Origin of the sequence: Hymenobacter saemangeumensis, from assembly GCF_039541835.1 — a bacterium.
Taxonomy (GTDB): Bacteria; Bacteroidota; Bacteroidia; order Cytophagales; family Hymenobacteraceae; genus Hymenobacter; species Hymenobacter saemangeumensis.
Window position 1 is genome coordinate 57,672 of the sequence record NZ_BAABGZ010000082.1, and the last position, 115,343, is coordinate 173,014.

Sequence of the window (115,343 nt, forward strand, 5' to 3'; positions counted from 1 at the left end):
CCAGGGGCTGCCTAGCAGCTGCTCTCCCTCTGCCAAGGGCAGCTCCCGAAACTGCCGGGCCAGCAGCCGCTGCTGGGGCAGGTCGAGGCCCAGAAACTGGTCGCCCTCGCCGTACTGGCCGGGCCCGGTTTTGAAAAAGCGCTTCAATTGCGCGGCCCGGGCAGGGTTGGCTAAGGCATGCAGGGCATCAGCAAGGGCGGCAGCACTGGGCATAGAGCTGATGAAAGGAACTGTGAGCATATACCATTAAGCTATTTATTATTAGCTAATCGGGTATTTGAGGTCTTTCTGGTCGTGGGTGTAGAAGTATGCGTAATTGGAGCGCAGCTCTTCCCAGCCTGCTTTGGTAGCGTACTTGCGCTGCATTACATCTTCCCAGGCAATGCGCATCTGGCGGGCGCACACCAGCGGCCGCACCTGGCCCACGCCGGTGCCCAGGCCCGGTATAGCCACGCTGCGGACGTGGTCGGCAACTGGTTCCCCGCTGGGCATTTTACCATCAAGCAGCAGCACCAGCAATGCCTTCATGGCCAGGTACACGTTAGGCCCTCGTGTGATAGTCATGGGCGTGCGCATGGTCGGGGCCGCTACCAGATAAGGAAAGGAGCTCTGCCCCGTGGGCACAATCTCGGCCTGGCCGACCAGCAGCTCGCCGTAGTGCCGGTCCCGAATCAGGCGCTGCAGGTCTTTCTCTATGTGCCAGCCGAGATTTTTGGAAATGGCGAAGTCGATGCCGCCATTCATGAAGCCGAAGCTATTGGCCGGGCTCACGATGGCGTCGCAAGGTGTGTCGAAAATCGAGCCGTGCCGAACGGTTACTTGCGGCACATCGGCGAAAACCTGCTCCCAGGCAGCGGTAACTTCCGCATTGATGTCAATAAGGTAAAGGTGCATGAATGATTGATTAGCAGTGGCAAGCTACGCAAGCCCAGCAGATATCAAACAAAAAAACGGGCCGCCCTGCAGTAGCAGAGCGGCCCGTTGCCTCTTTAAAGAATCCTAACGAAAACGTTAAGCCGGCTGGGCCTGGCCCATTTTGTCCAGGGCGTCCATTACCTCTTTCACGTGGCCGCGCGAGGTTTCGAGCAGGGCCTTCTCGTCGTCGTTGAGCTGCAGCTCAATCACGCGCTCGATGCCGTTCTTGCCCAGGATAACCGGGGCGCCGAGGTATACGCCGTTGATGCCGTACTCGCCCTGCAGCTCCACGCACACGGGGAACACGCGGCGCTGGTCGCGCACAATGGCTTCCACCATCTGGGCGGCAGCAGCACCGGGAGCGTACCAGGCCGAAGTACCCATGAGCTTCACCAGCTCGCCGCCGCCGACGGCGGTGCGCTGCACGATGGCGTCAAGCTCGGCTTTGCCAATCAGCTCGGTAACGGGGATGCCGCCCACGGTGGTGTAGCGGGGCAGGGGCACCATGGTGTCGCCGTGGCCGCCCATCAGCACGGCCTGAATGTCTTTGGGGCTCACGTTGAGGGCCTCGGCCAGGAAGGCGCGGTAGCGGGCCGTGTCCAGGATGCCGGCCATGCCGAACACCTTCTCGCGGGGCAGGCCCGAGGTGAGGTGCGCCTGGTAGGTCATCACGTCCAGCGGGTTGCTCACCACGATGATGATGGCGTTGGGCGAGTACTTCACCACCTGCTCGGTTACCGACTTCACGATGCCGGCGTTAACCGAAATCAGGTCGTCGCGGCTCATGCCGGGCTTGCGGGGCAGGCCTGAGGTGATTACCACCACTTCGGAGTCGGCCGTGCGGGCGTAGTCGTTGGTTACGCCCACGGTGCGCGTATCGTACCCAATAACCGGAGCCTTCTGCCAGATATCGAGAGCTTTGCCTTCGGCAATGCCTTCCTTGATGTCAACCAGCACAACTTCGTTGGCAATTTCACGGGTGGCGAGCACATCGGCGCAGGTTGCGCCTACGTTGCCGGCTCCGATTACGGTAACTTTCATGAGATGGGAGTTGGGTGAGGAGTTTTCGTTATCAGGGCAAAAGTACCTCCGGGCAAAGGAAGGAGCAAACCGAAATCGTTTGTTGTGCCTAGAGTCGCTGCACGGTGAGCACTCGTGCCGTCTCGTCGCTCACCTTAAACCGGTCGTCGACGCGCCAGCCCACCACCCAGCAGATTTTGCCGTCGGCCGAGGCCAGCACCCGCACGTCATCCTTCAGGTTGAGAGGGACTTTCTGGTCAATGAGGAAGTCGCTGAGCTTTTTCTTGCCCTTCAGGCCCAGGGGCATAAACCAGTCGCCTTCCTGCCAGCGCCGCAGCGTAAGCGGAAACTTCAGCTTGTCGGCATCCAGGGCGGCCGTGCTTTTGGAGCGGGGAATATCAAAGCCGCCCGCTACTTCCCGCAGCTCGGCCCGCAGGCGCATGCCGTCCGCCAGCAGGTCGGTTTGGCCCGCTGCCAGCTGAAAGGTGCCGTACTGCGAAAGCCGGCGCGGGGTGATGACCAGGTTTTCGCGGTCCTTAATCAGCAGGTGGGTAGGGGAGAAGAACTTCAGCCCCGACGGCGCCCGAAAGCCGGCCACAATGTCCTTCACCACCAGCCAGGAAAAGTTGAAGGGGCGCAGCAGCTCGTGCAGCACCAGCGCGGTGGCGGTAGTGCTTTGCAGGGTGGCAATGTTGAGGTAAGTAGCCTCGGCCTCGTCGCGCCGGGCCTGGGCCTGGGTGTCAGCCACGTAGCGACGCACAATCTCCTCGGCCCCGCCCACCCGCTCGGCGGTGGTTTGCAGGGTATGGTCGAGGTTGGGGTTGATTTCGCGTAGCACGGGCAGCACCTCGTGGCGCAGCAGGTTGCGCTGGTACACGGGGCTGTCGTTGCTGGCATCTTCCCGCCAGATAAGGCGGTGGTCGACGATGTAGTCGTTGAGAAAGTCCTTGCCCATGTGCAGCAGGGGGCGCACCACGTGGCCGTTTTTAGCCTGAATGCCGTGCAGGCCGGCCAGCCCCGTGCCGTGGGTAAGGTTCAGCAGCATGGTTTCGGCGGCGTCGCGCTGGTGGTGGGCCGTGGCGATGTAAGCCAGGTTCTGTTCCTGCCGCAGCTGCTCAAACCAGCGGTAGCGCAGCAGGCGGGCAGCCATCTGGGTCGAAATACCTTCTTTCTCGGCAAACTCCTTGGTCTGGAAAAACTCGGCGAAGTAGGGCGCCTTGTACTGCTTGGCCAGCTTGCGCACAAACTGCTCGTCGGCATCGGCCTCGTCGCCGCGCAGGCCAAAGTGGCAGTGGGCCACGGCCAGCGACACGCCCAGGCGGTGCAGCACGTCGAGCAGCACCACCGAGTCGAGCCCCCCGCTCACGGCCACCAGAATGGGGTCGTCGGGGATGGAAAACAGGTTTTGTTCTTCAATAAACTGCCGGACCTGGTCGAGCATAGGATTTTGGTATTGAGTATTAAGTATTAAGTAGTCAGACCTTATCTTGGCCTTTAGTCATTTTAAATGAAGCGTAGCGAGATGCAGGACCTTATCACGCCAGAACGTTTTTTCAGTAATAACTAACGCATCTCATCAAAGCGAGATAAGGTCCTTCGCAAGCTTAGGATGACAAATGCGCATCTACTACAATAGTCGTCAGGCTCCCCCTCTCCTTTTCGGAGAGGGGGCGGGGGGTGAGGCCCCGGGCACTATCGTGCAAAGATGGACGTTAGCGCCGGGCCGTCCCTACCTTTGGCCTCTGAATGCCGCTTTCCCGTTTCCTTTTTCTTCTCCTTCTTCTGCTGCCGCGGCTGAGCCAGGCCCAGCAGCCTGCCCGCCCCGGCACTGCCCGCCCGGCGACGGCCCCGGCCAACCCGGCGCAGCCGCCCATCGTGAAAGGCTCGCGCATTGAGCTGCTGCCCGGCACCCAGGAGCTGGTGGGCGGCGTGTTCAACGGCGTGCAGATTCGCAAGCTTATCGGCAACGTGAGCTTCCGCCAGGACGACGCCTTCCTGTACTGCGACTCGGCCTACCAGTACCTGGGCCGCAACGAGGTGGAAGCCTTCAGCAACGTGCGGGTGGTGCAGAACGACACGGTGACCATCACCGGCGACCGGGGCTTCTACGACGGCGACCGCCGCCTGGCCCGCATGACCGGCAACGTGACCATGCGCGACCCGCGCATGACCCTGACCACGCCCTCGCTCGACTACGACCTGAACCGCAAAACGGCGGCCTACACCCAGGGCGGCCACCTCGTCGACCCCCAGAATACTCTTGACAGCCAGCAGGGCTACTACGATACCAGCTCCAAGGTCTTCGTCTTTATCCGCAACGTGCACCTGGTTACCAAGGACTCGGAGCTGAACAACGACACGCTGCGCTACAACACCATCAGCAAGATTGCCTATTTCAACGGGCCCACCCGCATCAAGGGCAAGCAGGGCAACCTCTACGCCGAGCGCGGCACCTACAACACCGTGACGCGGGTGGCCAACTTCGAGCGCAACGCCAAGATTGACACGCCCGAGTACCTGCTCGGCGGCGACAAGCTGGTGTACGACGAGCTGAAGCTGTACGGCATTGCCACCGGCCACGTGAACATGATTTCCAAAAAGGACAACGTAACCCTGCGCGGCGACGTGGGCCGCTACTGGCGGGCCCTGGGCCGCACCAAGGTGTACGGGGGCCGCCCCGTGGTGCGCAACATCTCCGACCGCGACACCCTGTACATGGCCGCCGATACGCTGCTGAGCGTGGAAGCCCGCCCCAACCAGGCTAGTAGCCGCTCCATCCTTTATGCCTGGCCCAAGGTGCAGATTTTCCGCAAGGACCTGCAAGGGCGTTGCGACTCCCTGACCTACGACCGGCAGGACAGCATCATCTACCTCAACCGCGACCCGGTGCTGTGGCAGGGCAAAAACCAGCTCACGGCCGACTCCATGCAGATTCGGCAGAAGCGCGGCAAGGTCGACCAGATGCGGCTCTACGCCAACTCCTTTATTGTAGGGCAGGATACTTTGCTGAACTTCAACCAGGTGAAGGGCCGCAACATGGTGGCCTACTTCCGAGATAATAAAATCAACCGGGTGGATGTGCTGGGCAACGCCGAAAGCCTGTACTATGCCCTGGAGAATGACACCGCTACCACGGGCATGAACAAGGCCGTGTCGGCCAACATGGTGCTGCGCTTTGCCGACAGCAAGCTCAAAACCATCTCCTTTCTCACCAACCCCGACGCCAGCTTTATCCCACCCCACGAGCTGAAAGGGCCCGACCAGCGGCTGAAGGGCTACAGCTGGCGGGTGGCCGAGCGCCCCAAGCGCCGGCAGGTACTGGGCAAGCAGTTCGACGACCGGCCGCCGCGAAAGGCTAAGCCTAAGGCCAAAGCCAAGCCTGCGAAAAAGCCGGCTAAGAAAAAGGCAGCCGCTGCTCCCGGACGCAAGACCAAAGCGGCACCCCTTCCTGCCAAAGCTGCCCGCCCGGCCAAATCCCCCTGAGCATGCAACCTTGATGAACAATGGCCCCTCTTAGCCTTAGCCTACCTGGATAGGAGCTCAGGGCTTAGGCAGTAGAAATTAGACCCTTCTTGCCGCTACACCAGAGCAATTCTCATGTCTAAGGGCTAACGTCTCACATCTAAGCTCTTAAAGGAGCTTGCCTTCGCCGGCTCAAATCGTTACCTTTGCACCCCTTATGCCCATTCCCCGCCTTACGGTTCTCTTTCTGCTTGTTGGTTCGCTTGTGCTCGGCGGCTGTAGCAATGGCTATCAGCGCCTGTTGAAAAGCACCGACGTCAACAAGAAGTACGAAGCTGCCATCAAGTATTACGACAAAGGCGACTACTTCCGCTCCGGCACCCTGCTCGAAGAGCTGATTCCCCTGCTGAAAGGGCGGCCCGAAGCCGAGAAGGCCCAGTTTTACTTTGCCACCACCAACTTCAAGCAGCGCAACTACGTGCTGAGTGCGTACTACTTCAAGCAGTTCGCCGATACGTACCCCAACTCGACATACGCTGAGGAGGCTACGTTCATGCACGCCAAGTCGCTGTTTCGCGACTCGCCGGAATTTGAGCTGGACCAGACCAACACGCTGTCGGCCCTGGAGGCCTTGCAGGAGTTCCTGAACCGCTACCCCAGCAGCCAGTACCGCACAGAGTCGGACAACATGTCGCAGGAGCTGCAGAAAAAGCTGGAGAACAAAGCCTTCGATAGTGCCAAGCTCTACTACAAGCTGCGCTACAACCAGGCCGCAGTGGTGGCCCTCACCAACTTTCAGCAGCAGTACCCGGCGTCGGCTTATGCCGAGGAAGCCGACTTTCTGCGTCTGATGGCCCAGCACGCCTGGGCCAAGGAAAGCGTGGAGGAAAAGCAGCAGGAACGCTATCTGGAAGCCGTCGCCTTCTACCAGCGGTTTATTGATACCTTCCCCAAAAGCAAAAACCTGAAGGCGGCCGAAGCTATTTATGACGACAGCCGGGCCCAAGTGGCCAAGCTGAAGCCGGCTTCGGCCTCTAAATAAGTTTTTTGTTCTGGTTGCTAGTTTCTGGTTTGTCGTCTGATAACACCCGACTACGAACAAGCGAAAAGCAGCCGGAACCCAGCAACAAGTAACATAAATTCATTCCATGAAAGCTAATCCCAACACCCCGTCGAGCTCCATCGTGACGCGCAACCTGGCCGATATTACCGGCGATGACGGCAACGTGTACGAAGCCATTGCCGTGATTTCCAAGCGCGCCAATCAGCTCTCGCTCAAGCTCAAGGAAGAGCTGAATGAGCGTCTGTCGGAGTTCGCCTCTACCGTCGACAACCTGGAGGAAGTGTTCGAAAACCGCGAGCAGATTGAGGTTTCCAAGCACTACGAGCGCATGCCCAAGCCCACCAGCCTGGCCATCGAGGAGTTTCTGCAGGGCAAAATCTTCTACTCCACCCCCGAGCCGGAGGTTGTTCCCATTCCCCGCGAGCTGTTCTAAGGTTCCTGGTTGCTTGTTTCTTGTTACTTCGTTGCATGATAACTGAACCTGAAGCTAGCAACGAGAAACAAGCAACCCTGCGCGGCCGGCGCATCCTGCTGGGTGTGACGGGCAGCATCGCCGCCTACAAATCGGCTCACCTCGTGCGCCTTTTGGTAAAAGCCGGCGCCGAAGTTCAGGTCGTCCTCACCGAGGCCGCCGCTGCGTTTGTTACGCCGCTCACCCTCGGCACCCTCTCCAAAAAGCCCGTCCTGACGGGCTTTTTGCGTGATGCCGCGGCCGGGGAGTGGCACAACCACGTGGAGCTCGGCCTCTGGGCCGATGCGCTGCTCATTGCTCCGGCCAGCGCCAATACCATTGGCCAGCTAGCGAATGGCTTGTGTCCCAATCTGCTGTGTGCGGTATATCTGTCGGCGCGCTGTCCGGTGTTTCTGGCTCCGGCCATGGACCTTGACATGTTTGCGCACCCTGCCGTCACGCAAAACCTGGCCCGCCTGCGCTCTTTTGGCAACTACATATTCGACTCGCCGCCCGGCGAGCTGGCCAGCGGCCTGCAAGGCCCCGGCCGCATGCTGGAGCCCGAAGACATTGTAGTACAGCTGGCGGTGCAGTTAAAAATTAAAAATTAAAAAATCAGTGGAAAGCTCTACCAGTCACGGATTTGCTGTCCCACAATTTTTAATTTTTAATTAATAATTTTTAATTCAAATAATGCGCGTCCTGCTTACTGCCGGCCCTACCTACGAACCATTAGACCCGGTTCGATTCCTGGGCAACCGCTCGACCGGGAAAATGGGCTACGCCATTGCCGAGGAGTTTGCGCGACAGGGAGCCGACGTGCTGCTCATCAGCGGGCCCAGCCAGCTGCCGGTGCCGGACAATGCGCGTATCCGTACCGTGCGGGTGGAAACGGCGGCCGAGATGTTTGCGGCGGCGGAGGCCGGGGCCAGCGCCGCCGACGTGTGGGTGTTTGCCGCCGCCGTCGCCGACTACCGCCCGGCCCACGTGGAAGCCGAAAAAATCAAGAAAAGCGGCGACACGCTCACGCTTGAGCTGGTGAAAAACGTGGACATTGCCGCGACGCTCGGACGGCGCAAGCGGGCTGAACAATTTGCCGTCGGTTTTGCGTTGGAGACTACAAACGAGCTGGTGCATGCCCAGGGCAAGCTGCAGCGTAAAGGATTCGACCTGATTGTGCTGAATTCGCTGCGCGATGCCGGGGCCGGCTTTGGCCACGACACCAATAAGGTGACCGTGCTGGATGCCGCCGGCCAAATCGTTAATTTTGAGTTGAAGTCCAAGGCCGACGTGGCCCGCGACCTTGTTAGCCTGATTCTGGCCCGCCTGAACCGCTCCGCATGAAGTACCAATTCCTGACCGCCCTGTCGCTGCTGACGCTGCTCGCCTTCCGGCCCGCCGCTGCCCAGGAGCTGCTGGCCGAAGTAAGCGTCACGACTGAGAACGTTACCATCTCCGACCCCACGCTGGTGCGGCAGATGCAGAACGACATGCAGTCGTTGCTCAACACCCGCGCCTGGACCGAGGAAACCTACCGGCCGGAGGAGCGCATCAAGCTCAAGATGTTTGTGGGCATCACCGAGATTCCCACCAACGGCACCTACAAGGCCACCATGCGCCTGATTTCTACCCGCCCCATTTACGGCACCGGCTACGAAACCAACGTGGTGAGCTTCACCGACCGCGACTTTCAGTTCAACTACTCGCCGCAGAACCCGCTGGACTTCTCCCGCAACAGCTTTGTGTCTAACCTCTCGTCGCTGCTGGGTTTCTACGCTTACCTGGTGATTGGCATCGACCGCGACACCTTTGCCCCGCTGGGCGGCAGCCCGTACTACGACCTGGCGCGCAACATCGTAAACTACTCGGCTAACCAGACCACTACCAACGAAGTGGACGGGGGCTGGCGCGAAGCCGGCTCACGCAACCGCTACTGGATTCTGAACAACCTGACCGACCCCCAGCTGCAAGCCTTCCGCACGGCGCTGTATGGCTACTACCGCCTGGGAATGGACATTTTTATTGAAAAGCCCGACCAGGCCCGTACCGCTGTGATGACGGCCCTGACCGGGTTGCAGCAAACCGCCGTTAACCGCCCCGGCACGCTCTTCGCCCGCGCCTTCTTCGATGCCAAGGCCGAAGAAATTGCCAACATTTTCCGCACCAGCAACAACCAGCAGCAAAAGCAGCAGCTGGTGACAATGCTAATTGAGGTCGACCCCACGAACTCGGCCAAGTACCAAACTGTTTTAAGGTAAATTATGAGTTATAAATTATGGATTATAAATGCGCGCAGCTAATTACTGCGCCTTTTATTAATTCATAATTTATAATTTATAATTCATAATTTACAATTTATGTTAGTCGATTTACGTATCCAGAATTACGCCCTTATTGAACAGCTGGAGCTGCGGCCCTCGGCCCTGCTAAATATCATCACCGGGGAAACCGGGGCGGGCAAATCCATTATGCTGGGCGCCATCGGCCTGCTGCTGGGCAACCGCGCCGACTCGCGCATGCTGTTCGATACCGAGCGCAAGTGCGTGATTGAGGGACAGTTTGATATTGCCAACTACCAGCTGCAGGACATTTTCGAGGCCGAAGACCTGGACTACGACGCGCAGTGCATTCTGCGCCGCGAAATCAGCCCCACGGGCAAGTCGCGCGCTTTCGTGAACGACACGCCGGTAACGCTGGAGGCCCTGCGCAAAATCGGCGCTAACCTGATGGACATTCACTCCCAGCACGACACGCTGCTGCTGGGCGACGCCGTGTTTCAACTCAACCTGCTCGACCTGTATGCCGGGCTGGTGCCGCAGCGCACGCACTACAGCAACGCCTTCCGCCAGTACCGCAAGCTGGAAGCCGACCTGAAGTCGCTGGAAGACCAGGCCGCCCGTGCCAGCAAGGAGCTGGACTACAATGCCTTCCTGCTGAATGAGCTCGACGAGGCCCAGCTCGACAACGAAGACCAGGAAGCCCTGGAGCAGGAAATCAAGCAGCTTGAAAACGCCGAGGAAATCAAGTACAAGCTCAGCCAGGCCCTGCACGGGCTGCGCGACAGCGAGTACTGCGCCACCGGCAGCATGAAGGACGCGGCCATTCTGCTGGGGCAGGTGGCCGGCTACGCCGACAGCTTCAAGGAGCTGCGGGCCCGCCTCGACAGCGTGCTGATTGAGCTGCACGACATTGCCGACGAGGTGGAAACCGCCGAGCGCAACACCGAAGGCGACCCGGCCCGGGCCGAGGAGCTGCAGGGGCGCCTCAACACCATTTACACCCTGCAGCGCAAGCACCAGGTGCGCGACCTGCCCGGCCTCATCGGCCTGCGCGAGGAGCTGCGCCAGAAAGTGGGCTCGGTGCTGAACTTGGACAAGGAAATTGCCCGCGTGCGGCGCGATGCCGAAACGGCCCTGGCGGCCGTGAACAAGCAGGCGGGCAAGCTCTCGGAAAGCCGGCGCAAGTCTTTCCCCCGCTTCGAGAAGGAGCTGAGCGCGCTGCTGGCCGACCTGGGCATGCCTCACGCCCGCATCGTGGTGCAGCACAGCATTGGGGCGCCCACCGTGAGCGGTACCGACGTGGTGAGCATACTGTTTACGGCCAACAAAGGCGCGCAGCCCCAGACCCTGAGCAAGGCGGCCTCCGGCGGGGAATTTTCGCGCCTGATGCTCTGCATCAAGTACATGCTGGCTGACAAGACGGCTCTGCCAACCATTGTGTTCGACGAGATTGACACGGGCATCTCCGGGGAAATTGCCGTGAAGGTGGGCCGCATGATGCAGCAGATGGCCCACAAGCACCAGCTGGTGGCCATCTCCCACCTGCCGCAGATGGCCGCGGCCGGCGACACCCACTACTTCGTGTACAAGGAAGACCGGGCCGACCGCACTGTGAGCCGCATCCGCGAGCTCAGCCCGGAGGAGCGCATCAAGGAAATTGCCCACATGATTGCCGGGGCCAAGCCCAGCGAAAGCGCCTACGCCAGCGCCCGCGAGCTGCTGGCCCTGCGCGGTGGCGAGGTGGCGGCTCTCTAAGGCAGGGTATCGGGTATAGGGGTGAAGGCCTGAATGGCTAACTTGCGCTGAAAATGGAGCAGCTGCGGAAGTGGCTGCGCCATTAGCCATTCACTCAACTTGCCAATTCACCCATGTCTAACAACCTTCTGGCCGGCAAAGTCGGCATCATCTCCGGCGCGCTCGATGAGAAATCCATTGCCTGGAAAGTAGCCCAGCGCGCCCACGCCCAGGGCGCCCGCTTCGTGCTGACCAACGCCCCCATTGCCATGCGCATGGGCGAAATCAAGAAGCTCAGCGCCGAGTGCGACGCGCCCATCATCCCGGCCGACGCCACCTCGGTGGAGGAGCTGGAAGCCCTGTTCTCGGGCGCGCAGGAGCACCTGGGCGGCAAGCTCGACTTCGTGCTGCACAGCATCGGCATGAGCCCCAACGTGCGCAAGAAGAAGGACTACGGCAACCTGGACTACAAATTCTTCCAGCAAACGATTGACGTGTCGGCCATGTCGTTTCACAAGATGATGCACGTGGCCGAAAAGCAGGACGCCCTGAACGAGTGGGCCAGCATCGTGGCCCTGTCGTACATCGCCGCCCAGCGCGTGTTCCCCGACTACACCGACATGTCGCAGGCCAAGGCCATGCTCGAAAGCATTGCCCGCAACTACGGCCACCGCCTGGGCGTGCAGAAGAAAGTGCGCGTGAACACCATCTCGCAGTCGCCCACCAAAACCACCGCCGGCACCGGCGTGGGCGGCTTCGACGCCTTCTTCGACTACGCCGACAAGATGTCGCCGCTGGGCAACGCCCCGGCCGAAGCCTGCGCCGACTACTGCATCAGCCTGTTCTCGGACCTGACCCGCTACGTAACCATGCAGAACCTGCTGCACGACGGCGGCTTCAGCAGCATGGGCATCTCGGAGCATGTGGTGGAGGCCCTGACCAAGATGGCGGAGACGCAGCAGGCGTAGGCTTACGCTGCAGCTATAAAACAAAGCAGCCCGGCAGAAATGCCGGGCTGCTTTGTTTTATACCAGGACTTACACTACTCCCTCAACCGCAAAGCGGACGTCGCTTTGCGGCTCTTTTCTGTTTATGGTTTACTACCAACGTGGCGTCGCTTTGCGGCTGGCTCGACAAACCTTTTGCGTAAGCCCCATTATGGTTTAGCTGGTTGGATGGATTAATAGCCCCGGCTCAGCTCCACCAGGTTTTCCAGCGGCTCGCCGCGGTGCAGGTGCCAGAGGTTGCGGAGCAGGATTTCCACTTTGCCTTCGTCTTCGCCGGGCTGGCCGCCGCCGCTGTGCTGGGTGAGCAGCACGTTGGGCAGGGTCCAGAGCGGGCTGTCGGCGGGCAGGGGCTCCTGGGCGGTTACGTCGAGCACGGCCCCACCCAGCTGACCGGTCTGCAGCGCGGCGATGAGGGCGGGCTCGTCGGTGGTGTTGCCGCGGCCCACGCTGGCGTAGAGGCAGCCCGGGCACATGGCCTGGATGAGCTCAGCCGAGAAAAAGCCTTTGGCACTGCCAGGCAGGCAGTTAATGACAATGTCGGTAGCAGGTAGGGCGGCCAGCAGCTCGGCTTTGGAGTGCAGCTGCGCCTGAGGGCTGGAGCGAGCCAGCAGCTTCACTTCGCAGTCGAAGCCGCTGAGCTGATGCCGTACGGCCAGGCCAATGGCGCCGGCCCCGAGAATAACGACGCGCTTGTGGCGCAGCAGGCCGGTGCGGGTACGAATGGGGGCCCCCACCCAGTGCCGGTGCTCCTGCAGCACGGCCAGCTCCGGAATGCGCCGGTACAAAGCCAGCAGGCCCGCCACCATGGTTTCGGCGCAGGGCCAGGCGTAGAAGTCGCCCACATTGGCCACGGGGCAGGGCAGCTGCAGCCTAGCGTAACGCTCGAACCCAGCCGAGTCGATTTGCCAGAAGCGCAGGCCCGCGGGCATGCCGGCAGCACACCAGGTAAGCGGCAGGTTGCCCATTAGCAGCTCGGCCTGCTGAAAAGCCGGCTGCTGGGCAGCAAGGGGGAGGTTGGTGCGGAACGTGGCTTCTACCGCTGGCGGCAGGCCGCTGAGCAGCTGAGCGCGGGCGGCAGGGTTGAGGGTAGAATAAACAAAAAGACGCATGTAGCTGGGAGGGAGGAAAGGCTGTGCATTATACGGCCCTGCCGCTGCTAACTGCCGAGATAGGCGCGGGGTTAGCTTCCAAGGCCCGAATCCTGAGCGGTTTGCCTTTGTAGGGGAGAGCAGCTATTTAAAAAGCTCCCTCGCTTATACTCAGGCTACCCCGCGCCCCGCTTCCATAGCACTCCGAACGTGCTGCGCGCAGGCTTGCGCCTCCTGCCGAACTGCTGCAATGGCTCTGATGCCGACATCTTCTCAGGACTTTTGCACTTTGTTGCCGCACTTGTTTCCCGCAGTGGTCGTTCAAATGAATAGAACAACACGGCGGCCACTGCGCAAACTGCGGGAAATAATAGAAGAAGCGATTTTGCGTAAGTCCTGTTTCTAATCCTGCTGCTGACCCGGCAAGCCATTTACCTGCCCGAGGGCGAAGTACGGACATACGCCTGCAACTTTTCCTTAGGAATAAGGAGCTTATGAGGTGGCTACAATACCCAGCTGCTTGCGCAGCTTGAGGGAAAGCTTGGACGCCACCCGTAGGTAAGACTCCCGGATGTAGTGCTGCCACTGGGCGAGCGTAAGCAGGTTGATGTCGTCGACCTGCACCCATCCGTAGCGACCGAGGTGCTTCTGGGCGTTGATTCCCGCCCGGGCTGTCAGCTCCTCAAAGCCTTCCGGTGTGGTAGTGAAGGAGGCTGAAGGCGGGGCTTCATCGGGCGAGGTGATGAGGTACATCTTACCGCCCACATTAAAGCAGAGGTGGTAGTCCCACTTAATGTCTTCGGTAGTGCCCGGCAGCTGCTGGCAGATGGTCTGCAGCTCTTCGATGTTCATAAAAAGCGTCTTATTCGGTAATAAAGGTAGGCTTCCCGCTAACGGAGAGATGCACAAGGTCGCCGCTGGCAAGGGTGCGCGCATCGGTTCGTGCCCGGATAATCGTGGCCCCCAGCGCAATTTCCACCTCGTAGTAGCTACCCAGAAAGCGCAGGGCCCGGACGACTCCCGGGGCCCCACTGCCGGGTGGGCCCAGGCGCAGCTGTTCGGGCCGAAGCAGCAAGGCGCCCGCCGGAATGCGCTGGCCCGGCAACAGAGCGCGGCGGTCGGCACCCTGCACCAGGTTGTAGTCGCCAAACAAGGCCGCCGTGTACTCGTTCACGGGCTGCTGGTAGATGTGGGCCGGCGGGCCCTGCTGCACCAGGCGGCCCTGCTGCAGCACCAGAATTTCATCGGCCCAGGGCAGGGTATCGGCGGCATCGTGCGACACGAGCAGGCAGGTAATTCCCAGGCGGCTGCCCAGGTCTTCGACAATGGCCTGCATGGTGCGCTTGTGGGCGCGGTCGAGGTTGGAAAAAGGCTCGTCGAGCAGCAGCAGGCGCGGGGCGCCCAGCAGCAGCCGGGCCAGGGCCACGCGCTGCTGCTCGCCCCCGGAAAGCTGGTTGGTGCGGCGCCCGAGCAGGTGGCCGATGTGGCACAGCTCGAACAGGGCCTGGGCTTCGGCGGCGGGGCGCTTGCTGGCGTAGCGCAGCACCTGCTCCACGCGCAGCGACTTGGGCAGCTCCGACTTCTGATTGAGGTATGCCACACCCGCATGACCGGGAACCAGCACTTCCTGAGGGCCGCGTACGCGGCTGCCATCCACGCGCACCTCGCCGGCAGTGGGCTGAATCAGGCCGGCAATAATTTGCAGCAGGGTGCTTTTGCCGGTGCCCGACTCGCCGGCCAGGGCCAGCTTCTGGCCTTGCTGCTGCTGGAAGCTGATGGGGTGAAGGACCGTGCTGCCGTGCTCGTGCAGGGTAATGTCGGTGACGGAGAGAAGAGGCATGGGCCTGTTTGGAGAGGAGCACTGCCGCTGATAAGCAGGCGCAGCTTCCTTATGTTGTCAGGGCAATGGCTAGGTGGAGACTGAAGCAAAAAGGATATTACGCCCCGTGCCGGTATGCCCTACGCTGCCAGCAATGACGTGCCGGGTTGTTTGGTTCGGGGCCCGTTGCTGTCAACTATTCTGTGGTTGCTATTGCTTGTGTAGGCTGATTTCCCGCCTCTGCACGACGATGGTGTCGCCGGTAGTTAGCTGGCTGAGTATGGCGGGGTCGAAAAAATTCCAGCTTCCGAATGCAGCAGTCATGCAGGTGCCTGTTTGGGTGCCCGTATGCTTGACGGCCCAGCTTAAAAACGGAATGTACAGCTGCCGGTTTCGAATGCCAATAACCTTAATAGGGAGATACCTGGTAGAGCGTCCGTAGCCCGTGGAGCTGCTAAAGTCGCGGGTTCGCTTGGCAGGAACCACCAGCTGTACTTTCTCTTCCAAGAAGTCGCAGCGGTTCAGGGGCAACGACACAATGCGGCTAGTAGAATCGGGGCCAGCTAGTACGAGGCGGTCGGGTTGCTGGCTGATTACTTGCGCACGGAGGGTATCGGCACCGGGCTGCCCGGGAGCTATTAGCTTCGCCTGTCCACTTGCATTGATGCTTAGCCTCGACGGGGTAGTGCCGCCCAGCGGGACATCGGTGCGGGAAAAGAAATAGGGCGTTCTAATACTGTTGCGCTGAATAAAGGCGTCTACCACCTGCGCATTATTAACCAGCCCCGCTCTGGTATACAGCTCAATGGGAGCGGCGTGAAGGGTAGTTCCGGTCTGGTATTCCCCGCTAACTTCTAACGGAGCCTCTTCCTGGTCCTTTTTGCAGGCGCTCAGCAGAACGATGCCTGTAATTAATAAGTATTTATGCCTCATTCCGACAATTAAAGCAGCTCGCAAAAGGTGAGCTGTGCCTGCAATTCTGGGTTAAAGGTAGAGCTGGCATGTTTTTCAGGTGGGTGGGTACCCGGGGCTGCGGCCCGGTGCACGCATTATTTTCAGCTCTACTTTGCTCTGAAGCTACAGGCACTGCGCGTTCTTATCGAAAAAGGATGCTACGCGCAGCCATTGGTGGTCCTGTTCCATGCGGTATTCCCACTCCCTGATTTGATGGGTTTTGGTCATGGGCACCAGCGCTTCATTGGCTTTGTCGGGGTCGGCCACGAAGTAGTACAGCACCCGGGAGCCATTCACGGTGGTGCGGCCCACGAAGTGCGTTACGCCCACTTTCTCCAGCTCAGCCGTGATAAGGTCTTCGGCCTGGTTGAGAACCAAGGCTTCCGGGGCGGTGGGGTGGCCGTTGAAGTTCTTATCAATGATGGTCATGTTCACCGACAGGCACCAGGGAAATTCGGCCTTAAATCCGTAGTCCCGGTAGCCCAGATTGGCCGTGATGAAAACCATGTTATTGTCTTCATCGGTGGACTTCTGAATACACCAGTTGTCTTTAGGCATCCGGCTGGTTTGGGCCTGAGCAGCCAGGGACCAGCACAGAAGAATAAACGCCGCGCACAGGGATAAGGTCTTCATGATAAGGTGCTGAAAATGATGCCATGCCTGTAGTATCGTAAATGTAGGCACGGTGGTTTTTCGAATCACTACCTCCGGCGCATTTAGTTAAGAAATTAAAGCTTTTTCCGGTGGTCAGAATCCTGCTCAGAGCCTGCGGCTTAACCTGCAGTATGGCTGCCGGCCTGCCCGGCCACCGCTCGCCCGTAGCGCGGGAAGGCAGTTCAGCTAAACCGCCTGGAAGGAATGCGCCGCTTACCCTTGAGGGGCGGCCCCCGGGGTGTATACCGTGCAGGTTCGCCTGGCGCAAGGAGCAACAGCCAAGCGTCTGGTAGTGGAATAAGGGTAGCCGCTTGCTCATAATGAAGTAGCGGAAGCCAGGTGCCCGATAAGGGACTGGCTTCCGCTACTTGCTTTTATCTGGGCAGAGCTGGAGAGTGCCGCGCTACTTCAGCTCCTCCTTAAACAGCCGCAGGGTACGCTTCCAGGCCAGCTCAGCGGCCTCTCCATTGTAACGCGCAGGGGAGGAGTCGTTGTTGAAGGCGTGGTTGACGCCTTCGTACAGGTATTGCTCGTATTTCACGCCAGCCGTAGTCAGCGCCAGGGCGTAGGCATTCATCCCGGCATTCACCCGCTCATCGAGCCCGGCGTAGTGTAGCATCAGCCGGGCTTTGATTTTTGACAGGTCGCCGTCCTTAGGCTGAGTGCCATAGTAGGCAACAGCGGCGTTCAGCTTAGGGTCGGCAATAGCCAGCTTATTGGCCATGGCGCCACCCCAGCAGAAGCCCACGCAGCCCGTGCGGCCGTTGCTGTCGGGCCGCGCCCGCAGGTAAGCCAGGGCCAGCAGGTAGTTGTTCAGGTTCTGCTGCGGGTCGAGCTTGCCAATCAGTTCCCGGCCTTTGTCTTCATCGGCCGGCGTGCCCCCGAATACCGACAAGGCATCCACGCCCAGTGCCACATAGCCGGCCTGATTTGCAATACGTCTCGTTACATCTTTGATATGGGGTGTCAGGCCCCGGTTTTCGTGAATTACAACCACAGCCCCGCGCTTTTTCCTGCGCTGTGGACGCACCAGCAAGCCGCGCATCGTGGCGCCGTCTCCTTCCCAGCTTACTTCCTCCTCCTCGGTTGCATAGCCCCGGTCTGCCGGAGTCAGCGGCGCCGCCTGGGCATAGCCGGGCTCCAGCAGCGCCAGCGCCGAGGTAGCCAGGGCCGTGCTGCCCGCCAGCTGCACCAGACGCCTCAGAAATTCCTGGCGGCTCAGGGGCCGGTGCGTGTACTCGTCGAAGAGGTTGATGATGCGCTGGTCCATCGGAGTTGATGTAATAGTGTTGTGGAGATGGGTGCAGCTATTCTTCGCGGTGCACGGTAGCCGGGTTAAAGGCCGGCACGCATATGGACCAGTACTCGCACTCTTCCTCGAAGGGGTTGGAGTAGCGCACCCGCGCCCCGCCCTTGATGAGCAACGCCTGCCCGGCCTGCAGCTCAACTACGTCGCCGTCAATCTCGAAGCGCTTGCGGCCCCGCACCACAATGGTAAACTCGTCGAATTCCGGAGTCTGATGGGGCTCGCTCCACTGCGGCGGCGCCACCATGTGCGCCAGGCTATAGCTGCCGGTGCTGGTGCTGGCCAGGCCCACGTGCTCTTCAATGAGCTTGCCGTCGGTAGTGGGTACCACGAAAGGGGAGGGGTTCAGGAAGTAGCTTTTCATTGTTATCAAGGTGATGAGATGATAGGAGTTAAAGAAAACGGGCTTGCCACCGCTGCCGCATGCGGCCACTCGTAGCAAAGAGGCTAACTGCTCTGCTTAGCCTTTCAGCTTCTCCAACAGCCCAAACAGCCGGGAGTTGGTTTTCCAGACAAAGAAATAAGGCGTCTGCACCGCCCCAAACTGCACCCGGATGCGCTCCACTGCCGGCAGCATGCTGCCTTCAAAGTCGAAGCAGTCCAGCCCCAGCACCTCGCTGGTGTAGCGAATGGCTTCCCAAATCAGTAGAATTCCCGCCCCGCTCTCGCGCAGGGCCGGGTCGTCGCCCGACAAATGGTAGTACGCTGTCTGCCGGTCCCAGATGAGGTAGGCAGCCGAGTGAATGCGGCCTTGAGCATCTACCGCGAAGAAAAACTGCCGTGCCTCCGCCTGGGCCAGGGCCTGGTCGTGCCGGCGAAACTGCTCCCAGGAATAAGGCATGGGCAGCCCCTGCCGGTCAAAGCTCATCTTGTTGAGCTGATAGAACTGCTCGGCCGAAAAGTCGTGCACCACGCGTACCTGTTCCCGCGCCTTCTGCAGGTTACGCCGAATGTTGCGATTAATACCCGCTTCAATGTGCTTTAGCTGCTGCACCTGATGCAGCCGGTAGGTGTAGTAAGTGGTTTGCTGAAATTTTTCCCAGTAAAAAGGCAGCCAATTGGTGCAGGTAGGATAAAAATTCTGCTTAAATGCAGCAAACGCGGGTAGCTGCGCAATTAATTCGGAATAAATAGGGTGCTCTTTTTTTAAAATGCCCCGAAACTCCGGCAATAAGTACGGCCCCAGCATTTTTACAAAGGGCGGCATGGTTGCGTAGCGGAATGGCCCGCGCTGCTTATAAAAAAAGGGCAGCGCCGCTACAATGCGTCCGCTGTCGCGGGCCAGCACCACATCCCAGTCGCCTCCGGCCGCACAGGCATCCAGGTACCAGTCCTGCGCAAACACCGGCACGTCGGGCGCCGTGCGGCAAAAGTCGCGGTAGCTGGCTTTTTCTGTCATGGGCACCGGGCTTATTTGGCGGTTTTTTCCGGGCAGGGTCCCTCCGTGAAGGTGCGCACCCCGGCGTTGGATGCCATGCAGGCATTGCTGTAGGTTTTGCCGTTGCAGCCACACACCGGCTTGTAGTCCATGGTACACATGGCATCCGGATTCACCTTGCGGGGGTCGATGCAGTCGTCGGCACTGGCCGTAGCCCCAGTTTGCGTGTTGCCGCTCTGGCAGGCTCCAACCAGGATGGCAAGCAGAAAAATAGAACAGTACCTTTTCATAGTCGGACAATTCGTAGTAAAAAACGAAGCTACACCTAACAATTAATTTCAGCCACTACCTGTACTGAAAACAATAAACGGGCTTTTTTTAATGTAAGCTCAACCCCTGACCTTGCTTGACGTATAGCATCCAAACCAAACATCTGTTGAATACAGATTTTTTAGTCTGTATTTCGTAACATCGCTACATCTTTCACTCCCTTTTTCTCTCCTAATACCATGTCGTACTACGAAGAAGACAACAACGCTGGCAAAATTCTTCTGGCCGCTCTGGCCGGTGCCGGTGCCGGCATCATTGCCGGGATGCTGCTGGCTCCCGATAAGGGCTCGGCTACCCGCGAAAACTGGAAGGGCATTGCCACCAAATACAGCGGGCAGCTGGGCGAACAAGCCAGCCGCCTGGGCGCCGACCTGGAGACTCGTTTCAAAGGCTACGTTGAAAAGCTCGAAGATATGGGCATCACCGGCGCCGGCAGCAGCCTGAGCATGAAAGGCGACTGGAACGACATCAAAGGCCGCCTGAAAGAGCAATATGGCCAGCTTACCGATGAAGACCTGACGTATACTGAGGGCCAGGGCGACCAGCTTGTAGGCCGCCTGCAGGAAAAGCTCGGCAAAGGCAAAGCCGAAATTACCCGCATGCTGAACGATATGTAATCGGCCTTTGCAATAAAAAAGCCCTGCATTCTAAAGTGCAGGGCTTTTTTATTGTCCAACAACAAGCCGTATTTACTCGTTATGCATTACTACCGTTTCACCTTATTTTCCAGCACCATGAAAGACGACAAGGGTAAAGTAATTTTTTCACTGCTGGCCGGAGCCACAGCCGGCATTGTGGCGGGCTTGCTGCTCGCGCCCGAAACCGGCGAAGAAACCCGGGCAGGCCTGCGCCGCTCCGCCTCTAAATGGGGCGGCGACCTCAGCAAGCTGGTAAAGGATAACCTGGGCAAGCTGCAGGGTCTGGCCTCCAGCACCGGCCATACGAATGAGTATTCCGAAGTAATGGAGCACAAGAATGCCGCCGACCGCCTCTTGCTTGGCCTCAACAATACCAGCGTGTACGACCCCATGAATGAGGGGCAGAAACCAGAATCCAGCGACTCAGTCCATTGAGTTGCGCTGTAGTAATAGAAAAAAAAGGCGTGCCAGTGTAACCCCGGTTAAGCCTCTGCGTTAAACACCTCACAACCGGCTTGAAAGAAGACCGAAACGTAGTAACAGTAAAATTGCCGACAGTAGGAGCTTCTATTAAAATTGGGGTAGACAATTTTAGTAGTAAAATCAGACATGTCCATCGCAAGCTTCTGTTAATAACAGCGGTTTGAAGGGTAAGAAGGTTGTAAAAGAAAGGCCCCGCACGACATTTCGTGTGGGGCCTTTCGATTATCTGAACCACAGATTGACTACTCCGGCCGCATCTGCGGGAAGAACAGCACGTCCTGAATGGAGTGGGAGTTGGTCATAATCATGCTCAGGCGGTCGATGCCGATGCCCAGGCCGGCCGTGGGCGGCATGCCGTACTCCAGGGCACGCAGGAAGTCTTCGTCGAGCACCATGGCTTCGGTATCGCCGCGCTTGCCCAGCTCCAGCTGCTCCTCGAAGCGCTGCCGCTGGTCGATGGGGTCGTTCAGCTCGGAGAAGGCGTTGCAGATTTCCTTGCCGTTGCAGATGGCCTCGAAGCGCTCCACCATGCCGGGCCGGTCGCGGTGCTTTTTGGCCAGCGGCGACATCTCCACGGGGTAGTCGGTGATAAAGGTGGGCTGAATGAGCTTGCCCTCCACGTGCTCACCAAAAATCTCGTCGATTATTTTGGCTTTGCCCATGCTGGGGTCAAGGTGCACGTTCAGCTTCCTGGCGGTTTCGCGCAATGCGGCTTCGTCCATGTCGCCGATGGCCTCGCCGGTGTACTTCTCGATGGCCTCAAACATGGTGTAGCGCTGCCAGGGCCGCTGGAAGTTGATGAGGTTGTCGCCCACCCGCACCTCGGTCTGGCCGTGCAGGGCCAAAGCAACCCGCTCCACCATTTCCTCTACCAGGTCCATCATCCAGGCGTAGTCCTTGTAGGCTACGTAGAGCTCCATTTGCGTAAACTCCGGGTTGTGGAAGCGCGACATGCCTTCGTTGCGGAAGTCCTTGCTGAACTCATATACCCCATCAAAGCCACCCACAATGAGTCGCTTCAGGTACAGCTCGTTGGCAATGCGCAGGTACAGCGTCATGTCCAGCGTATTGTGGTGGGTTTTGAAGGGGCGCGCGGCGGCCCCACCGTACAGGGGCTGCAGGATGGGTGTTTCCACCTCCAGGTAGCCTTTGTCGTTCAGGTAGTTGCGCATGGCCTGCACCAGCTGGCTGCGCTTGATGAATGTCTCGCGCACCTGCGGGTTCACCACCAGGTCCACGTAGCGCTGCCGGTAGCGCTGCTCGGGGTCAGTGAAGGCGTCATAGGTTGTGATTTCGCCGGTTTCCTCATTTTTCTGGGTTTTCACCACCGGCAGGGGGCGCAGGGCTTTGGCCAGCAGCTTCAGCTCGGTTACGTGCACCGAGGTTTCGCCTACCTGCGTCTTAAACACCCGTCCCTTCACCCCAATGAAGTCGCCCAGGTCAAGCAGCTTCTTAAATACGGTGTTGTAGAGCTCTTTGTCGTCGCCGGGGCAAATTTCGTCGCGGTTCACGTACAGCTGAATGCGGCCGGTGGTATCCATCAGCTCGGCAAAGGAGGCCTTACCCATCACGCGCGACGACATCAGGCGGCCCGCCATGCTTACTTCCTGGAAGTTGTTGAGCTCGGGATGGTAGTTGTCGTGAATCTCCTGGGCGTAGAACGTTACGTCGAACAATTCCGACGGATAGGGCTCAATGCCGAGCTTGTGCAGCTCTTCGAGCTTTTGGCGGCGCAGTATTTCCTGTTCGCTGAGGTGGTGCATAGTATTGTCTGAACCACGGATTGACACGGATTTTTCGGATTCCACGGATTTCGTGGACGATTCAGCCGGAAAACCGCTGGTCTGCCAGTGCAGGCCGGGGCGTGGTTTGATTTGAAATGAACCGCAAAAGTACGGCACGAAAAAAGCCGCTCCGAACGGGAGCGGCTTTATTATCTGCCGGCTTAAGCGGTGGCCGTCTGTAATCGACTACAAAATCCGTGCAATCCAACAAATCCGTGTCGAACGAAGTTCGGCGTAGCCAATCCGTGGTTCAGGCTTAAGCCGCCATGCGCAAGGTCTGCGAATCGGCCTGAGGAGCCTGGGGGGCCAGCACGGGCTCTACGCGGCTGCGCAGGCGCTCCTGCACGAAGCCGGCCTGCAGGTGGGTGGGAAGCTCCTCCACCAGCTGGCGGTAGCGCTCCAGGCCCATGGCCTTGGCCACGTAGGTTTCGTGCACCCCGTTAAGGTAGCTCACGATGTTGAGCAGCGAGCTGTGAAAAAGGCGGAAGTCGATATCGGCTTCCACGTAGCGCTCAATCTCACGGCTGGTCTGGGAGATGCGCAGGCGGCCCAGCAGGTCGAAGATGGTGGTGTAACCCAGGCGCCAGGTAATCTGCTGCCAGTGCGCAGCCGTCCACTTATCCAGGGGCTTGCCGGTTTTCTGGCTGCGGATGGCCGTGTTGGGGTTGGCCTGCACCTGTTGGCGCGTCCACTGGGCTTTCATCTTGCGCGTAGTGCGCAGCATCTGCCCAATCTGAGCCTGGGCGTCAATCTCCTTGCTGGCAATGTGCAGCCCGGCCTTGTAGCCGGCCAGGGGCAGGCGGTGTATGCTAAAGTCGCCGTACGAGCCGGCCGCGTAGAACGACACCGGACGCGGGTAGGCATTCTTCACCACCAGGCGGCCCACCTCGCGGCGAATCAGCTGGCTGTTGTTGGAGCGCACGCCGGTGGTGTACAGGAAGGCCTGCAGGCCCGACAGCACGGCATGGTAGGCCTGCGGGAAAGTCCAGTGCAAGGCATTGCGCAGGAAGTTTTCGTCGCCCAGCTCAGCTGTGGCCCGCAGCGCGTACTCGGTGCTCCAGCAGGTGTGCAGCAGCTTGGTAATGGCGGCAATGTCGGCCTCACCTAGGTCAGCCTGATGGCTGCGTAGGAAAGGCACATGCTGCAGCCCACCAAGCAGGTCGTCATTTTCCTGAATGTGATAGTTAATAGCAAAGAAGTAGTTGAGGAAAACCTGTGCCGGGATAGACTTGCGCCAGGTTTCGTCGGCTAGCTTCTGCTGTTGCTCATCGTTCACAGACTCCGTCTGCGGGATGAGCGGAATGATGCGGGTTTCCTCTGTAGTCTTCATGATTGTTAAACAGCATGGCCAAGGTTTTGGTTGCCTATTTGCTAAAAATATTGGCTGATTTTACTAAAAATTAACCGCTGTAAAACAGTGTATTATACTCAGTAATTTGATAGGCATTGCTTTGGAAAATTACGGCTGATTGCCAGCCAGAATAGTGAGCATGGCAGGCACAAAAAAAGCCTCCACATCTTTTCGATGCAGAGGCTTTCTTAAAAGTAAGTCGCTCTTACTTAGTCTGGTCCTGTATCACCGCAATGGCTTCACCCAGAATAATGTCCTTACGCAGGTTCTTGGTAAAGCGCGAAGCGCGGTTAATTTTCACCGTGTCGCCACCCAGGGCCTTCACATCAGCTGAGAGGGGAGAGAAGGCCAGAGCCGTAGCCGCCTTTTGGGTCGCATCGTACTTATCGGCCTCAGCTTTGGCCACCTGCTGCTCGGCCCGGTAAGCCGCAAGCTTCAGCGAAACCACCGTTTCATCTTTGCGCTTGCGCATGCGCTGGGCAATTTCGTCCAGCACCTTAAAGCTGGGGCTGGTCGCTACCCGGGTTTTGCTGTTGGCGCGCAGCTTGTCAATGGCAGGAGCATTGTCCCAGGGACGGTAGCGGGCGGGCTGAATCTCGTCCCACTTCAGCGGATAGTCGGTTTCCTTTTCGCCCTGGTCGAGGTAAGCGTAAGCATCGGGCAGCACAATGTCCGGAACCACGCCCTTAAACTGCGTAGAGCCACCATTCACGCGGTAAAATTTCTGCGTGGTAAGCTTGAGCGAGCCAATGGGCTTGATGTTATTCAGCTCGGCCGGCAGGGCTTCGTCGAGGTCGAAGATGCGCTGTACCGTGCCTTTGCCGTAGGTGCTGGCGGCCCCCATCACCACACCGCGCTTGTAGTCCTGGATGGCGGCGGCCAGAATCTCGGAGGCCGAGGCGCTGTACTTGTTCACCAGCACCACCAGCGGGCCGCTGTACTGCACCCGCGGGTCTTTGTCGTTCAGCACCTGCGTGCGGCCCTGGCCGTCGCGCACCTGCACCATGGGGCCACTTTCCATAAAGAGGCCGGCCATCTCCACGGCGTCCGTCAGCGAGCCGCCACCATTGAAGCGCAGGTCAAAAATTACCCCCTTCACACCTTCCTGGTTCAGCTTGGCCAGCTCCTTCTTCACGTCTTCGGCCGAGCTGCGGCCGCCGTTGTCGTTGAAGTCGGCATAGAAGGTAGGCAGGCGCAGGTAGCCAATTTTCTGGCCTTTGTCATTAATGGTGGCCGACTGCGCGTAAGTTTCCTCAATCACCACCACGTCGCGGATAATGGGAATAATGTGCGTGCTGCCATCGGGCTTCTTCACCGTCAGGCGCACCTCAGAGCCCTTCTTTCCCCGAATCAGGGTTACAGCTTTGGCCGTGCGCCAGCCCTCAATGCTTACCGGCTCGGCGGCACCCTGCGCCACGCGCAGTATGGCATCGCCCTTTTTGAGCTGTCCCTGGCGCGAAGAGGCCGAGCCGGGTACGATGTCGTCGACATAAATCAGCCCGTCTTTCTCGCGCAGCGTAGCTCCAATGCCTTCGAAGCGGCCGGTCATGGCAATGTCGAAGTCCTGCTTCTCGCGCGGAGCGAAGTACTCGGTGTGCGGGTCGTAGGTATTGGCGATGGTGTTGGCGTAGGTACTCAGCCGCTCGTTGGCGTCCGATTCCAGGATGTCGGCAAACTGGTCGTCGTAGTACTTCAGCACGCGCTTGCGGGCCTCGGCCTCCATCTGGGCAGGGGTGCGGGGCGGCTCGGGCTCCGTGGGAGCGTCAGCGTTAGCGGCGCCGGGCTCGGCCGTCGCTACGGGTTTCTTTTCCTTGGTTTTTTCCTGGGCATCCATCATTTCCGAGATGCGGGTCAGCGTCTCGTACTTGAGCAGCTTGCGCCACTGCTCGCGCTGAGCAGCTTTATCGGCCGGGAATGCGGCCTTCTCGAAGTCGGTTTGGAAGGTTTCTTCTACCGTAAAGTCGAAAGGCTTGGCCAGCAACTCCCGGTACAGACCCTGCATCTCCTTGGTACGCTCGGCCATGAGCTTGGTGCTCAGGTCCAGAAACTCGTGGGTGCCACGCTTTACCTGGTCGTCAATCTGCAGCTGGTATTTGCGCAGCTGCTCTACATCGCTGGCCAGGAGAAACTTCTTGCGGTAGTCGAGCCGCTTTAGGTAGAGGTCGAACACGCGCCGGGAGAAGGCGTCGTCTACTTTTTCGGGTTGGTAGTGAGCGGCCGATAACCCTTGCAGCATCGTAGCAATCAGTACTTCATCTTTACTCGGCGCCGCCGAGTCGGCTCGCCGAAACAGCCGGTAAGAAGCCAGGACAAACACGGCCGTCACCAAAAAGGCATACAAACCGATTTTCAAGCGAGGGAAAGACATCAGCAGAACAGAAAAATAAAGATGGGTATCAAATATACGGGAAAGCCTGAGCCGGCTGCAATCTCCCTTATTACGGCGAAAACGCCAGAGGGGGTGAAATAAGTGCCCAATTAAGAGCAGCAGTGCTACCCGTCGCACACAGACCAGTTAAGTGCCTGGGTGGTTGCAAAAAAAAGCCTTCCCCAGGTGGGGAAGGCTTTTTGCAAATTCCAGGCCGAAGCCTGCAGTACAGGGTTAGTACTTGTAAATCTTGTCGCCGTTGTGACGACGGAACTCTTCTTCGAAGTAGCGGGCATCTTCTTCGTTGCGGGGCTTCACGCCCATCACAATGCCGCCGTTCTTGATGCCGCTTTCATACTCAGCAGCATGCTCTTCGGGAATGCCCGAGCCAACCAGGGCACCTACCAGGCCACCCGTGAGGCCACCGGCGCCGGCGCCGGCCAGTGCAGCTGCCAGCGGGCCGGCAACAATCAGGCCTAGGCCGGGCAGGGCTACCGAAGTACCGATGGCGGCGATGGCACCGATAATAGCACCAGCGGTGCCACCGATGGCCGAACCTACGCCGGCACCTTCCATAGCCTTGTCGCCCAGCTCCGTGCGGCGCGTGTCGTCGCCGAAGTGCGTTTTGCGGGTTTCATCCGACATCAGCACGTTAACATCGTCTTTGCCGTAGCCACGCGAAGAAAGCGACTGATAAGCGCGCTCGGCGCTGTCACGGTCGCGGAACATACCGGTCATGCCCATGCCGGGGCGGGAGTCATAAGGCTGGCCGGTAGCAGCATGAGCTGCATGGTCGGCCGTGTTTTGAATGCCATCTACTGCGCGACCAACCATAGCACCGGGCGTACCGGCCATGTTGGCACCTTTTTGCGTGGCGCTGAAATCGTCGCCATCAACGCGGTTAGTCGTGTTGGCGCCGCCGCTCATCGACGAGCCGGAGCCCGTAGTGCCATAGTCGGCACCAGTGCCGGCATTATAGGAAGTGCTTTCGTTGCTCGAACCTGTGCTGTTGCCCATACCGGTACCGGTAGTGCGGGTTCCGTAGTTGGAGCCGGCACCAGTGCCGGTATTTTGCGGGTTGTTCGAATCGTTGGTGTTCATGGTAAGTAAGGAAATGTGGAAAGGAGAAAAATGAATTTCTACTCCAGCAGATTCGCTGGATGAGCCATTTAACGGCACTACTCCGGTCGGGGTTACAAAGCCCCAATTATTCCTTTACTTCCGCTTCCGATTCTGAACTGCAAAAGATATGGGCAGCTTGGGAGGCAATACTTCTAAATAGCAGGCGAGCCTAAGCGTACTGCTGATAATGCTCGTCGTCGCGCCAGAAAGTGCGGCACTCGCTGATTAGATTCTTTAAAAAATTCTCATCCTGCTTCAGGCTGCGCCATTCCCCCATGCCCATCTTCTCGCAGAGCTTGTAGAAGTTGTCGCCCTGGCCTTTTGAGCCCTGCACTTTCACCAGGCAGCTCAACGGGGGGCGCCCTTCTTCCTGCTCGGTCATGGAGATTTCGGCCAGCATCTCATTGAGGCGGGACTTCTCGTGGGAGATGTCCAGGTTAAGACCCAGCTCGGCCTCTTGCACCAGCGTAAGGTAGCTCACAGTGCCTGTCTGATTCCGGGCATAGCGGATGAGATACGTGCGAATGCGACCAATCATAGTAAGGTAAATACGTTTAGTAGCCGAAAAAGTAACAAAAACAGCGAGGCCAACAGCCAAACTGGGTGGGAGCTCCCCAGCTGTCAGTGCCGGGGAAAAGAGCGGCGTTAGCGGCCTTTGCGGCGCTGTATTTCCTTTTGAATAAGCAGAAACTCCCGGCTGCTCTGCCCCGCAATGGCCGTATTTTCATCGGCCCGGCGCAGCAGATAAGGCATTACGGCCTCCACGGGCCCATAAGGTAGGTACTTGGCAGTGTTATAGCCGGCGTTGGCCAGGTTATAGGTGAGGTTGTCGCTCATGCCATAGAGCTGGGCAAACCAGATGCGCGGGTCACTAGGAGCTAGGCCAGCCTTCTGCATAAGCTGGGTGAGCAGCAGGGAGCTGGCTTCATTATGGGTGCCGGCGCAGATGCTGATGCGGTCAACGTGCTTGACGCAGTAGCGCAGGGCTTCATCGTACAGGTCGTCGGTAGCCTGCTTGCTGGGGTTGATGGGGTTGGTATAGCCGCGCTGCCTGGCTACGCGGGCTTCCTTTTCCATGTAAGCCCCGCGCACCAGCTTGGCACCGATGTAGTAGCCCGCCCGCTCGGCCGTGTCGTGCGCAGCCTTCAGGGCGTCGAGACGGTCGTGGCGGTACAGCTGGTAAGTGTTCCACACAATGGCCGTTTCACGGTTGTACCGGGCCATCATCTCATAGGTAAGGTCGTCGATGGTTTGCTGAAACCAGCTTTCTTCCGCATCGATAAACAAACGCACGCCGTGCTGGTGGGCGCGGGCACACAGGGCATCTACGCGGGCCAGGGCGCGGGTGTGAGCGGTTTGCTCGGCGGTGCTGAGAGACTGACCAGCCTGAATCTTTTCCAGAATGGCGACGTCAGCAATGCCGGTCACCTTGAATACGGAAAAGGGAATATGCTTGGAGCGATGAGCCTCGTCGATGGTGGCGAGCAGCTCCTGCAAGGTGCGGTCGTAGCTCTGGTCGCTGCCCTCGCCCTCTACGGAGTAGTCGAGGATAGTGCCAATGTTGTACTTGCCCAACTCCTGGGTTACCGGTCGGCATTCGGCAATGGTTTCGCCGCCGCAGAACTGCTCAAAAATGGAGTGCTTGATGAGAAATTTTGTGCCGGGCAGGCCCCATTTTAAGGCGGCTTTCATCAACCCGCTGCCGGTTTTTACCAGGCTGCCGTTATTCATGGCAGCAAACAGCGCATACATCTTGCGCAGCTGGGTATCTGACTTAGAGGCAAATGCGACGCGGGTGTCGTCGAAAGAAACAGCGGGGGCCTGGGTGAGGGGCGGAACGGGCATGGGTGGGAAGTTAGGGTGCAAGCCGGGCTAGAGCTGAGGGGGCGAAGTTAGCCCGTAAACATCGTTTCAAGCGGGAGAGTTACCTTTTGCCGACCTTTCGGCACCCGTAAATCGGGACGCCCTCCTGACTTCAGCCCTTATGGAAATTCCCCTCGTTTTAGATACGTATTTCACCCATCTTCTGGCCCAGAAAGGACAGCCTTTGCTAATTGCCGGCCCCTGTAGCGCCGAAACGGAAGAACAGGTGCTGGCTACTGCCCACGGCCTGAAAGCCCTGGGCAAAGTTGATTTGTTTCGAGCCGGTATCTGGAAGCCCCGTACCCGGCCCGGCTCGTTTGAGGGCATGGGCAGCGTGGCCCTGCCCTGGCTGCAGCGGGTGAAGGCCGAAACCGGCCTGCCTACAACCGTGGAAGTGGCCACGCCCCGCCACGTGGAAGAAGCCCTGCGCCACGAAGTGGACGTGCTCTGGATTGGGGCCCGCACCACGGTAAACCCCTTTGCCGTGCAGGAGCTGGCCGATGCCCTGGCCGGCACCAAGGTGCCCGTGATGGTGAAGAACCCGGTAAACCCCGACGTGGCGCTGTGGGCCGGCGCCCTGGAGCGCATGGAGCGGGCCGGTATTACCGACCTGGCGGCCATACACCGGGGCTTTAGCACCTTCGCGCCTAGCAAGTACCGCAATGCCCCCACCTGGATGCTGCCCATCGAGCTGAAGACGCGCTTCCCCCAGCTGCCGCTTATCTGCGACCCCAGCCATATCGGCGGTCGCCGCGACCTGCTGCTGCCCATTGCTCAGAAGGCCCTGGACCTGGACTACGATGGCCTGATGATAGAAACCCACCCCGACCCGGACCGGGCGCTAAGCGACGCCGAGCAGCAGGTGACGCCCCAGCGCCTGGGCGAAATCCTGGGCGAGCTGAATTACCGCTACCGCTCCTCCAACAACGCCGACTACCTGAACAAGGCCGAAGAGCTGCGTCAGAAGATGGATGTGGCCGACCGCGAGATTGTGGAAGCCCTGGCCCGCCGCATGGCCCTGGTAGAGGAGCTGGCCGAATACAAAAAAGAAAACAACGTGAAAATCCTGCAGCTCGACCGCTGGCAGGAGATTTTTTCAACCCGTCCGGAATGGGCCGGCCGGCTGCGCGTCAACGACAAATTCGTGGCCGAGCTCTACAAGCTCATTCACATCGAAAGCATCCGCAAGCAGACGGAAATAATGAACCGGGCCGTAGGCGAGGTGCCCGGCTCCTAACCGGGCAGCTGCGGGTTGAGCACGCTTAGCGCACCCGTTCGTAGGTGTCGACGGGGGCGTCGCAGGGGCCCCCGTAGTCCAGCACCAGGCGGTTGCCGCTTAGCTTGTAGGCGGCGTCCTGTGTACTCCGATTGCTGCCGGAGATATACGTGAGCTGCAGCCCTGGCCCAGCACTTCTGCCTCCGCAGGCGCTGGAAGATGCAATCAAGGAATAAGTCCCGCTGGATACCAGTTGACCGTCTCGAAAAAAGGAAAATCCGCTGGCGGTAAACGTCACCGTTTCGTTTGGTACCGGGCCGGGCGCGCAGTAGCATTGACGGTGAGTCAGCTTCCAGGAGTCCGTCAGCCCTTCGGGGGTGCAGTTATTCTTTTTGCAGCCAGCCATGGCAGTGACGGCGCATACCAGGAATAGGGAACAGGCAAGGCGGTGCATAAGCTATAGAAATAAAGTGACGTACGTAGCAGGGCCCTCTGGACTGCTAGAGACCAGACCGGCTGCAGGCCTGGACCGTTGCGTATAGGCATGGTAGCTAACTGAATTTTTTATCCTGACTTTCGCGCAATGAATTCAACTATCACCATCGGGCCGGAAGCCCTGCCTGCGTTGGCTGAGCTCCTGTACCGACCGGCTGTCAGCCGGGTGTTTGTACTGGCCGACAACCACACGGCCCGTCATTGCCTGCCCTTGCTGGAGCCGCAGCTGCCAGCTGACTACTGTCTGATTGAAATACCAGACGGCGAAGAGTATAAAACCTTGGCAACCTGCGACAAGGTATGGTGCCAGCTGACCGAGCAGCGGGCCGACCGGCACGCCGTGCTGGTGAACCTGGGCGGTGGTGTTATCACCGACCTGGGTGGGTTCAGTGCGGCGCTTTATAAGCGCGGCATTCGGTTTGTGCATGTACCGACTACCTTGCTGGCCCAGGTAGATGCCAGTGTGGGCGGTAAAACGGGCATCGACTTTCAAGGCTACAAAAACCAGCTGGGCGTATTTCAGGAAGCAGCCGCGGTATTTATTGAGCCACGCTTTCTGGATACGCTCGACCCCCGCCAGCTAAAGGCAGGCTACGCCGAGGTGCTGAAACACTGGCTTATTGCCGACGCCGACGCATTTAATACCCAGCGCCGTCTGGGCTGGCTTAACCAGGATTGGGCGCCCATCATTCAGGAGTCAATAGCCCTCAAGCAGCGCATCGTGGAGCAGGACCCGCTGGAGGCCGGCCCGCGCAAGCTCCTCAACTTCGGCCATACCGTGGGCCACGCCCTGGAAAGCTACCTGCTGAACCAGCCCGGCCGGGAAATCCTGCACGGCGAAGCCGTGGCAGCCGGCATCGTGTGCGAAAGCTGGCTCTCAGTACAGCGCGGCCTGCTGGAAGCCGAAGAGCTGGAAAAGATTGAAACGTTTGTGATGTCCATCTACGAGCGGGTTCCTTTTATCCTGATTGAAACCCAAACCATTGCCGAGCTGGCCCTGCAGGACAAGAAGAACAGGGGTAAAACCATTAACTGCACGCTGCTCAACGGCATCGGCAACGGCGTGTTCAACCAGGTGGTGACAGTAGCAGAAATTGCTGAATCGCTGCACTATTACCATCGGCTGTAATAAACTGCATGGATGCAATAACCCAACTTTCCTGGGCGGGCGGCCCGCTACGGGGCAACGTGGCCCTGCCAGCTTCCAAAAGCGAGAGCAACCGGGCCCTGATTCTGCAGGCCCTGGCTGGCAGCGGACAGCTTGGCAACCTCTCCGATGCCAACGACACGCAGCTGATGCAGCGCTTGTTAAGTCAAGCTGCCGGCCGCCAGGAGCTCAGCGCCGAGGACGCCGGCACCGTGATGCGCTTTCTGACGGCTTACCTGGCCGTAACTGGCTGGCGGGGCCGGCTCACGGGTACGGCCCGCATGCTGGAACGGCCCATTGCCGTGCTCGTCGACGCGCTGCGTCAGCTCGGCGCAGCTATTGAGTATGAAGGGCAGGAGGGCTACCCACCCCTGCGCTTCGACGGCTTTACCAGCCGCACAGCTGCTGAAATGCCGGCTCTAACGGTGCGCGGCGACATCAGCAGCCAGTACATTTCGGCCCTGCTGATGGTGGGGGCTGCGCTGCCGGCGGGCCTGCGCCTGCAGCTAACCGGCCACATCGGCTCCCGTCCCTACATCAACATGACCCTGGCGCTGATGCACCACTTTGGGGCGGTCATTCAGGAAGAAGGCCCCACCGGAATTGTTGTTCAGCCCGGCGGCTACCAGCCGGCCAGCTACCGGGTAGAGGCCGACTGGTCGGCCGCCAGCTACTGGTATGCCATGCTGGCCCTGGCGCCAGCCGGCTCTGAGCTTACCCTACCGGGGCTGCGTGAGCATTCCTGGCAGGGCGACCAGGCCATTGCGGGCATGATGCAGGACTTTGGGGTGAAAACCGAGTTCCTGCCCGAGGGCGTGAGACTTCTGAAAACCCTGCCCTTGAGCAACAGGGACCTCAGCTATGACTTTACCGACTGCCCCGACCTGGCGCAGACGGTGGCTGTGGTAGCGGCGGCACTGGGCCTGCCAATTACGATGAAAGGGCTGCAAAGTCTGCGCATCAAGGAAACAGACAGAATAGCTGCGCTACAGGTAGAGCTGGCCAAGTTCGGTGCTGCCCTTACCGAGGGCGCCCCGGGCGCTTTTCAGGTTAGCGCCTCGGGCTTCCGCGTGAGCGGCCAAACGGTGGCTACCTACCACGACCACCGCATGGCCATGGCCTTCGCGCCGCTGGCCCTGCTGGGCCCCCTGCAGATTGAGTCTCCGGCGGTAGTACGCAAGTCTTACCCGCGTTTCTGGGATGAGCTGAGCGCGGCAGGCTTTCAAGTCAGCTAAAGCAGCTGCTGGAAATAGCGGGCCGAATGCTGCAGCCGGCTGCCGTACCAGCTGAATAATTCGCCATCTACAATCTTCACTCTAGCCGCCGGGCAAATCTGCTGGAACTCGGCCAGGTGCTTTTCTGCGAAGGGGTAGGGCTCCGAAGAAAGTAAAATGCGTTCCGGCGCGGCGGCTGCCAGCTGCCCGGCAGAAATTTCCGGGTAGCGGCTTAAGTCCGCAAATACATTGCGCAGGCCGGCCCGCTGCAGCATATCGTCGATGAAAGTGCCGGGCGCGGCTACCATGTAGGGCTTGCGCCAGATGAAATACGCCGCCGTGCCGGGATTGGCAGGCACAGAGGAGGCAAGCTCAGAAAACGACAGCTCAATCTTCTCCGCCATAGCGTCTGCTGCTGCTTTCGCGCCCACAATAAATCCCAGGCGCTTAATCATCTGCAGGGCTTCGTCCAGGTTGCTGATGTCGCTCATCCAAACCGGGTATTTCGCTGCCAGCTCTTCAATGCCGGCCTGATAATTCTCTTCCTTGTTGCCGATAACCAGGTCGGGCTGCAGCTCGGCAATCTTATCGAAATTAAAGTTCTTGGTGCCGCCAATTACCTCCGCCTTTGTGCGTGCTTCCTGGGGATGAATGCAGAATTTAGTGACGCCCACCACTCTATTCCCTAAGCCCAGGTCGAATAACAACTCCGTTTGGGAGGGAACCAACGACACAATGCGCCGGGGCGGAAACGGCACCGTGACCCGGCGTCCCATCTGGTCGGTTACGGAAAGTGGCGTCTGAACCACGGATTTATCGGATTTGTCGGATTCCACGGATTTTATGAATGGCGCAGGCGTAAGCAAGGCGTAAGTACATACTAAAGAAAACGCAAAAAGGCCGCCCCACCGGGCAGCCTTTTTGTTTTTGATGGCAAAAGGGAGTCGTCTACAACGAAGGTTAGCGAAGCTAAAACCCGCGAAATCCATGCTTGGCTATGCCTTCCTGCGGGTTAGGCGAAGTACCGGAAATCGTGGCCATCCTCGATGCGCAGCAGCGTCTCGTAAATCAGGCGGGTTACGTTCTCCACATCCTCTTTGTGCACGGTTTCGACGGTGGTGTGCATGTATTTCAGGGGCAGCGAAATCAGGGCAGATGCTACCCCGGCGCCGGAATAGGCGAAGGCGTCGGTATCGGTGCCGGTGGCGCGGGTGGCGGCCGCGCGCTGGAACGGTATCTCGGCCTTTTGGGCCGTTTCAATAATCAGGTCGCGCAGGTTGTTCTGCACTGCCGGGCCATAGGTAATTACCGGGCCTTTGCCGCAGGAAATGTCGCCCGCCGTTTTCTTGTCGTACATCGGCGACTGGCTGTCGTGGGTGACGTCGGTCACGATGGCCACGTCGGGGTTGATGCGGTGGGCCACCATCTCGGCACCGCGCAGGCCAACTTCTTCCTGCACGGCATTAACGATATACAGGCCAAAGGGCAGGGTCTTGTTGTTCTCTTTGAGCAGGCGGGCCACCTCGGCAATCATGAAGCCGCCCACGCGGTTGTCGAGGGCACGGCCCACGTAGAACTTGTCGTTCATCACCATGAACTCGTCTTCAAAGGTGACGACCGAGCCCACGTGAATGCCCATTTCCTCAACCTCTTCCTTGGAAGCCGCGCCACAGTCCAGGTACACCGTTTCGATAGTGGGGGCCTTATCCTGCTCCACTTTGCGCACATGAATGGCCGGCCAGCCAAATACAGCCTTCACAATGCCCTTAGCCGTGTGAATATTAACACGCTTGCTTGGGGCCACCAGCGGGTCGGAGCCGCCGTTGCGGCGCAGGTAGAGGTAGCCTTCCTTGGTGATGTAGTTGACGAAGTAGCTGATTTCGTCGGCGTGGGCCTCAATCACCACCTTGTACTTGGCCTCGGGGTTAATTACCCCCACCACGGTGCCATAAGTATCAACGAAGTGCGTGTCGATGTAGGGCTTGAGGTATTCCAGCCACAGCTTCTGGCCTTCCTTCTCGAAGCCAGTGGGAGAGGGGTTGTTGAGGTAGTTCTGGAGAAATTCGAAAGATTCGGGGCGCATAGTAGGTGTCCTGAGCGTAGGGCGCTGCCGGCAAGGACGGGATAATCGCCTTGTCGACGCCGGTTGATTTTTCGGATTGACTAACGCAAGCAGCGCGGATAAGATGCTTCTTCCGGCAGCCTGACAGTATTTTCTTACAGCGGAATGTTGCCGTGCTTCTTGCGGGGCAGCTGGTCTACTTTGTTTTCCAGCATCTTAAAGGCCCGAATAAGCTTCTGCCGGGTCTGCGAGGGTAGAATTACCTCGTCGACGAAGCCGCGGTGGGCGGCGCGGTAGGGCGTGGCAAACTTTTCTTGGTACTCGTCTACCTTTTCCTGCAGCTTGGCTTCGGGGTCGGCGGCAGCGGCAATTTCCCGCTTGAAAATGATTTCAGCCGCGCCCTTGGCACCCATCACGGCAATTTCGGCCGTGGGCCAGGCGTAGTTCATGTCGGCACCAATGTGCTTGGAGTTCATCACGTCGTATGCACCGCCGTAGGCCTTGCGGGTGATAACCGTGATGCGCGGCACCGTGGCTTCGCAGAACGCATAAAGCAGCTTGGCGCCGTTGGTGATGATGCCGCGCCACTCCTGGTCGGTGCCGGGCAGGAAGCCGGGCACGTCTTCCAGCACCAGCAGCGGAATGTTGAACGAGTCGCAGAAGCGCACGAAGCGGGCCGCCTTGGTGCTGGCGTTGATGTCGAGCACGCCGGCCAGCACCGCAGGCTGGTTGCCCACAATGCCGATGCTGCGGCCGGCCAGGCGGGCAAAGCCTACCACAATGTTCTCGGCAAAGTTCTGGTGTACTTCCAGGAAGGAGCCCGCGTCGATGATGCCGTCAATCACCTCCCGAATGTCGTAGGGCTGGTTGGCATTGTCCGGCACGATGCTGTCGAGCACGGCGCGGCTTTCGTCGTCGCTGGCCTCATAGGGCTGGGCCGGAGCGGTTTCCTCGCAGTTCTGGGGCATGTAGCTCAGCAGCTGCTTGAGGTGGTTGATGCACACCACTTCGTTGGCACAGCTGAAGTGCGTCACGCCGCTCTTGGCCGAGTGGGTGCTGGCGCCGCCCAGCTCTTCGCTGGTCACGCTCTCGTGCGTCACGGTTTTCACAACGTTGGGGCCGGTTACGAACATGTAGCTCGTATTCTCCACCATCAGGATGAAGTCGGTAATGGCCGGCGAGTACACCGCGCCGCCCGCGCAGGGCCCCATGATGGCCGAGAGCTGCGGCACCACCCCCGAGGCCAGGGTGTTCTTGTAGAAGATGTCGGCGTAGCCGCCCAGGCTTACCACGCCTTCCTGAATGCGGGCCCCCCCTGAGTCGTTGAGGCCGATTACCGGGGCGCCATTTTTCATGGCCAGGTCCATGATTTTGACGATTTTCTCAGCGTGCGTCTCGCTCAGCGAGCCGCCGAATACGGTGAAGTCCTGGGAGAAAACGTACACCAGGCGGCCGTTCACGGTACCGTAGCCCGTCACCACGCCATCGCCGAGGTAGTATTCCTTATCAAGGCCGAAGTCCTTGCTGCGGTGCATCACAAACTTGCCGATTTCCTCAAACGAGCCTTCATCCATCAGCAGGTCAATGCGCTCGCGGGCGGTGAGCTTGCCTTTTTTGTGCTGGGCGTCGATGCGGTCCTGGCCGCCGCCCAGTAGCGCTTCAGCGTTTTTAAGAGCGAGCAGTTCGGTTTTGGAATGGGCGGCTTTGGCGTGCGGGTCAGACATTGAGGGTGGGTTAGCGGAGGAGCGTGGCTTGGGTTTCGAACGAAGCCCAAAGGTAGGCGTGAGGGCGAAAAGATGTTAGTGATTTATTAAGCTCAAAGGAATAGCAGTCCGGTACCAGGCTGGCCATGCCCATGCTAGGGAATTCTGTTCTCTGGCTCTTTTGATGGTTTTTTGTTTAGTCGCAACCCTGCCATTCCTCCTTGCCATTTGCTCTGTTGAACCCGGACGTACATGGTGCTGCAGAAATGAAAATTAATTCACCACGTAGCTGTAAGTGATGTACGCCAGTTTGTCTGAAACTGATTTTTGTGCTTTGCTCCCATATTAACCGGCCGCCTTGATACATACGCAGATTATGATTCTTGTTATCAAGCCAGTAAACTCTGCCAATAGCATCTTGAATAATGAGCTGGTCGGCGTATGGGTTAGTCTTATCCTTAGTCCATAGGTTATACGCTTTGCCAACGTTGCGCTGGTAAATCTCCACCTGTGATTTTGTTTTTACTGTCAGAGAAGCATGTTCCTTGTTTAAATGTCTCGTTTCCGTTGGCTCAATAACCGAACAGATTGAGTCGCGCTCAAAATCAATTGGAATAAGGTTATATTTGATAGGAAGTGCCGTTTGGGACTTTGCATCTACCCAAATCATCGAAAGGAGTAATAACCCAAGATTTAATCGTATCATAATTTTATATGGATTAAATGTAGATAAAGAAGAAATGAAAAGACGAGGCTCGCTCGAAGAGGTAGCCTTTCAATTTGTACGGGTACCGACATTAGCGTCTTCTGGTTTGAAGATGAGTATTTCAGCTGGCAAACCGGCTTTGTTCATCTAAGCCAGAGTCATTGCTCGCATATTCATTCTGAGCGTGATGAATACATACAGCTTAAGCAACCGCGGCAGTAGCCCCGCCGTTAGCCACCTGTCTTTTCTTTCACAATAAACCAGCACACCATGTCGGATACCACCGTTATTAAAGTTGATTCACGCCATTCCCCCACCGGCCCCGATGGGGAGAAGTACCTGGCTTCGGGTAAAAACCTGGCCATGCGCATGTGGGAAAATGAAGAGCCGGGCGAAGCCAAGGAACCCACCCGGCGCGAGTATGAAACCGTGGGCTACGTGCTCAAGGGCAAAGCCGAACTGCTGATGGAAGGCCAGACCGTGCTGCTCGAGCGCGGTAATTCCTGGGTGGTACCCAAAGGTGCTTCCCACACCTACAAGATTCTGGAAGCCTTTACGGCCGTAGAGGCCACCACGCCCCCCGCGCACATGCACGGCCGCGAGGATTAAGCCACAAGCCTGAGAGCTAAAAAAAGGCCGGCCCCGCATCGCGAGGCCGGCCTTTTCAATTCAAGCCGCAGCTTATTTTTTCTCTTTGTCAGCATCGGGCGCTTCGGGCTTTTCAGCCGGGCGCTCATCGCTGGCGAGGTTGGTTTTCTCGCCGCTCTTGCTCACGGAGAAGGTCAGCTCTTCCTTGCCGTCTTCGAAGTCCACCGAGATGATGTCGCCGTTGGCTACCTGGGCTTTCAGGATTTCTTCGGCAATCGGGTCTTCGATGTATTTCTGAATGGCGCGGTTCAGCGGACGGGCACCGTACTTGGGGTCGTAGCCTTTCTCGGCCACGAAGTCCTTGGCTTTCTCGGTGAGCTCCACCTTGTAGCCCAGGGCCTGCACCCGGCTCAGCAGCTTGCTGAGGCTGATGTCGATGATGCGGTGGATGTCGGCTTTCTCCAGGGAGTTGAAGACGATAACGTCATCCAGGCGGTTCAGGAATTCCGGCGAGAAGGTTTTCCGCAGGGCATTGGTGATGGTGCCCTTGGTCAGCTCGTCCATGTTTTCCTGGCGGGCCTTGGTGCCAAAGCCGATGCCGGCGCCGAAGTCGGCCAAGTCACGCGCCCCGATGTTGGAGGTCATGATGATGATAGTGTTGCGGAAGTCCACCTTGCGGCCCAGGCCGTCGGTCAGGATGCCGTCGTCGAGCACCTGCAGCAGCAGGTTGTATACGTCGGGGTGAGCCTTCTCAATCTCGTCGAGCAGAATCACCGAGTAGGGCTTGCGGCGGATTTTCTCCGTCAGCTGGCCGCCTTCTTCGTAGCCCACGTAGCCGGGAGGCGCGCCCACCAGGCGCGATACGCTGAATTTCTCCATGTACTCCGACATATCCACGCGCACCAGCGCATCTTCCTTGTCGAAGAGGTAGGTAGCCAGCACCTTGGCCAGCTCCGTCTTACCTACACCCGTCGGGCCCAGGAATACGAAGGAGCCAATGGGCTTCTTGGGGTCTTTCAAGCCCACGCGAGTGCGCTGAATGGCTTTCACCAGTTGCTTGATGGCTTTGTCCTGGCCAATTACCTTGCCTTGCAGCTCTTCGCCCATGTTGAGCAGCTTCTGGCTTTCGTTCTGGGCCACGCGGCTCACGGGAATGCCGGTCATCATGGCGATTACCTCGGCCACGTTTTCCTCTTTCACCGTGTAGCGCTTCTTCTTGGTTTCCTCTTCCCAGCTCTTTTTGGCCGTTTCGAGTTGCTCAAGCAGCTTTTTCTCGGTGTCGCGGAGCTTGGCGGCTTCCTCGTACTTCTGCGACTTCACCACGCGGTTCTTCTCGCCCTTGATGTTCTCGATGCTTTCTTCCAGCGTGAGAATGTCCTCGGGCACCACGATGTTGTTGATGTGCACGCGGGCACCGGCTTCGTCCAGGATATCGATGGCTTTGTCCGGCAGGAAACGGTCGCTCATGTAGCGGTCCGACAGCAGCACGCACTGCTCAATGGCCTTGTCGGTGTACACCACGTGGTGGTGGTCCTGGTACTTGTCCTTGATGTTGTGCAGGATTTCGATGGTCTCCTCCGGCGAGGTGGGGTCCACCATCACCATCTGGAAGCGACGGGCCAGGGCGCCGTCTTTCTCAATGTACTGGCGGTACTCGTCCAGGGTAGTGGCGCCGATGCATTGAATCTCGCCGCGGGCCAGGGCCGGCTTGAACATGTTGGAGGCGTCGAGCGAGCCCGAAGCACCGCCGGCGCCCACGATGGTGTGCAGCTCGTCGATGAACAGAATCACGTCGGGCGACTTCTCCAGCTCGTTCATCACGGCTTTCATGCGCTCCTCAAACTGGCCACGGTACTTGGTGCCGGCCACCAGCGAAGCCAGGTCCAGGGTTACTACGCGCTTGTTGAACAGCACGCGGCTTACCTTTTTCTGGATGATGCGCAGGGCCAGGCCTTCGGCAATAGCCGTTTTACCTACGCCGGGCTCACCGATGAGAATGGGGTTGTTTTTCTTGCGGCGGCTCAGAATCTGAGCCACGCGCTCAATCTCTTTCTCGCGGCCCACGATGGGGTCGAGCTTGTCTTCCTCGGCCAGCTTGGTCAGGTCGCGGCCGAAGTTGTCGAGCACCGGGGTGCGCGACTTCTCGCCGGGTTTCTTGCTGCCGCTGGCACCGCTTTGACCCTGGCCACGGCCGCTCGACGAGCCAAAGAGCTTGTCGTTGTCGTCGTCGTCGGTGTCGGGGCCGGCTTTGGGGCTGGGCGAGGCATTGCCATGGTAATCCAGCGAGTCGCGCACGGTTTCGTAGTTCACGTTGAATTTGCTCAAAATTTGTGAAGAAATGTTATCCTCGTCCCGAAGGATGGAGAGGAGAAGGTGTTCGGTGCCGATGATTTCGGATTTGAAGATTTTAGCCTCCAAATAGGTGATTTTCAAGACCTTCTCCGTTTGCTTGGTCAGCGGAATGGAGCCGGTGATGTTGGTGCCCTGGGTGGCGGTGTTGCGGGTGGCCTGCTCAAGCGAAAACTTAAGCTCGTCGATGGCTACACCTAGCTTACGCAATAAGCCGAGTGCGGTTCCCTCGCCTTCGCGAATCATGCCCAGCAAGAGGTGTTCGGTACCGATATAGTCGTGGCCAAGCCGGATGGCCTCCTCCCGGCTCAGGGAAATGACCTCCTTGACGCGGTTTGAGAATTTAGCTTCCATGCGGATAAACGTAGTTAGAAAAATTGATAGCCCCGCGTCGGTGGTGTTGCCGAATGCAGGTTGGGCCGGGGTAGCTTGAAAACAAGCTGGTTCGGGCGAAGGTTCGGGGCGAGCCGCGAATGCATGAAGAGCACCTTGCTGAGTGCGTCCGCCTCCAGAGCAGCTACTCAAGCCTGGTTTTCACCAATTCACTTACTGTAGAAACTGGCTGGCAGCGGGGCCCTGAGAAAATAGCAAGTCCAGCACACTTAAGCCGGGCTCAAAAGCTGGGCCAAACACCTGCGGATAAGGCCGTACCCGGGAAAGGGCTGCCGGACTGTCAGGTTTGGGCTCCTGGCTGCTGGCTTTGGGTGTCAACCAGTCGCGCCGGTCGCAGAGCTGGCCAGCAGTGGCAAGACTTGGGAAAGTAAAGGAAGGTTGCTTTAAGGGTGAGTTGGTGGAGTAGTCGGTGTGGTATTCCGTGCTCAGCTCAATGGGCAGATTAAGCCGAAAGCACCGTAGCAGCAAACGTAAAAATTGCAGGTTAAGGTCGAAAAGTAAGGCCGGTTTTTTTACGTAAATGTCGTGCAGGTAGTCAGCGTAATACTCGAAGTACGGGCTGCTGCCGTAAGCAGTTTGCAGCGTACGCCAGTGCCGGTGTATCCAGTTCTGGCGGTAGTCAATCTCAATGGCCGAGCTTTTTACTTTTTCCGAGCGGTTGCCGTCTACTACGGGCACGGTGAGGGCCTGCACGCCCTGGGCCGTTCGAATCAGGCAGCGGTTGCGGTAGGTTTGCTTGCGGTAGTGCTCCTGGGCTTCCAGCAGCAGCCCGTCGGCCTGGAGCAGCTCGGCAAAAAAGGCGGCGGGCGGGTGGTAGTGCAGCTCCGACAGTAGTATCACAGGGAAAATGGAAGGTTAATGCTGGTGCGAATGTTGCGAAGAACGCCGGACTATCCCTAATTCTGGCTTGTTACTTTTGCCTTATGCGATACTTGTTTCCTTTATTCGCCCTGCTGCTTTCTCTGGCCGCCCAGGCCGGGCCGCCCCAGCTGTTTCTGGATGTGGCCCGCTTTCGCAACCTCGACAAGGTGCAGAAAGGCGCGGAGGTGGAGATTTACGTTACCGTGCCCACGCAGTCGCTTACTTACCGGCAGCGGGCACCCAAGTCGTTTCAGTCGGCTGCGGTGGTCACGCTGGAGGTGCTGAATGCCGATGGTAAGCCGGCCTACCGCGAAGTGGTGACCCTGAAGCCCCCGGTGCTGAACGACACCACCATGGCCATTAAAAACCCGCAGAGCTTTCTCAAGCGCATTCTGTTGCCGGATGGGCGCTACACCCTGCGCGGCACCGTGCGCGACCAGTACCGCAGCGCCAACGGAGAAACCACGGTGGAGCAGCCGCTGGTGCTGGAAACGCCCGGGGCCGGCCTCTTCCTGGCCGATATTGTGCTGCTGGCCCGGCCGGCAGCCAACAGCGCGGGTGAGGACAACTTCAGCCGCGGCGGCTACCGCCTCACCCGAACGCCGACGGGCTTCTATGGCCGCGGCACGGAGAACATCTTTTTCTATACCGAGCTGCACCAGGCGCCCACCGATAAGCCCCTGCGCGTGCACTACCACCTGGAAGCAGCCGACGGCACCGCCGCCGATGCCGACGCCAGCCTGACGCCCAAAGCGGGCCGCCCTACCACCATTGTGGGCCAGCTGCCCCTGGGGCCCCTGCCCGATGGGCCCTTTACCCTGCTGGTGGAAGTATATGGCGGGCCGGGCAATAAAAAGCTGTTGGGCGGCCACCGGGTGAGCGGCACGCGCAACCAGGTAGACTATGCCCCGGGCGGGGCTGCCGTGGGTCGATGAGAAAGCGCACCATTTCCGGTAGCCCGCGACAGCGCGATGCTACGCCCAAGCCCTATCCCTGGTACTACGCCCCGCTGCGCTGGCTGCTGATGGGCCTGGCTTACCTGCCCTGGGCGGTACTTTACTTTCTGGCCGATGGACTGTACCTGCTCTTTGCCTACGTGGTACGCTACCGCTGGCGGGTAATTCTGGAAAACCTGCGCAATTCCTTTCCCGAGAAGAGCGAAGCGGAAATCCGGCAAATCGGCAAGGCATTTTACCAGCATTTCTCCCAGGTGCTGGTGGAAACCCTGAAGCTGGCCGTGATGACGGACGAGGAGCTGAAGCACCGGGTGCATTTTCCCAACCCCGAGGTGCTGGAGCGGTACTTGCAGGCCGGGCGCATGGCCATTGGCTTGTCGTCGCACGCCGGCAACTGGGAATGGGTATTGACTTCCGGGGCCGTCTGGCTGTCGGACGAAGTCGATGGCGTGTATAAGCCGCTCAACAACCCCTTCTTTGAGAGCTTTATGGCCGAGCTGCGCACCCGCACCGGCGCCGGCCTGATTCCCATGCGCGACACCCTGCGCGACATGGTGCAGCGCAAAGGGGAGCCGCGGGTGGTGAGTCTGCTTTCCGACCAGGCCGCCGGCCCGGAGGACCGACCCTACTGGACCACGTTTATGCACCAGGAAGCGGGCTTCTACACCAGCGCCGACCGGCTGGCGGCCCGCTTCCAGGCACCGGTGGTGTACGTTAGTATCCGGCGCTTGCGCCGGGGCTACTACGAAATAGTACTTACCGAGCTATACGATGGCAGCACGCCGCTGCCGGCGGATGGGTTTCCCATTACCGAAGCCTTTGTGCGCCATCTGGAGCGTGACATCCGGGCCTGGCCCGAGCAGTACCTGTGGACGCATCGCCGCTGGAAGCACAAGCGGGGTTGATGTGCTGATGTGCCGATGAAAAAAATGTGCTGATGAAGACCTTGGCAGCCTCCATCAGCACATTAGCATACTAAAAATCCTCCTATTTACAGGTACTGCTCGATGTCGCCGGCGCCCTGGCGGATGAGCTCGAAGTCGTCGTTGGTGCAGTCGATGATGGTGCTGGGGGTGTTGCCGCCGAAGCCGCCATCAATCACCATGTCGACCAGCAGGCGGTACTTCTCGTGGATGAGGTCGGGGTCGGTTACGTATTCTTCGAGGGTATCTTCGTCTTCGCGCACGGAAGTACTCACGATGGGGTTGCCAAACTCCTTGACAATCTGCAGCACAATCTGGTTGTCGGGCACCCGGATGCCTACCGTTTTGCGCTTCACGCCGCCATAGCGGGGGGCTTTGGGGCTGGCTTCAAAGATGAAGGTGAAGGGCCCGGGCAGGGCTTTCTTCAGCACTTTGTAGGTAGGCGTGGTGATGCCGTGGGCGTAGTCGCTGATGTGCGACAGGTCGTGGCAGATAAAGCTGAGGTTGGCTTTCTCGGGATGCAGGCCTTTGATGCGGCAAAGCTTCTCGACGGCCTTCTGATTATGAATATCGCAGCCGATGCCGTAGACGGTATCGGTGGGATAGATAATGAGCCCGCCCTTGCGCAGTACTTCGACGGCTTGCTGAATGCGGCTTGCTGGTGGATTGTCGGGGTGAATGCGAAGGATGGACGCAGGCATATGGTTTAATGAGAGGTTAGTATTTGAGAATGAACTACTGACGAGCGGGACGGGGCAGAAGTTGCCAGCCCCTGGTAGTTAAAGGGGCGGGCAAGGTACTAAGCCCGCTGAAATGTTACGACAATCTTTTTGGCTAAGGGCAACAGCAGAGAGGATGTAAAACAGCTGGCTGGGGCAGCTTGGAGGCAGCAGAAGGGCTGAAATAGCGGTTATGCACCCGGAAGTCAACCAAAATGCCCTTTGCGGTACGGCGGCTTCGTACTTTTGGCCCCGCGCATTCGCTAGCTATTCCCACCGTATGTCTTCACCTGCCAAAAAGTCGCGTGCCGAATCCAAGGCCGCTGCCCAGCGCACCCGCAACCGCAATGCCACCATCACGGCCGTGCTGGGGCTGGCCCTGGTCTGTTTTTCCTACTATTTCTACCAGGTTTTCTTTACTTCCAATATTGAAACCAAGGGCAAGCCGACCTATGTCATCATCCGGAGGGGCGACGACTGGAAGGCGGCGCTGAAAACCATCGAAGGCACCGGCGCGGTGGTCGACAAGCTTTCCCTGCACTTCGTGGCCAAGCTGATGAAGTACCCTGAGCACGTCAAGCCTGGCCGCTACGAGCTCAAGAATGGCTTCACCAACCGCCAGCTCATCAACGTGCTGAAGGCCGGCATTCAGTCGCCGCTCAAGCTCACCTTCACCAACGTGCGGCTGCGGCGGGAGCTGGCCAGCAAGCTCTCGGGGCAGATTGATGCCCGCCCGGAGCAAATCGACTCCCTGCTGAGCAGCCCCGGCTACACGCGCAGCCTGGGCTTCGACACCACCACGGTGCTGACCATGTTCATCCCCAACACCTACGAGCTGTACTGGAACACTTCCGCCAAAAACCTGATGGAGCGGATGAAGAAGGAGTACGAGAAGTTCTGGACACCCGCCCGCGATGCCAAGCGCGAAAAGCTTAAGCTCAGCCGGGCCCAGGTGAGTACCCTGGCCAGCATCGTGGAAGCCGAGCAGCAGCAGCACGCCGACGAGCGGCCCCGCATTGCAGGCGTATATCTCAACCGCCTCAAGCGGGGCATGAAGCTGCAGGCCGACCCCACGGTGGTGTATGCCAACGGCGACTTCGGCATCAAGCGCGTGCTGAACGTGCACCTGGCCAAAGACTCGCCCTACAACACCTATAAGTACGCGGGCCTGCCGCCCGGCCCCATCAACCTGCCCAGCATCAGCAGCATCGACGCCGTGCTGAACCCGGAAAAGCACGACTACCTCTACTTCTGCGCCAAGGAAGACTTCAGCGGCTACCACGCCTTTGCCGTGAACGAAGCCGGCCATCTGCTCAACGCCCGCCGCTACCAGGCTGCCCTGACGCAGGCGGGGATTAAATAGCTAGCAGTTGTCAGTTGTTGGTTGTCAGTTGTCAGTTTGTTCTGATGAGACTGACGTCAGAGCAAACTGACAACTGACAACCATCAACTGACAACTAAAATGTACCACGCCGACATCCAGATCCGCGTCCGCTACGCCGAAACCGACCAGATGGGCTACGTCTATCATGGCAACTACGCGGCTTATTTCGAAGTAGCCCGCACCGAAGCGTTCCGGCAGCTGGGCATCCGCTACAAGGACATGGAGGCCGAGGGCGTGGGCATGCCGGTGGGGGAGATACGCACGCGCTTCCGGCGTCCGGCCCGCTACGACGACCTGCTGACGGTGCGCCTGCTGCTGAAGCAGCCGCCCGAAGGCTCGCGGGTGCTGTTTGAGTATGAGATTTTCAACGAAGCCGGCGAGCTGCTCACCGAAGGCCATACGCTAATGGTATTTGTGAATACCAGCACCGGCCGGCCCGTGCCCATGCCCAAAAGCATCGTAGACCGGCTGGCTCCGTATTTTGGCGAGGATGAAGCCGGCAGCCCGGTTCTATCAGCCCCGGGCCATGTGCCACCCGATGCGCCCGCTCCAGCCGCCTTTGGGAAATGAGTAGTGAATTATGAATTATAACAGGCTACGTTGCTGTGACAACTGATAACTGACAACTGATAACTGACAACTGACAACTAAAAAATGCACCCCCCCACCCGCCGTTCGCGAATACCCGATGTGCGCCGGCAGCGGCACTACCGGCGGCTGATTGTGGGGTTGAAGCGTCTGCGCCTGCCCGGTGGGCATGCTTCGCTGTACGACGTGCTGGACCGGGTATTGCACGAGCTGCGCCTCGACAGCCTGGAGAAGCGGGCCGCCTACATGGCCTTTAACCTTACGGTGGCCCTGTTTCCCACCATTATTTTCCTGTTCACGCTGATTCCCTACATTCCGGTACCAAACCTGAACGCGGACATCCTGGTCTTTTTGTCGGATTTTATGCCGCGGGAGCTGTATGCGGCCACGGCATCTACCATCGAAGACATTGTTAACATACCGCACGGCGGCCTGCTGTCGTTCGGCTTTGGCACGGCGCTCGTGCTGAGCTCCAACGGCATTATGGCCCTGCTCGACGCCTTTGAGAAGAAGTATCCCTGGTTTAAGCACCGGAGCTATATCCGCAAGCGGCTTATTGCCACGGCGCTGACTTTTGTGCTTTCCCTGATATTGTTGCTGGCCATCGCGGGCATCTTCTTCGGAACCTACATCATGGACGGGCTGGTGTTTTATGAGATTGTGCCCGAGCGGTTTACGGACCTCGTCATTTCCGTGGTGCGCTACGGCTCCCTGATTGGGCTCTTCCTGTCGACCACCTGCGTGATATACTACTTCGTGCCGCCGGTCGAAGACAAGTGGCCGCTGGTATCGGTAGGGGCGGTAGTGGCCACGCTGCTTATCTTCCTGGTGTCGTTCCTGTTCACGCTTTACGTGCGCATCTTCGACTCCTACAACACCTTTTATGGCTCCATTGGCGCGCTGGTAGGGTTTATGGTCTGGCTGGAGTTTGTGTGCATGACGCTCATCATCGGCTTTGAGGTGAACGTGAGCATGGATGCCATTACCGGCCGCTTAAAAAAGCGCACCAGCCGGCTCAAGCTGGGTGGCAAGTAGGAGGGAAGGGCACAAGGCCTTTTTCTGACAGAAATTTGTGCGCGGGCCCTTGCTCAATAAAAAATGGCTCTTACTTTTGCACTCCCGAAACCACTCGGGGAACCTGACAGAGAGGTGGCAGAGTGGTCGAATGCGACGGATTCGAAATCCGTTATACCGGCAACGGTATCGGGGGTTCGAATCCCCCCCTCTCTGCAAAAAGGCTTTTTCTGCGCTGGGAAAAGCCTTTTTTTGTGAAGCCCGTATACCAGCGCACAACGGAATTGACCCAGAGGAGTGGCAGAGTGGTCGATTGCGGCGGTCTTGAAAACCGTTGAGGGTTAAACCTCCGGGGGTTCGAATCCCTCCTCCTCTGCTAAAAGCCCCGTTTCCAGGCCGGAAACGGGGCTTTTTCGTTGATAAATCTTACGAGGTATCAGCCACCGGCCAGGGGCACAAACCGGGCTGGCAACGGTAGGGCTTCGTTTGCCGTTGCAGCCTCAACTGTTATCCTTCTATGTGCCGTCTGCTCATCCTGTTTCTGCTGCTGATTTCGGCGCCTGCGGCGGGCTACTCCGTGCTTACCCACCAGGCCAACATCGACTCTACCTGGGAGCGTTGCCTGGTGCCGGTGCTGCAGGCCCGCTACCCCGGAGCCAGCCCCGAACAGCTCGATGAAGCCAAGGCCTTCGCCTACGGTGGCGCCATTATCCAGGACATGGGCTACTACCCTCTTGGCAACGAGCTGTTTACCAACCTCACCCATTATGTGCGCTCGGGGGACTTTGTTCGTAACCTGCTGGCCCAGGCCCGCGACCGGAACGACTATGCCTTTGCCCTGGGCGCCCTGGCGCATTATGTAGCTGATATAAAAGGTCATTCTGAGGGCACTAATAAAGCCCTGGCCAGCGTGTATCCCGAGCTGCAGCAGAAGTTTGGCGATGTCATCACCTACCATAATGCCCCGATTCAGCATACCCAGATGGAGTTTGCTTTCGATGTAGTGCAGCTGGCCAGTGGCAAGTACCGCAACCCGCAGTATCAGAAAGCCATTGGCTTTGAGGTGAAGAAAGAGCTGTTGGAGCGGGCCTTCCTGCAAACGTACGGCCTGGAGCTGGGGCAGGTGCTGGTTAATGTGGACGTTGCCATCGCCTCGTTCCGGTTTTCGGTACGGCAGTTTATTCCGGCGGCCGCCCGCGCCGCCTGGCATTACAAACGAAAGGAAATTCGCAAAACCAACCCCCGGGCCCGCAAGCGCGAGTACCTCTACCAGCACGACCGCCGGGCCTACCGGAAGAAGTACGGCGACACGTACTACCGGCCAGGCTTCGGCGCCCGTATTTTTTCCTACTTCATTCGGGTATTGCCTAAAATCGGCCCCTTAAAGCCTTTTGCCTTTAAGCTGCCCACGCCCGAGGCCCAGAAGATGTTCCGAAGCAGCTTTAAAACCGTGATGGCGGAATACTGTAGCCAGGTGCAGGCAATACCCGCCGACTCAGCCGCTGCCCTGCCTGCTCTGCCCAACACCGATTTTGATACCGGCCACCCCACCAAATCGGGCGAGTATGCACTGGCTGATGAAACCTATGGCGAGTGGCTGCGCAAGCTGGCCGGGAAGAAGTTTGCGGGGATTACGCCAGCGCTGCGCCAGAACATTCTGGAGTTTTACGGCAGTGCTCCCAAAGCTCCGGTATCGGAATCTGAGAAAGAGGATAAAAAACTTCTGGAGACGAAAAACGCATTAGAGCAGCTGCGGCGCTTCAGTAACTGATGTAGCGCGGCCCGCGCCAGCGCGGCTGCCGGTACTCCATCAGTTAAGTGAATGAGCACAGGGGCGTTCGGCCTGCAGGTCAGAAAAAAGGGGGTAACAATTTTGCAAAAGTTCCGTACGTGGTTGGCTGCCTAAACGGGCGTAGCTTTGTCGCACTTTTCAGCTTTTTCATTTCACCCCCATTTTTCCCTTTTTATGACCAAACCTTCTACAGTGCAACAGCCTATGCGATGGGCAAAGCTGTTGATGTTTATGGCCTTGCTCTTGCCCGTAATGGCACAAGCACAGGGCGGACCAGTTGTATTCAGCCAGGTATATGGCGGCGGCGGCGGCACTACCGTCACGAACTCCTACCAACGGGACTTTGTGGAACTGTTTAACCGGTCAGCCTCCCCGGTTGACATCAGCGGCTACAGTATTCAGTATGCTTCCGCAGCGGGTACTACAGGTAGCTACAACGCGGCGACGGTAATTCCGATGGGCACCATCCTGCAGCCTGGCCAGTACTATCTGGTAGGGCTGGGTACTGCCAGCACGGGTGGGGCTCCGCTGCCTACTCCCGACTTCAGTGGTTCAACCACGACAAACCTGGCGGCTGCGGCCGGCCGGGTAGCGCTGGTGAATAACTCTACGGCTTTGTCCGTTACGGCTGCTGCCAATGCCGCTGGCATTGTGGACTTTGTTGGCTACGGCACTACTTCCGTTCGCTTCGAGGGCACGGGTCCGACTGCAAATACATCGGGTTCCACTTCGGCCCTTCGCCTCAATGCAGGCTGCACGGACACTGATGACAACGCAGCTGACTTTGTGGTTGGGACGACGGTAGCTCCCCGTTCCATGGCCACGACGCTGGCTCCCTGCGGCGGTGCTCCCACTCCTCAGGAAATCAACGTACAGCAGAGCGGCACCAACTTCCTCACCGGCAGCACCTACAGCGGTTTCTCGAATACCGTTGTTGGCAGCAGCAACGTGCGGACCTTCACCGTTCAAAACCTGGGCGGCACGGCCCTCACCGTATCGAATATCGCCCTGAGCGGTGCCAATGCCGGCGACTATTCGCTGTCGGCCCTCACCCCCGCCAGCCCGGTAGCACCCAATAGCAGCGCAACCTTTAACGTAACCTTCGCGCCCACGGCCGCCGGTACCCGTACGGCCGTGCTGACGATTACCAACAACGACGCCGACGAAGGCAGCTACGTCATCAACCTGTCGGCTATGGGCCAGGCCAGCCTCCCCAACCCGGAAATTAATGTGCAGGTAAGCGCTACTGACTACCTGACGGGCAGCACCTATGCCTTTGGCTCTACCCTGGTAGGCACGCCGGTTACGGCTACTTTCACGGTGCAAAACACCAGCACCACCGACGTGCTGTCGGTAAGTGCCCAAGGCGTAACCGGCAGCACCGGGGCCGGCTTCACCATGGGTGGCACTGCCGTGGCACCGTACACGGTGGCGCCGAACAGCAGCACCACCTTCACGGTGACCTTCAACCCAACCTCTTCGGGTAGCAAAACGGGTACTATCACCATTACCAGCGACGACCAGGACGAATCCACCTACACCATTCTGCTGACGGGCACGGCCACCAACCCGGCCCCCACGCTGACTTCGGCTTCGCCCACGAACATTCTGGTGGGCATCTCTTCCGTGGTTACCCTGACTGGCACCAACATGAGCGGCGCTACGGTTAACTTCAACGGGGGCACGCTGACGCCCAGCTCAACTTCCTCTACTTCGGCTACAGTGCGCATTACGGCCCCCAGCGCCGGCACCTTCCCGGTGAGCGTAACCACATCTGCCGGCACCTCAGGCACGGTTAACCTGACGGCCACCATGCCGCCCGCCGGCTTCTTCGAGCCTTTTGAGGCCGCTACGCAGTCAAGCTACGTAACTACCGCTCCCGGTGTAACCTTGGCGCTTACTACGGGCAACTGGCAGATTTTCCAGGGCTTGCTTACCAGCACCGACGCCAGCGACAAAAAGAACAATGCCCAGAGTGTGCGTCTGCGCGGCGGCGGCACCCTCGAAATGTTAACTGAAAAAACCAACGGGGCTGGTGTAGTGTCCCTTTATGCCGCCGCTTACGGCACCGACGCTACCTCAATGACGCCCTCGAGCTTCACGCTAAGCTACAGCACGGACAACGGCATGACGTTTACCGACGTGCCCGGTACGCCGGCGGCTGGGACGCTCACGGGTACCCTTACTCAGTACAGCTACACGCTGAACGTGCCCGGCAACATTCGCTTGCGGATTAGCAACACCAACACCGTCGCTGCTTCAAACCCCCGCATCAACATCGACGATATCCAGATTACGGACTTCACTGGCGCTACCAACCTGACCGTGAGCACCACCCAGGCCATTCCGGCTGGCACCTACAATAACATCACCGTGACCGGCACCGGCGTTGCTACTCTGAGCGGCAACGTAGTGGTAAACGGCACCTTCCTGGTGCAGAGCGGCGGCACACTGACCACGGACTGCACCAACACCATTACCGGTACGGGCGCCTTTACCCTGGCGGCTGGTGCTACGCTCACCATCTGCGACCCGGCAGGTATCACGGCCAGCGGTGCAACGGGCGCCATCCGCATGAGCGGCACCCGCAGCTTCAGCAACACCGCCATCTATCGCTACGTTGGTACGGCTGCCCAGGTAACCGGCAGCGGCCTGCCCAGCCAGGTACGTACCCTGTTTAGCAACAGCACCGTCTCCCTCACCCTCAGCTCGCCGCTGAGCATTATGGATAACCTGTTCCTGGTGAGCGGTACCCTGAACACTGCCAACCAGCTGACGCTGATGTCTTCGGCCAGCGGCACCGCTTCCGTGGGCCGTACCAGCGGCAGCATCAGCGGCTCGGCCACCGTGCAGCGCTACATCGACCCCAGCCTGAACGCCGGCGCCGGCTACCGCCACTACAGCGCGCCGGTGCAAAGCACTACGTTTGCTGACCTGACCACGGCCGGCTTCACGCCCGTGCTGAACACGGCCTACAACTCGAGCACGACACCCAACCTCGTTACGCCCTTCCCCAACGTGTTTGGCTACGACGAGTCCCGTGTTATAACCAGCCCCTCTACTACCTACATGGGCTTCGACAAAGGCTGGTTTGTGCCCACTGGCACCATGGAGCAGGGCCGCGGCTACAGCGTAAACATCGCAGCTTCCCAGCTGGTGGACTTCGTTGGTACCCTCGAGTTTGGCAACGTGAACAAGACCCTCACCCGCAACAGCCTCAACTCGGCTACGGAGTCGGGCTGGCACCTGCTGGGCAACCCTTACGCGGCCCCGCTCAACATGAGCACCATAACGGTACCGGCCGGCATCAACAGCGCCATTTACGTGTTCCGCTCGACCAGCCAGTACAACGGCAACTACCGCGCCTATGTGAATGGCGTGGGCGGCAACCCCATCGTATCGGTTGCGCAAGGCTTCTTCGTACAGGCTACCACCAACGGCGCCGTGTTCCCCATGAGCTTTGCTAACACGACTACCTCGGCTTCGAACAGCCAGGACGTGTTCCAGCGCAGCATCAAGCCCCTGGTGCAGCTCAACCTGCGCGATGACGCCAACACGCTGAGCGATGAAGCTTACGTGTACTTCGAGCAGGGCGCCACGGCCGGCTTCGACGCGCGCTTCGATGCCGAGAAGTTGCCCAACACCCACGGCCTGAACCTGGCCAGCAGCAATGGCACCAACGCCCTGGCCATTAACGGCCTGCCGGTGCTGAGCAGCACGGTTATTGTTCCCCTGACGGTGAATGCGCCCGCAGCTGGCAGCTACGTGCTGGAAGCCGCTCAGCTGGCCAACCTGGCCGCTGGCACGGTGGTAACCCTGCACGACGCCCTCACCGGTGCTCGTATGGTGCTGACGGCTGGCAGCAGCTATGCCTTCTCGCTGGCTACTACCTCGGCTACCGGCCGCTTCTCGCTGGAGTTCCAGCCGGCTGCCGCTCCGCTGGCTACCGCTGCCCAGGCCCTGGCTGCCCAGGTGCAGGTGTACCCCAACCCGGCTTCGGGCAGCTTCCAGCTGGCCCTGCCGCTGGCTGCCAAAGGCGGGGTTGCTACCCTCACCAACGCCCTCGGCCAGACCGTGCTGACCCGCACCCTGACCGGCACGGAAACCACCTTCGACGTGCACACCCTCGCCGCTGGTGTTTACAACCTGCACCTCAACGTGGAAGGTACCAAAGTGGTACGCCGCGTGGTGGTGAAGTAAGCTCGCTGAGCAAAGTGCTTAAAAAGCCCCGGCACGCAGGTGCCGGGGCTTTTTTTATGCCGCAACTCGATAAATGGACGGATGTTCTTTAAACCCTGAGATGCCGGGGCCCTCTATGGATGCATAACGTAGCTCACACCTATTTCCGGTACCCTTATGAAGTTTATCTCATCGAAACCACTAGCCCTGGCACTCCTGGGTTTGCTGGCTGCCGCCACCGCTGTTGCCCGCCCCGGGCACGGTCCCTTCAATCCCGAAATCCGGGCTTATCACCAGCAAAACGTGCTGCCAGTAGTGCGCCAGCAGCGCCAGAAGCTGGAAGGCCAGCTGGCCGCCGACGACAAAGCCCAGCTGGCAGACTACCGCACCCAGCTGAAGAAGCTGCACGCCCGTGGCAAGGCCCTGCACGAAAGCCTGCGCCCGCAGGAAGGCAGTGATGGAGCCCGGCCGGTACCTACCGAGGCGCAGCGGCAGCAGCGCCAGCAGCTGCACTCCGAGCGCGAGGCGGTTATGAGCAAAGTGCGGGAGCTGGCCAAAAAGTACGAGTCCAACATCAGACAGCTGGCCGACGAGGTAGCTCCTCAACAGGCGCAGTGGAAAGCCGACATGGATGCTATTGGGGCCAAACATGCCGCGCCGGGGCCGCAAAGCAACGATGTGCGAGCGGAAGGTCGGGAAGGCCGGCGGGGCCATGGGCACGGCCCTCATGGTGGCCCGGGACATTCCTTCGGCCCCGTAAAATTCCTGCTGATGAACCCGGCGCCGCCAATGAAACAAAGCCCGGAGACAAGCAGCAGCACCCTATACCCCAACCCCGCCGTGGCCAACAGCCAGCTGGAGTATAGCGTGAAAAAAACCGGTCCGGTAACCATTGACCTGCTCGATGCGCAGGGCAGCAAGCTTCGCACCGTGCTACAGGAAGTCAACCAGGAAAAGGGCAGCCATACCCAAAGCCTGAACATCAGTGACCTGCCCACGGGCACCTATTACTATAAAATCATTACCCGCTCCGGCAGCGAGACCAAGCGGTTTATAAAGGAGTAGATGGTTGGTGCTTGGTACTTAGTGCTTAGTAGGAGTACAACATCTATCATACCCAGGCCGCAGCTCGTGGCCGGGCTTCCTCACTTAGCGACCAGCCAGATAATGTGAAAAGCCCCAGCGCCTGAACCGGCATTGGGGCTTTTTTTATGTGTCCACTTATACCTGAAAGCACACCTGTGCCGGAGCAAGGATAGTCGCGCTCTGCTTACCGCGACAGATATCGGATGCGTACCAAGCACTAAGCACCAAAAGCTAGCTGCCCTGCTGCACCAGGCCCCCGCTTACCCGGCGCAGGATAATTTCCGCTTGCTTGGCCTGGAAGCGGATGTCGAGCAGCCGCACTTCGGCGTTGAGCTGGCTGCGCTGGGCTTCGCGCAGGGCCAGGGGGGTGAGCAGGCCCAGGCGGTAGCGCTCCAGGGCAATGGCCACGTTCTCGCGGGCGAGCAGGATGTTGGTTTCCTCCAGCTCGAGCAGCTGCAGGCGGTTGCGGTACTGGGCGTAGGCCTGCTCGGCCTCGGCCTCGAGCTGCAGCTGGGTCTGGCCCAGGCGCAGCTGGCTTTGCTCTTCGGCAATGCGCGCGTTCTGCTCCAGGCGGTTGCGGTTGAAGCCGTCGAAGATGGGAATGCTGGCCACCACGCCGTAGTTGAGGCCGTAGGTGCGGCCGGTGTTGGTAACGAGCTGGGAGCCGAAAAAGGCCGCGCCGTTCACGTTGCGGGTCAGGCCATAGCCGGTTGTGAGGCCTACCTGCGGGAAGCGGGAGGCCCGCACCAGGCGGCGGTCGAAGGTGGCAATGTCGGTGCCCAGCCGGGCCTGCTGCAGGCGCGGATTGGCCTGGGCGATGCCCTGGGTGATGGCCTCCCGCTGCAGGGTGGTAGCCACCACGATGGAGTCGCTGGGCTGGAAGTCCTGGCGGGGCGTGCGGCCCATTAAGGTATTGAGGTTGATTTTGGCCCGGGCCAGGGCTTCCTGCTGCTGAATCAGCAGGGAGCGGTCGGCGTTGTAGTCGACGCGGGCCGTCAGCACTTCTACTTTGGCGGCTACCCCCACATTCACCCGGGCCTGGGTGAGGTCGATGCGCGCCTGGCCGATTTTCAGGGCCTCCTCAATGGACTTGATTTTGCCAAACTCCCGCACCACGGCGTAGTAGGCTTCGCTGATGTCGGCCACGGTTTCTTCCACCGTGGCGCGGGTAAGCTGGCGCTGGCTTTGCTCCAGGGTTTTCAGCCGGTCGTAGGCGATAAACATGCCCATACCGTCGAAGATGGTCCAGGTAGCCGCTACGTTGGCGTTCAGGAAGTTGGACTGCGCGTTGTTGGCAATGCTGGGCTCGGGGCGGGCCGAAGACTCCTGCCGCACGTTGTTCTGGCTGAAGGTGCGGGAGAAGTTGCCGTTCACGCTCGGCAGCTGGCCGGCGTTGCCGCGCGTTACGTTGTTGCCGGCCACGCGCTCGTCTTCGCGGGAAATCCGGACCCCGAAGTTGTTTTCCAGGCCCAGGCGGATGGCTTCGGCCAGGGTAAGGGCGGGGGCGGGGGCCACCGAGGCCGGCTTCTCCGTCTGGGGCTTGCCCGCCGGCTTGGCTTGGGGCTGGCCCAGTACCGGCCGCTGGGCATACGCCAGGGCAGGGGAGAGGAGAATAAAGAAAAGGAAGCGACGCATGAGAAAGAGAAATAGGGCAGCCTGCTAGGCCACCACGGCCGGCTGCTGAGCCGAATTTTTGTGCTTGCGGGCCGTAGCGAAATACGAGTACATCACCGGGATAACATAGAGCGTGAGGCCGGTAGCGAACACCAGGCCGCCCACCACGCCAATGCCCATAGCCCGGCGGCTGAGGGCGCCGGCCCCGGTGGCAATGGCAATGGGCAGAATGCCCAGGATGGCCGAAAGGCTGGTCATCAGGATGGGGCGGAAGCGGGCCGTGGCGCCTTCAATCAGGCCGGTCATGTAGTCCAGGCCATCTTTCTCGACCCGCTGGTTGGCAAACTCCACGATGAGAATGCCGTTTTTCGTCACCAGGCCAATCAGCATGATGATGCCAATCTGGGAAAACAGGTTGAGCGTCTGGTTGAAGTACCACAGGCTGAGCAGGGCCCCCGACAGCGCCAGCGGCACCGTCACCATGATGATAACCGGGTCGCGGAAGCTCTCAAACTGGGCGGCCAGGGCCAGGTAAATCAGCACCAGAGCCAGGCCGAAGGCGAAAAACAGCGAAGACGAGCTTTCCTCGAAGTCGCGCGAGGTGCCGGCCAGCTCGGTCGTGAACGTGTCGTCCAGGTTTTTCTCGGCAATGGCGCGCATGGCCGCGATGCCGTCGCCCAGGGACTGGCCCGGCGCCAGCGAGGCCGAGAACGTAGCCGAGTTGTAGCGGTTGAAGCGGTAGAGCTGGGGCGGCGTGCTGCTTTCTTCCAGGCGAATCACGTTGTCGAGCTGCACCAGCTCGCCCCGGTTGTTTTTCACCGAGAGCAGGCGCACATCCAGGGGCTGGTTGCGGTCTTCGCGGGCCACCTGGCCGATAATCTGGTACTGCTTGCTGCCCTGGATGTAGTAGCCGTAGCGCTGCCCGCTGAGGCCGGCCTGCAGGGTTTGCGAGATATTCTGCACCGATACGCCCAGGCTCTGGGCCTTTTCCCGGTCGATGATAACGCGTAGCTCGGGCTTGTTGAACTTCAGGTTCACGTCCACAAACTGGAAGGTGGGGTCCTGCCGGGCCACTTCCAGGAACTTGGGCACGGCTTCGCGCAGCTTGCTGAAATCCTGGGTCTGGATAACGAACTGCACGGGCAGGCCGCCCCCGCCGCCCCCGATGCTCTGGTCCTGGGCCACGGAAGTGCGGGCCGCCGTCAGGCTTTTCACCCCCGCGCTCAGGGCGCTGGCTACCTGGTCCTGGGTTTTGGGGCGCTTGTCGGCCTCAATCAGAATGACGCGGGCAATGCCCGAGTTGGTGCCGCCGCCAAAGCCGGGCGAGGTCACCGTGAACACGCTGTTGAGGTTGGCCGCGCCGGCCGAGTCGGTGGCCATCTTGGTAATCTGGGCCATGTAGGCGTCCATGTACTCAAAGGAGGCACCCTCCGGCCCGGTGGCGCTGATGTTGACGCGGCTGCGGTCTTCTACCGGGGCCAGCTCCGAGGGAATGAGCTTCATAAAGCCCCAGATGCCCACGCCCGTGATGGCCACGGCCACCCAGGCCAGCCAGCGGTTGGCGAGAAAGGTTTCGAGGCTGCGCCGGTAGCCGGCAATCATGCTCACGAAAAAGGGCTCGGTTTTCCGGTAAAACCAGTTGTGGGTTTGCTGGCGCTTGAGCAGCTTGGCGCACATCATGGGCGTGAGCGTGAGCGACACGAAGGCAGAAATAATAACGGAGCCCGCCACCACAATGCCGAACTCGCGGAACAGGCGCCCGGTGATGCCGGTAAGGAACACCACGGGCAGAAACACTGCCGCCAGCACCACCGTGGTGCTCACCACGGCCAGAATAATCTCCTCCGAGCCTTTCAGGGCGGCTTCCCGGGGCTCTTCGCCGTCCTCAATGCGGGAGTAGATGTTTTCCAGCACCACAATGGCGTCGTCCACCACCAGGCCGATGGCCAGCACAATGGCCAGCAGCGTGAGCACGTTGATGGAGAAGTTCAGCAGGTACATCACGAAGAAAATCCCAATCAGCGACACCGGGATGGCGACGACCGGAATGAGGGTAGAGCGCCAGTCGCGTAAAAACAGGAAGATGATGACCACCACCAGCACGAAAGCCTCCACGATGGTATGCTGCACTTCCTTAATGGAGTTGCGGATGAAGATGGAGTTGTCGATGCCGGGGCGCAGCTGCAGGTCGTCGGGCAGGTCTTTGCCGTAGGTTTCCAGGCGGCGGTTAAACTCGTCGGCAATCTCAATCTGGTTGGAGCCGGGCTGGGGCACCACGGCCAGGGCCACGCCCGGCACGCCATTCACCCGGAAGATGGTCTGGTCATTTTCGGGGTAGAGCTCGGCATATCCTACGTCGGACAGCCGCACCAGCGAGGCTTCGTCGCTGCGGATAATGAGGTTGTTGAAGTCTGCTACCGACGAGAGGCGGCCCATGGTGCGCAGCGTAAGCTGGGTGCTTTCGCCCTGCACGGCGCCGCTGGGCAGCTCCACGTTTTCGCGCGTGATGGCCTGCTGCACTTCCACCGGGGTGATGTTGAGGGCCGAGAGCTTTACCGGGTCGAGCCACAGGCGCATGGAATAGCGGCGCTCGCCGTACACCCGGATTTCGGACACGCCGGGGATGGTTTGCAGGCGCTCCTTGAGCACGTTGTTGGCGTAGTCGGTGAGCTCCAGCAGGCTGCGCTTGCTGGAGTTGAGGTAGGTGATGACGATGGGCTGGGAGTCGGCGTTGGCCTTGCTCACAATGGGCGGGTCGATGTCGCGCGGCAGGCGGCCCTGCACGCCCGATACTTTGTCGCGCACGTCGTTGGCTGCCGTTTCCAGGTTGGCGTCGAGGTCGAACTCCACGGTAATCTGGCTGCGGCCGTCACGGGAGTTCGACGTCAGGTTTTTAATGCCGGCGATGCCGTTCAGAGCCGACTCCAGCACCTCGGTCACCTGGCTCTGCATCACGTCGGCCGAGGCCCCGGTGTAAGAAGCCGTCACAGAAATAATGGGCGGGTCGACGCTGGGGTACTCGCGCACGCTGAGGTAGCGAAACCCAATAACGCCGAAGATGATGATGGCCAAGCTCATCACAACGGCGAGCACCGGCCGGTTGATACTAGTTGAAGCTAAACTCATAGCTGTTTGTCTGACAGAACGAAAAACTCCCCTCCTTACCAAGGAGGGGATGTTTCAGCTTAAGCTGAAACGGGGGTGGTTATGGCTTTCGCGCCGGTTGGGGTCAGTTAGGTATCGTTCTGACGTCCTAACCACCCCGGCCAAGCCAGACGGCTTGGCATCCCCTCCTTGGTAAGGAGGGGAGTTGGTCATTCTTACCTAATTACCCGCACAGGGTCTCCCGGCTTCACCTGCAAAATGCCGGTCTGAATCACGGAGTCGCCCACGGCCAGGCCATCGGTGATTTGAATGACCTTGTCGGAGCGAATGCCGATTTTTACTTTCTGGGGCACCATCTTGCCGCCTTTCACGGTGTACACGCTGTAGCCGCTGGCTTCGGGAATCACCGCTTCGGTGGGCACCTGGATGGCCGAGGGCGTTTCGCCCAGCTTGAGGTTTACTTTCACGAAGGCCCCCGGGCGCAGCTCATTCTTCGTGTTGGCGTAGCGGGCCCGCACGGGCAGCGTGCGGCTTACCGGGTCAATCTGCGGGTCGATGGCGTAGACCTTGGCGTTGAAGCGCTTGTTGGTGGCCTGGTCTACCAGGCTCACCACGTCGCCCACCCGCACGTTGGACGCAAAGCGGCTGGGCACGGCAAAGTCAATCTTCACCGGCTTCACCCGCGAAAGGGTGGTGATTTCGGCCCCGGGGCTGACGTAAGTGCCCACGGTGGCTGTGCTCAGGCCCAGCACGCCATCGAAGGGCGCGCGCACGTAGGCCTTGGCCAGCGTAGCCCGGAGAGACTGCAGCTCGGCCTGGGCCGTGAGCAGCTGGTTGTTGGCCTGCTCGTATTCCTGGGCGCTGATGTATTCCTTTTCCAGCAGGGTGCGCTGGCGCCGCTCCTGGTCGCGAAACAGCTTGATGTTGTACTCCTGCTTCTGAATAGCGGCTTGAGCTTCAGCCGCATTGATGCTGAACAGCAGCTGCCCCTTGCGCACAGCCTGGCCCTCGCGGATGTTGAGGCTGGTGATTTTACCCGACAGCTCGCTTTTGATAACCACCGATTCCTCGGGCAGAATGGAGCCCGTGGCGGCTACTTCGTCGGTCAGGCTGGTGGGCTGCACCACGTACACCTGCACGGCAGTGGGGCCGCCTCCACCGCCGCGCCCGCCCTTGGCGCCCGCACCGCCACCGGGGCCACCTTTGGCCGCGCCGCCTTTGCCGCCCTCCTTGCCCGCCTGGCCGGGGAAGTACTTTACTTTTACAAACACCAGCCCGGCAACTACCAGGGCCGCCAGCAGCCAGCCTATCCAGGCACGGCTGCGGCCTTCGGGCTCCTCGTCGAAGTACTCGTCAGGGGCAGTGGGTGGGGGAGAGGCCTGGGTAGCAGTAGTGTCCCAGTTCGGGGCCGGGGCGGTGTTGGGGTTTTCCGATTGCATAGAAAGCAAGAACGCACAAGCGACAGTGGTTGTTCACGGCCTCTTCGAAGCCGAAGCCGGCCCGGATGCGGATGAACATAACTCATATAGTTCGCTGATTGTGCCCCAAGGTTGCGCACCCGGACCCCAAACTAGAAGTAGACCGTCAGAAGCCAGACCGGGAGCGGCATCATACCGATAAAGGCATGCCGGTACTGCTAACGCGCCGGCCCGCTTCCCTGTCGAAATTGAGCTAACGGCGTAGTTTTTCCAGGGCGTCTACTTCGGCTTCGCCCGCACGGGGCGGCATGTAGCGCCAGGGGCTGCGGGCAGTGCCGGGCAGCAGCTTCAGGTAGTTGGCCGAGCTGGCATCGGGCAGAAACAGCAGGGCCGGGTCGCCGGGCAGGTCGGTTCTCAGGCGCACGGCCCGCCCGGCTACTATACAAGTGAGCTCGAGGAATTCGCCCGGCCGCAACCGGCCAACTTCGCGGTTGTTGAGCCATACGATGCGGGCCTCGGCGGGGCCGCCCAGGGGCCGGTACACGTACACATAGGCAGTGTCGGCTCGGATGGGCTGGCCCGGTGTAGGGTAAGGCACGGCCAGCCCGCTGCTCATATCCAGCGCATACAGAATAGGCGGGCTGCTGTTGTCGTCAGCTCCAAACAGGGAACCCCTTCCAGTCGTCGTTGTCACAGGGCCGGTGGGGGTCATGTTGGTCACGGTGTACTGTTCCTCGTGCGGAGCGGGACCCACAAACGTGTAAAAAGTGCCCTGCCGGGTAAGGGCGCGGTAGGTGTTGTTCTGCCGTACAAATGCCTGCCGGCCATCCGAGTAGCCCCATACATCCCGTTTGGGCGCCCGCTGCCCATTGCCTTGGAAAATACCGGGCTGCAGGCGGATGGTGCCTTCCCAGCCAGAAGCATTAGAAGCCAGCGTATCTGGCCGCAGAAAGGCCGTGGTATCGGGGCGGTTGTTCAGGAACTGCTCGAAGCTAAAGTACACACCACGCCGGGGAGCGGCCACCCGTAGCACCGCCGGGCGCGGCTGGCTGGGCGGTACGTGCGTGCCCAGCTGCGTCAGGGTCAGGGCCGGCTGCTGGCTGGCTTTAGCCCAGTCAGTGCCAGCCAGCTGCAGCAGGCTGCGCTGCACCAGCAGGGCCAGCAGATAAGAGGGGGTGTAGGTGGTTTCTATGCCCTGGCTCTCGGTGTGGCCGGCTATCTGGCGCACAAAGTGGTAGCCATCGGCAAGCTTCAAGTACACATCGGCGGTAAGGCTGCCGGTGGTACTATTTGCGCTTTTTTCGCCCACGTGCAGGTGGCGGATGTAAAGCGCCAGCACCTGGTCGGTAGGGCGCTGGGGCATCTTCCGGTGCAGCCACTCCGTCAGGTCGGCTTCCAGGCTCTTGCGGAACATGACGGCTTCCTGCCGGTTCTGCGAGTTGTAAAATTTGTGGTGCACCACGCCAATGGCCGGGCTGCCGGTTTGCCCGTTGAGGACCTGCTCTACGTAGACCGGCAGCCCGGGCACCCGCAGGGGCTGGTGGGCGATGTCCAGCAGGTATACCTGGGCCGCGGCCGGGAACGCACTAAGGGCCAACAGCAGCAGCAGGCGCAGGCAAAATCCGGGCAGATGCTTGGCCAAGGGTAGAAAAAGCAGCACGCAACAAAGATGTGATACGCCAACAAAGCTACGCCTCACCGCCCGGCAACGAAAAAACCCTGCCTCTCGCAGCGAGAAGCAGGGTTTCAGGAGAAAGCCAGCTGCCAGGCAGAGCAGCCGGATGAATTACATAGCCTTGGCGTTGATATAGCCCTTAGCCAGGTCGTTGAGCTTGGTATCGGTGGCCTGCTCCTCGGTGAGGGTGGCGCGCAGCAGCGAGGCCGCTTCGGTGTGGCCGGTGCGCTCGGCGTAGTGGGCAGCCGTGCCGTAGCCGGCAATTTCGTAGTGCTCCACGCGCTGGGCGGCGGCAATGAGGGCGGCGTCCATCACCTCGTCGGTGGCGTCTTCGTGCATGGTGCTCTTGCCTTCCTTAATCAGGCCTTCCATGGCTTTGCAGGTGTGGCCGTCCAGGTCCAGGCCCAGGCCGCGGCCTATCTGCTCGAGGCGGGCTACCTGGTTTTTGGTTTCTACCAGATGGGTTTCAAAGGCCATTTTCAGGCGGCTGTCTTTGGCTTCCTTGGCCATGTCGGGCAGGGCAGCGAGGAGCTGGTTTTCGGCGCTGTACAGGTCTTTGAGCTGCTCTTGAAAAAGGTCGTTGAGGTTGCGGAGCTTGTCCATGGATAAAGAAGGATTTATGTGGATGTGAGGCTAGCCTATACGCCCGAAGACAGCAGGGGGTTGGTAAAAAATACGGGCCTGGCGTACGGTGGAGCTTATTTTCAAGGGCTTTGCCAGGCAGCCAGGGGTTGGTAAATACAGGGCCGGAGTCCGCGTTTTATTCTCACATTTGCAGCCCGCCCGTCCCTTGCCGATTATTCTTTTTTGCTTTGAAAAAGCCTGCTTCTCCCCCCGCAGCTCCGCCACCGCAGCGCAACTTTTTTGCCGATGTACACGAGGTGGCCCGCCTGATTCCGCCGGGCCGGGTTACCAGCTACGGCGCCATTGCCCACTACCTCGGGGCCCGGCACGGGGCCCGCATGGTGGGCTGGGCCATGATGGCCGCCCACACGGCCGAGCAGTACGTGCCGGCTCACCGCGTGCTCAACCGCCTGGGCCAGCTCACGGGGCGCCTGCACTACCCCACGCCCACGGCCATGCAGGAAGCCCTGGAGCGCGAAGGCATTCAGGTAGTCGACGACCAGGTAGTGGGGCTCGACAAGCTGTTCTGGGACCCTTCGCGGGAGCTGTAGCCCACGGCCGGGCTACTTTTTCTTGCGCTCCAGCAGCTGCATACGCTTCACCTCAAAGCGGCCTTCTTTGGCCGATACCACCCGCAGAATGGGCGGGTCGCCCCCGCTGGGCACGATGCACTCCAAAAACGTAGGCTGGCTGAAGTCGGGAATAAACTCCTGGCAGTCCTGGCGGCCGCTACCCACCTGCACGCAGAGCTTCAGCTCCCGCCGCCGGTCGCGCCAGCGGATGGCCGTCCAGCTGCGGGCGGCGAGGGCCGTAGCCGGCTGGTCGGTGGCGCTGAGCGTTACGGACTGTCCGTCGTTGCCGCCGCTGCGCCGAAACACGAAGACCCCCGCCGAATCGGCGGCCGTTGCAAAGCCCTGGGCATCGGTTCCGGCAGTTTCGGCCGGCACCACCCGGCCAGAGGCCAGGTGCAGCTCATACAAAGCCAATGGGCCCGCGCTGTTGGCCACGCTCGCAATGGCAGCACCTGCCAGCCCCCCCACCAAAGCCGCCGCGGTAACGTTGGCAGCTCCTTCCGCATCCAGCACCGGCGGGCCCATGAAGGTATAGCTGCGCCCGTCGGCGGCCGGCAGCAGCTGATAAAACCGACCCCGGTACACCATCAGCAGCTCGCGGCCGTCGCTCAGGCCCCAGAGCCCGGTGCAGGGCACCGGCCGGGCGGGGTGCTGCTCGTCGAGGTGCAGGTAGTTGGGCGTAATGGCATCGGTGCCCGCAAAGCGCTTGCCCGGCCGGGGCTTGTGCTCGACGTAAAAAGGAAAATCGGGTTCGCTGGGCTTGTTGTCGCGGAACTCCTCAAAGCTTCGGTAGAAGCCCCGGCGCGGGGTGGCTGCCTGCTGTATGGCAAAGCGGTGTGCCATCGCGCCGCCCCGGCCCGCGCGGGCATCGGCCGGGCTTAGCGTTTCGGCCGAAGTGGATGTGGCGGGGAGGGCCGCCAGCCGGCGCAGGGCCTGCTGCAGTACCAGCGCCAGGTTGGCAGCATGCAAGCCCGTAGCATCCAGCCCGGCGCGGTGGGTGGTTTCACCTGCCATCAGCAGCGCGCGGAAGGTGCTGTCGGGCTGCAGCTCCAGGAAGTCGGCGATGAGCTCGGCTTCGGCCTGCTCCGAGCCAACGCCCAGCCTTTCGTTGATTGACAGGGTAAAAACGCGCATCAGCACCGGCCGACCGGCTGTGGTGGGTTGGGGGTGTACCCACTGCCGCAGCTCGGTGGCGAGGGGGTACGGAAAATTGGCCGACGAGAGCTGATTGTCGAGCCCCCGGTGCACGGCGCCCAGCCGGCTGCGGTCGGCGCGTAAGTCCAGCACCTGGGCAACCCGCCAGGGGCTGGCCGCCAGGGAAATATTATGGGGCGGCAGGCTAATCAGATAAGGGCCTTCCTGGGCTTGAGCCGGCTGGCAGATGACCAGCAGCACCAGCCAGCGAACAATGCACTGCAGAAGCTTCATCCTTCAAATATAGAGCGGCACCCTGCCGGCCACGACCGGAAAGTAGGGCTTCCGGCAAGTTTACTGCCGCTTTGAGAATGCCTGCGCCCGCTGTGACGTATATTTGTAGCCCCCGGATTGTAATGGGGGTTAAATACTAGATATGAAGCAATTTGTCACTGCTTTTCTGGTTTGCCTGCTCACGCTGCCGGCGCTGGCGCAAACCACCTTTTCCATTCGCGGGCGGGTGTTCGACAAGGTGTCGGGCGAGACCCTGCCCGGCGCTACCGTCCAGGTAACCGGCAACGGGCAGAACACCGGCGCGGGGGCCGACTCCGACGGCAACTACCGCATTCCCAACCTAAAGCCCGGTACCTACACGCTGCAGGCCAGCTTTATCGGCTATAAGCCGCTGACGCAGACGGTAAAAGTCACTACTCAGAATGCGGTGTCGAGCTTTGCCCTGGCGACCGACAATGCCAGCCTCGACGAGGTGACGGTAGTGGCGGCACAGGCCCAGGAGCGCTCCACGCCGGTGGCTTTCTCGGCCGTGAACGAGGTGAAGCTGCGCGAGACGCTGTCGAACCGCGACCTGCCCATGATTCTTAACGAGACACCCGGCGTGTACGCCACCCAGGGCGGCGGCGGCACCGGCGACTCCCGCATCAACGTGCGGGGCTTCGACCAGCGCAACGTGGCCGTGATGATTAACGGCATGCCCGTGAACGACATGGAGAACGGCTCGGTGTTCTGGAGCAACTGGGACCTGGGCGACGTAACCAAGAGCCTGCAGGTGCAGCGCGGCCTGTCGGCCTCCAAAATCGCGGTGCCCTCCATTGGCGGCACCATCAACGTGCTCACGCGTGGCTTCGACGACAAGCGCAGCGTGCTGGCCCGCAGTGAAATCGGCTCCTACAACTACCGTAAAAACTCGCTGCTGCTGAGCTCGGGGGCGCTGAAGGGCGACTGGGCCATTACCCTGTACGGCTCGCGGCGCACGGCCGACGGCTGGGTAGAAAATGCCTACGACGATGCCTGGACTTACTTTGGCAACATCAGCAAGCGCCTGGGACGGCACCGGCTTTCATTCACCGCTATGGGCTCGCCCCAGAGCCATGGGCAGCGCTCCACCTTCACCCAGATTGGGGTTTTCTCCAACGACAAAGCCCGGGAGCTCGGTTCAGCCCGCGTACCTAACGGCGACCGTGGCTTCCGTTACAACCCCGACTGGGGCGTGCTGAACCGCTACACCGTAGATGCCAATGGCCAGCGCCAGTACCAGGGTGAGGAAGTGCTGAATACCCGCTCCAACTACTACCACAAACCCCAGATTAGCCTCAACGACTTCTGGCAGGTAAACGACAAGCTGTTTATTTCCGGCGTCGCGTATGCATCCTACGGCAATGGCGGCGGCATCACGCCGTTTGCCTCCCCGAATACCGTGGCCAGCACCGGGCAGTTTGACGTGCAGCGCACGTTCGACTCCAACATGGCCAACCCCCGCGATGCGCAGGGAGAGCGGGTTGCGAGCAACTTCCTGCGGGCCAGCGTAAACAGCCACCGCTGGTATGGCGGCGTAGTTGGCGCCGACTATGCCTTGAACGAGAAACTGACACTCTCCGCTGGGGTAGACGGCCGTACCTATGAAGGCTACCATTACCAGGAAATCAAAGACTTGCTCGGCGGCGACTATATCCTCAACACCGGCGCTAGAAACAACAATAACGCCGACCCCAACATGAAGCTGCGGGTGGGCGATAAAACCAACTTCAACTACGACGGCAGAACCGACTGGCTGGGTGGATACGGACAGCTGGAATACAAGACGCCGCTGCTTTCGGCGGTAATCAGCGGCACCATGTCGCAGGTATGGTACAAGCGCATCGACTATTTCCGCACCAAAGTTGTTAAAAATGCCGAGGGCGTAGCCGTTCCGGTTCCGTTTGGCCGCACCACCATTATTGATGGTACCGCTTATACCAACGACAAAGGCCAGCACGTGGAAACCGACTGGGCCAGCCTCACGGGCTATAGCGTGAAGGGCGGAGTAAACTACAACCTGACCGAGAACAACAACATCTTCGCCAATGCCGGCTACATCTCCCGCGTACCGTTCTTCAACCAGGTGTATGATACAAATGGCAATGCATTTAAGAATGTGCGGAATGAAGGCATTACCAGCTTTGAGCTGGGCTACGGCATCAGCTACCCCAGCCTGAAGGCTACCCTGAACGCCTACTACACCCTGTGGACCAACCGCAGCAACAACACCTCCGGCATCAATCCCGACGGCAATGGCCTGGTGTACTACTCGGTGCGCAACATCAACGCCCGCCACATGGGCATTGAGCTGAGCGTGGCCCAGGAAATCAGCCGCCGCGTGCAGCTGAACGCCGCCATTTCGGTAGGCGACTGGCGCTGGCTGGGTACGGGCAGCCTCACGGCCGTGGATGAAAACAACAACATCGTGTCGGGCTTCGAAGATGTGCCGATTTACCTTGATGGCGTACACGTAGGCGATGCCGCCCAGAACCAGTTTCAGATTGGCCTGCGCGTTGAGCCCATCCGCGGTCTGTACTTCCGCCCCTCCTTCCTGCTTTTCACCAAGTACTACGCCGGCTTCAACCCCGTCGACCTGCGCCAGGAAGCCAACCGTACCGACTCCTACCGCATTCCCACGTCGCGCAACGTGGACCTGCACGGCGGCTACGACCTCAAGCCCATGTTCAACGACAAGGTACGCCTGGGCTTCAAAGGCTCCATCCTGAACCTGCTGGATGAGTACTACATCACCGACCTGCCCGCCGGCAGCAGCGGCAGCGTGGTGACGGACCCCACCCTGCTGCGGGGCTTCTTTAACCGCGGCCGCACCTTTACGCTCGGCATGTCTGTGACGCTGTAAGTAATGTGCTGATTGGTTGATGTGCTGATGTGCTGAGCATAAGCCAGCAAAAAAGGTGGTGAGCCTACAAGGGAAGTCCTTGTGGGCTCACCACCTTTTTTGCTATGAAGCTACAGGAGGTCGAGCAGGTCGGTCTAATGATAAGCAGGCGACTGCCTGTAAGCCGCTTCTACATCAGTACATCAAAAAATCAGCACATCAGCACATCAACAAATTACCGTCCGGCGGCTGCCAGTACGGCGCCGCGCATTTCTTCGGGTGAGGTGTTCTTTACGAGGTAGCTGTGGGCGCCTTCGGCCAGCACGGTGCTCACCAGGGAGGGGTCGTCGTGCATGGATATAATGACGACGCGAACCGAGGGAAACTGCATTCGCAGGAGCCGGGTAGTTTGCAGGCCGTCGAGCACCGGCATCTGCATATCCATAAGGGCCACGTCGGGGCGGATGCCCTGGTCGAGGCACTCCAGCAGCTCCTGCCCATTGCCGGCTTCGCACACTACTTCAATCCCGGCATAGCCGCTGAGAAGCGCCCGCAGGCCTTTGCGAAAAAGAATATGGTCGTCGACAATGGCCAGGCGTACCGGCGGGTCGATGGCAGCGGAAGAGGAAGCAGAAGTCATGAGTTAAGCGAATAAGAAGGAGAGTTCTGGGAAGCCGGCAGCAGGGTGACCGGCAGGACGGCTTCCACGCGGGTGCCCCGGCCGGGCTCCGTATGGTACTTGAGCTGCCCACCGAGCACGGCCACCCGGCTGCGCAGGTTGATAAGGCCCATGCCCACGGTTTGCCCATGGGGCCCCGGGGGCGGCAGCTCTTCCAGGGCGGCGGGGTCGAAGCCCTGGCCGTCGTCGGTATAAATTAAGGTGAGGATGCCCGGGCCGGGTTGCACCCGCAAGGTAATGTGCCGGGCCTGGGCGTGGCGCAGGCCGTTGGCCAGCAGCTCCTGGCTGATGCGGTACACCATCAGCTCGTGGGGCGGGATGAAGCGGCCCAGCGGGGCGTCGCTTTCGAGGCGCACCTCCAGGCTGCCGTCGGTGGGCACGGCCTGTACCAGGGCCCGCAGGGCCTGCGCCAGGCCCAGCTGCTGCAGCGTGGCCGGCTGCAGGTTGCGGGAGATGCGCCGCACCTCGGCCACGGCCTGGTCAATCAGCCGGCTGGCTTCGGGGGCGGGGGTAGTGCCGGGAGCGTACAGGTGCAGCTTGGCCAGGGCCAGAATGGTGCCCACACCGTCGTGCAGCTCCCCGGCAATGCGCTGCCGCTCGTCTTCCTGGGCCACCAGGGCCGCGGCCAGCGCCTGCTGCTGCGCTGCCTCCTGCAGCTGGGCCACTTCCTGCTGCTGCCGAAGCTTGCTGTGCTGGTAGCGCACGGCAAAGCCCACCAGCGCCAACACCAGCAGGAGCAGGGTAGGCGTGGCGAGCAGCAGCGGAAGAAGCGTCGGTTCCTGAAGCACAGCGGGGCGGGAAAGCGAAGCAGATAGAAAGCAAACCGCCAGGAGTGAGCGGACTAAGTAAAGCAAGCAGATTTACGCTGCTGGTTAAGCGAAATTCGGCAGGCAGCGCTATTTAAACGGCCGCCGTATGGCTAGAGCCGCTCTACGATGAGGGTGCAGACTGGGCACCCATACGCCCTGAAGAGTAAAAGCAGCGTCTCCGCACGCTAATCACAACGCAAGAGGCAAAGCCGCCAGACCCTGTATAAATCAGCTGCTTTACTGGCCAGCCGAAGTAGCCGGAAGCGCATCGTGCTGCCCGGGACTGGTGCTACCTGCCGGCTATGCCCTCAGGCCGAAGCTAACGTCCCGGTGCGGTGCAGCGCAGCTTCCGGCTGGGCCCGCAGAAAGGCCATGGTAAGCAAAATGTTGAATACCAGGCCCAAGGCCGCAGGAATGCCAAAGTATATCTTGTTGTAAATGGGCTCCAGCTTAACGAAGCCAATGCTGAAGTACATCACCGAGCCGGCCGAGTAGAGCAGCTGCCCCACGCTGAGCAGAAACAGCGGATTGTGATTGAGCTGCCCCAGGGGAGGCTCCCGGGAGAGCTGCTCCAGGTAAGCCAGGGCGAAGGCCGCCAGCAGCGCACACTGCAGCACGCGGGCATAAGTCACCACAAAGCGCATGTCCAGCCACAGCATGGCGTAGATGCCGAATGCCACCGTGAGCACCGCCGACGCCAGCACCAGGCGCCGCACCAGCCACTGGCGCAGCACCAGGTAGTAAACCCCGCCGAACAAAGCAATTTTGCCGAAGTTGAAGGCCGCCAGCATGGGCCAGTTGGGCAACAGGTTCACCTCGGCAATGCGGGCGCCGATGGAGCAGAGCAGCGAGAAGTACACGTACCAGCTAAGCAGCTTCACAGGGGGCGGAAACTGCCGGCGCCGGCGCCAGACCACGGCCATGGGCACAAGGATGCTTACCTGCATGGCCCAGGCTAGGCCCTCCGACACGGCCATGAGAAAGTTCAGGGTAGGGGTAGACATGGCACGGGAAGCCCTGCGGCGCGGCTAGCTGTTGAGGACGTTGGCAATGCTTACCCAGGGCGGGCAGGCGCAGGAGTCGTCGGCAACTATCCGCTCGCTGCCAATCTGGTCGTTCTGGTCGGCTCCAACTGCCACCGCCAGCAGCTGCCGCCGGTTTTCGCCATCGACGCCATAGTAAAAACGAATGCCCATAGCCCCCGGCTGCTGCAGGAGCTTCAGCAGAATTTCGCGCCCGAAAAAGTGGCCCGTGTTTTCGCCTTTGTGCAGCGAGCGGTATTTGCGAGTCCAGGTCCCGGCTATTTCGGGGTTAATTGGGGAGCCTTCAGTACCATTAAAAGCCATGGTGTGCAGAATAAAAAGGTGGTGAAAAAAATTTGGGCGAAAGATAGATTAAATATGACAAACAGCACTATTCGGCAAGAGCTATTTTCGCAGCAAAGGCAGAACCAGGCAAGGTCAGAACAGCCAGCTGGTTTGGTCGGGCCGGCCGGGGCCCCCGGGCCGCTCGTGGCTGTCCACTTCATTGTCGTCGTCATACTCTTCGTCCAGCTCGTCGTCGGCACCGGCGGCGCTGCTGTCGGCTGCGTCTTCGTCGTCGAGGGTGTCAAAAATGCGGTCCAGGGAGGCTTCGGCGTTGCGCAGCTTGTGGCGGCACAGGCGGATAAGCTCGGCCGAGCGTTCCACGCGTGTGGTGAGGTCGTCCACGTCCACGGTATCGGTTTCGAGGCTGCGTAGAATAACTTCCAGCTCTTCAATGGCTTGGCGGTAAGTAGAGGGCATTGGGAGGGGAATTATGAATTATAAATCATGAATGATGTGGGCTGGGTGTCGGCTGCCTGGCAAGGTCTTTTCAGGGGCGGGGGTGACGGGCTGCGGCTGCCGCCAGGCGCAGCTCGGTGCGGTGAAGCTGCTTTTGCGCTGCCAGCTCCAGCTGGTAGCGGCGGCGCAGCAGGTCTTCACGGCGTCGTTGGTGATGACGGAAAAAGCGGCTTATCAGGTTGCGGCTGCGTTGGCGCAGGCTCCGTTGCTCGCGGCCCAGGGCGCGGCGGGCGGCGGCGGGCAGCAGGTGGCGAAACCGACCCAGCTGCTGGTCCAGCTGCCGCAGCTGCTCCCGCGGGGCCTGGGCGGCCAGGCGGGCCCGCTGGTGCAGGGCCGTCCGGGCCGTGGCCACCTGGCGCTGCGCGGCCTGCCGCCCCCGGCCGGCCAGCTGGTCGAGACGGGCGTGGCGCTGGCTGAGCTGCCGCCGGGCCAGGGCCACAATCTGCTCGCCGTAGCCCAGCAGGGCCGCTTCCAGCCGGGCCAGGCGCTCGACCAGAAAGGCGGCAGCGGCAGTGGGCGTTTTCAGGGCGCGGTGGGCCGTGAGGTCGACTACCGCTTCGTCGCGCTCGTGGCCGATGCCGGTGAGCACGGGCAGGGGAAAGGCCCCCACGGCCGCGGCCAGGCCGTAGTCGTCGAATGCCAAGAGGTCGGTCTTGCTGCCCCCGCCCCGGATTATGAGCACGGCATCGAACTGGCTGCGCCGGGCCCGCACCCCATCCAGCGCCGCCCGGATGCTGGCCGGGGCCTCGTCGCCCTGCATGGTAGCCGGAAATAAGGAGAGGGCGAAGTCGTACGGCGCCTCGCGTAGCTGCTGCACAAAGTCCTGAAAGCCAGCCGCCGTAGGGGAGGAAATAACCGCAAGGCGCTGCGGCGCCAGCGCCAGGGGCAGCCGCTTCTGCCGCTCGAGCAGGTCTTTTTCTTCGAGGCGGCGCAGGGTGAGCAGGCGCTGGCGGGCCAGCTCGCCCACGGTGAAGCTGGGGTCGATGGCCAGCACGTCGAGGCTGAAGCCGTACTGCTCGTGAAAGCGCACCTGCACCTGCAGCAGCAGCTTCAGGCCGGCCCGCAGGGTTTGGCCGGTGTGCTGCTCGAATGCCGGGGCCAGCTGCTGGTAGCGCTGGCTCCAGAGCGTGGCCCGGGCCTGGGCCCGCACGGGGGTACCCCGGCTATCGATGGTTTGCTCCGCCAGCGTGAGGTAGCAGTGGGCGCTGGCCATGCGCGGCACGGTAAGCTCGGCCACTTCTGCCACTACCCAATAAGCATCAGCCAGCTGCCGGTGCAGCACCTGGCGCACCTGGGCCAGCAGGGTGGCCAGGCCCATGGGCGGTGGGGGCGGCGCAGGCACAAATTCAGGTCGGCGGTTGTACAGCGGCATAAGCTGCAAGTTAGTGAGGAGGTGATTTGGTGATGAAGTGATGAAGTGAGAAAGTAAACAGAACGTCATGCTGAGCGAAGGCGCAGCCGTAGGCTAAGCATCTTGCCCGCGGCAGTAATTCCAAAAAGGGTTTACTCTCGTGGTAGAGATGTTTCGACTCCGCTTCGCTCCGCTCAACATGACGTGCTTTTTACTCCACCACCCCTTCACTTCATCACCCCACCACTTCATTACCCCATCACCAAAATCAGCATGGATATCGCTGGCGGCTGTGCAACCCTTAAACCGGCGTCTGGTCTTTCGCGCCAAGCGTTGGCGGCGGGGAATTACCCTGGCTTTACCTGACGTATCTTTCGCTCGAATTCCCTAACTCTCACCCTTTTTTCAATGACAACTGCTACTCGCTTGCGCCGGTTCGCCAATCTGGCGGTACTGGCTGGCTTTGCCGCCAGCACAATGCCGGTGCTTGCCACGCCTCCCACCACCCCGCCCACCGACCCGCCGGTAAAAGGTGTGGGCATCAACGTGGCTAATATCGACCCCACGGTGAGCCCTTGCGACAACTTCTTCCAGTATGCTTCGGGCAACTGGATGAAAAACAACCCCATTCCGGCTTCGGAAGTGCGCTGGGGCTCCTTTAATGAGCTGGCCGACCGCAACAACGCCATGCTGAAGGCCATTGTGAACGATGCAGCCCGCGACGCGGCCAAAGCGCCCAAAGGCTCCAATGCCCAGAAAGTAGGCGACTACTACGCATCGGCCATGGACTCGGCTGCCATTGAAGCCGCCGGCCTGAAATACCTCAAGCCCTACCTCGACCGCATTGCCGGCATCAAGGACCTGGCCGGGATGCAGAAGTTTATGGCCGACCCGAAAGCCCACGCCGGCAGTGCCTGGTTTGGCGCAGGCGTGGGGCAGGACGATAAAAACAGCACCCAGTACGCGGTGTTTGTAAGCCAGGGTGGCCTGACCATGCCCGACCGTGACTATTACCTGAAGGAGGATGCGCGGTCCAAGGCTATTCAGACGGCTTACCAGAACTACCTGGTAAACACCTTCAAGCTGCTCGGCGACGACGAGGCCACGGCCAAAGCCAACGCCGCTACTGTGACGCGCATTGAGACGCGCCTGGCCAAGGCCAGCAAAGGCCGCGTGGAGCTGCGCGACCCCTACGCCAACTACAACAAGATGACCGTAGCGGAAGCCAGTAAGCAATACCCCAACCTGAACCTTCCCCTGCTGCTGAAAGACAGCGGCCTGGGCGCGGCCAAGGATATTATCGTGGGCCAGCCGGCATTCCTGAAGGAAGTCGACACCATGTTTAAGGAGGAGCCGCTGGCCGACCAGAAAACCTATATGCGCTGGCACCTGGTGAGCAGCGTAACGGCCGGCCTGCCCAAGGCCTTCGGCGACGAGTCGTTCCGCTACGCACAGGTGCTGACCGGCGCCAAAAAGCAGCAGCCCCGCTGGAAGCGCATGCTAAGCGCTACCGACCGTTCCCTGGGCGAAGCTTTCGGCCAGATGTACGTGGACAAAGCCTTCAGCCCCGCCGCCAAGCAGCGGGCCAAGGACATGATTGAAAACCTGCGCGTGGCTTATGCCGAGCGCATCAAGTCCACGGAGTGGATGAGCGAAGCCACCAAAACCCAGGCCCTGAAAAAGCTCAATGCCTTCGTGGTGAAAATCGGCTACCCCGATAAGTGGAAAGACTATTCCAGCCTCAACATCAACCGCGAAAGCTACCTGCAGAACATGCTGGCCACCCGCGAGTTCGCCAACATGGACCAGCTGAAGAAGTATGGCAAGCCCGTCGACCGCAAGGAGTGGGGCATGACGCCGCCCACGGTGAACGCCTACTACAACCCGAGCATGAACGAGATTGTGTTCCCGGCCGGCATCCTGCAGTCGCCCTTCTACGACCCCAAGGCCGATGACGCAGTAAACTACGGTGGCATCGGGGCCGTGATTGGCCACGAGATGACGCACGGCTTCGACGACCAGGGCCGGCAGTACGACGCCGAGGGCAACCTGAAAGACTGGTGGACCAAGGAAGACGGCGAGAAGTTCAACGCCCGTGCGGCCGTGGTAGGCAAGCAGTTCAGCGCGTTCTCGCCCCTGGACTCGGTGTTCGTAAACGGCGACCTGACCATGGGGGAAAACCTGGCCGACCTCGGCGGGCTGACCATCTCCTACCAGGCGTTCCAGAAAACCAAGCAGGCCAAGGAAGGCAAGAAAATCGATGGCTTCACGCCCGAGCAGCGCTTCTTCCTGGCTTATGCCCAAATCTGGCGCACCAACGCCCGTCCCGAGTACCTGCGTCAGCAGGTGCAGACCGACCCGCACTCGCCCGCTCAGTTCCGCACCAACGGCCCGCTGATGAACATGCCCGAGTTCTTCCAGGCCTTCGGCTGCAAGGATGGCCAGAAAATGGTGCGCCCCACGGCGGAGCGCGCTAAAATCTGGTAGTCGGCCAGCTTAATGATTGAAAAAGCCCGTCCCTATGCAGGGGCGGGCTTTTTTTTGACATTCTCTCGACGTCATACGGTGCTTGGGAGGCCACGATGGGTGTCATTGTGAGCACCAGGCACCAAAATCTACTTCACCACTTCCACTTTCAATGTAATATCCTTCAGCGGCCACTTGTAAGGGTCGACGGGCTCCTGGGAGATGCGCTCGGCTACGTCCAGGCCTTCGATGATTTCGCCAAACACGGTGTACTGGCCATCCAGGGAAGGCGTGCCGCCGATGTCGGCGTAGGCTTTGAGCTGGGCGGGGCTGAGCTTGCGGCCAGCCATGGCTTTGGACTGGTCGGGCGTAAGCTTCTCGCCAATGACGAAGTAGAAGTCGGTATTGGACGAGAGGCGGCCGGGGTTTTGCTCGTCGTCGTAGCGGGCCATGCCCAGGGCGCCTTTCTTGTGGAAGTGCTCGGGCCGGAACTCCGGGGGCAGGCGGTAGCGGCGCAGGCGAATGGTGCGGGCGTTGCTGGTCTGGCCGCCCTGAATGGCAAACCCTTTCACCACGCGGTTGAACATGGTTTCGTCGAACACCCCTTTGCGGGCCAGCAGCAGGAAGTTGGCCTTGTGAATGGGCGTGTCGTCGTAGAGCTTCACGCGGATGTTGCCCAGACGGGTGCGTACCAGCACTTCGGAGCCGGGATGCTGGCGTCCGTATTCCAGCAGCTGGGCCGGGGCAGTGCTGTCGGTAAGGGTGGCCAGGTCGGGGCCGGGTATCACCGGAGCGGCTGGCTTGGCCGGCGCCTGGGCCGGCTCGGTTTGCGGCTGGCAGCTGCTGGCCGCGCACAGGCTCACAGCGCACAGAAGGGCAAGGATAAAACGCATAAGGCAGATAGAAAAAAGGCCATTGCGCAGGAGCAAAGCCGGCTGCAAACTTACGGGGAGGGGCTGCTAATGGCCAGGGTGGCTACCATGGCGGGTTAGCTCCGTGGCCCGGGCATTATACGAAACAGCCCCTTGGGGCGGCCCGGGTAGCACACCGGCGCCGCCCCAAGGGGCTGTTTCTGCAAGGGTAGCCAGGCTTACCAGCCCGAGGGGCTTTCTTCCTGCTTGGCTTTCTTCTTGATTTTCTCGCTGCCGTCCTTGCCTTTGGTTTTCACTTTCACCTTGTCGACAGCCGGGGCATCCGGGGCTGAGGCTTCGGATGCCGGGGCGGGCGCCGCTTCCGGCTCCGGCTCGGGGGCATGCACGGGCGCCATTTCCTTGGCCGGCTTGATTTCGTCGGCAGCTTCCGCCTTCTTGGTTTTCTGCTGGGCCAGCAGCAGCTGGTCCTGGGCCAGGGTGTTTTTCTTCCAGGCGGCCAGCTCAATGGCCAGCTTTTCCTTTTCTTCCTTGGTGGCTTTGGTGGGGCGCATCATGGCGTTGAGGTCGGGCTTGCCGGCTTCTTGCCAGGCCGTAAGCCACAGCGACGACACCAGGGTGGGGGCGCCTTTGAGGCGGTAGTTTACCATGCCGCCCACGGCCTTCTCGTAGGCATCGGCAAAGGCATCGGAGTAGCGGCGCTGGGTTTTGCCGTAGCGGTGCGAGAAGGTGTAGCGCACCGTAGGGGGCATGGTCTTCTCAATCTTGCTGGCCCGGTCGAAGGTTTCGCCCAGGAAGCCATAGCTCTGCTGAATCACCAGCCAGATGGCGTTGAGCGGGTCTTTGATGTAGGAGGCCGACGGCTTGTCGTCCAGCAGCTTGTAGTCGAGAATGAAGCGTTCGGGCAGCTGGCTTTCCCAGAGTGAGTGCAGGCCTTTCTGGTCGGTAAGCTGGCCGTCGTAGTTGACGGTGGTGTGCAGGGGCACGAAGGCATCGCCCACGTAGTGGCCCAGCTCGGCCGAGTACTTCACGATGGCCAGCGTGTCGCCGTCGCGGAAGGCTTTCACGAGGTTGTCTTTGGTTTCCAGCACCACCCACGGCACAGTGCCGTACTTTTTCAGGGTGTCGGCGCTGTATTTCTCCACGGCTTTGTCGTACTCCTTGGGCACCTTGGCGAAGGGGTTGTCTTCGGAGTAGTGGTCCATGTCGATAAAGTGCCGCGGGCCTTCGGTGGGGTCGCTGTTGCGGCGCTCGTCCGGCGCGGTGCTTTGGCGCACTATCTCGTTGAGATGCCGGTAGTAAAAAGGCTGCATGGACGAAGGCAGCTCGTACACGGCAATCTGGTTGATGATGCGGTGACCAAAGAAGCCCCAGGCACTGGCTTGCCCGCTGCTGAGCAGGGCCACGAGAAGGGGAAGAATAACTTTTTTCATAAAAATGAGCAAGGGCGGGAATATGCCACAGGCGAAGTTAGTAAATCTCGGGCAGGGGCTAAGCTCTTTGCCGCGAACGTATAGGCTGTTTGAGGGGTTCAATGCAGGCAGCCCTGCCCGCCTTTCCCCGGGCTACTGCCTAATTTCGTTGCTTTATTGGATTTAATAATGCCTGCCATGCGCTTGGGTGTAATTAGTGTTTTATCGCTGTTTCTGCTAATCCTGACGGCCACCGTTCCGCCCGTTGTGCCGACGGGCGTGTACCGTACGGCCGCGCAGTACCGCCGCCAGCAGCCGGCCCCGGCCTGCAGCGATGTGCGCCTTTCCGACAAGCGGGGCAGCCTCGTAGTGACGCAGCAGCGCGGCCCGGCCCGGCTGAAAACCCTGGTTCCTCTCGACAGCGTGTGGGGCTATGTAAATGGCAACGGCCGCAGCTACCGCCTGTACCGGGGCGAGGAGTTTCAGATTCAGCAGGCCGATACCCTCAGCATCTATTCCTTTCAGCACCTGAGCCACGGGCCGTACCAGCCTTCGACAGGGAGCTACTTCTTCAGCCGGGGCCTGAACGGGATGATTTTCCCCTTAACCCAGAAAAACCTGCGCCTGGCTTACGAGGCCAGCAACCCGGCCTTTGTAGAGGCCATCAAAGACCTGGGCTTTACCCAAAGTCTGAGCGACTACGACGTGGCCGCTGGCAGCTTCCGGGTGGTGAAGCTTTACCGCTCTACGCTAGGGAAGTAAGGAGGGCAGCTGGAGCGGCCGAGTAGCGCGGAATTCCATTCCGCAACGTGCCTGTGGCCGGGACGCGGAATGGAGTTCCGCGCTACTGGGGTAGCAGCGGGCCCTGCTCAGGCACCAGCCATGGCGCGCCGGCGCTCCAGCAGCTCGGCCAGCTTTTCGTAGATAAAGTTGGCGGCCTGGGCCCGCAGCTGGTCGGCGTCGCCCTCGAACTGGTGGCGGTACTCGTGGGCGTGGTCGTCGAGCAGAATGGTGACGAAGACCGTGCCGACGGGCTTGTCGGGCGTTTCGGAGGCACCCGGGCCGCAGAGGCCGGTGACGGCCACGCACACGTCGGCGGCGGGCAGGTGGCGGTGCAGGCCCAGCGCCATCTCGTTGGTAGTCTGCTGGCTTTCGGCGGAATACGTTGCCAGGGTTTCCTTTTTCACGCTCAGCAGCTTGTGCTTGGCTTCGGCGTGGTAAGTGACAATGGAGCCCAGCAGCACGTTGCTGATGCCGGTGGCCGGCGCCAGCTGGGCGGCCACCAGGCCACAGGTGCAGCTTTCGGCCAGGGCCAGGGTGAGCTTGTGCTGCAAAAACTGCTTAACGAGGCCGTCGAGGTCGGGTGCTTTGGCTTTCATGCGGTAAAAACAATAGCCTGTCGATACGCCGGGAAGGGTTGCTGAGGTTGCGGACGAGCTTACTATTTGGAAGTGATGAGGTGATGAAGTAATAGTGAGAAGGTGATGGCGCGGGCTCTGCCCCGTGTCTACTATTCGCGGGCCTCTGGCCCGCACCCGTAAGAACAAGCCCATTGAACAACTCCACCGGAGCAGGACCGCGCCGGCCAGAGGCCGGCAAATAGTTGACACGGGGCAGAGCCCCGCGCCATCCCTTCATCACTTCATCACCCCATCACCTCATCACTTCATCACGTACTTCCGCCAGTGCCACAGGGGCCAGGCACCTACTACCAGCAGGGCGGCGATGAGGGCGTGGCGGCTGTCTTCAATTACATTAAGAACCAGAAAGCCCACCGAGAGCAGCACCAGCAGGCCGGTGCTCCAGGGGTGCAGCCAGGCGCGGTAGGCATCAGGTGCGGGCGGGCCCTGGCGGCGCAGCTTGAGTAGGGCGGCAAAGCCCACCACGTAGTAGCCCACAAACAGAATGCTGGTAATGGCTTCGAGTGAGGCCACCGTGCCGCTCAGGGCCAGCGCCAGGGTGAGCGCCACGGCCAGCAGCAGGGCCGGGCGGGGCGTGCCGCCGGCATGCACGCGGGCCAGCGTGGCCGGCAGGTGGCCGGCCCGGCCCAGGGCAAACAGCACGCGCGTAGCCATCAGCAGCACCGAGTTGAGCACGCCCAGTAGGGCCGCTACGCCCAGGGCCAGCACCAGCCGCCGGCCGATAGGGCCAAGCACATCAGCCGCCAGCTCGGCCAGGGGCAGGGTGGAGGCCGTGAAGCGCGGCCAGGGCAGGGCCCGCAGCAGGGCGGCATTCAACAGAAAGTACAGGGCCAGGATGATGAGCACGCCCAGCAGCAGGGCCCGGGCCAGGGTACGGCCGGGCTGTGGTGTTTCCTCGGCGAAGTAGATGGGGCCGTACCAGCCGTCGTAGGCGAATACAACCACTTGCAGGGCGGCTACCACGCTCAGGGCCGGGCCGGCTTTGCTGACCGGGGGCGCCCAGGCCGGGGCGGCGGGCAGGCTGGCACTGGCCCCCACAATGGCCAGCAACGCCAGAATAAGCAGGGCGGCCGTCACTTCCTGGGCGCGGCCGGCCTGCCGGGGGCCGCGCCATTGCAAGGCCCCGAGCAGCAGCACGGTGGCCGCCGCCAGGGCCCTTGGGTGTTGCGACAGGGGCGGGGGCAGCAGCTGGGCCAGGTAGTCGCCGAGCAGCAAGGCCACCAGGGCGCCGGCCACGCAGGAGCTGGTCCAGTCGGCCCAGGCCACGGCCACGGCGGGAAACTCCCCGAAGGCGGCTTCGGCGTAGCCGTACCAGCCGCCGGCCTGGGGCAGGCGGCCGGCCAGCTCGGCCAGGGTGTTGGCGGCCAGCAGGGTGTAGAGGCCGCCGATGACCCAGAATACCAGCAGCAGCTGGGGCGAGCCCAGGGCCCGGGCCAGGTCGCCGGGGGCGGTGAGCACGCTGGTGCCGGCCGTGCCGCCCACGGCTACTGCCAGGGCAAAGCCCAGGTGCAGCAGGCGGCGCAGGGCGGGAGGGGAGGAGGGGGCCGGCATGAGGGTGGACATAAACAGCTAGGGACAGGGCTAAGAAAGGAATCAACCTTTGTACCTCCATAATCCAATGGTAGCACTGGCAGCAACCAGGCTTGATAGCACATTGGAGGGAGCTTATTAACCCCCACTGGCCCTAGGGGCTGGTAAAGGTTTGATTACCTGGTAAAGTACAAAAGTGGGCCAGGCATTTGGCCGCTTGCACGGTGCTTTGGTATGGGCACTTGGGTTGCAAAATACCCGAAAGTAGGTATTGTGACCGGGTAGCAGGGAGAGAGACCTTTGTTGGATTTTATTCCCCCATTTTTTTTACGTTCATATGAACAATTCTATTCCCGTTTTGTCGGCGCTAGGCAGGCTGACCCGTTGGGCGCTGCTGTTAGTGGTAGCCTGGGCCTTGGCCACTCCAGCCTGGGCCGGTTCCGGACCAGGTGGCACGGGTGCTACGCCTTCCCTTGCCGAAGCCCTGAACCCTGACGGCACGCTGCTTTCGGGCCTTAGCGGCACCTTCAACCCCAGCGGCTTCCGCATGCGCACCGGCCCGGATGGGCGGCCCGTATTCAAAGCCGCCGGCATTACGGGTGCGGGCGACGAAAAGTGGCAGGACGGCTTTGGCCTGCCCGGCGTGAATGGCACCGTAAACGCCGTTGCGACCAACGGCACGGAAGTTTACGTGGGCGGCAACTTCAGCATTACCGCGGCGGGTACCGTAGTAGCCCGCTACATTGCCAAGTGGGACGGCACGGCCTGGAGCAGCCTGGGCACGGGCACCAGCGGCAACGTACAAGCCCTGGCCCTCAGCGGCTCGACCCTGTACGTGGGCGGCAGCTTCTCGCAGGCCGGTGGCATCACCGTGAATAGCCTTGCGCGCTGGAACGGCACGGCCTGGAGCAGCATGGGCGGCGCCAACGGCACGGTGTACGCCCTGGCGGTATCAGGAACCGACCTGTACGCGGCTGGCGCCTTCACTGCCATTGGGAGCGTGGGTGCCAGCCGGGTAGCCCGCTGGAACGGCAGCGCCTGGAGTGCTTTGGGCACGGGCGTGAACGATGAAGTAAGAGCCCTGGCCGTTTCCGGCTCGGTAGTCTATGCTGGTGGCAGCTTCAGCACCGCGGGCGGTGCAAGCGCCAGCCGGGTAGCCCGCTGGAGCGGCACGGCCTGGAGCAGCATGGGGGCCGGGGTAAACGGCACGGTGTACGCCCTGGCCATCTCGGGTACCTCGGTTTATGCCGGCGGTACTTTCTCCACGGCCGGTGCCGTAACGGCCAGCAATATTGCCCGCTGGACGGGCGGAACCACCTGGACTGCACTGGGTGCCGGCGTCAATAGCTACGTATATTCCCTTACGATAATCGGTGCCGACCTCTACGTAGGCGGCAGCTTTTACCAGGCGGGCGGCTTGTCGGCCAGCTACATAGCGCGCTGGAGCGGCACGGCCTGGGCCACGGTAGGCAACAGCGTAAACGGTACCGTGTACGGGCTGACTGCCGTGGGTACGGAGCTGTATGCCGGGGGCTCTTTCACTGCCGCGGGCGGGGTAGGGGCCAGCCGGGTAGCAAAATGGAACGGAGCAGCCTGGAGCCGCTTTGGCGCCGGTTTTACCTCTGATATTTACGCCATTGCTGTGCACGGCCCCGATGTATACGTGGGGGGCGACTTTACCACTGCCGGCAGTGTAGCCGCCAGCCGGGTAGCCCGCTGGAATGGCAGCAGCTGGAGCAGCCTGGGCACGGGCATCAACGGCACCGTATTCGCGCTGGCGGTGGATAGCAACGGCTCGCTGTACGCGGGTGGCGACTTCACCCAGGCCGGTGGCCTGGCCGCGGGAAACATTGCCAAGTGGAACGGCAACGCCTGGAGCGCGGTAGGCAGTGGCACCAACTTTAGCGTGCGGGCCTTGCTTGCCCAAGGCCTGGAGGTATATGCGGGCGGCCAGTTCAACCAGGCCGGCGGCGTAAACACGGGGCCCCTGGCCAAATGGAACGGCAACGCCTGGAGCGGGGTTGGCGGCAGCCTGAGTGGCAGCGTGTTTGCCCTGGCATTGTCGGGCAGCAACCTATACGCTGGCGGCATGTTCTCGCTAGCCGGCGGCAGCAGCACTGTTCAGGTGGCCCGGTGGAACGGCAGCGCCTGGGCTGCACTGGGCAACACCCTGAATGGTACCGCTTATGCCCTGGCGGTGGCAGCAAATGGCACCGTGTACGCCGGCGGTGACCTAGGCATCAACAGTAGCTACGTCCGCAACCTGGCTAAATGGAATGGAACTGCCTGGACTGCCGTGGGCAACGCCTGGAGCCAGCTGTCGATGACCGGCACCACCGGTATGGTATACTCCCTGGCCATCGTGGGCCCGGCCCTGTATATCGGGGGCATGTTTACCGCGGCCGGCGGGAGCGGTGCTCCGGCCGACTACATTGCCAAGTGGGATGGTACGAGCTGGAGCAGCCTGGGTACGGGCCTGAACAGCACCGTAACGGCGCTGGCCGGCTCGGGTGGTAATGTGCTGCACGCAGGCGGCAGCTTCACCACGGTAGGCGATGGCAGCAAGGTAACGGCCTACTACGGGGAATACGATGCTACTTCGCCGGCCCTGACCGGCATCAACCCCATGAGCGGCCCGGTGGGCCAGACGGTAACTATTTCCGGCTGGGACCTGACCGGCGCCACGGCGGTTTCCTTTAATGGCACCAACGCCCCCGGCTTCACGGTAAGTGGCGATGGGCATACCATTACGGTGAATGTGCCGACTGGCGCCACCAATGGACCGATTAGCATTACCCTGCCCGGTGGTACGTTGACTTCCAGCGGCAATTTTATTCTGATGAGCACGGGTACGCCGACAACCTTCCAGTTTGCAGGCCCCAATCCATTTGTCCAGTCAACGGGCTATGCCCGGGCCTACCAGGTGCCGGCGGGCGTAACCCAGCTGCAGGTAGTAGCCCAGGGCGCAACCGGCGGATTTGACAAAAAAGGCGGGCGTGTCGAAGCCCGTATCGCGGTAGTGCCAGGAGAATACCTCACCGTAGTAGTGGGCGGCCGCGGTACTATTGCCGACTATATGACGCCCAACTATGCGGGCCCGGGTGGGTTCAATGGGGGCGGCGCGGGCGGCAGCGCCAGCTCGTCCAGCGGGTATGGAGGACAGGGGGGCGGAGGTGCCACCGACATCCGCCGCATTAGCGGAGCCAGCAGCTTCGACCCGCTTGCCGGAAGCTCCCTCTCCAGCACCATCAACAACCGACTGGTGATTGCCGGGGGCGCTGCTGTAGGCGCCGACGCAGGCACATCTACAGGTAGCCCCTGGGATGGCGGAGCCGGTACCACCAGCAGTGGCGGGAGCGGCGGCGCAAACGGTTCCTACAGTGGCTATGCGGGAAGCCTGGGTGAAGGCGGCAGCGGGGGAAATGGTACTTACATTGGTTCTCCCGGTGGAGGGGGCGGCTATTATGGAGGGGGCGGTGCAGCTTCCTCTTCCGGTTATAACAATTATAACGCCGGGGGGGGCTCCAGCTATGCCATGCCCACTGCGCTGGTGGCAGGCACCGTGCCGGTTTACTCGCTGCCTGCTTCCGCAGTAGATGCCTTCCTCACAGTAACGCCTTATTATAACCTGCCCGCCATTGCTTCCTTCACGCCCAGCAGCGGCGGCGCCAGTACCAGCGTCACCATCACCGGGAGCTACTTCTCAGGAGCTACCAGCGTGGCCTTCAACGGCACCAACGCGCCGGGCTTCACGGTGAACGGTGCTGGCACTCAAATTACCGTGACAGTGCCCGCAGGCGCTACCACGGGTCCTATTAGCGTAACCACGGCCAGCGGCACTACTACCAGCAGCACCAGCTTCACGGTAGGGGCTGTGCTGGCTATTAGCAGCTTCACCCCGGCCTCGGGCCCGGTGGGCACCAGCGTGACCATCACCGGCTCGGAGTTCACGGGCGCTACGGCGGTGGCCTTTAATGGCACCGCCGCCAGCTTCACGGTGAACTCGGCTACGCAGATTACGGCAACTGTGGCAGCCGGCACGACCAGTGGTACCATCAGGGTAACCACGCCCGGTGGCACGGCCACCAGCACGGGCAGCTTCACGGTAATTCCGGCGCCGGCCATTGCGAGCTTCACGCCCGCTTCGGGGCCGGTGGGCACCAGCGTCACCATCACCGGCACGAGCTTCAGCGGCGCCACCGCAGTAGCCTTCAATGGCACGGCGGCCAGCTCCTTCACCGTGAATTCGGCGACGTCTATCACCGCTACTTTAGCGGCCGGAACTACTACCGGTGCTATCAGCGTAACCACACCGGGCGGCACGGCTACTTCGACCAGCAGCTTCACCGTTATTCCGGCTCCGGTCATTGCCTCGTTCTCACCCGGCAGCGGACCGGTGGGGCAGAACGTGGTGCTTAGCGGCAGCAACTTCAGCGGCGCCACGGCCGTGACGTTCAACGGTACCAACGCCCCGGCTTTCACGGTGAGCTCGGCCACCAGCATCACGGTGAGCGTGCCCAGTGGCGCTACGTCGGGCCCCATCAGCGTGACCACGCCCGGCGGCACGGCCACGAGCAGCACCAGCTTCACGGTTAACCCCAACCCGGTGGTGTACTCGTTCTCGCCGGCCTCGGGTCCGGTGGGTACTTCGGTGGTCATCACCGGCGACCATTTCCTGGGCGTGCAGTTCGTGACCTTCAACACGGGCTCGAGCATGGCCAGCTTCGTGGTGAACTCGGCTACGCAGATTACGGCCACGGTGCCGGCCGGCGCTACTACCGGTCCCATTGGCGTAAACACGGGCGGCAGCACGGCCTTCAGCGCTACTGCCTTCACGGTTACCACGCTGCCGTTGATTAGCAGCTTTGCTCCCACCAGCGGCCCGGTGGGCACGGTAGTTACGATTAATGGCAACAGCCTCACGGGTGCTTCGGCGGTGCGCTTCAATGGCACAGCCGCTGCTTCGTTCACGGTGAACTCGGCTACGCAGATTACGGCCACGGTAGCAGCCGGTACAACTACGGGGACCATCAGCGTGACTACGCCCAGCGGCACGGCAACCAGTACCGGCAGCTTCACGGTAACTGTTCCGGCCCCGACCATTGCCTCGTTTACTCCGGCTTCAGGTCCGGTAGGCACCAGCGTGAACATTTCGGGTTCGAACTTCAGCGGCGCCACGGCCGTGCGCTTCAACGGCACGGCCGCCAGCAGCTTCGCTGTGAACTCGGCTATCAGCATCACCGCCGTGGTTCCCGCCGGGGCCGGCTCGGGTACGCTGAGCGTAACGACCGCAGGTGGTACGGCCACCAGCACCGCCAGCTTCACGGTAACCGTTCCCGACCTGACGGTGAGCACGGCCCAGGCCATCAGCGGCACCTACAACAACGTGACCATCACCGGCACGGGCACCGCCACCCTGGGCGGCCCCCTACGCGTGAACGGCACCCTCACGGTACAAGGCGGCGGCCAGCTGCTCACCGCCTGTGAGCGCCTGACCGGTGCCGGCAGCTTCGTGCTGCAGGCCGGCGCCACGCTGGGCATCTGCAACGTGAACGGCATCAGCCTCAGCGACACCACCGGTGCCGTGCAGGTGAGCGGCATGCGCAGCTACTCCAACGACGCCCTCTACCTCTACAACGGCACCGTGGCCCAGGCAACCGGCCCCGGCCTGCCCGCCCAGGTGCGCGAGCTGATTGTGTCGACCACCGGCGGCAACCTGACGCTGACCAACAGCCTGGCCATTGCCCAGGTGCTGCGCATCACCACGCCCGACTTCAATTACGGCAACCTCGACCTGGGCGGGCGCACGCTCACGCTGCGCTCAAGTGCCGCCGGCACGGCCCTGATTCACAACGACGGCAACGGCTCGGTGCTGGCCAATACCGGCACCTGCCGCATGGAGCGCTACATAACCCCCAGCCTCAACCCCGGTGCCGGCTACCGCCACTTCAGCTCGCCCATTCCCGACATGACCATCGGGCAGCTGGCCACCACCGGCTTCACGCCCGTGCTCAACCAGGCCTACAACACCTCGGCTACACCCACCAGCGTGACGCCCTTCCCCAATGTGTTTGGCTACGACCAGACCCGCCTGAGCACGGCCACCAACAACCTCGACGCTTTCTCCAAAGGCTGGGTAGTGCCCACGGCCAGCACGCCGATGGCGCCGGCTCACGGCTACACGGTGCACGTGCCGGCCTCGGCAGTGCTCACCTTCACGGGCTCGTCGTTCAACCAGGGCCAGCCCGGGCGCTTCATCAGCCCGGGCCGCGGCCCGCAGGCCGACGCCGGCTGGGTGCTGGTGGGCAACCCCTATCCCTCGCCCTTCGACCTGAGCGTGCCAGGCGCCCAGGCGCGTATCAACCTGGACGCGGCCAACTACGTGTTTGAAAGCACCAGCACCTACGGCGGTCAGTACCGGGCCTTTGTAAACGGCATTGGCAGCGGTAGCCCCCTGCTGGCTGCCGGCCAGGGCTTCTTCGTGCGCATGAGCGTAGCCGGCCAGAACTCGGCCCTGAGCTTTGCCCGCGGCGGCCGCCTCACCAGCTTTGCCAGCCAGGTGCCCTTCCGCCGCGGCACGGCCGATACCCGCCCGCAGGTGGCGCTGCGCCTGCAGGCCGCCGGCCTGAGCGATGTGGCCCACGTGTACGCCGAAGCCGGTGCTACACCCCAGGTGGATGCCGCTTTCGACGCCGTGAAAATGGCCAACCCCTCGGGCCTGAACCTGGCCACGCTGAGCGGAACGGAGCAGCTGGCCATCGACGGCCGCCCGGCCCTGACGGCGGGCACGGTGCTGCCGCTGACGGTGCAGGTGCCTTCGGCCGGAGCCGCCAGCTTCACAGCTGTGCTGAGCAACCTGCCGGCTGGCCTCACGGCTTACTTGCACGATGCGGCCACCGGCACCCGCCAGGACCTGGGCCTGCAGCCGGCCTACAGCTTCACGGCTGGCCAGGCCGGTACGATGAGCGGCCGGTTTGCCCTGGTGTTTGGCCCGGCCAACGGCCTGCTGGGCACGGCTTCGGCCCAGGCCGCCGCGCTGGCGCTCTACCCCAACCCGGCTCGCAGCCAGGCCACGCTCACGCTGCTGGCCCAGCCCGCCGCACGAGTAGTACGCCTGCACGATGCCCTGGGCCGCGCCGTGCGTGAGCAGCTGCTGCCGGCCGGCGCCCACACCGCTGTGCTCGACCTGGGCGGCCTGTCCACGGGCCTCTACACCGTGCGCTGCGGTGCCGCTACGGCCAAGCTGGTGGTGGAGTAAGCCACGTGCTTTCGCCCAAAAAAAGAGCCCCGGCACATCGCCGGGGCTCTTTTTTGGCCCCTGATGCAAGCACCAAGGCCCGAAAGCGGCAGCTCGGACGCGGCTTTCTGTGGGCCTGCTACGGGCAGCAAGCCGCCTGCGGCCGGGGCCAACAGCTGGTTACGCAATCGGTTTCGGTAAGCTAAGGCGTTGCTAGTGGGCAGCTGCAGGAGCTGCTGCGGTAACTAGCTGAATTTTATTTAAAAAGACAGGGGCGTAAATAGAGAAAGTCCCAGCAAAAAAGGCAGACAATTTACCGCAATCGATTGCGGTGACGTTTTCCTTACTTTTTGGATAACAAGTAAATAACTTCTAGATTTCGCCCCCTCAACACAATCAACCCGCCGCTGGAGCGCTGACTTTGGCGGCGGGGAGTATCCACCACTTTCCCATTTTTTACTATGAAGTCATTGTTACAATGGAAGGCCAGGGGACTGGCGTCCCTTACCGCGGTAACCTTGCTGGGGGCCGCCCCCGCGATGGCACAGACCGTAGACGGCACCCGCGATGCTTCGTACCCGGCGGCGCTGGCTCTGCAAACCGTGGAAACGGGCTTTGGCGACAACCAGAGCGAGCTCAACAACATCCACGCCCAGATTGTCGGGTCCGACCTCTACATCTTTATCGGTGGCAACCTGGAGGCCAACGGCAACAAGCTGGAGCTGTTCTTCGACACCCGCAGCGGGGGGCAGAACACCCTGGGCAGCAACTCCGGGTACGCCGCCGTCATGAACGGGCTCACGTTCGACAGTGGCTTTTCGGCGGATTTTGGCCTGACCGTTTACCATAATGGCAGCACCCTGCAGGCCGACTACGTGGTGCTGCCCACGGCCGGGGGCGGCGCCACGGGCGCCGTCGCCAACGGCATGGGCAGTCCGCAAGCCCTGAACTTTAACAGCGTGGTGGCCATGTCGGGCACTGGGGAGGCGGCCATCAACAACGCCAACATGGCCGGGGTAGCCGGGGGCGGCTCGGCGGCCGCCAATGCCATGGCTGCTGCTGCCGTAAGCACGGGTATCGAGCTGCGCATTCCGCTGTCGGCGCTGGGAACTTCCGTCGGCAACGGCGATATCAAAATCAATGTCTTCGTGAATGGTGGCGGGCACGACTACGTGTCGAACCAGGTGCTGGCCGGATTGCCGGCTCCGCAGGGCAACCTCGGCGGCAATGGCAGTGGCGGCTACACGGGCGGCACGGCTGGCATCAACTTCGGCAGCTTCGCCGGCAACCAGTTTGTGACCGTGGCCAACGGCATGGCAGCCATGCAGCCGCAAATCGCGGTGTCGCCCAGCTCGCTGAGCTTCTTCAACGTGGCCGTGACGGGCGGTAGCGCTACCCGCACCGTCAACATTGCCAACAACGGGGCCGCTCCGCTTAACGTGAGCAGCATCGTGTCGAACAACGCCGCCTTCACGGCGTCGGCCAACGCGTTCACGGTGGCGGCCGGGGCCTCTGCCAACGTGACCATCACCTTCGACCCCAGCGCGGCCGGGGCCGCCACGGGTACGCTCACCATCAGCTCCAACGACCCCACCAACCCGACCCTAACGGTAAGCATGAGCGGCACCGGCGTAGCCGACGGGCAGGTGGTGCTCGATGGCATGGTGGACGCCAGCCTCTACGGGGCGCCCAAGGCCGTGCAAACCACGCCCACCGGCTTTGGCGACAACCAAAGCGAGCTGAACGCGGCCTACGTGCGCATGACGGCTACCGACCTGTACCTGACGCTGACCGGCAACCTGGAAGGCAACGGCAACAAGCTGGTGCTCTTCTTCGATGCCGACCCCAACGCCGGGCAAACTTCGTTCTCGGCGAGCAACCCCAGCGTGGACTTTGGCGCCTCCAACAACCTGGCTGGCCTGGCCTTCGACCGCGGCTTCCGGCCGGAGTCCTTCCTGTCGCTGAACCACGGCGGCGGCTCACTGTTTGCCAACTTTGCACCCATGAACGGGGCCGGTGGTAGCGGCACCTACCTGAGCACCAGCGGCAATGCCTTCACCCAGATGCTGGACTTCGGCGGGGGCGCGATGGGGGAGCTTTCGTTTAACAACTCCAACACCGCCGGGGTATCCGACATGGCCGTGGGCAACCCCGCGGCAGTAATGACGGGCGTAGAGCTGCGCATTCCCCTCAGCGCGCTGGGCGCCGGCATCACCGGCACCACGCCCATTCACGTGATGGCCCTCATCACCAACGGTGGCTACGACTACCTGTCTAACCAGACCCTGGGCGGCCTGCCCATGGGCACCGGCAACCTGGGTGCCGACGGCAGCGGCAATGGCGGCGTCTCGCCCCTGACCGTGGACTTGCTCAACTTCCCCGGCAACCAGTTCTTCACCGCCCAGCGCGGCAACCTGACCGTGCCCGACACCCGCGACATCGCCGGGGAGTACAACAACGTGACGGTGACGGCCAGCGGCCAGGCCACCATTAACTCGCCGCTCGACATAACCGGCACCTTCCAGGTGCAGGGCACGGCCGGCTTTGCGCCCCTGCCCGGCGCCAACGTTACCGGCAGCGGTGCCACCGTGGTTAGCGGCCTGGGCATCCTGGCCATTACCTCGCCCCAGGGCATTACGGCCAGCGGGGCCAGCGGCAACGTGCAAACCACAACCCGCAACTTCGGCAGCACGGCCGGCTACGCCTACCTGGGCATCACGCCCCAGGTGACGGGCTCGGGCCTGCCCGCCGTAGTAGGCGGACTGGGCGTCAACAACGCCAGCGGCGTGACCTTGTCGCAGGCCGTATCCGTGGGCCAGGTGGTGCGCCTGCAAAACGGTAACCTCAACACCAACGGCAACATGCTCACCCTGCTCTCGACGCCCAGCGCCTCGGCTCTGATTGACAACACGGGCGGCGTAGTGAACGGCACGGTTACGGTGCAGCGCGCCATCAACCCCAGCCTGAACGCCGGCGCCGGCTACCGCCACTACAGCTCGCCGGTGCAAAGCACCACGTTTGCCGACCTGACCACGGCCGGCTTCTCGCCGGTGCTGAACACGGCCTACAATACGGCCGCTAACCCCGGCGCCATCACGCCCTTCCCCAACGTGTTTGGCTACGACGAAAGCCGCATCAACACCAGCCCGGCTACGGGTATCTCCGACTTCGACAAAGGCTGGTTTGTGCCCACCGGCACCATGGTGCCGGGCCGCGGCTACACCGTTAACATCCCCGCCTCGGCGCTCGTGGATTTTGTGGGTGCCCCCAACAACGGCAACCGCAGCCTGACCCTGACCCGCGTGGGCGGCGCCAACGGCGGCTGGCACCTGGTAGGCAACCCGTACCCCAGCCCCATGGACTGGAGCCAGGTGGCCGCCGCCGACCGCAGCGGCCTCGACAATGCCATGTACGTGTTTGAAAGCAGCAGCCAGTATGGCGGCAGCTACCGCAGCTTCGTGAATGGCATGGGCGGCAGCTCCCGCATTGCCATGGGCCAGGGCTTCTTCGTGCGCGTAAGCAGCGGCCAGCCCAGCGGCACGCTCACCTTCCGCAACAGCCAGCGCCTCACCGACTTCACCCAGCAGGTGCCCTTCCGCCGCGACGCCGTGGACACCCGCGCCATGCTGCAGCTGCAGCTAAGCGGTGCCGGCATCAGCGACGAAGCCATTGTGTACTTCCAGGCCGGCGCCCCCGCCGCAGCCGATGCCCAGTACGATGCCGTGAAGCTCAGCAACCCCCACGGCCTGAACCTGGCCTCGCTGGCCGGTACCGACGCCCTGGCCATCAACGGCCTGCCCCTGCTCACGGGCAGCACCGTGCTGCCCCTGCGCGTGGAGGTGCCCGCCGCCGGCAGCTACACTTTCTCGGCCGCAGCCCTTCGCAACCTGCCCGGCACGGTGTACCTGCTCGACGCCAGCACCGGCCAGCGCATCAACCTGAGCCAGCAGCCCAGCTACACCTTCGCTGCTACCGCGGCGCCGCTCACCGGCCGCTTTGCCCTGGTGTTTGAGCCCGCCGCTGCGCCCCTGGCCAGCAACAGTGCCCTGGAAGCTGCCCGCATCAGCGTGTTCCCTAACCCGGCCCAGGGCAAGTTCACCGTGCTGGTGCCCACCGCCGCCAAGGCCGTCACCGTAACCGTGTTCAACAGCCTGGGCCAGCAGGTGCGCCGCGTCTCCCAGCAGGCCACGGCTGATGCCACTGCCGTAGCATTAGATGCCGCCGGCCTCGCCGCCGGTGTGTACACCCTGCGCGTACAGGCCGGCACGGCCGCCCCGGTTACCAAGCGCGTGGTGCTGGAATAGCCCGCCGCGCTTAAGTGAAAAGGGCCTCCTGCGTCAGCGGGAGGCCCTTTTTCATTTGTCTTTTTAAGCGCTGTGCTCTTTCGGAAAGAAACGCTGAAAGCTGCCTGGCAGGGAGTTGTGCTCCACTCGGCTTAACCGGTAGTCAATCCTTCAGAGTAATGATAAGCCATGTAGATAAAGAGCGTGAAACTGGGGAATAGATGAGTTTACGAAACTCATCTATTTGTTGAGTTTCGTAAACTTTGATTCGTAGACGAGTTTCTTAAACTCGCCGGGTATTGTGGCAGCCTGCTAGCGCCTTGTACTGAGCCGCTGCTGACAGTTTAGGAAATGGAGCCTTTAAGCAGCTTGTCTCCGAAGGTTTCGCACGCTGTTGAGGATGGCATAGCCTCCCACTAGAAACAGAGCACCCCAAGAAAGACTTTCCCCTGGGCTGTAGCGGCCCGGCACTATAAACACCTTCGGATGCGCGTCCAAGTGCTGGAGCTGCATGCGTTGGCCAGCTCGAAGGCGTTGGCAGGTTTCGGGGGCAATCCGGAGCGAATACGACTGGCCGTGGAAGCGGAAGTGCACAAACCGGAAAGCCGGCGAAGCGTTGCAGTCCACTTGTACCACTTCCACGGAAACCAGCTGGCCTGCTTCGGCTACTTTGCGCTCGACGAGCTTGCCAGGCAACACCGCGCAGCAGAGCACGACGAGTAGGAGCCCTCCCATCAAGTTAAATTTGTACATGCAGGGCAGAAACAGGTGTTAAATGCTATTTGGCCGCCAAAGAACCGAACACTTTTGCTGTTCAGCGAAAGTGTCGAAAAGCTGCCTAACGCTTGGTGATTTCCCACTACTTATCCTTTTTTGCGCGAAAAAAAGCAGGCACCAGCGCGTGCTGGTTCGTGAAGGAAATACATTGGTTCGTTGCCACGGCCGGGTATCGCCGGGCCCATTTCTGATAGCGCTTCACGCGGAAGGTCCCGCCGCTTTTGTAGTAGGTTTGGAGCTGCTCGTCGAAGTAGGAGTCCTCCCCCTCGTCTTCCTCGTCCTCTCGGGGCAGTGCCTGCACGTGACGGACGGTGTGCGCAAAGACATACACGGTGTCGCCTTTTACGAATTTGCGGGCGCAATTATCATAGCCTTGTAGCACCAGCAGGGTATCGCGTCGGGTCTGGCCCTTGAGCCGGCGGGTGACGCGCAGCAGCACATCATACCCGCCCAAAAAGCGTTTGCTCATGCCCGGCTCTCCGGGTGGAATAGCCGCGAGGGGTTGCCCGGCAAAGACCTCATCGGATTGGTTGTAGAGTTGCTGCAGCTGCTCTTCGGTCTCAAACCACCGGCACCCACAGGCAAGGCAGAGGGCCGCCAGGCTGAGTAGGCATAGAAGAGGACCAGTGCTGCGGGGCATGGGATGGGTTTAAAGCCTCAAGATAGCGGAAGCAGAGTTGGCTGTTCACTGAAACGGTGGTGCCCTAAACTTAAGCCTGTTTGGTGAAAGGAGGGAAATGTGTATTAGGGCCAAATGGTATACACTCTTTCTGATGAGCTAACCGTTCCGGTCCAAGTATCTTCCTTACGAGCGTCTTCGCTGGGCTCAATAGCATAAATGGCCCGCATCCGACAGCGCATGCTTTTGCCGAATTTCTTTTCCAGGCGGGGGGACAACTGCCACTCAGTCGGGGTGAACGTCACATCCAAGACATAGAAGCCGCCGGGCTCCACGGTAATGGTAGTGGGAGCGTTCTTTTCCCGGAGCAGCTGTGGCCGTTTTTGCGAGCGGACGGTTTGGCCATTGGGGTAGGTTATTTCAAAGGAGAGGGCCGACTCACCCCAACTGTTCCATTCTTCAAAGAAGCGCAGCGGCGTTGTAGAGGTGTTGGTGAGCAGCACATGGAAGTGGCCGTGCGTGCTGAAGCTAATAGAGGCATCGGGGGAGATGCGGCTGGAATACTCGGTGGGAATAATCTGAAGGGTCAGACCAGCGGGGTTTTGAGCGCTTACAGGCTGTAAGGTGAGCATAGCCAGCATCCACAAGAACAACATGCGTTTCATAAGGTGGAATTAAGCGTGGGTTTACGAAAAGGGTAGAATTAGCAAACGAGGCAGCGCCACTGGCGCGTGTCTGCCACACGTGCTTCCCGGCACCGCGTCTGCGACGCGAACTGTCCGCGCTGCCTCGTTTGCTCGTTCAACCGTCGCGTCACAGACGCGAAACCGAAGGGCACGCGTCGCAGACGCGCGCCAGCAGGGACAGTTTAGAAAATGGAGCGTGGCTGCTGTGTAGCGGCACCAGCTACGATTACCCGCTAATGCCAACAGCTACACGTTGTTGTCAGGCTTTAGCATTAAGGAGAGCCCTGATACTACAACTACCGTAATGAGAACAGCGATTCCTGTGAGCACCTTTCGCCAAGCACTATCCGCTGGAACCGTATATGCGGCAAGTAGAATAGGGCCTGCGAATGATAAGATTAAACAGCAGGCTATGAAAAACTGGAGTACAAACATGCTTCCAAGCTAAAGAAGTTACAATAAAAATTGCTGAGCACAGCAGGTTATCTTCTGCCAGCGAAACGGTACAATTAGCAAACGAAGCAGCCTCTGCTTCCCCTCACACCACTACTATTCCTGTCGGTACGTTACGCCCGCCTTCATCACGAATTTCGGGCGCATCAAAGCCGAAATGTCCTGCAGCGGGTCGCCGTCGAAGGCCACCACGTCGGCCAGCTTGCCGGCTTCGAGGCTGCCCAGGTTGGCCGTCTGGCCCAGCAGCTCGGCGGCACTCAGGGTGGCCGAGCGAATGGCCTCCAGGGCGGGCATGCCGGCTTCGGTCATGTAGCCAAACTCCAGGGCATTCACGCCGTGGCGGTACACGCTGGCGTCGGTGCCGAAGGCGATTTTGACCCCGGCCTTGTAGGCCCGGCCGAAGGTGCCCTGCAGCTTGGGGCCAATGGCCAGGGCCTTAGGCGTCACCAGGGCCGGGTAGTAGTTGGGAATCTTGGCCGAGTCGGCCACCGACTTGCCGGCCGTGATGGTGGGCACGTACCAGGTGCCTTTCTGCTTCATCAGCTTCATGGTTTCGTCGTCCATCAGCGTGCCGTGCTCGATGCTGGTCACGCCCGCCCGCACGGCCCGTTTCATGCCCTCGGCGCCGTGGGCGTGGCAGGCCACCACCAGGCCCAGGTCGCGGGCGGTTTCCACCACGGCCCGGATTTCCTCTTCCGTCATCTGCGGGGCCGAGCCGTCTTTGGCTACTGAGAGTACCCCGCCGGTAGAGGCAATCTTGATAACGTCGGCGCCGCGCTTGTACTGCTCGCGCACGGCCTGCCGGGCTTGGTCGGGGCCGTTTACCACGCCCTCGGCGGGGCCGGGCACGCCCATCAAGTCCAAGCGGTAGCCGTTGGTGGGGTCCATGTGCCCACCCGTGCCGGAAATGGCCTTGCCCGCCGTGAAGATGCGCGGCCCCACCACCTGCCCGCGGTTGATGGCATTGCGCAAGCTCACGTTTACACCCGAGCCGCCCAGGTCGCGCACCGTGGTAAAGCCGGCCAGCAGGGTGGTGCGGGCGTAGCCCAGGGCCTGGTAAGCCACGTCGGCCGGGTTCTGGGTGAACTCCTTGAGGAAATTGTCTTTGCTGGTTTCGCCTTCCACGTGCACGTGGCAGTCAATCAGGCCGGGCAGCACCGTACGGCTTTCCAGGTTGATAACCTTGTCCTGGGGCCCGGCAGCCGGGGTGTAGCCGCTTTGCACGGCCGTTATCCGGTCCTTTTCCACCACAATGGTTTGCTGCTTGAGCAGCTTGCCGCTGCGCACGTCGAGCAGCTGCCCGCAGTGCAGGTAGGTTTTTTGGGCGAATGCAGCCGGACTGAGCAGGAGCAGGGCCGTCACGGCCAGGGCATGCGTAATGGTTACGGTCATAAGGAAGTGAATAGGACGCCAAGGTACAAGCTGCCGGGTGGCTACCCAACACTTGTTCTGGCCGACCAGCCAGGCGCCCCGGGGCGGTGTTCCCATTGCGGGGCTGATGCCTGACTATGTAGCCGCTTGAATCCTACAGAATTCGCATCTACCTTGCGCTACCTTTCTTCTTCTCGTTTTTCTATGACAACAAGCTTCACTCTCAATGGCTTATGGGCCATTGGGGCTGGCGCAGCCTGCCTGCTGCTTTCGGCGTCGGCTGCCCGGGCCCAGTCCATTGGCATTGGCACCGACGTGCCGCATCCGGCCGCTGCGCTCGACATTGCCGCTAGCGGCAAGGGCCTGCTCATTCCCCGCCTGGATTCAGCTGCCCGGGTGGCCATTGCCAGCCCGCCGGATGGGCTGATGGTGTTCCAGACCAACTTTCGCAAGGGCTTCTGGTATGCCATCGGGGGCAGCTGGGTGCACATTCCCAGCAGCGTCACGGCCCCGGCCGACAACCTGGGCAACCACCAGGCTACCCAGCCCCTGGCGTTTCAGACGGCCGACGGCGACAAGATTCTGCTGACAACTGCCGGGGCCGGCGGCTCCAGAATCAGCCATGTTGGCGGCGGGCAGCTGGCCTATTATGCCGGCCTCAGCCAGCAAACTGGTTTCAACACGGGCACGCACCGCTTTTTCACATCCAGACCCGGGGGCGGCTACGACGAGCACCTGCGCATCAGCTCTTCCGGGCAAGTCTGGGTGCTGAATTCCCTGGCCATTGACCAGGCGGGAGCGAATACGGGCCTTACGAATGGGCTGCAGCTCGGTGGTACCGGCAGCTTATCAGGGCTGGCTTCCAACCGTGTTTCGGGTAGCGCCAACCGCTTTGGCCTCGACCTCTACACCAACTTCGAGCCCCGTCTCAGCGTTGTCAGTGGTGGCAACGTCGGCATTGGCACCCAAAGCCCCGGTACCCGGCTCGAAGTCAACGGCACGGCTTACGTCAACGCCGAAAACAACGGCTTTGTAGTGGATGAAGGCGGGCAGCGCCGGGTGGGGCTGATGAAATACGCCGGCCGCGAAGGCGGCATCTGGCGGGCCATCAACCAGCGCTTCGAAATTGGCCGCGTCAATGTGTTCGACCTGACCACCGCCACCGGTAGCAACCAGTTCGTGACGGACCTTTACGTGGGCGGAGATGGCCGGGTAGGGGTGGGCACCACCGCGCCAGTGGAAAGGCTCGACGTGAGCGGCCGCATAAGCACCGATAACATCGTGCTGCGCAACTTCAGCGCCCACCAATCCACACTGCTGGCCATCCGCGGGACCGACGGGGCCCTGGGCCAGCCGCATACGACTACCGGCAACCAGGTCACGGCCGCAACCGGCGGGGCCTACTCCTGGACCTGGACCCACAACCTGGGTTTTAAGCCCCTGGTAATGGTAACGGCCGAAGCAATAAACCCCGGCTCCTCGCGCCCCAACGCGGCCGTCAGCTACGAGCACCTCGACGACAACCGGGTAAGACTTTGGCTTTACAACAACGGGGTCGTGATGGATTTTAAAATCCACGCCGTCATCATCCGCTAAGCCCTGCCACCCGAATACGGCTTTTGCGCGTAAGTTGCGGGCCTTCCTGAGCGTTTCAGGAGCCTAAATCCTCATCCCATGACCACGCAAGAAGATTTCGAAGCCGCCGCCCAGCGCGCCCAGCAGCTGCCCAGCAAGCCCTCCAACATGGTGCTGCTCCAGCTCTACGCCCTCTACAAGCAAGCCACCGAAGGCGACGTATCCGGCGACCGGCCCGGCGGCTTCGACTTTAAAGCCATTGCCAAGTACGACGCCTGGACCGGCCTGCGCGGCACCAGCAAAGACGCTGCCCGCCAACAGTACGTAGAGCTGGTAAACAGCCTCTCCTAATCAATGGGTGAATGAGCGAATGGGTGAATGAGCGAATGATTTTTTCATTTGGCCATTCGCCCGTTCTTTTTCGAATTCGTCTCGTTAAATCGGTGAGCACAGGTGATAAGATGGTCGGAAAATCACGCCCATTCAGCCATTCACCCATTCGCTCATTGCCTCCATGGACATCTCCCGGAAAAAGCCCAGCTACCCCGTCAGCCCGCTGCTGCTGCGCTACCTGGAAGACTACGACCGTCGCGCCAAGCTGCCAGTTACCTACTCCGACCTGCTGCGCTTCAGCGGCAGCTTCCCGCGCCACGACCGGGCCGGGAATGACACCCTCTGGCAAACCGTGTTTTACGAGCCCAGCACCCTGCGCGAGCTCAGTGAGGGACTAACGGAGGTGTATGTGCAGCTGCGCATTGCCGGCGACCCCTCGTTTTCGGCCCACCTCGTGGCCGACCGCGTCGACTACTGCCACTTCGGCAACTCCAATCCGTTCCGGGTGCGCATCGTCAACCTGCTCAACGACAACTACGACTACTTCTACGTCAAGAAAGCCGATGCTTCCCGGCTCTACGGCCTGGAGCTGGAGCACCTGCTCTCGCCCAACCGCATCAACTACCTGGTGGATGGCGAGACCCTGATTGAGGAGCACATCGTGGGCATTCCCGGCGACGACTTCATCAAGCACCGCCTGCCGCAGCCCCACCTCAACCAGGTGCGCCTGGCCAAGGAGTTTGTCAAGTTCAACGAGCGCTGCTTTGTGCGCCTGCTCGGCGACATGCGCGCCTACAACTACGTCATCGCCATCACCCCCGACTTTGAGGACGAGCAGTACCGCGTGCGGGCCATCGACTTTGACCAGCAGAGCTACGAGGGCCGGCGCACCATGTACCTGCCGCAGTTTTTCAAAGACAACAACCCCGTGGTGGAGATGTGCGCCCGCAACCTCAAGCCCGAAACCGTGCGCCAGTACCAGGCCGAGGAGCGCACCCTCATTGCCCGCCGCGTGCGCACCGAGCGCTACCGCCTTAAAGACCTGTTCGACGCCATGCGCCAGGACGAGCTGGCCCCGCCCGAAAAAATCCAGCAGCTCTGCCAGGAGCTCAACCAGCACTACAAGGCCCCGCACTTTGACCGCTGCCGCAGCATGGGTGATGTCGTGCGCCTGCATATTAAGTTAATGTTAATAAGGCAGTTGCGCGTTGAGTAGCAGTGGTGGAGCACTAATTGAGCGCGGCTTGTGAAATGGACTTGTTTTGTGAAATTGTGGTAAGTGTTTTTATGATATTATGAGACGTTTTGTGAAAATTTTTCAATAAAAACGCAACTTTGTAATCGAAGTGTCTGTAATAGGCGCAAATAATTGCTAACCTTCACTTCCATTTTCATGAAAAACAACTTCCCTTCCATGACCAACAAATGCATTGCGATGGCTGCCCTGCTTGGCCTATTTGCCCTGGCAAGCTGCGAAAAGACTGTTGAAGGCCCTTCGGCAGCGGCCAACGAAAGCGCAGCCGTCAGCGGTGAAGCCGGCCTGAATTATGTGGCCAATGAGGTGCTGGTAAAATTTAAAAACGGCACCTCTGCCAGCGTCAAAGCTGCTGCTTTAGCCAAGGTAAGCGGCGAAATCAGCGAAACCATCTTCACCAAAGCCATGGAGAAGTCGGGCGAAACCGAAGCGTTGCTGCTGGTACGCACCCCGCTGGCAACCCTGGAAGCGGTGGGCCTGCTGAAAGGGGGCGACGTAGCGTATGCCGAGCCTAACTTTATCTACACCCACCAGGCTGTTTCCTCTGACCCCTACTTTACCAATGGTTCTCTGTGGGGCATGTATGGCAGCAACACATCGCCCGCCAACCAGTATGGTTCGGGTGCCGCCGCTGCTTGGGCCGTGGGCCACACCGGCTCGAAGACGGTGGTGATGGGTATCATCGACGAAGGCGTCCAGGTTAGCCACCCCGACCTGAAGGCAAACGTGTGGGTGAACCCCTACGACCCGGCTGACGGCGTGGACAACGACGGCAACGGCTACATTGACGATATCAATGGCTGGGACTTCGACGGCAACAACAACAGCGTGTATGATGGTGGTACCCGTGGTGCCCTTGACGACCACGGCACGCACGTGGCCGGCACCATTGGCGCTTCGGCCAACTCCGAAGGCGTAGCTGGTGTAAACTGGGCCGTGACCATGATTTCCTGCAAGTTCCTGGGCCGCAACGGTGGCACTACCGCCAACGCCGTAAAGGCCGTGGATTACCTCAATGACCTGAAATCCCGCCACGGCATGAACATTGTGGCCAGCAACAACTCCTGGGGCGGTGGCGGCTTCTCGCAGGCCTTGTCCGACGCCGTTGACCGTGCCAACACCCGCAACATCCTCTTCATTGCCGCAGCCGGCAACGGTGGCAGCGACGGTGTGGGCGATGACAACGACGTAACCGCCAGCTACCCTTCTAACCTGCCCCAGGCTAACGTAATTGCAGTAGCCGCCATCACGTCGGCAGGTGCCAAATCGAGCTTCTCGAACTACGGCGCTACCACTGTCGACCTGGGCGCACCCGGCTCGGGCGTGTGGTCCACCACGGCCTTCAGCAATTACTCGTCGTACAACGGCACTTCCATGGCTACCCCGCACGTATCCGGCGCGGCCGCGCTCTATGCTTCTACGCACGCTGGTGCTACGGCTGCCGATATTAAAGCTGCCATCCTGGGCAGCACGGTGCCTACCTCTTCCCTCACGGGCAAGTGCGTAACCGGCGGCCGCCTCAACGTAAGCGGCTTCTAAGCCTGGTAAAGTCTGGCGGAAAACGCTTTCTGGTACCAACAAAAAAACGCCTGCTGAACCAGCAGGCGTTTTTTTGTTGTGCATGGTCCGGCAGCATGCGGCCTTATACCTTGGGCGCGGGCAGGTCGAAGGCTTCGGCATTATGCTCGAAATGCCCTTTGTGGGAGCCGTCGCAGAACGGCTTCTGCTTGCTCAGGCCGCAGCGGCAGATGCTGATGCGCTGGCGGCCGCCCAGGCCATAGGGCTGGCCCTGGGCATCTACTAGCTCAATATTTTCGCCCTCTACGCGGAGCGAGCCATTGGAAAGAACGGTGAGTTTGATGGACATGGTGGTGAAGGGAGTTATGAATTATGAGTTATTTTTTCATCAGGCTTGGAGCAACTGCTCCGCAATGGTCAAAGCTACGCTTCCTGTTCCGTTTCAGTCAGAAGGAGTTTAATTCATAATTCATAATTCATAATTCATAATTCATAATTCATAATTCATAATTCATAATTCATAATTCATAATTCATAACTCACAGCTCACAGCTCAACCTCCCAGCTCCTTGCGCAGCACGAAGTCGTTCATGAAGTAGGGCCCAATCGGAATGTCTTCCTCGCGGTGGCGCACGAAGCCGCGGCGCTCGTAGAAGCTGATGGCGGGGTTGTAGCGGTTTACGTTCAGCTCCAGGAAGGGGCCGCCGGCGTCGCGGGCCGCTTTTTCCACGGCTTCAATCAGGTGCACGCCCAGGCCCTGGCCCTGCCGGCTGGGCAGCACGTAAATCTTGTGCAGCTTGTAGGCCGTGCGGCCGTTGGGCTGGGGCAGGGGCCCAAAGGAGGCATAGCCGGCCGGCTTGCCATCTACATAAGCCAGCAGAAAGGTGTGCTGCTGCTCGCTCATCTGCCGCTTGAGCGAGGCCGGCGTGTAAATCACCCGGTACATGTACTCAATCTGCTCCCGTGAGATGATGAAGCGGTAGGTGGGCTCCCAGGTAGCTTCGGCCAGCTCAATAATGGTGGGAATGTCGCGGAGCGTGGCCGGCTCAATGCGCGGCGGGGCAGTGGGGGCAGTGGTCATAATTCGCAAAACACGAAATTGCAGCGAAAATCCGGAACAAGGGAAATGTTGGGCTTACGCTTGGCCCAGCAATTGCGTTGGTCGCGGCCGGTTTTATCCCCTTTACTTCAGCCTTTATGAAAACCTTCCTTTTACTGCCTCTGCTGGTACTGGGCACAGCCCTGCACGGGCAGGCCCAAACCAAGCCGGCTGCTACTGCCACCACTCCGGCCAGCACGGCCCAGCACGACGAGGACGTGCAGAAGCACCTGCTCAGCGAGAACATCGACCTGAGCAAGGCCCGCGCCGACGAGCTGCCCGACTTGTTTGAGCGCTTCATCAGCACCACCCGCGAGGAGCGGCGGGGCTGGACTTACCGCAACTGGAGCGACGCCGACCGGGTGCTGGCTCGCCTCACCGCCCGCTACCAGCAGGTGCACAGCGAGCTGCCCATGGAGGAGCGGGTTCGCATCCGCGCCTTTCAAGCCGAGTTTCGCACGCTGAAAGGCATTCGTAAGGTAGGGGAGTAGGCGGCTGGCGAGCTCGCCGCTGAGTGGCCTACGAAGAATCCTTGCTCCGGGCGCGCTGCACAAGCTGCTGCGGCAGGCATGTGGAGCAAGGGTTTTTTGCCCAGCTGCAGGTAGGATAAAAAGGGTATTGCCAGGCTTCGGGGCTCACTGCCGGCGCAGCCATGCCACGGCTTCGTCCAGGTCGTCGAACAGCTCAATGGCAAGGTGGGGGCGCACGGCCTGCACAAACTGCTGCGTGGCCAGGCCATTCTCGTGGCGCGGCGACAGCACGTAAGCCAGGGCCTTGATGCCCACGGCCAGGGCCTGGGGCAGCCATTCGTACTGCAGCCAGGGTAAGGCCTCGCTCCAGTCGCCGCCGGCATCGCGCTTGTCGTTGAGCAGCCGGGTGTAGGTCAGCTGCTGCCGCCACTGCCCGCCGTGCTGGACCACGCGGATGACCTCGGTGCTGGTGAGCTGCCCGTGCCAGCGAACGTGCAGGAGCTCATCGGCCGGGTAGTGTAGGTATTCGGCCAGCGGGGCCCCGTGCGCATCGGGCAGGGTAAGCAGGTGGGTATAATCTGTAGCAAGCATGGAAAGTAGCCGCTGGCGGAAAGGTGGAAACGCAACCAACATTAAGCCATTTTTTGTGTATTTCCAATAGCGCCGCATCCTGAGCCGCCGCTTACCTTTGGGATTCTGCCGTTCCCTCGTTTATTTCTGTTCGTAGCGTATGCACATTGCCATCGTCGGCAACATTGGCGCCGGTAAAACCACGCTGGCCCACAAGTTGGCTCATCATTTTCGCTGGGAAGTATTCCTGGAAGACGTGGATGACAATCCTTACCTCAAGGATTTTTACCACGACATGCCCCGCTGGGCATTTCACCTGCAGGTGTACTTTCTCAATGGCCGCTTCCGGCAGACGCAGCAGATAAAGGAGCTGCAGAAGGCCGGGCGCGGCATTATTCAGGACCGTACCATCTACGAGGATGCCCACATCTTCGCCGCCAACCTGCACGAGTCGGGCCTGCTCGAAACCCGCGACTTCAACAACTACTACGCCTTGTTCGAGTCGATGATAAGCCTGGTGGAGCCGCCCGACCTGCTGCTCTACCTGCGTGCCGACCTGTCTAAGCTCATCAACCAGATTGAGAAGCGCGGCCGCGACTACGAGAACAGCATCAGCATCGAGTACCTCAAAAACCTCAACGAGCACTACGAGAAGTGGATTGCCGGCTATAACCACGGCCGCCACCTCATCGTGGACGTCAGCGAGCTGGACTACGTGAAAAACCCCGAACACCTGGGCGTCATCATCGACAAAATCAACGGCACCCTGTTCGGGCTGTTCTAAGCCTTTGCTGCGCGCACTTTGCAATAAAAAAGCCCCGAGGCCCGTGCCGGCCTTGGGGCTTTTTACATTTTTGCAGTGAAGCTGTTAAACGGTCATGCTGAGCGAAGGCGGAGCATCTTGCCAGGAGAAGTAATCAATTTAGAGCGGTTCTCTGGTTGATGTACAACGTCGTTCTCGTAGTCGCCTCACCCCCCGGCCCCCAAAAAATGCTTAATTCGCATTTCCGAAAAGGAGAGGGGGAGGCACAGGGTTGACCCATACAAAAACTGAAATCCGCTGTAATTGGGGTTACTCTCGTGGCAGAGATGTTTCGCTGCGCTCAGCATAACAGTAAAGAGAGAGTTTTGAAGCCTCCTAAACAGAGTTATACTCGTCCCAAAGCGCCTTGCGGAATCGTCTGACGGATGTAGAGACGCAATATTTTGCGTCTCGTCGTTGAACGACAACGGCAGAACGTGCGAACAGCGCAGTCCCGGCTTTAATGGCGCAGTCCCGCAGACGCAAAATGTTGCGTCTCTACTTCGTTTAGCTTTCGTAGAGCACGTCGCGAGAAGTATAAAAACAGGCAGGAACCTGTGAGCAGGCTAAATTGGCCTTGCTTCGCCATAACAAAAGCGGGCACGCCTACTCCCCATTCGTCAGCGCCTCGTTGAGAAAGCGTACCAGGGGCCGGGCGGCGGTCATTCCGGCAATTACCTCCGCTACAAAGCCGGGCGCTAGTACCTGCTCATCGGTGAAGTAGCGGCTCACGCCGTACTCCTTTAGCTTCAGCCAGGGCAAATCGGGGTCGGTTGCGGCGTAGCCCCGCGGCGGCCGGCTCAGCTGGGCCACGCTCAGGTCGAGGCCAGCCGGAAAATGCCGCAGCAGCGCAGGCGCCTGCAGGATTTGGTGAAAGCCGGGGCTGTTGTAGTGAATCTCCTGGCGGATGCGCCCGAGCATGGCCGTATCGGGGTGGAAGATGCCGGCCCAGAGCCGGCTCTGCCCGCCGGGCTGAATGCCCACGTAGTAGCCGGCCCGGGGCGCGTGGCGGCCGCCGCGCTTCAGGCCGGCCCCCATGCGGCGCTTGTAGGGCTCCGGGTCGCGCTGCCCCCGGTCGTTTTTATGCAGCCGAAACATCACATCCGCGGGCCTTAAGCCCGCCAGCTCGGCATCGGCGGCCGGGGCGCCGGCGAGAACCCGGCTAATCAGCTCCGTGAAGGCCGCGCGGGCCTGCTGGTATTCGGGGCGGTGTTCGGCCATCCAGGCCGTGGTGTTGTTGGCTGCCAGCTCACGCAGAAACTGCAGCAGATAAGCAAGGTCCATAGAGCAGGAGTAAACAGCCCGGCTTACGGATGAAAGGGCCGCAGCGGCCAACGCGAGAGGTTGAAGGCCGCCGTAACCTGCCCAACCAGGCTGGCGCGGATTACCAGCACCAGGTGGAAGGGCCGCGCCGGCTGCGCCAGTATGGATTGCAGCGCCGGGGCCAGGCCTTCGCCGCGCAGCTCCAGCGGGCCCAGCTCATCGAGCACCAGCCAGCGGGTGCCGGGCCGGGCGGCAGCGCCCCGCAGGCTGGCGTTGGCCCATTCAAAAGCCGCCCGGGAAAACTGGAACCGGCCAATGGTCAATGGCCTCGCTTCGCCCAGTCGGGCCGCTGCCGGCCAGGCAAAGCCGGTCTCCAGGTCGTGAAACATGCGCCCCTGCGGACCGTCGGGCATGAGCAGACCGGCAGCGCCTGGGGTAGCGCGGGCCCAGGCCATCAGCCGGGTGGTTTTGCCGCTGCGGATGGGGCCGGTAAGTAAGTAAATGGCGGGCATCAGGGCAGCGGAGCGGAGGCCGGGCCGGGGCCGGCCGGTACTGGCAGCAGGGTATTCAGGGCCAGGGCCTGCGTCATCAGGCGCAGCCGGGCCAGGCCCTGGTGCCGGGCCGTGAGCTGCCAGCAGGCCTGCACCAGCCGCCGCGTGGCCGGCAGCAGCTCCAGGGCAGCTTCCAGGTCGCTGGCCCAGCGCCCGTGCTGCGCACCGGTAAGCCAGCGCCGAATGATGCGCAGCAGCAGCGGGGCCAGCAGCAGGGCCCAGGCCCCGTAAATCAGAGCCGAGCGCAGCAGCAGCCCGGCCAGGCCTTTCTCCCCGAGTGGGCCCGCACTCCACCACCCGGCCTGGCTGCCGAGCCACACCAGGGCAAGGAGTGCCCAGGCGGCCATCAGCACGCTGCCGGGGCGCCACCTGCGCCGGCGCGGAACCGCCGTTGCCGGCAAGGGCGGTTCAGCCAGGCTTGCTGCCACGGGGCCGGGCTGGGGCAGCAGCAGCTCGGGGCGCAGCTGAGCCAGGGTGGGCAGCCGCTGGTGCAGGCCGCCGGCCCACCAGCCCAGCGCCAGGCCGGCCAGGGCGTGCCCGCCCAGCCACAGGCCCACCAGCAGCAGGGCATAGTCGGCCTGGGAGGTGCCCAGGAGCTTATCAACGAAGGCGTTGAAGGCCACGGCGGGGGACTTACCCATCAGCAGCCAGAGCACCAGCACCTGCTGCCCGGCCGATTCCAGCATGGTGAGCCCGCCCAGCAGCATGCCCCGCAGCCGGGGAGCCGCCCGGGGCCAGCTCAGCAGCTCGCCCAGCACGCCCTGAAAAGCCACGGCCAGGTAAGCAGTAGGGGGGCTCTGCGGGCTTAGCAGGGCCTTGATGCTGAGCACCACCAGCAGGCCGCGCAGCACGGCGCCCCGGCGGGCGGCTTCCTCACCCAGCACGTGAATCAGCACAATGGAGGCGCCGCCCACCAGCAAGCCGGTAAGGGGAAGCTTGAAAGCGTGCAGTACCCCACCGAGCAAGGCCTCGCTCAGGCTCCACAGAACTATCAGGCGCAGCGTGGCAGCGGACGGACGCATTGAGGGCAATTACTAAATGGCAGCGCCAAGCGATGGAACAGGCCCGGCTACTTGCGGCTCAGCACGTGAAGGGAGTCGCCAACGCGCAGGTGGCCGTAGCCGGGGCCGGTTACATTCTGGCCGAACAGGGCGTTGCCATCGGCTTTGCGGTAGGTGGCCAGGGTGCGCAGGGGCTCGCCATTGCTGTTTTTTATGGCCGTCTGCTGGTCAATGGTCGTGAGCACACAGCGGCCGCAGCCGCGCACCACGCGGAAGGGCAGCTCCCCAATCCGGATGCTGTCCCAGCTGTCGTCGTCGTAGGCCGCCCCTCCGCCAAACACCAGGTTGGGGCGGAAGCGGTTCATGGGCACGGGGGAGGGCAGCCGGCTGTTCAGCTCAGCCAGCGCACTCTCGCCGATTAACAGGAAAGGGTAGCCATCGGCAAAGCTGAGCAGCTGGCCTTCGGGGTTAAGCTCGGGCTCTACTTCGCGGCGCACCATGTCCGACATGTACACCAGGCAGCAGGGGCGGCCCAGAGCTTCGCTTATCCAGGCATCGGCTTCGGGGGTGCCGCGCCAGGCCCACACCACGTCGTCCCAGATGGTGACGAACAGGGTACGCTCGGGTGTGGCTTCGAAGGGAATGAACAGGGGCAGCAGCTCAGGCCGCTGGCGGTGGCTGAGCAGAAAGCCGTTGTAGGCCGGGGCTACCTGCAGCAGGGCCATGTCGGCGTGCTGGCGCTGGGTCATGAAGCGGTTGCGCTCGTCCACAATCAGCCAGCGGCGGTCGTGGCGCAGCCCGCGCGGGGTGACCTCGGCGTCGGTCAGGGCAAAGCCACCCAGGGATTTAACGGGGTACAGAAATAAGCCGGAGAGAACAAGAGCGGACGACATGGGCACAAAAGTACCCCTGGCACGGGCATGCCCAATACCCGGCCCCGCGCAATTGCCGCCCCGGGCCAGTAAAGCAAGGCCTGCACAGTGTTAATCCGCCGTGAGGCCTCCGCCAAAAGGCGTGGCTACTCCACTACCAGCAGGTCGGCCTGCCGGATAAAGGCCACGTGCTGCTGCCATTTCACCCGGTACCAGATATCCTGCGTGCCCAGCACCGAGAGCCGGTCGCCTACGGCTGCCGTGCCTAGCCAGTTGGCGCCCGCTCCCGGGCCATCCATCACCGCCGCCCCCGGCCGGGCCACCAGGCCCGCCGCAGTGGGCCGCAGCAGGTGGAGGTAGGCCCCGCACAGCAGCAGGTAGCCCGCATAGCCCAGCCACCAGCCCCGGGCCAGGCGTTGCCGGCGCAGCAGCAGCCACACGGCTCCAATCATAGCCCCGGCCAGCAGGCCCTGCAGGCCGGTGTAGTAGTAGCGGTGGGCCTGCACCCGCAGCTCCTGCTGCCAGGTGCTGGGGTAGCCCACCAGGCGGTACTGGTTGGCCAGCGCGGCCAGCTGCCGCCAGGTGCGCAGCCGCGGCTCCCGAACCTGGGCCAGGCTCAGGTACAGCAGGGCGGCCTGGTAGTGGCCGAGCTGCTGCTGGGCAAAAGCCATGCGCAGCAGCAGCTGAGGCGAGGCCTGCCGGTTGCGCCACACCTGCTGCCGGTACAGCGGAGCGGCGGCGGCGTACTGCCCCAGCTCAAACAGGGAATCGGCTTGCTTAAGGTGTTTGCTGGCGGCTCTCGGGCTGTGCGATGAAAAAAATATTTCGTCGCCACTCGAAGCCAAACTGCAGAAAGGCAGTAGGGTTAAGCTCAGCAGCACGGCCAGCCAGCGAAAATGTGAGACTTTTTTTTGCTTCAAGATTGTGTATTCCGGGAGGTCGTAGTACTTTTGTGCCCACAAAAACGGTAACGCTGTTTTGAAGTGCAAGGTACCGATTCTGTAGCTCAGCTGGTAGAGCAGTACACTTTTAATGTACGGGTCCTGGGTTCGAATCCCAGCGGAATCACAAAAGCCTCTCAGTTTATTCTGAGAGGCTTTTTTGTTTTTGCATGAACAGTGGGAACAAAAAAAGCCCCGTCGTCTGACGGGGCTTTTTGACTGTTGTGCTGAGGTGTAGGATACGTCGGCGCCTTAGTCCTGGCTACTTCTGCATTTCGACGGGCTCGGGCTGCAGCTCTCCGACGTCTACTTTTTCTACTTCCGTTGTGACGCGGGTTACGGCAAAGCTGCCGGGGCTGGTTTGGATGATGGCAAACTGGCTGTAGGAAGTACCCGACGACGTGTAGGGGCTGGCGCCGACAGGCTGGCCGTTTACATACACCGTGGCCGAAACCTCCGTAACGAGGCATACGCCCCGGCTGTTGGCCGTCCAGGTGCCGCCGTTGGCGGCTACGGAATAATCGTCGTCGCTGCAGAAGGCACTGGCGTAGTAAACCTTGCCCGAAGCAGCGTAGGCGGTTGAATTAGAGATGTGAACAAGTGGGTAGCTCATGTTACTGGTTATTAAAGATTGGTGGTGCCCGTGCTTGGTGAAGTGCCACGGGGCGGTACACTGGAGTAAGCTCCCGCTGGCAGCACGCACGCGCTACGTAAAATGCTGGTTCAGGAGCAGTTGGGAAATAGCGGCCACTAGTTCTGTGCAAATATCCCGATTTGCCTAAGCCCGCACATCGGTAATTTTGCCTATTCCTGGGCAGGAGGCCGGAATGTTTCCGGGCCTTGCGAGCCAACTGCTTACAGGAAGTTCAACTAACTTTCGGCCTTGATGCCGAGGTAGGTGGCAATGAGCCGCTGCGACGCGCGCTGCCCAACGTAGGCCGGCTACGCAACAGCTCGGCGTAGCACCCGGCCGGTCTTTGGTTGAGCAGGGAGGCACTGCGAGCCCGGCTGCCGCGGTAGGCCGGCTCGGCCATGAGCCGGCCGCACCGCTCGAATACGGGCCGCTCGTCGTAAAGAGGGGAGGGACTCGCGGGGCAACAACTACAGCCGGGTGGGCTCCAGCGCCTGCATGTGCTGAGACGAAGGCTGCTGGTCGAGAAAGCTGTCGTAATCGGCGTACCAGTCACCTTCGAAGAAAAACTGCCCGGTGTGCTCTTCGCCCTGCGCGTGGTAGAAGTAGCGCAGGGCGCCACTTTCGATGTACGCCGCCGCCCGGCACACCTCGCCTTCGCGCAGCAGCCCCTTGCGGGCCAGCTGGCGCGGCCGCAGCAGGGTGCACAAGGGATACAATCCGCTTCTGGCAAGCGCAGCATGGCCTGGAGCTGGTCGCCGAGGGCCTTTGGCTAGAAGGGAGGAACCAGGCTCATCGTACAATCAGCTGGCCAGCTAAGCTACTTCCGGCAACTGAATGGGCAGGGCTTTGAGTTGTCAGTTGATAGTTGTCGGTTGTTAGTTGTCAGTTGTTAGTTGTTAGTTGTCAGTTGTTAGAACGACCTGACAACTAACAACTATCAACTAACAACTAACAATCAATAACTATCAACCCGACTAGTTAAAAGAAAAACCCCAGGCGCACCAGCGGCAGGCTGCCCTCGCGGGAAGCCCCATACATGGCGGCTATTACCAACTGCTGAAACGGGGCCAGCCACACCCCGCCGCCGTAGCCGCGGTGCCAGGTGGAGGAGCTTTCGCCGGACACCCACACCCGGCCTACGTCATGAAAGGCCAGCACCCCATAGCGCCCCGTGAAGAGGTAGCTGCGGAAGGTGCCGGCCTGCAGGCGCAACTCGGTGTTGTTGTAGGCACTGTGCCGGCCGGCAAAGCGCGTGCGGCGGTAGCCGCGCAGGGTGCTTAAGCCATCGAGGGTGGCCGCCTGAAAAAACTCGTAATCGCGGCTGAGCGTGGCCGTACCGCCGAAGCGGGTGGCCAGGGTGAGCTGCACCGGAAACAGCAGGCTGCGGTAGAGGGCCAGCTCCGTTGTGAGCTGGGTAAGGGGCCGGGCCGTGCTGGCCGTGGCGCCCAGAACCAGCAGCTGGCTCTGCCAGGCCAGGCCCTGCGGCAGCAGCAGCGGGCCGCTGCGCTGGTTATAGCTCAGCCCCAGCGTGCCCCCGCCGTATTGCTTGATGCTGAAAAGCGCTTCCGGGCGTAGGCGCTCATCGCGCTGCCCGGCCAGAAAGCGGCCGGGGGTGTTTTCCACGTTCACCGCCTGGTACACGGGGCCCGCGGCCAGCGACCAGCGCGTGCCCAACCGGCGCTGCAGCCGGGCACTCACTTCGAAGTTGCGGAAGCGCGCGCGGTAATAGGAGATGCCCCGTTCCTGGTCGAAGTCGGTCTCATTTCCCAGGCCAAAGAAGTTGCGCACGTAGTTCGGGGCCTGCGCTTCCGCCGCGACCTGCAGGTCGTAAGGACCGAGCAGGCGGGTGAAATGGCCGGCGTAGGTGAAGTTGAAAGCGCCCGTTGCCAGGGCCACATTGCCGGTCAGGCGCTGGGTGGTGGCCCAGGGCTGCTTGCGGAAGCCCGGCCGCCGCCACAGCATGCCCAAGCCGATAAATAAGCCGTCATCGGAATTGAAGGCCAGGGGGTAGAGCAGGCCGGTGTAGTTGTATTGGAAGGCCTGCCGGTCGTAGGTGTTGACGTCGGCGGCGGGGGAGGTGAGGTTGCGGGTTTCGGGCCCACTTGCTATTGCAATGCCCTGGGGCTCGTCGTACACCAGCGTTTTGCGGGGGCCAAAGCGCACCCGCGAGGCATCCTGCACGCTGTCGGCACCTTCTCCGCCAATGAGGCGTACTGCCGGCCCCCGGCCCACCTGCCCACGCAGCCGAAACAGGTCGTTGCCACCCAGGCCAAACAGGCGGATTTCCTTGGTTTCGCCCGTCCGGAAGGTGCGCTGGTAGAGGAGCTCATCGGGCTGGCTTTTTTTCTGGCGGGCCCACACTTTTACCAGGGTATGGCTGTCGTCCTGGCGCTCGACTTCAAATACCTCGGCCCGTTTGGTGCCTACTACGTCTACCTCCCGGGCCAGAAAGCGGTAGTACTGCCCGGCCCAGCGGGGCAGCTGGTCGCGGTGGGCGCGCAGCTTGGCCAGTATGGTGGGGCCCGACAGCCGAAATACCGTGTCGGGCAGCTGGTGCAGGGCCTGTTCGAGCACGGCATCCGTGAGGCTGGCCTGCACCGAGTCGGCAATGGCCAGCCAGTCGGCTTCGCTCAGGCCGGTGAGAAAGCTGCGGTCGAAGTAGCGGCCGTTGAAGTTAAAGGAGTTGACGTTGCGGAAGTCGTAGTCGAAGCCCTGAAACTTAGGCAGCAGCGCTTCCGCCGAGGCCTGCCGGGGTATTAGGCCCTGGTTTACAAAATAGGCCTGGTCGCGGTCGCGGGGCGCGGCCCGGAACAGGCGTCCCCCGCCCGGACGCGGATACGCCAGCCAGCGCCACTGGTCGTCGTGCCGGTCCCAGTCGGCCAGCACCATGTCCAGCAGGCGGGCCCGCAGCACCTGGCGCTGGTCTACGCGGTGCTGGGGGTTGCCCTGCACCTGCTGCACCACATCCAGGGTGCTGTAGGCCTTGGCCTGCGGCTGGCCGCCGTAGCTGCGGGGCGGGGCGGGGTCGCGGGCCTCAAACACGGCCAGGGTACCGGCAAATGCGCGGCGGTAGGGGCCCAGGCGCGGGTCGTCAGGAACCAGCACAATCCGGGGTTGGGTGTGGGGCACGGCGGCAGCCTCGGCCAGCAGGGGCACCGTCAGCGCTGCGTAGGGGTGAGAAGCCGAAATCTGGTCCTGCACGACGTCGGCTGCCAGGGTCTGGCGCAAAAACCAGGGCACGGCTTTGTCCACGTCCTTGCCCACGGAGCGGAGCACGTACTCCCGGCCATCGCCGCCGCGCAGGCGCAGCGACTTTGTTTGCAGGCCGCCGCCGCGTTTGAGCGGGGTAAGCCCGCCGTGGGCCGTGCCCAGGTTCAGCACCGGCACCCGCACGGGCTGGGCCCACTCGGCCCGGTAGTTCTGGCCCATAAGCCAGGCTTTGAACTTGCCCGCCTGGTACTGCTTGCCGGCCCGCACCAGCGCGGTGCTGTCCGGGCTGATGGGAGTGGAGGGCGCTGGTAGCTGGCCGACTGCCGTTGGCTCGGCCCACTCGCGGCGGAAAAGAACCTGCCCGGTGGCGGCGTGCAGAGTCAGACGCACGCTGTCGGCGGGGCGGTAGTCGAGGCGGGCGAAGCCCGGCATGCGGGCCGCAAAGGTGGCGTACTGCCGGGGCCTGCGCCCGCCGCCCGTTGCGGCAGCGCCGCTCACCACGTAGTGCAGGCCAGGGCGGGGCTCCAGGTACTGCAGGCTGGGCTCATGGCCGCCGAGGTAGGTTAAGTTGGGGTAGCGGTCGAGCACGGCCAGCAGCGATTTGCGCAGCAGCCGGTTGCGGGGGTTGGGCAGGGCTGCTTTGGCCACGCTGTAGCCCGCGCTGTACAGGGGGTGGTGGCCGGCCACCAGCAGGTGCTTGCCCTGGTTACGAGCCAGGATGTCGTCGAGCTGCACCACCACGGCGGCGGGGTCTTTCGTTTCGCAGTCGGACGCTTCCCCGGGCTTGTCCCAGGCGTGCAGCCACCATTGCGTATCGAGCACCACCAGCGTGTGCGTCGAGTCGAGCGCAATTTCCACGGGGCCCGGGCAACCGCCGCCGGGCAGCAGCACGTTGTCGCGCCCAAGCTGCGCGCCGAGGTAGGCTTGCAAGGCGCGCACCCGCTCCCAGCCGCGGGCGCCGCCCCCGTGCCATTCGGCCTCGCCGGGCAGGCACACCACCTGGCCGGGAAAGTCGCGCATGGCAGCCAGCAGCGGCTGCAGCGCCTGCTCAGCGGCTGCGCGCCCGCGCTCGTGCTCGGCCGGCATCCCTAGTGTGCTCAGCTGGTCGCCGAGTACGAGCAGCACGCTGCGGGGGCCAGCTGCCCGGGCTTGCGCCAGCAGCGGAGCCAGCACCGCCGTCGCCTGGCCGGGAGGGGCCAGGCCAGTGCCGCCGATGGCAAACACCACCGGCGGCGGCGGCACCGCCACTATAGGTTGCGCACCCACCCGGGGCGTGGGGCAGGCCATCAGCAGCAGGGCCGTAAGCCAGGCGGCGTGCGGGCGCAGGAGAATGAGGGGTTGCAGCCCTCTCAGGGTGCCGGACCTGTGCCAGGAGTAAGCAAAGCCGAACAGTTTGTTCATCATCTGCGAGTAGCAGGAGGCCGCTCAAGCGAGGCGGGGCCTGGTAAGTAAGATGGGTCGATAAAGTAGCAATGCCGGTGGCAGGCAGTGGATTCAGTTGAAAGTGGAGAGTTAAAAGTTAAAAAACAGGTCAGGTGAGTTTTACCTTTTAACTCTCCACTTTTAATACCTTCTAAAAGGGTGCGCCCGCTAGAGACCTGCTGCAGGCATCAGCTCCCGCAGCCGAGTAAAGAAAGAGCGGTTGTTTTGCCGGGGCTTATGCAGCGTGGTGGGTTCAGTTTTCCCGCAGTGAACATTCAAAGGAGTTATAAAACAATACTGCGGTTCACAGCCATTTCCACTGCGCACACTGCGGGAAATAGGTGGCGCAACCACAGGCAGACGTCCTGCCTGTATAACTTGCGATTATTGCTAGCGTTAGGCATTGCAGGCAAGCAATATTAAATAAAAAAGTAAAATACTAAAGCTAGTGATGTATGGAGCTCATTTACAGGATTTCCCTTTTCATTGCAGGCGTAATCAACCTGCTTCCCTCGTTCCTGGCTTTTCTTCCGGCTAGAATCTCCAGCGCCTATGGCATAGCGGTGCCGGATGCAAACCACGAGCTGTTGCTCCGGCACCGCGCAGTTCTGTTTGGCATTGTGGGCGGAATGATAATTTATTCAGCCCTGTCGAAGCAGTACTATATGGTTTCTACCATTGCGGGCCTGGTAAGCATGCTGTCCTTCATTCTGCTCTACCTGCTGATTGGCAATGGCATAGGGCCAGAGCTTAGAAAGGTGATGATAGCCGATTCTGCGGCCACGGTGCTTTTACTCCTGGGAACGGCAGCCTATCTGCTAGGGAGTAGAAAAGCAGGATGATGAGGACTCCGCGCTGGGCGCCTAGCCTGTAGGTGCAGTGAAGAGGCAGACCCTGCGGCGGCTTACCCGGGGCCTACCTCGTAGAGGCGGTGCAGGCCGGTTTTGCCTTTCAGCGGGGTAACAAAACCCTGGCGAACGGTAAGGGCCGGGCCGGCCGCGTCCACTACTGCCTGCGAAACCAGAAAGTAAGTGCCGAACTCCTTGTTGGCCGACTCGATGCGGGCCGCGACGTTAACCGGGTCGCCGATGGTAGCCAGTTTGCGGAAGCCCGGCACGCCAATGTGGCCCACCACTACCTCGCCGTAGTGCAGGCCGATGCGGGTGCGGAAGCGGCGGCCGTACATCTGCTCCAGGTAGGGGTTGAGCTGCTCCACCGCCTGCTGCATGGCGCGGCCGGCAGCCAGGGCATCCAGCACGGCCGTATCGGGCTGCTCCAGGCCAAACACCACCATCAGACCATCGCCGATGTAGTCGCTGATTTGGCCGCGGTGGGCCCTCACCACGCCGCCCATCACTTCGAAGTAGCGGTTGAGCACGTGAATGACGTCGTAGGCCGGCAGCCGTTCGGCAAAGGAGGTGTAGTCCTCGATGTCGGAAAAAAGGATGGCCAGGCGCTTTTCCTCGCCCAGCCGCAGGTCGGGCTGGGCAAGCTCCTGGGTAGCCAGCTGCACGTCCAGCGCATCGAGCACGGGCCGGCGGATGCGCACATCGGCGGTAGCGGTGGTCTGGCAGGCCAGGCGGATGCTTTGGGGGAGGCGAATGCGGTCGGCCAGCTCCTGCTCCTGCGCATTGCGGGGGGGCAGCTGCTCCAGGCCGTCGAGCACCAGCACCCGGCAGGTAGAGCAGCGGGCGTGGCCCCCGCAGCTGTGCACGTGCGGAATGCCGTGGCGCAGGGTAGCGTCGAGCAGGGTTTCGCCGGGCTCCACCGGGAATTCCAGGTTATCGGGTAAGGCGGTGAGAATAGGCATGTGGAAAGGAAAGAAGCTGGAAAGGCGGGCTCAGTCCTGCGGCCGGGTGGGCAGGAGCCCCAGTGCCGCCATTACGGCTACTTCGGCGTTGTGCTGCACATAGCCTGGGGCGAAGTAACGGTCGATGGCGCTGGGGTAGGGGCGGTTCATGAGCTACTCAATGGGCTGGCGAAACAGCTGCCTGTTGGCAGTTTCACGGGCCAGGCGGTCGGGTTGTCCGGTAGCCCTACCGGCAACCAGGCAAGAAGCCGCTTGCCGGACGGGAGCAAGGCGACGGGCAGCCAGGGCCGCTGCTACCAGGAGCAGCAGGCCCCGGGGCGGGCAGTACCCCCGGCGGAGACAGAAGGAAGGGCGTCATCGCGTATGCGGGCATGACGCTAGAATCGTAGCGTCGGTTAGCTCAGCGCAGGAACAACAGCTTGCTGCGTTTGCCCGGCAAAGTACAGCAGCGACAGCACCACTACTACGTGCATCAGGTTCAGCCACAGGCC

The 115,343-nt window shown here is 61.1% G+C and carries 95 protein-coding genes, 3 tRNA genes and 1 pseudogene (2 of these 99 cut by a window edge); 39 read left to right on the forward strand and 60 right to left on the reverse strand.

Features of this window, described 5'->3' with window-relative positions; translation table 11 throughout:
- The 4 genes from ABD919_RS22985 to tilS all read right to left on the reverse strand — a co-directional run.
- Positions 1-240, reverse strand: partial view of a DNA alkylation repair protein gene (locus ABD919_RS22985; protein WP_345238441.1) — the start only. The gene continues 489 nt to the left of window position 1, outside the view; only the first 240 of its 729 coding nucleotides appear in the window; its start codon is at positions 238-240; the stop codon falls past the left edge of the window.
- A 21-nt stretch (positions 241-261) separates the two neighbouring features.
- Positions 262-894, reverse strand: a complete 633-nt coding sequence (locus tag ABD919_RS22990) for a macro domain-containing protein (protein ID WP_345238442.1) — start codon at positions 892-894, stop codon at positions 262-264.
- Positions 895-1,011: 117 nt separating this feature from the next.
- Complete coding sequence (gene mdh / locus ABD919_RS22995) at positions 1,012-1,956, reverse strand: malate dehydrogenase (protein WP_345238443.1); 945 nt, start codon at positions 1,954-1,956, stop codon at positions 1,012-1,014.
- An 88-nt stretch (positions 1,957-2,044) separates the two neighbouring features.
- Complete coding sequence (gene tilS, locus ABD919_RS23000) at positions 2,045-3,376, reverse strand: tRNA lysidine(34) synthetase TilS (protein ID WP_345238444.1); 1,332 nt, start codon at positions 3,374-3,376, stop codon at positions 2,045-2,047.
- 305 nt (positions 3,377-3,681) lie between these two features.
- On the opposite strand from tilS, the gene ABD919_RS23005 reads away from it, so the two are divergent.
- The 8 genes from ABD919_RS23005 to ABD919_RS23040 all read left to right on the forward strand — a co-directional run bounded on the left by ABD919_RS23005 (position 3,682) and on the right by ABD919_RS23040 (position 11,892).
- Positions 3,682-5,418 carry an OstA-like protein gene (locus tag ABD919_RS23005; RefSeq protein WP_345238445.1) on the forward strand — a complete coding sequence of 579 codons (1,737 nt, stop codon included), beginning with the start codon at positions 3,682-3,684 and terminating at the stop codon, positions 5,416-5,418.
- 196 nt (positions 5,419-5,614) lie between these two features.
- On the forward strand, positions 5,615-6,439 hold the full coding sequence (locus tag ABD919_RS23010) for an outer membrane protein assembly factor BamD (protein ID WP_345238446.1): 825 nt from the start codon (positions 5,615-5,617) through the stop codon (positions 6,437-6,439).
- A gap of 106 nt (positions 6,440-6,545) precedes the next feature.
- The gene (locus ABD919_RS23015; protein WP_345238447.1) at positions 6,546-6,893 is read left to right on the forward strand and encodes a DNA-directed RNA polymerase subunit omega; all 348 of its coding nucleotides are present in this window, start codon (positions 6,546-6,548) and stop codon (positions 6,891-6,893) included.
- 35 nt (positions 6,894-6,928) lie between these two features.
- Positions 6,929-7,522 carry a flavoprotein gene (locus ABD919_RS23020; protein WP_425556432.1) on the forward strand — a complete coding sequence of 198 codons (594 nt, stop codon included), beginning with the start codon at positions 6,929-6,931 and terminating at the stop codon, positions 7,520-7,522.
- 82 nt (positions 7,523-7,604) lie between these two features.
- On the forward strand, positions 7,605-8,255 hold the full coding sequence (locus ABD919_RS23025) for a phosphopantothenoylcysteine decarboxylase domain-containing protein (protein ID WP_345238448.1): 651 nt from the start codon (positions 7,605-7,607) through the stop codon (positions 8,253-8,255).
- Positions 8,252-9,169, forward strand: a complete 918-nt coding sequence (gene porD, locus ABD919_RS23030) for a type IX secretion system protein PorD (protein WP_345238449.1) — start codon at positions 8,252-8,254, stop codon at positions 9,167-9,169. The genes ABD919_RS23025 and porD overlap by 4 nt, the downstream gene beginning before the upstream one ends.
- Before the next feature lie 99 nt (positions 9,170-9,268).
- A complete protein-coding gene (gene recN / locus ABD919_RS23035) occupies positions 9,269-10,945 on the forward strand; it encodes a DNA repair protein RecN (RefSeq protein ID WP_345238450.1) in 1,677 nt (558 codons plus the stop codon).
- 113 nt (positions 10,946-11,058) lie between these two features.
- Positions 11,059-11,892, forward strand: a complete 834-nt coding sequence (locus ABD919_RS23040) for an enoyl-ACP reductase FabI (protein ID WP_345238451.1) — start codon at positions 11,059-11,061, stop codon at positions 11,890-11,892.
- Between the two features lie 212 nt (positions 11,893-12,104).
- On the opposite strand, the gene ABD919_RS23045 is transcribed toward ABD919_RS23040, so the two are convergent.
- The 10 genes and pseudogenes from ABD919_RS23045 to ABD919_RS23085 all read right to left on the reverse strand — a co-directional run bounded on the left by ABD919_RS23045 (position 12,105) and on the right by ABD919_RS23085 (position 19,420).
- The gene (locus tag ABD919_RS23045) at positions 12,105-13,040 is read right to left on the reverse strand and encodes a D-2-hydroxyacid dehydrogenase (RefSeq protein ID WP_345238452.1); all 936 of its coding nucleotides are present in this window, start codon (positions 13,038-13,040) and stop codon (positions 12,105-12,107) included.
- A 471-nt stretch (positions 13,041-13,511) separates the two neighbouring features.
- Complete coding sequence (locus tag ABD919_RS23050) at positions 13,512-13,871, reverse strand: MmcQ/YjbR family DNA-binding protein (RefSeq protein ID WP_345238453.1); 360 nt, start codon at positions 13,869-13,871, stop codon at positions 13,512-13,514.
- 10 nt (positions 13,872-13,881) lie between these two features.
- The gene (locus tag ABD919_RS24035; RefSeq protein WP_425556433.1) at positions 13,882-14,355 is read right to left on the reverse strand and encodes a TOBE domain-containing protein; all 474 of its coding nucleotides are present in this window, start codon (positions 14,353-14,355) and stop codon (positions 13,882-13,884) included.
- Positions 14,356-14,397: 42 nt separating this feature from the next.
- Positions 14,398-14,859: pseudogene (locus ABD919_RS24040) on the reverse strand (ATP-binding cassette domain-containing protein); the annotation flags it as partial.
- Between the two features lie 189 nt (positions 14,860-15,048).
- Positions 15,049-15,771 (reverse strand): hypothetical protein, encoded by a 723-nt coding sequence (locus ABD919_RS23060; RefSeq protein ID WP_345238455.1) that lies wholly within the window; start codon positions 15,769-15,771, stop codon positions 15,049-15,051.
- A 144-nt stretch (positions 15,772-15,915) separates the two neighbouring features.
- Positions 15,916-16,425, reverse strand: coding sequence for a DUF695 domain-containing protein (locus ABD919_RS23065; RefSeq protein ID WP_345238456.1), 510 nt, complete (start codon positions 16,423-16,425; stop codon positions 15,916-15,918).
- A gap of 424 nt (positions 16,426-16,849) precedes the next feature.
- Positions 16,850-17,716, reverse strand: a complete 867-nt coding sequence (locus tag ABD919_RS23070; RefSeq protein WP_345238457.1) for a dienelactone hydrolase family protein — start codon at positions 17,714-17,716, stop codon at positions 16,850-16,852.
- Positions 17,717-17,753: 37 nt separating this feature from the next.
- Entirely contained in the window at positions 17,754-18,116 is a 363-nt protein-coding gene (locus ABD919_RS23075; RefSeq protein WP_345238458.1) for a cupin domain-containing protein, read from the reverse strand.
- A gap of 96 nt (positions 18,117-18,212) precedes the next feature.
- On the reverse strand, positions 18,213-19,151 hold the full coding sequence (locus tag ABD919_RS23080) for a GNAT family N-acetyltransferase (protein ID WP_345238459.1): 939 nt from the start codon (positions 19,149-19,151) through the stop codon (positions 18,213-18,215).
- An 11-nt stretch (positions 19,152-19,162) separates the two neighbouring features.
- Positions 19,163-19,420 (reverse strand): Kazal-type serine protease inhibitor family protein, encoded by a 258-nt coding sequence (locus ABD919_RS23085; RefSeq protein WP_345238460.1) that lies wholly within the window; start codon positions 19,418-19,420, stop codon positions 19,163-19,165.
- 219 nt (positions 19,421-19,639) lie between these two features.
- Here ABD919_RS23085 and ABD919_RS23090 point away from each other — a divergent pair, with 219 nt between their 5' ends.
- Both ABD919_RS23090 and ABD919_RS23095 read left to right on the forward strand, forming a co-directional pair.
- On the forward strand, positions 19,640-20,077 hold the full coding sequence (locus ABD919_RS23090) for a CsbD family protein (RefSeq protein ID WP_345238461.1): 438 nt from the start codon (positions 19,640-19,642) through the stop codon (positions 20,075-20,077).
- Between the two features lie 117 nt (positions 20,078-20,194).
- A complete protein-coding gene (locus ABD919_RS23095; protein ID WP_345238462.1) occupies positions 20,195-20,533 on the forward strand; it encodes a YtxH domain-containing protein in 339 nt (112 codons plus the stop codon).
- A gap of 290 nt (positions 20,534-20,823) precedes the next feature.
- Here the strand turns inward: ABD919_RS23095 and lysS are convergent, their stop codons facing one another.
- The 6 genes from lysS to ABD919_RS23125 form a co-directional block, all read right to left on the reverse strand.
- Entirely contained in the window at positions 20,824-22,344 is a 1,521-nt protein-coding gene (gene lysS, locus ABD919_RS23100; protein ID WP_345238463.1) for a lysine--tRNA ligase, read from the reverse strand.
- Between the two features lie 277 nt (positions 22,345-22,621).
- Positions 22,622-23,695: a hypothetical protein gene (locus ABD919_RS23105; RefSeq protein WP_345238464.1), complete on the reverse strand. Its 1,074-nt coding sequence runs from the start codon at positions 23,693-23,695 to the stop codon at positions 22,622-22,624.
- 226 nt (positions 23,696-23,921) lie between these two features.
- A complete protein-coding gene (locus ABD919_RS23110; RefSeq protein WP_345238465.1) occupies positions 23,922-26,084 on the reverse strand; it encodes a carboxy terminal-processing peptidase in 2,163 nt (720 codons plus the stop codon).
- A gap of 234 nt (positions 26,085-26,318) precedes the next feature.
- Entirely contained in the window at positions 26,319-26,813 is a 495-nt protein-coding gene (locus ABD919_RS24045) for a hypothetical protein (protein ID WP_425556434.1), read from the reverse strand.
- A 562-nt stretch (positions 26,814-27,375) separates the two neighbouring features.
- Complete coding sequence (locus ABD919_RS23120) at positions 27,376-27,744, reverse strand: hypothetical protein (protein ID WP_345238467.1); 369 nt, start codon at positions 27,742-27,744, stop codon at positions 27,376-27,378.
- A 107-nt stretch (positions 27,745-27,851) separates the two neighbouring features.
- A complete protein-coding gene (locus tag ABD919_RS23125; RefSeq protein ID WP_345238468.1) occupies positions 27,852-29,051 on the reverse strand; it encodes a proline dehydrogenase family protein in 1,200 nt (399 codons plus the stop codon).
- A gap of 139 nt (positions 29,052-29,190) precedes the next feature.
- Between ABD919_RS23125 and ABD919_RS23130 the strand changes: the two genes are divergently transcribed.
- Positions 29,191-30,306 (forward strand): chorismate mutase, encoded by a 1,116-nt coding sequence (locus ABD919_RS23130; RefSeq protein ID WP_345238469.1) that lies wholly within the window; start codon positions 29,191-29,193, stop codon positions 30,304-30,306.
- 25 nt (positions 30,307-30,331) lie between these two features.
- Here the strand turns inward: ABD919_RS23130 and ABD919_RS23135 are convergent, their stop codons facing one another.
- Positions 30,332-30,514 carry a hypothetical protein gene (locus ABD919_RS23135; RefSeq protein ID WP_345238470.1) on the reverse strand — a complete coding sequence of 61 codons (183 nt, stop codon included), beginning with the start codon at positions 30,512-30,514 and terminating at the stop codon, positions 30,332-30,334.
- Positions 30,515-30,868: 354 nt separating this feature from the next.
- On the opposite strand from ABD919_RS23135, the gene aroB reads away from it, so the two are divergent.
- Complete coding sequence (aroB, locus tag ABD919_RS23140) at positions 30,869-31,909, forward strand: 3-dehydroquinate synthase (RefSeq protein WP_345238471.1); 1,041 nt, start codon at positions 30,869-30,871, stop codon at positions 31,907-31,909.
- 8 nt (positions 31,910-31,917) lie between these two features.
- Complete coding sequence (locus ABD919_RS23145; protein WP_345238472.1) at positions 31,918-33,162, forward strand: 3-phosphoshikimate 1-carboxyvinyltransferase; 1,245 nt, start codon at positions 31,918-31,920, stop codon at positions 33,160-33,162.
- On the opposite strand, the gene ABD919_RS23150 is transcribed toward ABD919_RS23145, so the two are convergent.
- The 4 genes from ABD919_RS23150 to ABD919_RS23165 all read right to left on the reverse strand — a co-directional run bounded on the left by ABD919_RS23150 (position 33,159) and on the right by ABD919_RS23165 (position 37,612).
- Positions 33,159-33,977 carry a helical backbone metal receptor gene (locus tag ABD919_RS23150; RefSeq protein WP_345238473.1) on the reverse strand — a complete coding sequence of 273 codons (819 nt, stop codon included), beginning with the start codon at positions 33,975-33,977 and terminating at the stop codon, positions 33,159-33,161. The genes ABD919_RS23145 and ABD919_RS23150 overlap by 4 nt on opposite strands.
- A gap of 176 nt (positions 33,978-34,153) precedes the next feature.
- Positions 34,154-35,224: a M42 family metallopeptidase gene (locus tag ABD919_RS23155; RefSeq protein WP_345238474.1), complete on the reverse strand. Its 1,071-nt coding sequence runs from the start codon at positions 35,222-35,224 to the stop codon at positions 34,154-34,156.
- 134 nt (positions 35,225-35,358) lie between these two features.
- Positions 35,359-36,927: an acyl-CoA carboxylase subunit beta gene (locus ABD919_RS23160; RefSeq protein ID WP_345238475.1), complete on the reverse strand. Its 1,569-nt coding sequence runs from the start codon at positions 36,925-36,927 to the stop codon at positions 35,359-35,361.
- A 175-nt stretch (positions 36,928-37,102) separates the two neighbouring features.
- The gene (locus tag ABD919_RS23165) at positions 37,103-37,612 is read right to left on the reverse strand and encodes a hypothetical protein (RefSeq protein ID WP_345238476.1); all 510 of its coding nucleotides are present in this window, start codon (positions 37,610-37,612) and stop codon (positions 37,103-37,105) included.
- A gap of 270 nt (positions 37,613-37,882) precedes the next feature.
- Between ABD919_RS23165 and ABD919_RS23170 the strand changes: the two genes are divergently transcribed.
- Entirely contained in the window at positions 37,883-38,221 is a 339-nt protein-coding gene (locus ABD919_RS23170; RefSeq protein ID WP_345238477.1) for a cupin domain-containing protein, read from the forward strand.
- A gap of 72 nt (positions 38,222-38,293) precedes the next feature.
- Here ABD919_RS23170 and ABD919_RS23175 read toward each other — a convergent pair whose 3' ends face one another.
- Both ABD919_RS23175 and ABD919_RS23180 read right to left on the reverse strand, forming a co-directional pair.
- Complete coding sequence (locus tag ABD919_RS23175; protein ID WP_345238478.1) at positions 38,294-40,903, reverse strand: ATP-dependent Clp protease ATP-binding subunit; 2,610 nt, start codon at positions 40,901-40,903, stop codon at positions 38,294-38,296.
- Positions 40,904-41,095: 192 nt separating this feature from the next.
- Positions 41,096-41,782 carry a WbqC family protein gene (locus tag ABD919_RS23180; protein WP_345238479.1) on the reverse strand — a complete coding sequence of 229 codons (687 nt, stop codon included), beginning with the start codon at positions 41,780-41,782 and terminating at the stop codon, positions 41,096-41,098.
- Between the two features lie 83 nt (positions 41,783-41,865).
- Between ABD919_RS23180 and ABD919_RS23185 the strand changes: the two genes are divergently transcribed.
- A complete protein-coding gene (locus tag ABD919_RS23185) occupies positions 41,866-42,738 on the forward strand; it encodes a hypothetical protein (protein WP_345238480.1) in 873 nt (290 codons plus the stop codon).
- Positions 42,735-43,664: a lysophospholipid acyltransferase family protein gene (locus ABD919_RS23190; RefSeq protein WP_345238481.1), complete on the forward strand. Its 930-nt coding sequence runs from the start codon at positions 42,735-42,737 to the stop codon at positions 43,662-43,664. The genes ABD919_RS23185 and ABD919_RS23190 overlap by 4 nt, the downstream gene beginning before the upstream one ends.
- A gap of 86 nt (positions 43,665-43,750) precedes the next feature.
- Here the strand turns inward: ABD919_RS23190 and ABD919_RS23195 are convergent, their stop codons facing one another.
- Positions 43,751-44,383, reverse strand: coding sequence for an L-threonylcarbamoyladenylate synthase (locus tag ABD919_RS23195; protein ID WP_345238482.1), 633 nt, complete (start codon positions 44,381-44,383; stop codon positions 43,751-43,753).
- Positions 44,384-44,681: 298 nt separating this feature from the next.
- On the opposite strand from ABD919_RS23195, the gene mltG reads away from it, so the two are divergent.
- The 8 genes from mltG (at position 44,682) to ABD919_RS23235 (ending at position 54,423) form a co-directional block, all read left to right on the forward strand.
- On the forward strand, positions 44,682-45,764 hold the full coding sequence (gene mltG, locus ABD919_RS23200; protein ID WP_345238483.1) for an endolytic transglycosylase MltG: 1,083 nt from the start codon (positions 44,682-44,684) through the stop codon (positions 45,762-45,764).
- Between the two features lie 99 nt (positions 45,765-45,863).
- A complete protein-coding gene (locus tag ABD919_RS23205) occupies positions 45,864-46,355 on the forward strand; it encodes an acyl-CoA thioesterase (protein ID WP_345238484.1) in 492 nt (163 codons plus the stop codon).
- A gap of 84 nt (positions 46,356-46,439) precedes the next feature.
- A complete protein-coding gene (locus ABD919_RS23210) occupies positions 46,440-47,408 on the forward strand; it encodes a YihY/virulence factor BrkB family protein (RefSeq protein ID WP_345238485.1) in 969 nt (322 codons plus the stop codon).
- 108 nt (positions 47,409-47,516) lie between these two features.
- Positions 47,517-47,603 (forward strand) — tRNA-Ser (locus ABD919_RS23215).
- Between the two features lie 75 nt (positions 47,604-47,678).
- Positions 47,679-47,763 (forward strand) — tRNA-Ser (locus ABD919_RS23220).
- A gap of 141 nt (positions 47,764-47,904) precedes the next feature.
- Positions 47,905-49,158, forward strand: coding sequence for a zinc dependent phospholipase C family protein (locus ABD919_RS23225; RefSeq protein WP_345238486.1), 1,254 nt, complete (start codon positions 47,905-47,907; stop codon positions 49,156-49,158).
- 273 nt (positions 49,159-49,431) lie between these two features.
- Positions 49,432-53,379: a choice-of-anchor D domain-containing protein gene (locus tag ABD919_RS23230; protein ID WP_345238487.1), complete on the forward strand. Its 3,948-nt coding sequence runs from the start codon at positions 49,432-49,434 to the stop codon at positions 53,377-53,379.
- A 156-nt stretch (positions 53,380-53,535) separates the two neighbouring features.
- Complete coding sequence (locus tag ABD919_RS23235) at positions 53,536-54,423, forward strand: T9SS type A sorting domain-containing protein (protein ID WP_345238488.1); 888 nt, start codon at positions 53,536-53,538, stop codon at positions 54,421-54,423.
- Positions 54,424-54,675: 252 nt separating this feature from the next.
- Here ABD919_RS23235 and ABD919_RS23240 read toward each other — a convergent pair whose 3' ends face one another.
- The 5 genes from ABD919_RS23240 to ABD919_RS23260 form a co-directional block, all read right to left on the reverse strand.
- Positions 54,676-56,079, reverse strand: a complete 1,404-nt coding sequence (locus ABD919_RS23240; RefSeq protein ID WP_345238489.1) for a TolC family protein — start codon at positions 56,077-56,079, stop codon at positions 54,676-54,678.
- 24 nt (positions 56,080-56,103) lie between these two features.
- A complete protein-coding gene (locus tag ABD919_RS23245) occupies positions 56,104-59,184 on the reverse strand; it encodes an efflux RND transporter permease subunit (RefSeq protein WP_345238490.1) in 3,081 nt (1,026 codons plus the stop codon).
- A gap of 194 nt (positions 59,185-59,378) precedes the next feature.
- On the reverse strand, positions 59,379-60,602 hold the full coding sequence (locus tag ABD919_RS23250; protein ID WP_345238491.1) for an efflux RND transporter periplasmic adaptor subunit: 1,224 nt from the start codon (positions 60,600-60,602) through the stop codon (positions 59,379-59,381).
- A 232-nt stretch (positions 60,603-60,834) separates the two neighbouring features.
- Positions 60,835-62,223, reverse strand: coding sequence for a hypothetical protein (locus ABD919_RS23255; RefSeq protein WP_345238492.1), 1,389 nt, complete (start codon positions 62,221-62,223; stop codon positions 60,835-60,837).
- Positions 62,224-62,367: 144 nt separating this feature from the next.
- Positions 62,368-62,859 (reverse strand): ferritin-like domain-containing protein, encoded by a 492-nt coding sequence (locus ABD919_RS23260; protein WP_345238493.1) that lies wholly within the window; start codon positions 62,857-62,859, stop codon positions 62,368-62,370.
- 209 nt (positions 62,860-63,068) lie between these two features.
- Between ABD919_RS23260 and ABD919_RS23265 the strand changes: the two genes are divergently transcribed.
- Positions 63,069-63,431 (forward strand): MGMT family protein, encoded by a 363-nt coding sequence (locus ABD919_RS23265; RefSeq protein ID WP_345238494.1) that lies wholly within the window; start codon positions 63,069-63,071, stop codon positions 63,429-63,431.
- Positions 63,432-63,443: 12 nt separating this feature from the next.
- Here the strand turns inward: ABD919_RS23265 and ABD919_RS23270 are convergent, their stop codons facing one another.
- Complete coding sequence (locus tag ABD919_RS23270) at positions 63,444-64,880, reverse strand: hypothetical protein (protein ID WP_345238495.1); 1,437 nt, start codon at positions 64,878-64,880, stop codon at positions 63,444-63,446.
- A 142-nt stretch (positions 64,881-65,022) separates the two neighbouring features.
- Here ABD919_RS23270 and ABD919_RS23275 point away from each other — a divergent pair, with 142 nt between their 5' ends.
- Positions 65,023-67,761 (forward strand): TonB-dependent receptor, encoded by a 2,739-nt coding sequence (locus tag ABD919_RS23275; RefSeq protein ID WP_345238496.1) that lies wholly within the window; start codon positions 65,023-65,025, stop codon positions 67,759-67,761.
- 214 nt (positions 67,762-67,975) lie between these two features.
- Here ABD919_RS23275 and ABD919_RS23280 read toward each other — a convergent pair whose 3' ends face one another.
- From ABD919_RS23280 to xseA, 6 genes are all read right to left on the reverse strand, one after another.
- Positions 67,976-68,380, reverse strand: a complete 405-nt coding sequence (locus ABD919_RS23280) for a response regulator (protein ID WP_345238497.1) — start codon at positions 68,378-68,380, stop codon at positions 67,976-67,978.
- Entirely contained in the window at positions 68,377-69,207 is an 831-nt protein-coding gene (locus ABD919_RS23285; RefSeq protein ID WP_345238498.1) for a sensor histidine kinase, read from the reverse strand. Before ABD919_RS23285 ends, ABD919_RS23280 begins: the two co-directional genes overlap by 4 nt.
- 329 nt (positions 69,208-69,536) lie before the next feature.
- Positions 69,537-70,232, reverse strand: a complete 696-nt coding sequence (locus tag ABD919_RS23290; protein WP_345238499.1) for a hypothetical protein — start codon at positions 70,230-70,232, stop codon at positions 69,537-69,539.
- A gap of 24 nt (positions 70,233-70,256) precedes the next feature.
- Positions 70,257-70,574 carry a hypothetical protein gene (locus ABD919_RS23295; RefSeq protein ID WP_345238500.1) on the reverse strand — a complete coding sequence of 106 codons (318 nt, stop codon included), beginning with the start codon at positions 70,572-70,574 and terminating at the stop codon, positions 70,257-70,259.
- Between the two features lie 114 nt (positions 70,575-70,688).
- Positions 70,689-71,012: an exodeoxyribonuclease VII small subunit gene (gene xseB / locus ABD919_RS23300; protein WP_345238501.1), complete on the reverse strand. Its 324-nt coding sequence runs from the start codon at positions 71,010-71,012 to the stop codon at positions 70,689-70,691.
- 70 nt (positions 71,013-71,082) lie between these two features.
- The gene (gene xseA / locus ABD919_RS23305) at positions 71,083-72,423 is read right to left on the reverse strand and encodes an exodeoxyribonuclease VII large subunit (RefSeq protein ID WP_345238502.1); all 1,341 of its coding nucleotides are present in this window, start codon (positions 72,421-72,423) and stop codon (positions 71,083-71,085) included.
- Between the two features lie 387 nt (positions 72,424-72,810).
- On the opposite strand from xseA, the gene ABD919_RS23310 reads away from it, so the two are divergent.
- On the forward strand, positions 72,811-74,889 hold the full coding sequence (locus tag ABD919_RS23310) for a M13 family metallopeptidase (protein WP_345238503.1): 2,079 nt from the start codon (positions 72,811-72,813) through the stop codon (positions 74,887-74,889).
- 128 nt (positions 74,890-75,017) lie between these two features.
- Here the strand turns inward: ABD919_RS23310 and ABD919_RS23315 are convergent, their stop codons facing one another.
- Together ABD919_RS23315 and ABD919_RS23320 are read right to left on the reverse strand one after the other, a co-directional pair.
- A complete protein-coding gene (locus tag ABD919_RS23315; protein WP_345238504.1) occupies positions 75,018-75,761 on the reverse strand; it encodes a peptidylprolyl isomerase in 744 nt (247 codons plus the stop codon).
- 197 nt (positions 75,762-75,958) lie between these two features.
- On the reverse strand, positions 75,959-77,170 hold the full coding sequence (locus ABD919_RS23320; RefSeq protein WP_345238505.1) for a zinc dependent phospholipase C family protein: 1,212 nt from the start codon (positions 77,168-77,170) through the stop codon (positions 75,959-75,961).
- 177 nt (positions 77,171-77,347) lie between these two features.
- On the opposite strand from ABD919_RS23320, the gene ABD919_RS23325 reads away from it, so the two are divergent.
- On the forward strand, positions 77,348-77,911 hold the full coding sequence (locus tag ABD919_RS23325) for a hypothetical protein (RefSeq protein WP_345238506.1): 564 nt from the start codon (positions 77,348-77,350) through the stop codon (positions 77,909-77,911).
- 107 nt (positions 77,912-78,018) lie between these two features.
- Here the strand turns inward: ABD919_RS23325 and ABD919_RS23330 are convergent, their stop codons facing one another.
- Together ABD919_RS23330 and ABD919_RS23335 are read right to left on the reverse strand one after the other, a co-directional pair.
- Positions 78,019-78,528 (reverse strand): CinA family protein, encoded by a 510-nt coding sequence (locus tag ABD919_RS23330; RefSeq protein WP_345238507.1) that lies wholly within the window; start codon positions 78,526-78,528, stop codon positions 78,019-78,021.
- Between the two features lie 282 nt (positions 78,529-78,810).
- A complete protein-coding gene (locus ABD919_RS23335) occupies positions 78,811-80,133 on the reverse strand; it encodes an APC family permease (RefSeq protein ID WP_345238508.1) in 1,323 nt (440 codons plus the stop codon).
- Positions 80,134-80,437: 304 nt separating this feature from the next.
- Between ABD919_RS23335 and ABD919_RS23340 the strand changes: the two genes are divergently transcribed.
- From ABD919_RS23340 to ABD919_RS23350, 3 genes are all read left to right on the forward strand, one after another.
- Positions 80,438-87,358, forward strand: coding sequence for an IPT/TIG domain-containing protein (locus ABD919_RS23340; RefSeq protein ID WP_345238509.1), 6,921 nt, complete (start codon positions 80,438-80,440; stop codon positions 87,356-87,358).
- A 440-nt stretch (positions 87,359-87,798) separates the two neighbouring features.
- Entirely contained in the window at positions 87,799-91,641 is a 3,843-nt protein-coding gene (locus ABD919_RS23345; RefSeq protein ID WP_345238510.1) for a choice-of-anchor D domain-containing protein, read from the forward strand.
- Positions 91,642-92,106: 465 nt separating this feature from the next.
- On the forward strand, positions 92,107-92,343 hold the full coding sequence (locus tag ABD919_RS23350) for a hypothetical protein (RefSeq protein ID WP_345238511.1): 237 nt from the start codon (positions 92,107-92,109) through the stop codon (positions 92,341-92,343).
- 136 nt (positions 92,344-92,479) lie between these two features.
- Here ABD919_RS23350 and ABD919_RS23355 read toward each other — a convergent pair whose 3' ends face one another.
- The 3 genes from ABD919_RS23355 to ABD919_RS23365 form a co-directional block, all read right to left on the reverse strand.
- Positions 92,480-93,037 (reverse strand): hypothetical protein, encoded by a 558-nt coding sequence (locus tag ABD919_RS23355; RefSeq protein ID WP_345238512.1) that lies wholly within the window; start codon positions 93,035-93,037, stop codon positions 92,480-92,482.
- Positions 93,038-93,141: 104 nt separating this feature from the next.
- The gene (locus ABD919_RS23360) at positions 93,142-93,681 is read right to left on the reverse strand and encodes a hypothetical protein (RefSeq protein WP_345238513.1); all 540 of its coding nucleotides are present in this window, start codon (positions 93,679-93,681) and stop codon (positions 93,142-93,144) included.
- A gap of 570 nt (positions 93,682-94,251) precedes the next feature.
- A complete protein-coding gene (locus tag ABD919_RS23365) occupies positions 94,252-95,547 on the reverse strand; it encodes a metal-dependent hydrolase family protein (RefSeq protein ID WP_345238514.1) in 1,296 nt (431 codons plus the stop codon).
- Between the two features lie 183 nt (positions 95,548-95,730).
- Between ABD919_RS23365 and ABD919_RS23370 the strand changes: the two genes are divergently transcribed.
- The 4 genes from ABD919_RS23370 to ABD919_RS23385 all read left to right on the forward strand — a co-directional run bounded on the left by ABD919_RS23370 (position 95,731) and on the right by ABD919_RS23385 (position 100,228).
- Positions 95,731-97,122: a hypothetical protein gene (locus tag ABD919_RS23370; protein ID WP_345238515.1), complete on the forward strand. Its 1,392-nt coding sequence runs from the start codon at positions 95,731-95,733 to the stop codon at positions 97,120-97,122.
- A gap of 78 nt (positions 97,123-97,200) precedes the next feature.
- A complete protein-coding gene (locus tag ABD919_RS23375; protein ID WP_345238516.1) occupies positions 97,201-97,452 on the forward strand; it encodes an acyl-CoA-binding protein in 252 nt (83 codons plus the stop codon).
- 163 nt (positions 97,453-97,615) lie between these two features.
- A complete protein-coding gene (locus ABD919_RS23380; protein ID WP_345238517.1) occupies positions 97,616-98,650 on the forward strand; it encodes a hypothetical protein in 1,035 nt (344 codons plus the stop codon).
- 177 nt (positions 98,651-98,827) lie between these two features.
- Entirely contained in the window at positions 98,828-100,228 is a 1,401-nt protein-coding gene (locus ABD919_RS23385) for a S8 family peptidase (RefSeq protein WP_345238518.1), read from the forward strand.
- 103 nt (positions 100,229-100,331) lie between these two features.
- On the opposite strand, the gene ABD919_RS23390 is transcribed toward ABD919_RS23385, so the two are convergent.
- Positions 100,332-100,556 (reverse strand): CDGSH iron-sulfur domain-containing protein, encoded by a 225-nt coding sequence (locus ABD919_RS23390; protein WP_345238519.1) that lies wholly within the window; start codon positions 100,554-100,556, stop codon positions 100,332-100,334.
- Positions 100,557-100,760: 204 nt separating this feature from the next.
- Positions 100,761-101,288, reverse strand: a complete 528-nt coding sequence (locus tag ABD919_RS23395; RefSeq protein WP_345238520.1) for a GNAT family N-acetyltransferase — start codon at positions 101,286-101,288, stop codon at positions 100,761-100,763.
- A gap of 116 nt (positions 101,289-101,404) precedes the next feature.
- Here ABD919_RS23395 and ABD919_RS23400 point away from each other — a divergent pair, with 116 nt between their 5' ends.
- On the forward strand, positions 101,405-101,797 hold the full coding sequence (locus ABD919_RS23400) for a hypothetical protein (RefSeq protein ID WP_345238522.1): 393 nt from the start codon (positions 101,405-101,407) through the stop codon (positions 101,795-101,797).
- A gap of 144 nt (positions 101,798-101,941) precedes the next feature.
- On the opposite strand, the gene ABD919_RS23405 is transcribed toward ABD919_RS23400, so the two are convergent.
- Positions 101,942-102,367, reverse strand: a complete 426-nt coding sequence (locus tag ABD919_RS23405; protein WP_345238523.1) for a hypothetical protein — start codon at positions 102,365-102,367, stop codon at positions 101,942-101,944.
- A 139-nt stretch (positions 102,368-102,506) separates the two neighbouring features.
- On the opposite strand from ABD919_RS23405, the gene ABD919_RS23410 reads away from it, so the two are divergent.
- Positions 102,507-103,130, forward strand: a complete 624-nt coding sequence (locus tag ABD919_RS23410; RefSeq protein ID WP_345238524.1) for a deoxynucleoside kinase — start codon at positions 102,507-102,509, stop codon at positions 103,128-103,130.
- 624 nt (positions 103,131-103,754) lie between these two features.
- Here ABD919_RS23410 and ABD919_RS23415 read toward each other — a convergent pair.
- The 5 genes from ABD919_RS23415 to ABD919_RS23435 all read right to left on the reverse strand — a co-directional run bounded on the left by ABD919_RS23415 (position 103,755) and on the right by ABD919_RS23435 (position 107,680).
- The gene (locus tag ABD919_RS23415; RefSeq protein ID WP_345238525.1) at positions 103,755-104,432 is read right to left on the reverse strand and encodes a DUF2461 domain-containing protein; all 678 of its coding nucleotides are present in this window, start codon (positions 104,430-104,432) and stop codon (positions 103,755-103,757) included.
- Between the two features lie 23 nt (positions 104,433-104,455).
- Positions 104,456-104,923, reverse strand: coding sequence for a hypothetical protein (locus ABD919_RS23420; protein ID WP_345238526.1), 468 nt, complete (start codon positions 104,921-104,923; stop codon positions 104,456-104,458).
- A complete protein-coding gene (locus ABD919_RS23425; protein ID WP_345238527.1) occupies positions 104,923-105,984 on the reverse strand; it encodes a hypothetical protein in 1,062 nt (353 codons plus the stop codon). Before ABD919_RS23425 ends, ABD919_RS23420 begins: the two co-directional genes overlap by 1 nt.
- Before the next feature lie 47 nt (positions 105,985-106,031).
- Positions 106,032-106,856: an MOSC domain-containing protein gene (locus ABD919_RS23430; RefSeq protein ID WP_345238528.1), complete on the reverse strand. Its 825-nt coding sequence runs from the start codon at positions 106,854-106,856 to the stop codon at positions 106,032-106,034.
- Between the two features lie 125 nt (positions 106,857-106,981).
- Positions 106,982-107,680 (reverse strand): hypothetical protein, encoded by a 699-nt coding sequence (locus ABD919_RS23435; protein WP_345238529.1) that lies wholly within the window; start codon positions 107,678-107,680, stop codon positions 106,982-106,984.
- Between the two features lie 150 nt (positions 107,681-107,830).
- Between ABD919_RS23435 and ABD919_RS23440 the strand changes: the two genes are divergently transcribed.
- Positions 107,831-107,903 (forward strand) — tRNA-Lys (locus ABD919_RS23440).
- A gap of 135 nt (positions 107,904-108,038) precedes the next feature.
- On the opposite strand, the gene ABD919_RS23445 is transcribed toward ABD919_RS23440, so the two are convergent.
- From ABD919_RS23445 to ABD919_RS23455, 3 genes are all read right to left on the reverse strand, one after another.
- Positions 108,039-108,389, reverse strand: coding sequence for a hypothetical protein (locus ABD919_RS23445; protein WP_345238530.1), 351 nt, complete (start codon positions 108,387-108,389; stop codon positions 108,039-108,041).
- A 488-nt stretch (positions 108,390-108,877) separates the two neighbouring features.
- Positions 108,878-109,126, reverse strand: coding sequence for a Crp/Fnr family transcriptional regulator (locus tag ABD919_RS23450; protein WP_345238531.1), 249 nt, complete (start codon positions 109,124-109,126; stop codon positions 108,878-108,880).
- 262 nt (positions 109,127-109,388) lie between these two features.
- A complete protein-coding gene (locus tag ABD919_RS23455; protein ID WP_345238532.1) occupies positions 109,389-113,024 on the reverse strand; it encodes a bifunctional metallophosphoesterase/BamA family protein in 3,636 nt (1,211 codons plus the stop codon).
- A gap of 473 nt (positions 113,025-113,497) precedes the next feature.
- On the opposite strand from ABD919_RS23455, the gene ABD919_RS23460 reads away from it, so the two are divergent.
- Positions 113,498-113,884, forward strand: coding sequence for a hypothetical protein (locus ABD919_RS23460; RefSeq protein WP_345238533.1), 387 nt, complete (start codon positions 113,498-113,500; stop codon positions 113,882-113,884).
- Between the two features lie 62 nt (positions 113,885-113,946).
- Here the strand turns inward: ABD919_RS23460 and ABD919_RS23465 are convergent, their stop codons facing one another.
- Positions 113,947-114,852: an adenylate/guanylate cyclase domain-containing protein gene (locus ABD919_RS23465; RefSeq protein ID WP_345238534.1), complete on the reverse strand. Its 906-nt coding sequence runs from the start codon at positions 114,850-114,852 to the stop codon at positions 113,947-113,949.
- A gap of 395 nt (positions 114,853-115,247) precedes the next feature.
- Positions 115,248-115,343, reverse strand: partial view of a DUF6069 family protein gene (locus ABD919_RS23470; protein WP_345238535.1) — the end only. 336 nt of this gene lie beyond the right edge of the window; only the last 96 of its 432 coding nucleotides appear in the window; its start codon lies beyond the right edge, outside the window; its stop codon occupies positions 115,248-115,250.

Bases quoted from the DNA above. Each gene is read 5' to 3' on its own strand.
- ABD919_RS22990 (WP_345238442.1), bottom strand. From the start codon at position 894: ATGCACCTTTACCTTATTGACATCAATGCGGAAGTTACCGCTGCCTGG.
- mdh (WP_345238443.1), bottom strand. From the start codon at position 1,956: ATGAAAGTTACCGTAATCGGAGCCGGCAACGTAGGCGCAACCTGCGCC.
- tilS (WP_345238444.1), bottom strand. From the start codon at position 3,376: ATGCTCGACCAGGTCCGGCAGTTTATTGAAGAACAAAACCTGTTTTCC.
- ABD919_RS23005 (WP_345238445.1), top strand. From the start codon at position 3,682: ATGCCGCTTTCCCGTTTCCTTTTTCTTCTCCTTCTTCTGCTGCCGCGG.
- ABD919_RS23010 (WP_345238446.1), top strand. From the start codon at position 5,615: ATGCCCATTCCCCGCCTTACGGTTCTCTTTCTGCTTGTTGGTTCGCTT.
- ABD919_RS23015 (WP_345238447.1), top strand. From the start codon at position 6,546: ATGAAAGCTAATCCCAACACCCCGTCGAGCTCCATCGTGACGCGCAAC.
- ABD919_RS23020 (WP_425556432.1), top strand. From the start codon at position 6,929: ATGATAACTGAACCTGAAGCTAGCAACGAGAAACAAGCAACCCTGCGC.
- ABD919_RS23025 (WP_345238448.1), top strand. From the start codon at position 7,605: ATGCGCGTCCTGCTTACTGCCGGCCCTACCTACGAACCATTAGACCCG.
- porD (WP_345238449.1), top strand. From the start codon at position 8,252: ATGAAGTACCAATTCCTGACCGCCCTGTCGCTGCTGACGCTGCTCGCC.
- recN (WP_345238450.1), top strand. From the start codon at position 9,269: ATGTTAGTCGATTTACGTATCCAGAATTACGCCCTTATTGAACAGCTG.
- ABD919_RS23040 (WP_345238451.1), top strand. From the start codon at position 11,059: ATGTCTAACAACCTTCTGGCCGGCAAAGTCGGCATCATCTCCGGCGCG.
- ABD919_RS23045 (WP_345238452.1), bottom strand. From the start codon at position 13,040: ATGCGTCTTTTTGTTTATTCTACCCTCAACCCTGCCGCCCGCGCTCAG.
- ABD919_RS23050 (WP_345238453.1), bottom strand. From the start codon at position 13,871: ATGAACATCGAAGAGCTGCAGACCATCTGCCAGCAGCTGCCGGGCACT.
- ABD919_RS24035 (WP_425556433.1), bottom strand. From the start codon at position 14,355: ATGCAGGCCATTGTCGAAGACCTGGGCAGCCGCCTGGGAATTACCTGC.
- ABD919_RS23060 (WP_345238455.1), bottom strand. From the start codon at position 15,771: ATGAGGCATAAATACTTATTAATTACAGGCATCGTTCTGCTGAGCGCC.
- ABD919_RS23065 (WP_345238456.1), bottom strand. From the start codon at position 16,425: ATGAAGACCTTATCCCTGTGCGCGGCGTTTATTCTTCTGTGCTGGTCC.
- ABD919_RS23070 (WP_345238457.1), bottom strand. From the start codon at position 17,716: ATGGACCAGCGCATCATCAACCTCTTCGACGAGTACACGCACCGGCCC.
- ABD919_RS23075 (WP_345238458.1), bottom strand. From the start codon at position 18,116: ATGAAAAGCTACTTCCTGAACCCCTCCCCTTTCGTGGTACCCACTACC.
- ABD919_RS23080 (WP_345238459.1), bottom strand. From the start codon at position 19,151: ATGACAGAAAAAGCCAGCTACCGCGACTTTTGCCGCACGGCGCCCGAC.
- ABD919_RS23085 (WP_345238460.1), bottom strand. From the start codon at position 19,420: ATGAAAAGGTACTGTTCTATTTTTCTGCTTGCCATCCTGGTTGGAGCC.
- ABD919_RS23090 (WP_345238461.1), top strand. From the start codon at position 19,640: ATGTCGTACTACGAAGAAGACAACAACGCTGGCAAAATTCTTCTGGCC.
- ABD919_RS23095 (WP_345238462.1), top strand. From the start codon at position 20,195: ATGAAAGACGACAAGGGTAAAGTAATTTTTTCACTGCTGGCCGGAGCC.
- lysS (WP_345238463.1), bottom strand. From the start codon at position 22,344: ATGCACCACCTCAGCGAACAGGAAATACTGCGCCGCCAAAAGCTCGAA.
- ABD919_RS23105 (WP_345238464.1), bottom strand. From the start codon at position 23,695: ATGAAGACTACAGAGGAAACCCGCATCATTCCGCTCATCCCGCAGACG.
- ABD919_RS23110 (WP_345238465.1), bottom strand. From the start codon at position 26,084: ATGTCTTTCCCTCGCTTGAAAATCGGTTTGTATGCCTTTTTGGTGACG.
- ABD919_RS24045 (WP_425556434.1), bottom strand. From the start codon at position 26,813: ATGTTCCGCGACCGTGACAGCGCCGAGCGCGCTTATCAGTCGCTTTCT.
- ABD919_RS23120 (WP_345238467.1), bottom strand. From the start codon at position 27,744: ATGATTGGTCGCATTCGCACGTATCTCATCCGCTATGCCCGGAATCAG.
- ABD919_RS23125 (WP_345238468.1), bottom strand. From the start codon at position 29,051: ATGCCCGTTCCGCCCCTCACCCAGGCCCCCGCTGTTTCTTTCGACGAC.
- ABD919_RS23130 (WP_345238469.1), top strand. From the start codon at position 29,191: ATGGAAATTCCCCTCGTTTTAGATACGTATTTCACCCATCTTCTGGCC.
- aroB (WP_345238471.1), top strand. From the start codon at position 30,869: ATGAATTCAACTATCACCATCGGGCCGGAAGCCCTGCCTGCGTTGGCT.
- ABD919_RS23145 (WP_345238472.1), top strand. From the start codon at position 31,918: ATGGATGCAATAACCCAACTTTCCTGGGCGGGCGGCCCGCTACGGGGC.
- ABD919_RS23155 (WP_345238474.1), bottom strand. From the start codon at position 35,224: ATGCGCCCCGAATCTTTCGAATTTCTCCAGAACTACCTCAACAACCCC.
- ABD919_RS23160 (WP_345238475.1), bottom strand. From the start codon at position 36,927: ATGTCTGACCCGCACGCCAAAGCCGCCCATTCCAAAACCGAACTGCTC.
- ABD919_RS23165 (WP_345238476.1), bottom strand. From the start codon at position 37,612: ATGATACGATTAAATCTTGGGTTATTACTCCTTTCGATGATTTGGGTA.
- ABD919_RS23170 (WP_345238477.1), top strand. From the start codon at position 37,883: ATGTCGGATACCACCGTTATTAAAGTTGATTCACGCCATTCCCCCACC.
- ABD919_RS23175 (WP_345238478.1), bottom strand. From the start codon at position 40,903: ATGGAAGCTAAATTCTCAAACCGCGTCAAGGAGGTCATTTCCCTGAGC.
- ABD919_RS23185 (WP_345238480.1), top strand. From the start codon at position 41,866: ATGCGATACTTGTTTCCTTTATTCGCCCTGCTGCTTTCTCTGGCCGCC.
- ABD919_RS23190 (WP_345238481.1), top strand. From the start codon at position 42,735: ATGAGAAAGCGCACCATTTCCGGTAGCCCGCGACAGCGCGATGCTACG.
- ABD919_RS23195 (WP_345238482.1), bottom strand. From the start codon at position 44,383: ATGCCTGCGTCCATCCTTCGCATTCACCCCGACAATCCACCAGCAAGC.
- mltG (WP_345238483.1), top strand. From the start codon at position 44,682: ATGTCTTCACCTGCCAAAAAGTCGCGTGCCGAATCCAAGGCCGCTGCC.
- ABD919_RS23205 (WP_345238484.1), top strand. From the start codon at position 45,864: ATGTACCACGCCGACATCCAGATCCGCGTCCGCTACGCCGAAACCGAC.
- ABD919_RS23210 (WP_345238485.1), top strand. From the start codon at position 46,440: ATGCACCCCCCCACCCGCCGTTCGCGAATACCCGATGTGCGCCGGCAG.
- ABD919_RS23225 (WP_345238486.1), top strand. From the start codon at position 47,905: ATGTGCCGTCTGCTCATCCTGTTTCTGCTGCTGATTTCGGCGCCTGCG.
- ABD919_RS23230 (WP_345238487.1), top strand. From the start codon at position 49,432: ATGGCACAAGCACAGGGCGGACCAGTTGTATTCAGCCAGGTATATGGC.
- ABD919_RS23235 (WP_345238488.1), top strand. From the start codon at position 53,536: ATGAAGTTTATCTCATCGAAACCACTAGCCCTGGCACTCCTGGGTTTG.
- ABD919_RS23240 (WP_345238489.1), bottom strand. From the start codon at position 56,079: ATGCGTCGCTTCCTTTTCTTTATTCTCCTCTCCCCTGCCCTGGCGTAT.
- ABD919_RS23245 (WP_345238490.1), bottom strand. From the start codon at position 59,184: ATGAGTTTAGCTTCAACTAGTATCAACCGGCCGGTGCTCGCCGTTGTG.
- ABD919_RS23250 (WP_345238491.1), bottom strand. From the start codon at position 60,602: ATGCAATCGGAAAACCCCAACACCGCCCCGGCCCCGAACTGGGACACT.
- ABD919_RS23260 (WP_345238493.1), bottom strand. From the start codon at position 62,859: ATGGACAAGCTCCGCAACCTCAACGACCTTTTTCAAGAGCAGCTCAAA.
- ABD919_RS23270 (WP_345238495.1), bottom strand. From the start codon at position 64,880: ATGAAGCTTCTGCAGTGCATTGTTCGCTGGCTGGTGCTGCTGGTCATC.
- ABD919_RS23275 (WP_345238496.1), top strand. From the start codon at position 65,023: ATGAAGCAATTTGTCACTGCTTTTCTGGTTTGCCTGCTCACGCTGCCG.
- ABD919_RS23280 (WP_345238497.1), bottom strand. From the start codon at position 68,380: ATGACTTCTGCTTCCTCTTCCGCTGCCATCGACCCGCCGGTACGCCTG.
- ABD919_RS23290 (WP_345238499.1), bottom strand. From the start codon at position 70,232: ATGTCTACCCCTACCCTGAACTTTCTCATGGCCGTGTCGGAGGGCCTA.
- ABD919_RS23295 (WP_345238500.1), bottom strand. From the start codon at position 70,574: ATGGCTTTTAATGGTACTGAAGGCTCCCCAATTAACCCCGAAATAGCC.
- xseB (WP_345238501.1), bottom strand. From the start codon at position 71,012: ATGCCCTCTACTTACCGCCAAGCCATTGAAGAGCTGGAAGTTATTCTA.
- xseA (WP_345238502.1), bottom strand. From the start codon at position 72,423: ATGCCGCTGTACAACCGCCGACCTGAATTTGTGCCTGCGCCGCCCCCA.
- ABD919_RS23310 (WP_345238503.1), top strand. From the start codon at position 72,811: ATGACAACTGCTACTCGCTTGCGCCGGTTCGCCAATCTGGCGGTACTG.
- ABD919_RS23315 (WP_345238504.1), bottom strand. From the start codon at position 75,761: ATGCGTTTTATCCTTGCCCTTCTGTGCGCTGTGAGCCTGTGCGCGGCC.
- ABD919_RS23320 (WP_345238505.1), bottom strand. From the start codon at position 77,170: ATGAAAAAAGTTATTCTTCCCCTTCTCGTGGCCCTGCTCAGCAGCGGG.
- ABD919_RS23325 (WP_345238506.1), top strand. From the start codon at position 77,348: ATGCGCTTGGGTGTAATTAGTGTTTTATCGCTGTTTCTGCTAATCCTG.
- ABD919_RS23330 (WP_345238507.1), bottom strand. From the start codon at position 78,528: ATGAAAGCCAAAGCACCCGACCTCGACGGCCTCGTTAAGCAGTTTTTG.
- ABD919_RS23335 (WP_345238508.1), bottom strand. From the start codon at position 80,133: ATGTCCACCCTCATGCCGGCCCCCTCCTCCCCTCCCGCCCTGCGCCGC.
- ABD919_RS23340 (WP_345238509.1), top strand. From the start codon at position 80,438: ATGAACAATTCTATTCCCGTTTTGTCGGCGCTAGGCAGGCTGACCCGT.
- ABD919_RS23345 (WP_345238510.1), top strand. From the start codon at position 87,799: ATGAAGTCATTGTTACAATGGAAGGCCAGGGGACTGGCGTCCCTTACC.
- ABD919_RS23350 (WP_345238511.1), top strand. From the start codon at position 92,107: ATGCGCGTCCAAGTGCTGGAGCTGCATGCGTTGGCCAGCTCGAAGGCG.
- ABD919_RS23355 (WP_345238512.1), bottom strand. From the start codon at position 93,037: ATGCCCCGCAGCACTGGTCCTCTTCTATGCCTACTCAGCCTGGCGGCC.
- ABD919_RS23360 (WP_345238513.1), bottom strand. From the start codon at position 93,681: ATGAAACGCATGTTGTTCTTGTGGATGCTGGCTATGCTCACCTTACAG.
- ABD919_RS23365 (WP_345238514.1), bottom strand. From the start codon at position 95,547: ATGACCGTAACCATTACGCATGCCCTGGCCGTGACGGCCCTGCTCCTG.
- ABD919_RS23370 (WP_345238515.1), top strand. From the start codon at position 95,731: ATGACAACAAGCTTCACTCTCAATGGCTTATGGGCCATTGGGGCTGGC.
- ABD919_RS23375 (WP_345238516.1), top strand. From the start codon at position 97,201: ATGACCACGCAAGAAGATTTCGAAGCCGCCGCCCAGCGCGCCCAGCAG.
- ABD919_RS23380 (WP_345238517.1), top strand. From the start codon at position 97,616: ATGGACATCTCCCGGAAAAAGCCCAGCTACCCCGTCAGCCCGCTGCTG.
- ABD919_RS23385 (WP_345238518.1), top strand. From the start codon at position 98,828: ATGAAAAACAACTTCCCTTCCATGACCAACAAATGCATTGCGATGGCT.
- ABD919_RS23390 (WP_345238519.1), bottom strand. From the start codon at position 100,556: ATGTCCATCAAACTCACCGTTCTTTCCAATGGCTCGCTCCGCGTAGAG.
- ABD919_RS23395 (WP_345238520.1), bottom strand. From the start codon at position 101,288: ATGACCACTGCCCCCACTGCCCCGCCGCGCATTGAGCCGGCCACGCTC.
- ABD919_RS23400 (WP_345238522.1), top strand. From the start codon at position 101,405: ATGAAAACCTTCCTTTTACTGCCTCTGCTGGTACTGGGCACAGCCCTG.
- ABD919_RS23405 (WP_345238523.1), bottom strand. From the start codon at position 102,367: ATGCTTGCTACAGATTATACCCACCTGCTTACCCTGCCCGATGCGCAC.
- ABD919_RS23410 (WP_345238524.1), top strand. From the start codon at position 102,507: ATGCACATTGCCATCGTCGGCAACATTGGCGCCGGTAAAACCACGCTG.
- ABD919_RS23415 (WP_345238525.1), bottom strand. From the start codon at position 104,432: ATGGACCTTGCTTATCTGCTGCAGTTTCTGCGTGAGCTGGCAGCCAAC.
- ABD919_RS23420 (WP_345238526.1), bottom strand. From the start codon at position 104,923: ATGCCCGCCATTTACTTACTTACCGGCCCCATCCGCAGCGGCAAAACC.
- ABD919_RS23425 (WP_345238527.1), bottom strand. From the start codon at position 105,984: ATGCGTCCGTCCGCTGCCACGCTGCGCCTGATAGTTCTGTGGAGCCTG.
- ABD919_RS23430 (WP_345238528.1), bottom strand. From the start codon at position 106,856: ATGTCGTCCGCTCTTGTTCTCTCCGGCTTATTTCTGTACCCCGTTAAA.
- ABD919_RS23445 (WP_345238530.1), bottom strand. From the start codon at position 108,389: ATGAGCTACCCACTTGTTCACATCTCTAATTCAACCGCCTACGCTGCT.
- ABD919_RS23455 (WP_345238532.1), bottom strand. From the start codon at position 113,024: ATGATGAACAAACTGTTCGGCTTTGCTTACTCCTGGCACAGGTCCGGC.
- ABD919_RS23460 (WP_345238533.1), top strand. From the start codon at position 113,498: ATGGAGCTCATTTACAGGATTTCCCTTTTCATTGCAGGCGTAATCAAC.
- ABD919_RS23465 (WP_345238534.1), bottom strand. From the start codon at position 114,852: ATGCCTATTCTCACCGCCTTACCCGATAACCTGGAATTCCCGGTGGAG.